The 115343-nt window shown below is 53.9% G+C and carries 104 protein-coding genes (1 of these 104 cut by a window edge); 72 read left to right on the top strand and 32 right to left on the bottom strand.

What is annotated here, in order from left to right; translation table 11 throughout:
• The 4 genes in view from TERTU_RS20730 to TERTU_RS20715 are tightly spaced (at most 14 nt apart) and all read left to right on the top strand, a layout consistent with a single transcriptional unit that may run on beyond the window.
• On the top strand, positions 1 to 94 hold the final stretch of the coding sequence (locus TERTU_RS20730; RefSeq protein WP_015817714.1) for an ABC transporter ATP-binding protein. The gene continues 587 nt to the left of window position 1, outside the view; 94 of the gene's 681 nt are visible here — the last part of the coding sequence; its start codon lies beyond the left edge, outside the window; its stop codon occupies positions 92 to 94.
• 4 nt (positions 95 to 98) lie between these two features.
• The gene (locus TERTU_RS20725; RefSeq protein WP_015817259.1) at positions 99 to 1355 is read left to right on the top strand and encodes an ABC transporter permease; all 1257 of its coding nucleotides are present in this window, start codon (positions 99 to 101) and stop codon (positions 1353 to 1355) included.
• A gap of 3 nt (positions 1356 to 1358) precedes the next feature.
• Complete coding sequence (locus TERTU_RS20720; protein WP_015820442.1) at positions 1359 to 2612, top strand: ABC transporter permease; 1254 nt, start codon at positions 1359 to 1361, stop codon at positions 2610 to 2612.
• A gap of 14 nt (positions 2613 to 2626) precedes the next feature.
• Positions 2627 to 3700, top strand: a complete 1074-nt coding sequence (locus tag TERTU_RS20715; RefSeq protein ID WP_015820009.1) for an efflux RND transporter periplasmic adaptor subunit — start codon at positions 2627 to 2629, stop codon at positions 3698 to 3700.
• 60 nt (positions 3701 to 3760) lie between these two features.
• Here TERTU_RS20715 and TERTU_RS20710 read toward each other — a convergent pair whose 3' ends face one another.
• On the bottom strand, positions 3761 to 4507 hold the full coding sequence (locus TERTU_RS20710) for an NUDIX hydrolase (RefSeq protein ID WP_015819460.1): 747 nt from the start codon (positions 4505 to 4507) through the stop codon (positions 3761 to 3763).
• A 438-nt stretch (positions 4508 to 4945) separates the two neighbouring features.
• On the opposite strand from TERTU_RS20710, the gene TERTU_RS20705 reads away from it, so the two are divergent.
• The 8 genes from TERTU_RS20705 (at position 4946) to uvrD (ending at position 17948) form a co-directional block, all read left to right on the top strand.
• Positions 4946 to 6436, top strand: coding sequence for a xylulokinase (locus TERTU_RS20705; RefSeq protein ID WP_015817396.1), 1491 nt, complete (start codon positions 4946 to 4948; stop codon positions 6434 to 6436).
• A gap of 13 nt (positions 6437 to 6449) precedes the next feature.
• Positions 6450 to 7385 carry an aldose 1-epimerase gene (locus TERTU_RS20700; protein ID WP_015816796.1) on the top strand — a complete coding sequence of 312 codons (936 nt, stop codon included), beginning with the start codon at positions 6450 to 6452 and terminating at the stop codon, positions 7383 to 7385.
• A 38-nt stretch (positions 7386 to 7423) separates the two neighbouring features.
• On the top strand, positions 7424 to 8758 hold the full coding sequence (gene xylA, locus TERTU_RS20695; protein ID WP_015820877.1) for a xylose isomerase: 1335 nt from the start codon (positions 7424 to 7426) through the stop codon (positions 8756 to 8758).
• Positions 8759 to 9137: 379 nt separating this feature from the next.
• Positions 9138 to 12425 (top strand): TonB-dependent receptor, encoded by a 3288-nt coding sequence (locus TERTU_RS20690; RefSeq protein ID WP_420834830.1) that lies wholly within the window; start codon positions 9138 to 9140, stop codon positions 12423 to 12425.
• Positions 12426 to 12542: 117 nt separating this feature from the next.
• Positions 12543 to 13310 (top strand): TlyA family RNA methyltransferase, encoded by a 768-nt coding sequence (locus TERTU_RS20685; RefSeq protein ID WP_015819739.1) that lies wholly within the window; start codon positions 12543 to 12545, stop codon positions 13308 to 13310.
• Positions 13311 to 13697: 387 nt separating this feature from the next.
• A complete protein-coding gene (locus TERTU_RS20675) occupies positions 13698 to 15176 on the top strand; it encodes a lipoprotein (RefSeq protein ID WP_041590372.1) in 1479 nt (492 codons plus the stop codon).
• Positions 15177 to 15211: 35 nt separating this feature from the next.
• Positions 15212 to 15715, top strand: coding sequence for a hypothetical protein (locus tag TERTU_RS20670; RefSeq protein WP_015819149.1), 504 nt, complete (start codon positions 15212 to 15214; stop codon positions 15713 to 15715).
• A gap of 46 nt (positions 15716 to 15761) precedes the next feature.
• Positions 15762 to 17948 carry a DNA helicase II gene (gene uvrD, locus TERTU_RS20665; protein WP_015817123.1) on the top strand — a complete coding sequence of 729 codons (2187 nt, stop codon included), beginning with the start codon at positions 15762 to 15764 and terminating at the stop codon, positions 17946 to 17948.
• Here the strand turns inward: uvrD and TERTU_RS20660 are convergent.
• Together TERTU_RS20660 and TERTU_RS20655 are read right to left on the bottom strand one after the other, a co-directional pair.
• Positions 17945 to 19126, bottom strand: a complete 1182-nt coding sequence (locus TERTU_RS20660; RefSeq protein ID WP_015819656.1) for an MbnH family di-heme enzyme — start codon at positions 19124 to 19126, stop codon at positions 17945 to 17947. The genes uvrD and TERTU_RS20660 overlap by 4 nt on opposite strands.
• Positions 19127 to 19915: an MbnP family copper-binding protein gene (locus tag TERTU_RS20655; RefSeq protein ID WP_015817604.1), complete on the bottom strand. Its 789-nt coding sequence runs from the start codon at positions 19913 to 19915 to the stop codon at positions 19127 to 19129.
• 87 nt (positions 19916 to 20002) lie between these two features.
• Between TERTU_RS20655 and TERTU_RS20650 the strand changes: the two genes are divergently transcribed.
• Entirely contained in the window at positions 20003 to 22432 is a 2430-nt protein-coding gene (locus tag TERTU_RS20650) for a choice-of-anchor B family protein (RefSeq protein WP_015818791.1), read from the top strand.
• 91 nt (positions 22433 to 22523) lie between these two features.
• Complete coding sequence (locus TERTU_RS20645; RefSeq protein WP_015818968.1) at positions 22524 to 23060, top strand: porin family protein; 537 nt, start codon at positions 22524 to 22526, stop codon at positions 23058 to 23060.
• A gap of 88 nt (positions 23061 to 23148) precedes the next feature.
• Here TERTU_RS20645 and TERTU_RS20640 read toward each other — a convergent pair whose 3' ends face one another.
• Positions 23149 to 24447 carry a permease gene (locus tag TERTU_RS20640; RefSeq protein WP_015819422.1) on the bottom strand — a complete coding sequence of 433 codons (1299 nt, stop codon included), beginning with the start codon at positions 24445 to 24447 and terminating at the stop codon, positions 23149 to 23151.
• 145 nt (positions 24448 to 24592) lie between these two features.
• On the opposite strand from TERTU_RS20640, the gene TERTU_RS20635 reads away from it, so the two are divergent.
• Positions 24593 to 24928, top strand: a complete 336-nt coding sequence (locus TERTU_RS20635; RefSeq protein ID WP_015820135.1) for a c-type cytochrome — start codon at positions 24593 to 24595, stop codon at positions 24926 to 24928.
• 30 nt (positions 24929 to 24958) lie between these two features.
• Here TERTU_RS20635 and TERTU_RS20630 read toward each other — a convergent pair whose 3' ends face one another.
• The gene (locus TERTU_RS20630) at positions 24959 to 25498 is read right to left on the bottom strand and encodes an MOSC domain-containing protein (RefSeq protein ID WP_015819228.1); all 540 of its coding nucleotides are present in this window, start codon (positions 25496 to 25498) and stop codon (positions 24959 to 24961) included.
• A gap of 65 nt (positions 25499 to 25563) precedes the next feature.
• Here TERTU_RS20630 and TERTU_RS20625 point away from each other — a divergent pair, with 65 nt between their 5' ends.
• Positions 25564 to 25950, top strand: coding sequence for a response regulator (locus TERTU_RS20625; protein ID WP_015817870.1), 387 nt, complete (start codon positions 25564 to 25566; stop codon positions 25948 to 25950).
• Here TERTU_RS20625 and TERTU_RS20620 read toward each other — a convergent pair.
• The 3 genes from TERTU_RS20620 to TERTU_RS20610 all read right to left on the bottom strand — a co-directional run bounded on the left by TERTU_RS20620 (position 25931) and on the right by TERTU_RS20610 (position 29017).
• Positions 25931 to 26665, bottom strand: a complete 735-nt coding sequence (locus TERTU_RS20620) for a 4'-phosphopantetheinyl transferase family protein (protein WP_015818435.1) — start codon at positions 26663 to 26665, stop codon at positions 25931 to 25933. The genes TERTU_RS20625 and TERTU_RS20620 overlap by 20 nt on opposite strands.
• Positions 26666 to 26695: 30 nt before the next feature.
• Positions 26696 to 28438, bottom strand: coding sequence for a GGDEF domain-containing protein (locus TERTU_RS20615; protein WP_015817427.1), 1743 nt, complete (start codon positions 28436 to 28438; stop codon positions 26696 to 26698).
• A gap of 87 nt (positions 28439 to 28525) precedes the next feature.
• Positions 28526 to 29017 carry a VOC family protein gene (locus TERTU_RS20610; RefSeq protein WP_015817083.1) on the bottom strand — a complete coding sequence of 164 codons (492 nt, stop codon included), beginning with the start codon at positions 29015 to 29017 and terminating at the stop codon, positions 28526 to 28528.
• 140 nt (positions 29018 to 29157) lie between these two features.
• On the opposite strand from TERTU_RS20610, the gene TERTU_RS20605 reads away from it, so the two are divergent.
• Positions 29158 to 30066 carry a LysR family transcriptional regulator gene (locus TERTU_RS20605; RefSeq protein WP_015820333.1) on the top strand — a complete coding sequence of 303 codons (909 nt, stop codon included), beginning with the start codon at positions 29158 to 29160 and terminating at the stop codon, positions 30064 to 30066.
• A gap of 58 nt (positions 30067 to 30124) precedes the next feature.
• On the opposite strand, the gene TERTU_RS20600 is transcribed toward TERTU_RS20605, so the two are convergent.
• Positions 30125 to 30835 (bottom strand): thiol:disulfide interchange protein DsbA/DsbL, encoded by a 711-nt coding sequence (locus TERTU_RS20600; protein WP_015819875.1) that lies wholly within the window; start codon positions 30833 to 30835, stop codon positions 30125 to 30127.
• 135 nt (positions 30836 to 30970) lie between these two features.
• Positions 30971 to 31624, bottom strand: a complete 654-nt coding sequence (locus tag TERTU_RS20595) for a c-type cytochrome (protein ID WP_015818350.1) — start codon at positions 31622 to 31624, stop codon at positions 30971 to 30973.
• Between the two features lie 198 nt (positions 31625 to 31822).
• Here TERTU_RS20595 and yihA point away from each other — a divergent pair, with 198 nt between their 5' ends.
• The 10 genes from yihA to TERTU_RS20545 all read left to right on the top strand — a co-directional run bounded on the left by yihA (position 31823) and on the right by TERTU_RS20545 (position 41510).
• Positions 31823 to 32467 carry a ribosome biogenesis GTP-binding protein YihA/YsxC gene (yihA, locus tag TERTU_RS20590; protein ID WP_015817931.1) on the top strand — a complete coding sequence of 215 codons (645 nt, stop codon included), beginning with the start codon at positions 31823 to 31825 and terminating at the stop codon, positions 32465 to 32467.
• A gap of 194 nt (positions 32468 to 32661) precedes the next feature.
• Positions 32662 to 33126 carry an Hsp20 family protein gene (locus tag TERTU_RS20585; RefSeq protein WP_015817470.1) on the top strand — a complete coding sequence of 155 codons (465 nt, stop codon included), beginning with the start codon at positions 32662 to 32664 and terminating at the stop codon, positions 33124 to 33126.
• 84 nt (positions 33127 to 33210) lie between these two features.
• Complete coding sequence (locus TERTU_RS20580) at positions 33211 to 33777, top strand: Hsp20/alpha crystallin family protein (protein ID WP_015819109.1); 567 nt, start codon at positions 33211 to 33213, stop codon at positions 33775 to 33777.
• A gap of 50 nt (positions 33778 to 33827) precedes the next feature.
• Positions 33828 to 35213, top strand: coding sequence for a DegQ family serine endoprotease (locus TERTU_RS20575; RefSeq protein ID WP_015820715.1), 1386 nt, complete (start codon positions 33828 to 33830; stop codon positions 35211 to 35213).
• A gap of 213 nt (positions 35214 to 35426) precedes the next feature.
• The gene (locus TERTU_RS20570; protein WP_015817551.1) at positions 35427 to 35957 is read left to right on the top strand and encodes a GNAT family N-acetyltransferase; all 531 of its coding nucleotides are present in this window, start codon (positions 35427 to 35429) and stop codon (positions 35955 to 35957) included.
• Between the two features lie 113 nt (positions 35958 to 36070).
• Positions 36071 to 36586 (top strand): mechanosensitive ion channel family protein, encoded by a 516-nt coding sequence (locus TERTU_RS20565; protein ID WP_015817078.1) that lies wholly within the window; start codon positions 36071 to 36073, stop codon positions 36584 to 36586.
• Between the two features lie 33 nt (positions 36587 to 36619).
• A complete protein-coding gene (locus TERTU_RS20560; RefSeq protein ID WP_015818747.1) occupies positions 36620 to 37528 on the top strand; it encodes a DUF808 domain-containing protein in 909 nt (302 codons plus the stop codon).
• A 53-nt stretch (positions 37529 to 37581) separates the two neighbouring features.
• A complete protein-coding gene (locus TERTU_RS20555; protein WP_015818394.1) occupies positions 37582 to 38574 on the top strand; it encodes an aldo/keto reductase in 993 nt (330 codons plus the stop codon).
• 272 nt (positions 38575 to 38846) lie between these two features.
• Entirely contained in the window at positions 38847 to 40283 is a 1437-nt protein-coding gene (gene creD / locus TERTU_RS20550; RefSeq protein WP_015819423.1) for a cell envelope integrity protein CreD, read from the top strand.
• A 51-nt stretch (positions 40284 to 40334) separates the two neighbouring features.
• Positions 40335 to 41510, top strand: a complete 1176-nt coding sequence (locus tag TERTU_RS20545; protein ID WP_015819026.1) for a BaiN/RdsA family NAD(P)/FAD-dependent oxidoreductase — start codon at positions 40335 to 40337, stop codon at positions 41508 to 41510.
• A gap of 281 nt (positions 41511 to 41791) precedes the next feature.
• On the opposite strand, the gene TERTU_RS20540 is transcribed toward TERTU_RS20545, so the two are convergent.
• Both TERTU_RS20540 and TERTU_RS20535 read right to left on the bottom strand, forming a co-directional pair.
• Complete coding sequence (locus TERTU_RS20540) at positions 41792 to 42760, bottom strand: LLM class oxidoreductase (RefSeq protein WP_015820675.1); 969 nt, start codon at positions 42758 to 42760, stop codon at positions 41792 to 41794.
• 70 nt (positions 42761 to 42830) lie between these two features.
• Positions 42831 to 43823 (bottom strand): zinc-dependent alcohol dehydrogenase family protein, encoded by a 993-nt coding sequence (locus TERTU_RS20535; protein ID WP_015820209.1) that lies wholly within the window; start codon positions 43821 to 43823, stop codon positions 42831 to 42833.
• Positions 43824 to 43959: 136 nt separating this feature from the next.
• Between TERTU_RS20535 and TERTU_RS20530 the strand changes: the two genes are divergently transcribed.
• Complete coding sequence (locus tag TERTU_RS20530) at positions 43960 to 44871, top strand: LysR family transcriptional regulator (RefSeq protein WP_015818964.1); 912 nt, start codon at positions 43960 to 43962, stop codon at positions 44869 to 44871.
• Between the two features lie 309 nt (positions 44872 to 45180).
• On the opposite strand, the gene TERTU_RS20525 is transcribed toward TERTU_RS20530, so the two are convergent.
• Entirely contained in the window at positions 45181 to 45669 is a 489-nt protein-coding gene (locus TERTU_RS20525) for an SHOCT domain-containing protein (protein ID WP_041590371.1), read from the bottom strand.
• A 556-nt stretch (positions 45670 to 46225) separates the two neighbouring features.
• Here TERTU_RS20525 and TERTU_RS20520 point away from each other — a divergent pair.
• The 7 genes from TERTU_RS20520 to TERTU_RS20490 all read left to right on the top strand — a co-directional run bounded on the left by TERTU_RS20520 (position 46226) and on the right by TERTU_RS20490 (position 52222).
• Entirely contained in the window at positions 46226 to 46666 is a 441-nt protein-coding gene (locus TERTU_RS20520; RefSeq protein WP_015817080.1) for a type IV pilin protein, read from the top strand.
• Positions 46663 to 47133 carry a prepilin-type N-terminal cleavage/methylation domain-containing protein gene (locus TERTU_RS20515; RefSeq protein ID WP_015818955.1) on the top strand — a complete coding sequence of 157 codons (471 nt, stop codon included), beginning with the start codon at positions 46663 to 46665 and terminating at the stop codon, positions 47131 to 47133. Before TERTU_RS20520 ends, TERTU_RS20515 begins: the two co-directional genes overlap by 4 nt.
• Positions 47134 to 47143: 10 nt before the next feature.
• A complete protein-coding gene (locus TERTU_RS20510; RefSeq protein ID WP_015819384.1) occupies positions 47144 to 47506 on the top strand; it encodes a hypothetical protein in 363 nt (120 codons plus the stop codon).
• Positions 47503 to 48156, top strand: a complete 654-nt coding sequence (locus TERTU_RS20505; protein WP_049772829.1) for a PilW family protein — start codon at positions 47503 to 47505, stop codon at positions 48154 to 48156. The genes TERTU_RS20510 and TERTU_RS20505 overlap by 4 nt, the downstream gene beginning before the upstream one ends.
• Positions 48126 to 50168, top strand: a complete 2043-nt coding sequence (locus TERTU_RS20500) for a hypothetical protein (protein ID WP_015819268.1) — start codon at positions 48126 to 48128, stop codon at positions 50166 to 50168. The genes TERTU_RS20505 and TERTU_RS20500 overlap by 31 nt, the downstream gene beginning before the upstream one ends.
• 483 nt (positions 50169 to 50651) lie before the next feature.
• On the top strand, positions 50652 to 51632 hold the full coding sequence (locus TERTU_RS20495; protein ID WP_015817306.1) for an MbnB/TglH/ChrH family RiPP precursor modification enzyme: 981 nt from the start codon (positions 50652 to 50654) through the stop codon (positions 51630 to 51632).
• Positions 51629 to 52222: a hypothetical protein gene (locus TERTU_RS20490; RefSeq protein ID WP_015816859.1), complete on the top strand. Its 594-nt coding sequence runs from the start codon at positions 51629 to 51631 to the stop codon at positions 52220 to 52222. Before TERTU_RS20495 ends, TERTU_RS20490 begins: the two co-directional genes overlap by 4 nt.
• Positions 52223 to 52566: 344 nt before the next feature.
• On the opposite strand, the gene TERTU_RS20485 is transcribed toward TERTU_RS20490, so the two are convergent.
• Together TERTU_RS20485 and TERTU_RS20480 are read right to left on the bottom strand one after the other, a co-directional pair.
• Complete coding sequence (locus tag TERTU_RS20485) at positions 52567 to 53574, bottom strand: helix-turn-helix transcriptional regulator (protein ID WP_015817713.1); 1008 nt, start codon at positions 53572 to 53574, stop codon at positions 52567 to 52569.
• The gene (locus tag TERTU_RS20480) at positions 53561 to 54499 is read right to left on the bottom strand and encodes a GGDEF domain-containing protein (RefSeq protein WP_012779323.1); all 939 of its coding nucleotides are present in this window, start codon (positions 54497 to 54499) and stop codon (positions 53561 to 53563) included. The genes TERTU_RS20485 and TERTU_RS20480 overlap by 14 nt, the downstream gene beginning before the upstream one ends.
• A gap of 292 nt (positions 54500 to 54791) precedes the next feature.
• Here TERTU_RS20480 and TERTU_RS20475 point away from each other — a divergent pair, with 292 nt between their 5' ends.
• The 8 genes from TERTU_RS20475 to TERTU_RS20440 all read left to right on the top strand — a co-directional run bounded on the left by TERTU_RS20475 (position 54792) and on the right by TERTU_RS20440 (position 61909).
• Positions 54792 to 57002, top strand: a complete 2211-nt coding sequence (locus TERTU_RS20475; RefSeq protein ID WP_015820735.1) for a TonB-dependent receptor plug domain-containing protein — start codon at positions 54792 to 54794, stop codon at positions 57000 to 57002.
• Complete coding sequence (locus TERTU_RS20470; protein WP_041590370.1) at positions 56999 to 58618, top strand: phytase; 1620 nt, start codon at positions 56999 to 57001, stop codon at positions 58616 to 58618. Before TERTU_RS20475 ends, TERTU_RS20470 begins: the two co-directional genes overlap by 4 nt.
• A 161-nt stretch (positions 58619 to 58779) precedes the next feature.
• Positions 58780 to 59262 (top strand): DUF3291 domain-containing protein, encoded by a 483-nt coding sequence (locus TERTU_RS20465; protein WP_015819718.1) that lies wholly within the window; start codon positions 58780 to 58782, stop codon positions 59260 to 59262.
• A gap of 13 nt (positions 59263 to 59275) precedes the next feature.
• On the top strand, positions 59276 to 59722 hold the full coding sequence (locus tag TERTU_RS20460) for a DUF4019 domain-containing protein (RefSeq protein WP_015819135.1): 447 nt from the start codon (positions 59276 to 59278) through the stop codon (positions 59720 to 59722).
• 118 nt (positions 59723 to 59840) lie between these two features.
• On the top strand, positions 59841 to 60158 hold the full coding sequence (locus TERTU_RS20455) for a DUF2175 family protein (protein ID WP_015816953.1): 318 nt from the start codon (positions 59841 to 59843) through the stop codon (positions 60156 to 60158).
• Between the two features lie 118 nt (positions 60159 to 60276).
• Entirely contained in the window at positions 60277 to 60816 is a 540-nt protein-coding gene (locus TERTU_RS20450) for a hypothetical protein (RefSeq protein WP_228378213.1), read from the top strand.
• Positions 60817 to 60902: 86 nt separating this feature from the next.
• A complete protein-coding gene (locus tag TERTU_RS20445; protein ID WP_015820883.1) occupies positions 60903 to 61415 on the top strand; it encodes a GNAT family N-acetyltransferase in 513 nt (170 codons plus the stop codon).
• Positions 61415 to 61909: a GNAT family N-acetyltransferase gene (locus tag TERTU_RS20440; RefSeq protein WP_015819277.1), complete on the top strand. Its 495-nt coding sequence runs from the start codon at positions 61415 to 61417 to the stop codon at positions 61907 to 61909. The genes TERTU_RS20445 and TERTU_RS20440 overlap by 1 nt, the downstream gene beginning before the upstream one ends.
• Positions 61910 to 61916: 7 nt before the next feature.
• On the opposite strand, the gene TERTU_RS20435 is transcribed toward TERTU_RS20440, so the two are convergent.
• The 6 genes from TERTU_RS20435 to TERTU_RS20405 all read right to left on the bottom strand — a co-directional run bounded on the left by TERTU_RS20435 (position 61917) and on the right by TERTU_RS20405 (position 68502).
• Positions 61917 to 62528, bottom strand: a complete 612-nt coding sequence (locus tag TERTU_RS20435) for an imm11 family protein (RefSeq protein WP_015816865.1) — start codon at positions 62526 to 62528, stop codon at positions 61917 to 61919.
• 13 nt (positions 62529 to 62541) lie between these two features.
• The gene (locus TERTU_RS20430) at positions 62542 to 63387 is read right to left on the bottom strand and encodes an AHH domain-containing protein (RefSeq protein ID WP_015817308.1); all 846 of its coding nucleotides are present in this window, start codon (positions 63385 to 63387) and stop codon (positions 62542 to 62544) included.
• A gap of 35 nt (positions 63388 to 63422) precedes the next feature.
• Positions 63423 to 64463: a hypothetical protein gene (locus TERTU_RS20425; RefSeq protein ID WP_041590369.1), complete on the bottom strand. Its 1041-nt coding sequence runs from the start codon at positions 64461 to 64463 to the stop codon at positions 63423 to 63425.
• Between the two features lie 184 nt (positions 64464 to 64647).
• Complete coding sequence (locus TERTU_RS20420) at positions 64648 to 65859, bottom strand: MFS transporter (RefSeq protein ID WP_015817373.1); 1212 nt, start codon at positions 65857 to 65859, stop codon at positions 64648 to 64650.
• Positions 65860 to 65958: 99 nt separating this feature from the next.
• The gene (locus TERTU_RS20415; RefSeq protein WP_015817977.1) at positions 65959 to 67032 is read right to left on the bottom strand and encodes a hypothetical protein; all 1074 of its coding nucleotides are present in this window, start codon (positions 67030 to 67032) and stop codon (positions 65959 to 65961) included.
• A gap of 609 nt (positions 67033 to 67641) precedes the next feature.
• Positions 67642 to 68502 carry a hypothetical protein gene (locus TERTU_RS20405; RefSeq protein ID WP_015819833.1) on the bottom strand — a complete coding sequence of 287 codons (861 nt, stop codon included), beginning with the start codon at positions 68500 to 68502 and terminating at the stop codon, positions 67642 to 67644.
• Between the two features lie 503 nt (positions 68503 to 69005).
• Here TERTU_RS20405 and TERTU_RS20400 point away from each other — a divergent pair.
• Positions 69006 to 69638: an FMN-binding negative transcriptional regulator gene (locus TERTU_RS20400; protein ID WP_015820681.1), complete on the top strand. Its 633-nt coding sequence runs from the start codon at positions 69006 to 69008 to the stop codon at positions 69636 to 69638.
• A gap of 320 nt (positions 69639 to 69958) precedes the next feature.
• Positions 69959 to 71161, top strand: coding sequence for an MFS transporter (locus TERTU_RS20395; RefSeq protein WP_015818178.1), 1203 nt, complete (start codon positions 69959 to 69961; stop codon positions 71159 to 71161).
• A gap of 11 nt (positions 71162 to 71172) precedes the next feature.
• Here the strand turns inward: TERTU_RS20395 and TERTU_RS20390 are convergent, their stop codons facing one another.
• The 4 genes from TERTU_RS20390 to rarD form a co-directional block, all read right to left on the bottom strand.
• Positions 71173 to 75111 (bottom strand): EAL domain-containing protein, encoded by a 3939-nt coding sequence (locus TERTU_RS20390; RefSeq protein WP_015818818.1) that lies wholly within the window; start codon positions 75109 to 75111, stop codon positions 71173 to 71175.
• Positions 75098 to 76393, bottom strand: a complete 1296-nt coding sequence (locus tag TERTU_RS20385; RefSeq protein WP_015817135.1) for a GGDEF domain-containing protein — start codon at positions 76391 to 76393, stop codon at positions 75098 to 75100. The genes TERTU_RS20390 and TERTU_RS20385 overlap by 14 nt, the downstream gene beginning before the upstream one ends.
• Positions 76383 to 78125 (bottom strand): carbohydrate-binding protein, encoded by a 1743-nt coding sequence (locus TERTU_RS20380; protein ID WP_015817342.1) that lies wholly within the window; start codon positions 78123 to 78125, stop codon positions 76383 to 76385. Before TERTU_RS20380 ends, TERTU_RS20385 begins: the two co-directional genes overlap by 11 nt.
• A gap of 137 nt (positions 78126 to 78262) precedes the next feature.
• Positions 78263 to 79159 carry an EamA family transporter RarD gene (rarD, locus tag TERTU_RS20375; RefSeq protein WP_015819911.1) on the bottom strand — a complete coding sequence of 299 codons (897 nt, stop codon included), beginning with the start codon at positions 79157 to 79159 and terminating at the stop codon, positions 78263 to 78265.
• A 196-nt stretch (positions 79160 to 79355) separates the two neighbouring features.
• On the opposite strand from rarD, the gene TERTU_RS20370 reads away from it, so the two are divergent.
• The 6 genes from TERTU_RS20370 to TERTU_RS20345 all read left to right on the top strand — a co-directional run bounded on the left by TERTU_RS20370 (position 79356) and on the right by TERTU_RS20345 (position 85506).
• A complete protein-coding gene (locus TERTU_RS20370) occupies positions 79356 to 79622 on the top strand; it encodes a GIY-YIG nuclease family protein (RefSeq protein ID WP_015820616.1) in 267 nt (88 codons plus the stop codon).
• Between the two features lie 66 nt (positions 79623 to 79688).
• The gene (locus TERTU_RS20365; RefSeq protein ID WP_015819039.1) at positions 79689 to 82328 is read left to right on the top strand and encodes an RNA polymerase-associated protein RapA; all 2640 of its coding nucleotides are present in this window, start codon (positions 79689 to 79691) and stop codon (positions 82326 to 82328) included.
• Positions 82329 to 82469: 141 nt separating this feature from the next.
• Positions 82470 to 82886, top strand: a complete 417-nt coding sequence (locus TERTU_RS20360; RefSeq protein ID WP_015820263.1) for a hypothetical protein — start codon at positions 82470 to 82472, stop codon at positions 82884 to 82886.
• Between the two features lie 257 nt (positions 82887 to 83143).
• Positions 83144 to 83518, top strand: a complete 375-nt coding sequence (locus tag TERTU_RS20355; protein WP_015817796.1) for a SpoIIAA family protein — start codon at positions 83144 to 83146, stop codon at positions 83516 to 83518.
• Between the two features lie 47 nt (positions 83519 to 83565).
• Positions 83566 to 84276, top strand: a complete 711-nt coding sequence (locus tag TERTU_RS20350; RefSeq protein ID WP_015818163.1) for a tRNA-uridine aminocarboxypropyltransferase — start codon at positions 83566 to 83568, stop codon at positions 84274 to 84276.
• A gap of 78 nt (positions 84277 to 84354) precedes the next feature.
• A complete protein-coding gene (locus TERTU_RS20345; RefSeq protein ID WP_015818628.1) occupies positions 84355 to 85506 on the top strand; it encodes a TRAP transporter substrate-binding protein in 1152 nt (383 codons plus the stop codon).
• 69 nt (positions 85507 to 85575) lie between these two features.
• Here TERTU_RS20345 and yciA read toward each other — a convergent pair whose 3' ends face one another.
• The 3 genes from yciA to TERTU_RS20330 all read right to left on the bottom strand — a co-directional run bounded on the left by yciA (position 85576) and on the right by TERTU_RS20330 (position 87961).
• Entirely contained in the window at positions 85576 to 85971 is a 396-nt protein-coding gene (gene yciA / locus TERTU_RS20340; protein WP_015818158.1) for an acyl-CoA thioester hydrolase YciA, read from the bottom strand.
• Between the two features lie 64 nt (positions 85972 to 86035).
• Positions 86036 to 87382 carry a TRAP transporter large permease gene (locus tag TERTU_RS20335; RefSeq protein WP_080516737.1) on the bottom strand — a complete coding sequence of 449 codons (1347 nt, stop codon included), beginning with the start codon at positions 87380 to 87382 and terminating at the stop codon, positions 86036 to 86038.
• A gap of 57 nt (positions 87383 to 87439) precedes the next feature.
• Complete coding sequence (locus tag TERTU_RS20330) at positions 87440 to 87961, bottom strand: TRAP transporter small permease subunit (protein WP_015819600.1); 522 nt, start codon at positions 87959 to 87961, stop codon at positions 87440 to 87442.
• A gap of 450 nt (positions 87962 to 88411) precedes the next feature.
• On the opposite strand from TERTU_RS20330, the gene TERTU_RS20325 reads away from it, so the two are divergent.
• From TERTU_RS20325 to TERTU_RS20295, 7 genes are all read left to right on the top strand, one after another.
• Positions 88412 to 89455 carry a PstS family phosphate ABC transporter substrate-binding protein gene (locus TERTU_RS20325; RefSeq protein WP_015820014.1) on the top strand — a complete coding sequence of 348 codons (1044 nt, stop codon included), beginning with the start codon at positions 88412 to 88414 and terminating at the stop codon, positions 89453 to 89455.
• 104 nt (positions 89456 to 89559) lie between these two features.
• Positions 89560 to 90960, top strand: a complete 1401-nt coding sequence (gene pstC / locus TERTU_RS20320; protein ID WP_026160564.1) for a phosphate ABC transporter permease subunit PstC — start codon at positions 89560 to 89562, stop codon at positions 90958 to 90960.
• Positions 90944 to 92236, top strand: a complete 1293-nt coding sequence (gene pstA / locus TERTU_RS20315; protein ID WP_015817264.1) for a phosphate ABC transporter permease PstA — start codon at positions 90944 to 90946, stop codon at positions 92234 to 92236. The genes pstC and pstA overlap by 17 nt, the downstream gene beginning before the upstream one ends.
• A gap of 20 nt (positions 92237 to 92256) precedes the next feature.
• The gene (pstB, locus tag TERTU_RS20310; protein WP_015817668.1) at positions 92257 to 93159 is read left to right on the top strand and encodes a phosphate ABC transporter ATP-binding protein PstB; all 903 of its coding nucleotides are present in this window, start codon (positions 92257 to 92259) and stop codon (positions 93157 to 93159) included.
• A 25-nt stretch (positions 93160 to 93184) separates the two neighbouring features.
• Complete coding sequence (gene phoU / locus TERTU_RS20305) at positions 93185 to 93904, top strand: phosphate signaling complex protein PhoU (RefSeq protein WP_015819063.1); 720 nt, start codon at positions 93185 to 93187, stop codon at positions 93902 to 93904.
• A gap of 291 nt (positions 93905 to 94195) precedes the next feature.
• A complete protein-coding gene (locus tag TERTU_RS20300; RefSeq protein ID WP_019602578.1) occupies positions 94196 to 95119 on the top strand; it encodes a porin in 924 nt (307 codons plus the stop codon).
• A gap of 374 nt (positions 95120 to 95493) precedes the next feature.
• Positions 95494 to 95703: a hypothetical protein gene (locus TERTU_RS20295; protein ID WP_015820266.1), complete on the top strand. Its 210-nt coding sequence runs from the start codon at positions 95494 to 95496 to the stop codon at positions 95701 to 95703.
• A gap of 10 nt (positions 95704 to 95713) precedes the next feature.
• On the opposite strand, the gene TERTU_RS20290 is transcribed toward TERTU_RS20295, so the two are convergent.
• Positions 95714 to 97003 (bottom strand): M48 family metallopeptidase, encoded by a 1290-nt coding sequence (locus TERTU_RS20290; RefSeq protein WP_015819856.1) that lies wholly within the window; start codon positions 97001 to 97003, stop codon positions 95714 to 95716.
• Between the two features lie 223 nt (positions 97004 to 97226).
• Between TERTU_RS20290 and TERTU_RS20285 the strand changes: the two genes are divergently transcribed.
• From TERTU_RS20285 to TERTU_RS20250, 8 genes are all read left to right on the top strand, one after another.
• Positions 97227 to 97718 (top strand): DUF4265 domain-containing protein, encoded by a 492-nt coding sequence (locus TERTU_RS20285; RefSeq protein WP_015819353.1) that lies wholly within the window; start codon positions 97227 to 97229, stop codon positions 97716 to 97718.
• 111 nt (positions 97719 to 97829) lie between these two features.
• Positions 97830 to 98600 (top strand): peroxide stress protein YaaA, encoded by a 771-nt coding sequence (gene yaaA, locus TERTU_RS20280; protein ID WP_015818953.1) that lies wholly within the window; start codon positions 97830 to 97832, stop codon positions 98598 to 98600.
• 33 nt (positions 98601 to 98633) lie between these two features.
• The gene (locus tag TERTU_RS20275; RefSeq protein WP_015818488.1) at positions 98634 to 99491 is read left to right on the top strand and encodes a response regulator; all 858 of its coding nucleotides are present in this window, start codon (positions 98634 to 98636) and stop codon (positions 99489 to 99491) included.
• Positions 99492 to 99820: 329 nt separating this feature from the next.
• The gene (locus TERTU_RS20270) at positions 99821 to 100438 is read left to right on the top strand and encodes a DUF938 domain-containing protein (RefSeq protein ID WP_015820246.1); all 618 of its coding nucleotides are present in this window, start codon (positions 99821 to 99823) and stop codon (positions 100436 to 100438) included.
• Between the two features lie 152 nt (positions 100439 to 100590).
• Positions 100591 to 101691 carry a Gfo/Idh/MocA family protein gene (locus TERTU_RS20265; RefSeq protein WP_015818941.1) on the top strand — a complete coding sequence of 367 codons (1101 nt, stop codon included), beginning with the start codon at positions 100591 to 100593 and terminating at the stop codon, positions 101689 to 101691.
• Positions 101692 to 101822: 131 nt separating this feature from the next.
• On the top strand, positions 101823 to 103916 hold the full coding sequence (gene recG, locus TERTU_RS20260) for an ATP-dependent DNA helicase RecG (RefSeq protein WP_041590368.1): 2094 nt from the start codon (positions 101823 to 101825) through the stop codon (positions 103914 to 103916).
• A gap of 289 nt (positions 103917 to 104205) precedes the next feature.
• Entirely contained in the window at positions 104206 to 105588 is a 1383-nt protein-coding gene (locus tag TERTU_RS20255; RefSeq protein WP_015819631.1) for an aminoacyl-tRNA deacylase and HDOD domain-containing protein, read from the top strand.
• A gap of 201 nt (positions 105589 to 105789) precedes the next feature.
• Positions 105790 to 106287 (top strand): hypothetical protein, encoded by a 498-nt coding sequence (locus TERTU_RS20250; RefSeq protein WP_015818708.1) that lies wholly within the window; start codon positions 105790 to 105792, stop codon positions 106285 to 106287.
• Here TERTU_RS20250 and TERTU_RS20245 read toward each other — a convergent pair.
• From TERTU_RS20245 to TERTU_RS20235, 3 genes are all read right to left on the bottom strand, one after another.
• Entirely contained in the window at positions 106274 to 106960 is a 687-nt protein-coding gene (locus tag TERTU_RS20245; RefSeq protein WP_015818914.1) for a DUF502 domain-containing protein, read from the bottom strand. The genes TERTU_RS20250 and TERTU_RS20245 overlap by 14 nt on opposite strands.
• A gap of 102 nt (positions 106961 to 107062) precedes the next feature.
• Positions 107063 to 108352 carry a dicarboxylate/amino acid:cation symporter gene (locus tag TERTU_RS20240; RefSeq protein WP_015818126.1) on the bottom strand — a complete coding sequence of 430 codons (1290 nt, stop codon included), beginning with the start codon at positions 108350 to 108352 and terminating at the stop codon, positions 107063 to 107065.
• Positions 108353 to 108355: 3 nt separating this feature from the next.
• Entirely contained in the window at positions 108356 to 108637 is a 282-nt protein-coding gene (locus TERTU_RS20235; RefSeq protein ID WP_015820322.1) for an HU family DNA-binding protein, read from the bottom strand.
• Between the two features lie 54 nt (positions 108638 to 108691).
• Here TERTU_RS20235 and ubiA point away from each other — a divergent pair, with 54 nt between their 5' ends.
• The 6 genes from ubiA (at position 108692) to TERTU_RS20205 (ending at position 115312) form a co-directional block, all read left to right on the top strand.
• Positions 108692 to 109582, top strand: coding sequence for a 4-hydroxybenzoate octaprenyltransferase (gene ubiA / locus TERTU_RS20230; RefSeq protein ID WP_015817661.1), 891 nt, complete (start codon positions 108692 to 108694; stop codon positions 109580 to 109582).
• A gap of 170 nt (positions 109583 to 109752) precedes the next feature.
• Entirely contained in the window at positions 109753 to 110460 is a 708-nt protein-coding gene (gene phoB / locus TERTU_RS20225) for a phosphate regulon transcriptional regulator PhoB (RefSeq protein ID WP_015820444.1), read from the top strand.
• Positions 110461 to 110477: 17 nt separating this feature from the next.
• On the top strand, positions 110478 to 111797 hold the full coding sequence (phoR, locus tag TERTU_RS20220; RefSeq protein WP_015817990.1) for a phosphate regulon sensor histidine kinase PhoR: 1320 nt from the start codon (positions 110478 to 110480) through the stop codon (positions 111795 to 111797).
• 34 nt (positions 111798 to 111831) lie between these two features.
• Positions 111832 to 113034, top strand: a complete 1203-nt coding sequence (locus TERTU_RS20215; RefSeq protein WP_015818504.1) for a GNAT family N-acetyltransferase — start codon at positions 111832 to 111834, stop codon at positions 113032 to 113034.
• 76 nt (positions 113035 to 113110) lie between these two features.
• Positions 113111 to 113803, top strand: a complete 693-nt coding sequence (locus TERTU_RS20210; RefSeq protein ID WP_015817961.1) for a P-loop NTPase family protein — start codon at positions 113111 to 113113, stop codon at positions 113801 to 113803.
• Between the two features lie 75 nt (positions 113804 to 113878).
• Positions 113879 to 115312, top strand: a complete 1434-nt coding sequence (locus TERTU_RS20205) for a hypothetical protein (protein ID WP_015817752.1) — start codon at positions 113879 to 113881, stop codon at positions 115310 to 115312.
• The last annotated feature ends 31 nt before the right edge of the window (positions 115313 to 115343 follow it).

Below are 115343 nucleotides of genomic sequence, written 5' to 3'. Positions count from 1 at the left end.
CGTCACCCATGAAGACGAGATTGCCGCGCAAACACAGCGTTTAATTCACCTCAAAGACGGTCAGATAATCGAAGATCGTGCCACGGCCGGGTGACGCTGTGTTTTTTGACGGACTACAGGAAATCTACTACAGCCTGAGCAGGAACAAGCTGCGCACCTTCCTCACCGCATTCGGGGTGTTCTGGGGGGTGTTTATGCTGATCTTGTTGTTGGGCGCCGGGCGCGGTTTGTCGAATGCGTCCGATAACAGTTTTGGCAGCGATGATCGCACCAGTATCTGGATCAGTGCCGGGCGCACCGCCCTGCCCTATCACGGCAGACCACCTCGGCGGCTGATCGAGTTTACCGAAGACGATATCGCCGCTGTTCAGCAGAATATTGCGGGCGTGCAATATATTTCGGCGGAAAATCGTGCGGGCGAACGCTGGCAGCGCACGGTCAATATCACCTACAAAAATCAGTCGGCCAACTTCGGTGTGTACGGGGTGGCAGACGACTTCTTCCGGATTAAAAAGTACATTGATTACCCTTACGGGCGCACCCTGAACGGTCTGGACGAGCGCGATGCGAGACGGGTTGCCCTGGTGGGCACGGTGGTCGGCGATCGCCTTTTCGGGAGCGGCGTGAATCCGCTCGGCAAGGAAATTAATTTCCATGGCATTGTGTTTCAAGTGGTGGGGGTGTTTCACGATGAGGCCAACGAAGGCCGCATGTCTGAACGGGTGTACATACCGCTGTCCACCTTCCAAAAAACCTTTGGCCGAGCCAACAAAATCGGCCAGATAACCCTTACCCCGGCACCAGGCCTCGACCCGATTGCGTTCGAGGAAAAAGTCGTCGCGTTGTTGCGCGAACGCCATGTGGTGTCGCCGGACGATACCCGGGCAATCAACGTGTTTAACTACGCGCGCCAAATGGCACAGGTCGAGCAAGTGTTCGGTGCCATTGGGGTGTTCATCTGGTTTGTCGGTTTGGGCACGCTCACCGCCGGGATTGTGGGTATCAGCAATATCATGATTATTACGGTGAAAGATCGCACCCGCGAAATTGGGGTGCGTAAAGCTCTGGGGGCGACACCGACCAGCGTGGTGCTCATGGTATTGAGTGAATCTGTGTTGCTTACTGCGGTGGCTGGCTATTTGGGGCTGGTGTTGGGCGTGGGCCTGCTGGAGCTGGTGAACCAGGCGCTGGTAGCGAGCAAGGCAAACCTGGCGTATTTTGAGCGCCCGGAAGTGGACTTGTGGATCGCGGCCAAGGCGGTGATTCTGCTGGTGGTGTGCGGTGCCCTGGCCGGGCTGGCGCCGGCAATGCGTGCCGCGAAAATTCTCCCCATCGAAGCCATGCGCGAGGAATAGCCGATGCCGTTGTTCGATGTGGATCTCTGGCAGGAAATTTACGACAGTATCAGCCGTCACAAGCTGCGCACCCTGCTCACCGCGTTTGGGGTGTTCTGGGGCATTTTTATGCTGGTGAATCTGGTCGGCGTGGGCAACGGTCTGCGCAATGGTGCCGAGGCCAGCATGTCGCTCAAAAATGGTATTTACGTCTGGTCGGGCCGCCCCACCAGCATGCCCTACAAAGGCTTGTCCAAAGGCCGCAGTGTCCGCTTGGATGACGACGACATCGCTGCGCTTCGCAATCAGGTACCCGGCTTGGATGTTATCGCACCCGGCAACGGCATGGGGTCGCAGTTTACGGTGCACGGCAGCCGCAACGATTCTTTTGAGACCTCGGGTGTCTGGCCCGTGGAAATGGTCACCAAGGGCTACGACCTTCTTGCAGGGCGACTGCTGAATGAGTTGGATCTCGCGCAATTGCGCAAGGTCGCGGTGATTGGCGAGCGCGTTCAGGAAGTGCTGTTTGCGCAAGATGAAAATCCCATTGGCGCGATGATTGAAGTCGCCGGTGTGAAATTCAAAGTGGTCGGGGTGGTGCGGCCGCAGGCGCTCAACGGCTGGGCGCAGCGGGACATGTCGAAGATATTCCTGCCCCACTCCACCCTGCGTAAAACCTTTAATCAAGGCGACCGCATACATGTGTTTACCTTAACCACCCGGCCCGGTTTTGAGCCGGAGGCGGTTGAACAAGCGGTGCTCTCGGTTCTCAAAGAGCGCCACAAGGTGCACCCGCAGGACTGGGGCGTTATCGGCAGCTACAACGCCCACAAAGACGTTAAAAAAGTGGAAGGCCTGTTTACCGGCATCAAAATGTTTAGCTGGTTTGTGGCGGTGGGCACCATTATCGCGGGCGCGGTGGGGGTGGGAAACATCATGTTGATTACCGTTGCCGAACGCACCCGGGAAATCGGGGTACGCAAAGCGCTGGGCGCGACACCGAATTCGATTGTCGGCATGGTGCTTCAGGAGTCCCTGGTGATTACGGTGGTCGCCGGGTACAGCGGCCTGGTCGCCGGGGTGCTGACACTGCAACTGATCGATACCTTCGCCAGCCGCGCGCAAGCCGGGCCCGGCACCTTTATTAATCCACAAATTGATTTTTCTACGGCGCTGGTGGCGTTGCTGGTACTGGTCATTGCCGGTGCTCTCGCCGCCGTATTGCCAGCCAGGAAGGCGGCGGCGGTCGATCCGGTGATCGCCCTGCAGGACGAATAACAAGAGATAACAACATGAAGAAATTTATTGCCATCTTTTTTGGGGTCGCTACGGTCGGGGTGTTTATCTGGACGGCCGTTTTTCTGTACCAGAAATCGCAACAGAAGCCGGTGGTGTACGAGACTCAGCAGCCCTTTGTTACGGACATTGTTGTAAAAACGGTGGCGACCGGAAAAATTATTCCGCGCAAAGAGGTGGAGGTAAAGTCGCAGGTATCCGGTGTGGTGGAAACGATTTATGTCGAAGCTGGCCAGCCAATTGCGAAGGATGCGCTGATCGCGAAAATCCAAATCATCCCCAATATGGAGCGCCTGGTGGCGGCAGAGTCGCGGGTTGAAACGGCACGACTGCGGCTGGACAATGCAAACACCGAGTTGGCGCGGCAGAAAAGCCTGTTTGCAGACCAGTTAATTCCCGAATTCGAGTTCAACAAATACCAGTACGATTTTAATCTGCAAAAAGAAGAGTTGGACGCCGCCGAAAACGCGCTGGCGATTGTGCGCGAGGGTGCATCGCAAAAAGCCGGCAAAATTTCGAATCAGGTAAAAGCCACGCTGCAGGGGTTGATTCTGGATATCCCGGTGAAGGAAGGCACCTTCGTGACGGAAACCAACACCTTTAACGCCGGTACGACCATTGCCACCGTCGCCAATATGGAAGACATGATTTTTGAGGGTACGGTGGACGAGTCGGAAGTGGGTAAAATCAGCGAAGGCATGGATTTACTGCTGAATATAGGCGCGATGGAAAAAGAACCTTTTGTAGCCAAGCTTGAATATATTTCGCCCCAGGGGGTCGATGACCAGGGCACCATCAAATTTGAAATTCGCGCGGCAGTGACGCTGCGCAAAGACCACTTCCTGCGTGCCGGATATAGCGCGACCGCTGATATCGTGCTCGATCGTGCCGACCAGGTACTCGCCATTAACGAGCGGCTGCTGTTAGTGGAAAATGGTAAAACCTATGTGGAGGTGGAAACGGCACCACAGGAATTTGAGCGCCGCGAGGTGGTGACTGGGCTTTCCGACGGGATCAATATCGAGATTGTATCGGGCATAGCGAAAGACGCCCGGTTGAAAGTGCGCTAAGGCCGTGGCTGACGGTAGTGCCTTCGTCAGCGGCACCTCGATCGACTAGACCTCAATCAATTACACCTCGAACGTAAAGCCCTGTTCGGTGAGTTTCTCGTAGGCGTCTTTGTCGAAGCGGTAGAGGTTGGCGGCGCGGTGGGCAACGCCCTGCTGCTTTTCATTGCAGGGCTTTAGCAGATTCATTTTCATGATTTTGCGTCGGAAATTGGGCTTGTCGAGTTTGATATCGAGAATCGCCTCGTACAATTCCTGTAATTGCAGCAGGGTAAATTTCTCGGGCAGCAAATTAAAGCCAATGGGCTTGTGTCGTACCTGATGTTTCAAAAAGTCGATGCCGTAATCGAGAATGTGCTGGTGGTCGAACACCACAGGTGGGGTGTCGTGAATGTTGTACCAGGCCGCATCAGATGCGCTGAAGCCCGCCATCAACGCGTAATCGTCGGCACTCACCAGGGCATAATAAGCGATAGTAACCACGCGCTCTGCCGGGTAGCGATCAACTTTACCGAAGGTTTTTAACTGCTCGAGATACGGGTGGCTGATCCCGGTGAGGTCTTTCAACAAACGCGTTGCCGCTTCGCGCAGGTCTTCTTCGAGCTTAATCCAGCCTCCGGGCAGCGCCCAATGTCCCTTGCGGATACCTTCGCCGTGTTTAATCAGCAATATTTTCAGTTCATTGCCATCGAGCCCAAAAATCAGGTTGTCGATAGACAGCCCGCGCATCACCCCTTCGGGCGGGGGAAAGGGTTCGAGTTCTTCGTCTTCCTGGATTATTTCGGAACCATGTTCGAAGCTGTGCGACACGTTAAATAAAGCCCTGAGTTTTGTCCTGATTAATTATTTGACCGTCGTTAAGTGAACGACAGATTGGCGGGGCAGCCGTTGCCCGAATGTTATATATTTCCGGTTTTGGCATGCGATAGGCCGAGTGCTGGCTCGAAACCAGGCTTAAAACGGCATTAGCGGTGCGAAAAAGCCTCCGGGCGACTGCAGAAAACCGCAATCAAGTTTGCCATAATAACGCGGTTTGTCCGCAGACAGGTAAAATACGACAGCTTTTTAGAACGGGAGCGCGTGGTTCTGTTGTGGTCAAATCGACAATAAGAGTATAATGCTGCCCCCGCCTAACCCGCCAAAAGCCAATCTTTTGTTGAGACGCGGTGATTGTCAAGTTAAGGGTGCCGTCGTTAGTTGCATTAGCATTCTCTAGGTTCACTTCACTTCTTCTAAACAGGGTAAAACATGTTATTTCTTGGAATCGACGTCGGCAGTTCATCGGTCAAGCTTTCTGTGCTCGATGGCAACAGCGGAAAAGCACTGGCTTCCACCCAATATCCGGAAACCGAACTGGAAATCGCCAGTCCTCAATCCGGTTGGGCGGAGCAGAACCCAGAGACTTGGTGGAACTGTATCGTCGAGGGCAGCAAGAAGCTGTTCAGCGCAGATAACGTCGATGCGAGCAAAATCGAAGCCATTGGCATTTCCTACCAAATGCATGGCCTAGTGATGGTCGACAGCGAGCAACAAGTACTGCGCCCTGCCATTATCTGGTGTGACAGCCGCGCGGTACCCTACGGTGATGCAGCATTTAACGAACTGGGTAACGACTACTGTTTCGGTCACCTGCTGAATTCTCCGGGTAATTTTACTGCGGCGAAATTGCGTTGGGTGCAGGAAAACGAACCTGAAACCTTTGCCCGCGTGCACAAAATCATGCTGCCCGGCGACTATGTCGCGATGAAACTTTCTGGTGTGATCAACTCGACGGCATCGGGCTTGTCCGAAGGCACTCTGTGGGACTTTAAAGACCAGAAAGTCGCCGACAAACTTCTCGCCCACTGGGGCATTTCCGCGGACGTTATTCCTGATCTGGTGCCCAGTATTGGCGAACAGTCCGAAGTCAGCGCCGCCGCCGCAGCCGAGCTTGGCTTGCGACCTGGCGTAAAAATTTGTTATCGCGGTGGTGATCAGCCCAACAACGCATTCAGCCTGAATGTGTTGCAGCCGGGCGAAGTTGCCGCGACGGCCGGTACCTCCGGGGTTATCTACGGGGTTATCGATCAGCCCGCGTCTGACGAAAAGCAGCGTGTAAATACCTTTTTGCATGTTACTGACAGCGAAGAAGCCAAACGCAATGGCGTTTTGGTGTGCGTAAACGGCGCCGGCCGTTCATTCAGCTGGTTGCGTCAGGTTCTGAGTCTCGATGGCACTCCCGTCGACTACAATGTGTTGAACAAAGCGGCGGAAGCCGTGCCGGTTGGCAGTGAAGGTTTGATTTTCCACCCGTTTGGCAATGGCGCTGAACGCATTTTCCAAAACCGGAATATTGGTGCCCAATTCACCAAGCTGGAATTGAACCGTCACGGCCTGGGACATATGGTGCGTTCGGTGCAGGAAGGTATTGTGTTTGCCCTCAACCAGGGTTTTGACGTACTCAAGAGCATGGGTGGCAGCGCTGAAGTGGTCCGCGTGGCCAAAGGTAATATGTTTCTCAGTCCAGTATTTGCACACGCGTTCGCCAATACCACGCAGGCGGCGGTTGAAGAGTACGAAACCGACGGCGCAGAGGGCGCTGCGCGCGCAGCAGCCATGGGTTGCGGTTTTTACAACAGCCCGGCTGAAGCGTTTGCTGGTCTGACTAAAACCGGCGTGATCGAACCTAATCCGGCATTGATTGCCCAATACCAGGATGCCTACAGCGCCTGGGTTGAGGCCTTGCCAGTCGCCAACTGAGTCGAGCGAATTCATGAAAGATTACAATGCGGTTGAGCTGGCCGCAGGTGCCAGCCGTTTAGAGCTGGTGCCCGAATTCGGCGGGCTTATCAATGGCTTGCAATTGACACTTGGTGGTCGAACGGTGGACCTGGTGGCGGGTTTGCCTGATCGCGCTGCCATGGTCAACAACAACTATTATCGCGGTGTTGCGCTCTATCCGTCACTGAATCGAATGGACGGTGGTGCGTACGAGCACAACGGTGATCGCTATCAGTTTGTGGTGAACGAAACCGAGCGCAACAACAATTTGCACGGGTTTCTGTACACCCTCGCCGCTGCCGCAGAGAATCTGCAAAACGGCGCTGGTAAAGCGTCAGTCTCGTTGCGCTATCCAGTGGATGGCAGCTATGCGGGCTACCCGTTTGCGGCCGATGTGGTTATGCATTACACCCTCGAAGAAAATGCGCTGGTGATGGAGTTCGAGGTGACTAACCGTCATGCGGCGCCGGTACCGGTTGGCCTGGGCTGGCACCCCTACTTCTGCATAGATGGGACGTCGGTCAGCGATATGCTGTTGCAGTTACCCACTGTGGAAGCGGCACAGGTAAACGAGCGTATGTTGCCGACGGGTGAAATGGCCCGCTTTGATGCGTATGATGAGCCCGCAGCTATCGCAGAGCGACAGTTTGACCACTGTTTTCGTCTTTTGGATGTAAAATCCTCGCGTCGAGTGAGTACCCGTTTGTGGTCCCCCGCAGACAAGGTTGGTCTCGAAGTGTGGCAGGATGCCGGTGAATTAGGCTACAACTTTATTCAGGTGTGCATTCCGCCAGATCGTCAATCAATTGCGATTGAGCCTATGACTTGCGGGATCAATGCATTTAACACCGGTGACGGGTTGCTGACCCTAACACCGGGACAAACCCTGCGCACCCGGTGTGGTGTGCGACTAATAAACCAACCTTAATTTCCAATAACGTTATTCGTGCGCAAAGGTAGTGTGTTATGAGTGTATTAATCGGTGATAAAGAATATTTCCCCACAGTAGGCAAGATCGCCTACGAAGGTCCGGAATCTGACAACCCGCTGGCGTTTAAATACTACGACGAAAACCGCGTAGTTGCCGGTCGCACCATGAAAGAATTCTTCAAGTTTGCCACCTGCTACTGGCATACTTTCTGTGACACCAGTGGCGACCCCTTTGGTCCTGGTACCCGTCGTCACCCTTGGTTTGAAGGCCCAGACGCAATCACCCGCGCTAAGAAAAAAGCGGACGCAGCGTTTGAGTTCATCACTAAACTGGGTACCCCTTACTACTGCTTCCACGATGTGGACGTGGTGGAAGAAGCTGGTACTACGCGTGCTGAATTCAGCGATCGTGTTGCGACCATGGTTGAAGTACTGAAAGAAAAGCAGAAGGCGTCTGGCGTTAAGCTGCTGTGGGGTACCTCCAACCTGTTCACCAACCCGCGTTTCATGAACGGTGCGTCCACTAACCCAGATTTCAACGTTGTCGCTTACGCCGGTGCTCAGCTGAAAGACGCGCTGGACGCGACTATCGCGCTGGACGGTGAAAACTACGTATTCTGGGGTGGCCGCGAAGGTTACATGAGTATGCTGAATACCGACCAGAAGCGTGAAAAAGAGCATCTGGCCCGCTTCCTGACCATGGCTCGTGACTACGCACGTGCGCAGGGCTTTAAAGGTACCTTCTTCATTGAGCCCAAACCAATGGAGCCGTCCAAGCACCAGTACGACGTAGACAGCGAAACCGTTATCGGCTTCCTGCGCGCGCACGGTCTGGACAAAGACTTCAAATTGAACATCGAAACCAACCACGCGACTCTGGCGCAGCACTCCATGGATCACGAACTGCAGGTTGCTGCAGACGCGGGCATGCTGGGCAGCATCGATGCCAACCGCGGCGACTACCAGAACTCATGGGATACCGACCAGTTCCCAATCAACATCAACGAAACTGTTGAAATGATGCTGGTTATCCTGCGCGCTGGCGGCTTCCAGGGTGGTGGTGTTAACTTCGACGCGAAAGCTCGCCGTAACTCTACCGATATGGAAGACCTGTTCTACGGTCACATTTCCGGTATGGATACATTTGCTCGCGCCCTGATGATCGCTGACAACCTGCTGCAAAACTCACCTATCGAGAAAATGCGTGCTGATCGTTACGCTACCTTCGATTCTGGCAAGGGTGCAGACTTCGAAGCAGGCAGCCTGACTTTGGAGCAATTGGCAGAAATCGGTAACGCCGCTGGCGAACCACCTGTTACCAGTGGTAAACAAGAATTGTACGAGTTGATTATCAACCAGTACATTCGTTAAGACGCGTTTGATCGAAAAAAACAGGGCCTAAAAAGGCCCTGTTTTTTTATGGACTAGTCGCAGGAAATCAGAAGAAAAATTTGCTAGGGTTTCCAAAAGTAACAATAAATTTTTCTTTCGGAAACACTTTTGATGTCACTACTCAGTGCAGATCAAATATGTGTATTTTAGCGTCGCATTGGTTTGACTAGTGATATCTAATGTTGCAATATCTTTGAGATAAAATAATAAAAAAGTACAGGAAATTTCTTTCTGGAATGAGAGGTTGGAATGGTGCGTTTCATGGACTAAGACCACGCCTTCCTACAAAGAGTTCAAGCTTTAAAATCAGAAAAAATAATTTATTAGAGAGTAAGTTATGGCAACTAGAATTAAAACTATGAGTGCTAAATCGGGCATTTCTCTGGCGTCATCGCTGGTGGTGCTTCTAGGCTCTTTGGCTTCCCACGCTATAGCCCAAGAGGAAGAGAACAACAGCGGTAGTCTGCTAGAGGAGCAGGTCATCGTTACGGGTACCCGGGTTAACTTGCAAAATGCCCAGGACATCAAGCGTGAAGCGGACACCGTGGTCGACGCAATCTCTGCAGAAGACATTGGCGCATTACCCGACCGAAGTGTTCTGGAAGCCATCCAGCGTATGCCTGGTGTATCTGTTGAACGTTTCGCGGGCCCAGACGACCCCGACCACTTCAGTGTGGAAGGTTCCGGCGCAATCATCCGTGGTATGACCCAGACCCGCTCCGAGTTCAACGGCCGTGATTCGTTTACCGCGAACTCTGGTCGTGGTTTGAACTTCCAAGACGTTTCCCCTGAGTTGATGGGTGGCGTAGATATTTATAAGAACCAAACGGCTGACATGATCGAAGGCGGTATCGGCGGCACGATCAGCCTGAAAACCCGTAAGCCGTTCGACCAGGACGGGCGCAAAATGGCGTTTACCCTGGACTACTCCTATGGTGATATCGCCGAAGAGTGGAGCCCTACCTTCTCTGGTTTGTATAGCGACCGCTGGGACACCAGCCTGGGTGAGTTTGGTTTGTTGGTGAGCTACGCCAACTCAGAATTGTACGGTGAGACTCACGGTATCCAGTCAGACGCTTACGTTCGCTACCGCGCATCTTCTATCCCTGGTGGCGAGCGCTTCCAAAACCCAGATGAACCCGATGAAACTGCATATGTTTGGATGCCAAACTCTGCGAACGCGCTGAAAAAGGCGGATGACCGCAAGCGTCAGGGCGCATCAGCTGTGATTCAGTGGGCGGACCCAACTGGCGCTGTCGAGGTGACAGGTGAGTACTTCCGTTCCGACTCTACTTTGTCATGGCATGAAAACGCTATTAAGTACCAGGGTTCGTACCCAGAAGATATTGACGATATACGCTCTACTGCCAAAGAAGGCACCACCATTGAGTTTGACGACAATGGGCTGTTTCAGGGCGGCGCGTTGCAGTACGTGAACTGGATAGCAGATGGCGGTAATAGCGATCACATCCCATCGCAAGGCGATGTTGGCGACGCTTATCCACAGTTCGGGCAGAAGTTGCAATTTGACAGCCGAGTAGTTGATACCGACAACCTGGTTGAAGATTTCTCCCTCAACATTTCTTGGAACGTCACCGACAACCTGGAATTGAGCGGTGATTACCAGTACATCCAAGCCGATACTGAGCAAGATGATCTGGTTATTCACACTGGTTCGTTTGCTGGTGAAGAATACTATCTGGGTGATACCCCGACACTGAATTTGGTCGACCCCTGGTTCGGTGCGCGTGATGCAGACCCAGACGCCTACGCTCCTGGTGGTGATTACACCGCAGGTTTCAGCACCAATACCGGTACTGAATACTCTCAGCCAGGCGATGCAGACTACTTCCAGGACTACAACAACTACTTTTGGCGTTCGGCGATGGAGCACTACGAGCGTTCCGAAGGTAAGCTCGCTGCTGCGCGCTTCGACCTAACCTACCACTTTGACAATAGCTTTGTTACTTCGATTAAAGCTGGTATTCGCGCCTCCGACCGTGAGCAGCTTGTGCGACGCACTTCCTGGAACTGGAAAGCAGTAGGCCCTGAATGGTCTGGTTCGACGACTGCAGCCTGGGTGCTGGAAGATCGTTACGCGGATCAACTGGGTGATTTGGAACTGGTGGATTGGTCCGATTTCCACGGTGGTGGAGTGGTTAATATTCCTGGCAACAAAACTTTGCATGCCTCTGAAGAATTCGTTCGCGCAGTTCGCGATTATAAGCGAGAGCTCATTGGCTCGACGGCGGGCGATTGGAACAGCATCGGTACTGCTGAAGACCAAGATCCTGGTCGTTACGCTAACCGGTACGGCGTAGACGATAAATACGGTATGTTCTGGCCAGGTGAAATCAGCTACACCCGTGAAGAAAACCGAGCATTCTATACGCGGTTGGATTTTGCCAGTGACGGTGATATCCGATTTAGCGGTAACGTTGGTATCCGCTATGTTGAATTGGATCGACAATCAGACGGTTCTGTAGTTTATCCTGATCTGGCGCCAGCGCGTTATCCGCCAGCGGGCATCAGCTTGCCGCTCACTAACGATGTGGTGATGGCCGAAATGCAGCGCCAGGTTGACGAGGGCGTTTTCCCTGACGTCGACACTGCACTAGCCAACAACCCTTGGGTTGATGAAGCCAACGCTTACCTGTCCTCGGAGGATCGGGCGTTTGGTAATGGTGCCGCACTGCCGACCAGCGCTAAAAACGACTTTAAGCTGTTTCTGCCTAGCTTTAACTTGGATGGCTCAGGGGACGATTTTACTGGGTGGTCCAAATTAAATAGTGCTGACACCATTACTGCGGTGACCAGCGATACTTGTGCCGGTCGTGGTATGCAGGCTGTGTCTGCCGGTGGCGACCCCTGGAGCGTTCAGGTGTCGAGCCCAGAATTTGATACAACTATCGGCGCAGACTACACCGCGACCATGTGGATCAAAAGTTCTGTCGCTGATGCTACCATGCGTTTCTCGACCAGTGCTCTTAACGGAGCGCAGTACGGTGGTGACAACGTAATTGGAACAAGCTGGCAGCAAGTAGTATGGAATTTCCAACCTAACAGTGATGCGACGCAATTGGTATTGGATCTTGGCGCATCTGCAACCACCTACCTTATTGACGATGTTAAAATTGTCCCTGGTTTGGAGCCTGATCCAAGCAGCTGTCCTCATACCGACGGCGGAAGTGCTGGCCCAACCAACCTGCTGAGCAATGGCGGGTTCGAGAGCGGTGATGGCGACGCATTCACCGATTGGACGGTGGAAAACGGGGCTTCTGGCGTGTCAGCGACAGCAGCGGAAGTACATGGTGGAAGTCGTGCTCTGCAGGCTGTTGCTGCAGGAGGTAACGAGTGGGATGTGCAGGTTACTAGCGCACGTGCCGACACTGTTGTGGGTACAACGTATGTCGCTAGTATGTGGGTAAAAGCTGCTGCCGCGGGTGGACAGGTACGCTTTTCAACCAAAACTGATATCGATGTTGCCCAATATCAGGGCCTGCAAACTGTAGGTACAGATTGGACAGAAGTCAGCTTTGAATTTGCAGCCGATGACGTTAAAACCAGTATGGTTCTCGATCTTGGCGCTGTCGCTGCTACATACTACATCGATGATGTTAGTCTGACTGAAAAGCCTGCTGAGTAACGCCTCTACCCCACCGTCAGTCTGACGGCGGTGGGGTATCTCTTCTATATCACTAGTTTCACCCAATTTTCCTGCTGTACTCATAACCTCGTTTTATACTCTCGCGGAGCATTTCCAGTGAGCACCTCACGCAGCGATACGCTACTGGCAAAAGCTGGCCTTGTCAGATCGCGCACTGAAGCCCAAAAATTAATTGCTGCAGGCAAGGTCAAAGTGCTGCTTGGTACAGTGGCAACCCTGGTTCGCAAGCCCTCTGAAAAATACCCGGACGATAGCGAGTTTCTGGTAGAAGTCAGCGACGAACAACGTTTTGCTTCGCGCGCGGGTTTGAAGCTGGAACACGCGTTGGAAGAACACCAAATTGATGTGAGCGGGATGCTTGCGCTGGATGTCGGCCAGTCCACCGGGGGGTTTACCGATTGCCTGTTGCGACGCGGTGCTGCGCATGTGGTCGGGCTTGAGGTGGGGCGAGAGCAACTGGTGCCGGCGCTTCGTGCAGACGCGCGGGTAACCTGCATTGAATCGTTTAATGCCCGTCATCTTGCATTGGCTGATCTTCCCGAGTTTGCGCGGAGAGGCTTCCAAATTACGGTTATGGATGTGTCTTTTATTTCCCAGCACTTAATTTTGCCGCGTTTGCCCGCTGTGTTGAGCCCTGGCGGCTGGCTGGTGAGTTTAGTGAAGCCCCAGTTTGAGGTGGGGCGTGACGGGCTGGGCAAAAACGGGATTGTCACCGATGACACGCTATACCCACAGGTACAGAAAAAACTGGAAAGCCACTGCAATGAGTTGGGGTTTGACGTTTGCGCCTATTTCCCAAGTCCGATTGAGGGCGGGGATGGCAATCGGGAATTTTTGTTGGTTGCTCGACTGCCAGAAAAATAAGGCGCCGTGGACGGACTGAAATTCACTGGCGCGAAAATTAGCGCATTTTTTAAGTTAAATGCTGTCTACACTGTTAAGGTGGCCGCTCGAACCGACTGATGAGACTGTTCTCCGGGCTGCATTTGCAACCAACACACAAGGAACCTGGAGACTATCTTGCGCACCTTTGTTTTATGTTTGTGGCTGGGCTTTCTTTGTTCGGCCTGTTCCAATGGCGGCAGTGATAATTCGCCTGGCACCAACCCCACCCCGGGGGTGACGCCAACGCCTTCGATGGCACCCTCAGCAACACCCACACCCTCAGTTACGCCAACGCCCTCCTCCAGCCCGACACCCACACCTACCATCAGTGGGCAGACTATTTCTGGTCGAATTACATTTGATCGCGTGCCCCACACCGCTATGGGCAGCTTGGACTACGCGGACACACAGGTTTTACCCGCTCGCAATGTTCAGGTGGTGCTGCTTGATAGCGCTGACCGGGTGCTGGCGACTGCGGTCACCGATAACGACGGCAACTATCAGCTTGAAACCCCCAGTGAAACCAATGTCCGGGTTGCGGTGGATGCCGTTATGGTACGTACCGACGATTACCAGTGGCACTTTGAGGTTGTGGATAACACCAGCAATGGGGCGCTATACAGTATTGCTGGGCCAATTGCAGCCAGCGGCAGTGATAACTCGGTGCGCAATCTACACGCGCCCTCGGGCTGGAATCTGGGGATCGATGACTATAACGACATCACACAGCGCCCGGCGGCGCCCTTTGCCATCCTCGATGCCATCTACGAGGCGACTGACACGCTTGCCCAGGCGCTGCCCGGCTTCACTATGCCCGATTGCACTCTGAACTGGAGTTATCGCAACAACACGGTGCAAGGGCAGAATGAAAACGGGGACCTGGGTACGACCTATTACGACCCTGCGCAGAAAGCGATATTTATTCTCGGTGATGCAGATGGCGATACGGACGAATACGACTACAGCGTGCTCCAACACGAGTTTATGCATTTTGTCGAAGATGTACTGAGTCGTTCAGACAGCATCGGCGGCGGCCACAGCCTGATAAGTAAATTGGATATGCGGGTGGCATTCAGCGAGGGCCTGGCGAATGGTTTTGCGGCAATTCTTAACGGTGCAGGTATTTATTCCGATTCGCAGGGCGTTGGCCAGCAGGACGGCTATGCCATCAGCTTTGAGGAAAACAGCCTGACTGTTGCCGGTTGGTACAGTGAAAATTCCATCGCCAAAATACTCTATGACCTGTACGACGAAACGAATGAGTCTGGCGACAGCCTTAGCCTGGGGATTGCGCCGATCATCGATGCAATAGCGGACTCGGATTTTACCGACAATAGCGCGTTTGCGAGTATCTATCTCTTTGCCAACGCACTGAACGGACAGGTGTCCGGGGTGCAAACGCCGTTAGCTAGCATGCTCGCGAGGGAGCAGGTTTTTGGTACTGGGGTATATGGCGTTGGCGAGACGAACAACGGCAGTGTGAGTACGGTGTTACCCATTTATCTCGCTTTGGGCGGGTCGCCGGTTACGGCGTGTAGTTCCAACAAGCTGGGTGAGTACAACGCGTTGGGAACCACGCGGTACTTACAGTTTTCGTTGCAACAGCGCCAGTTGCGCCAGATCATTTTGACCCGTCAGTCAGGCCCGACCAGTACCGACCCGGATGCCTACCTGTACAAAAATGGCGTTCTGGTACAAAGCCTGGTGTCGCCGTCAGAAAACCTGGAGTCCGCGAGTATGACGCTTGAGCCCGGCGATTATGTGCTTGAAATAAACGACTACAACAATATGGACGAGGACCCTCTCACCGGTGGAAATAGTTGTTTCCAAGTGCGACTACTTTAAGGGCTCGGCCCGCTGACGTTATCAGGTACTGAATCATGACCATAAAACATTTAGCTCTCGCGTGCATTTGCGCCTGCTCACCGCTGGCGATTGGGGCGCAGAGCACCGTTAAGCCCGGCGCTGATGTTATCGCTGCGGGGCCACAAACATTTCATGTTGCGGTGGCCGATGTGCAGACCCTGGTGTTGCCCTTTGCGCCAGCCAGGCCCGGCGAATCCCTTCAGCTGGTGTTGCTGAAAAGCAACGGGCTCGAGGTGCTTTCAACGTCGACCCAGTGGGTTATCAGTGAAGGCGACGCGCCCTTGGAACTGTTAGTGAGGGCGTCGGCTCCCGGGCAATATCGCCTGCAGTTTCTTGCACGCTCCAAGACGCACGAGCAGCAGGCCGAGTCACTTAGCCGAGTTGTTGGGCTGATGGTTGTTGCTGGGGATGGCAAGTCAACATCGGCATCGGTACAGAAAGCAACTTCATCGCCAGTCACCCAGCGCGCCGACGGCACCCGCGTCATCAGCTTCTCTGTGCCGCAAAACAGTCACTGAGGCTTGCCGGCAATCCGACGGGGTGAATCTGCTACAATCCTCCGCCATGACAGAATCTCCCCTAGTAAAAGACCTTAATAGCGCTCAGCGAGAAGCGGTAGCCGCGCCGCTGGGCAATCAACTGGTACTCGCCGGTGCAGGCAGTGGTAAAACCCGCGTATTGGTGCACCGTATCGCCTGGCTGATGGAACAGCAGAGTGTTTCGCCCCATCAAGTAATGGCGGTCACGTTCACCAACAAAGCCGCGCGGGAAATGCGCGAGCGCTTGACCCATCTCATCGGTGATCGCCTGGGGCCGCGCGGTGTGCACAGCATGTGGGTTGGCACCTTTCACGGCATTGCACACCGCCTGCTCAAAGCCCACTGGCAGGAAGCGGGCCTGAGCCAGAACTTTCAGATTATGGATTCGGATGACCAGCTGCGGCTGATCAAACGGATCTATCAAACACTCGCGCTGGATGACAGCCGCTGGCCTGTGAAGCAGGCGCAGTGGTATATCAACAACCAGAAAGACGAGGGCCTGCGCCCAGCGCACATCGACCCGGGCCATGATCCGTTTGCCCAAACCATGAAGCTGGTATACGAAGCCTATGAAGAGGCGTGCGAGAACGCCGGGCTGGTGGATTTTGCTGAGTTGTTGTTGCGCTCGCACGAGTTGTGGCTGAAGAACAAATCCCTGCTCGACCACTACCAGCGCCGGTTTGTGGCGATTTTGGTGGACGAATTTCAGGATACTAACAGTGTGCAATATGCCTGGTTGCGGGTGCTGGCGGGCCACGCCTGTGCGGTAACGGCAGTGGGCGACGACGACCAGTCCATCTACGGCTGGCGCGGTGCCAAAATCGAAAATATCCAGCAGTTCGAGAATGACTTTGCACCGGTGGGCGTTACCCGCCTGGAACAGAATTATCGCTCCACCTCAACCATTCTCAGTGCTGCCAACGCGGTGATCGAAAACAACTTTGGCCGCCTGGGGAAAAACCTGTGGACAGATGGCGGTGAAGGCGAGCACATCGACCTTTTCGCCGGGTTTAATGAACAGGATGAAGCGCGCTATATCGTCGAGCGGGTGCAGGATTATCTGCGTGAAGACGGCAGTCGCGCGCGCACCGATTGTGCCGTGCTATACCGCTCCAATGCCCAGTCCCGCATCCTGGAAGAAGCCTTTTTACGGGAAAACGTCCCCTACCGCATCTACGGGGGCCAACGCTTTTACGACCGGCTGGAAATTAAAAACGCACTCGCCTATTTACGTTTGATAAGCAGTCGTCAGGACGATGCGGCGCTCGAGCGGGTTATCAATACCCCAACGCGTGGCATCGGCGCCAAAACCATCGAAAGTATTCGCATTTTTGCCCGCGATCAGGGCTGCTCGCTCTACGCAGCTATGCAAGCGGCGCTGCGCAACAAGGTGTTTAGCGCGCGGGCGGCAGGAGCGCTAAATGGCTTTGTTGCGCTTATCGACGAGTTGGAAGAGAACGTGGCCCAATTAACCCTGGGCGAGGCCGCTGAACTGGTGTTGGAGAAGAGCGGTTTGGTGGAGTTTCACCGCAAGGAAAAAGGTGAGAAAGGACAGGCGCGTGTGGAAAACCTGGAAGAGCTGGTCAACGCCTGTCGGTTGTTTGAACCACAGGATGAAGAAGTGACCCCCCTGCAGGAATTTCTTGCCAATGCCGCGCTGGATGCTGGCGATGGTCAAGCTGACGAGTTTGAAGATGCGGTGCAAATGATGACGCTGCACAGCGCCAAAGGGCTGGAATTTCCGCTGGTGTTTTTAGCGGGGATGGAAGAAAACCTGTTCCCCCACAAGATGTCTTTAGATGAGCCGGGTCGGCTCGAGGAAGAGCGTCGACTGTGTTATGTCGGTATCACCCGCGCTATGGACAAGCTGGTGATCAGTTATGCCGAAAGTCGGCGCATGCACGGCAATGAAAACTTCAACGCGGTGTCGCGGTTTATTCGCGAAATTCCACAAAACCTGGTGCGCGAAGTTCGTATTCAATCCACGGTCAGCCGTCCGGCGAGCTATTCGTCATCCTCCGCAACCCGGCAAACGGAAGTGGATGATTTCCCCGATTTAAAACTGGGTCAGAGCGTGCTGCACCCGGTGTTCGGCGAAGGCACCATCACCCAGTTTGAGGGTCGCGGTGCTGGCGCTAAGGTGTATGTTAACTTTATGCGCGAAGGCGGCAAGTGGCTGGCGTTGCAGTACGCCAAGCTGGAAGTTGTCTAGCGCCGATTATCTGCCGGGCTTTCACCCGCGGGCAGTGTGCTTTCGCTCTTCGGCTCGGATTGTGATGGGAGCAGACTGCGATCAGTGAGCGTGTTTAAAAACGCAATCAGGTCGTTCTTCTCGTCGGCAGATATACCGAATCCGTGCACAAAAAGGCTCTTATTGCGGTGCTGGCGCCCGTCGCCGGGGAAATTACCCGTCGGGGTATTTCTGCCGCCCGCCGCATAAAAATCAATAACCTCGGCCAGCGTTTCGATGCTTCCGTCGTGCATGTAAGGTGCTGTCAGGGCAATATTGCGCAGCGTTGGCGGTCGAAAAAGCCCCTTGTCCATTTCGTCTCCGGTCACGTCGAACGCACCGCGATCGAATTCCAGCGCTGTCTGCTCGGCATAGAGCCCCGTATTGTGGAACCCCCGCACCGTTGTGCTGCCACCCTCGTGAACCGTCGACTGGCTGAAGTTAAATCCGCCGTGGCAATGTTTACATTCTAATCGTTCCGACATAAACAGGTTTAAGCCGCGAATTTCCTGCTCGGTGAAAATATCCTCGCCATAGTACGCGTAACGGTCGAATTTTGAATCGAACGCGGTGAGGCTGCGCACGTAACTGGCCAGTGCCTTCACAATGTTATCAACAGTTATAACGTCTTTATTAAGCTGTGGAAAAGTCTGGGGAAAGGCAGTTGCAAAAAGCTGTGGATAGGCTGTGTCTTCTGTCAGACGCTGGATGACCCGGTGCTCATTGTGGGTGAGCCCCATTTCGACCGGTTTCTCGTTGTACAACGGTATGATTATCTGTCGTTCAAGTGATGTGAGGTTCGGGTGCGCCCAGGTAAAAGTCGCGTTGTAGGCGACATTGGTGAGGCTGAGGGCATTGCGAAAGTGCCGTTCGCCCGTGCTGCCAGTGGAGGTTGCGAATGGTTCCGCAAATGCAAACTGGGGGTGGTGACAACTGGCGCAGGCCTGTTGATTATTTCCACTCACACGGGTATCGAAAAACAGCTTTTCTCCCAGGGTGACTTTTTCGACAGTCATGGGGTTGTCCACAGGAACCGGCGGCGGACTGAATCCTGGTGGCAGTTGCCATGCCCAGGGCGTGGATTTTTGTCCACAGCCCGCACACACGATGCCGACAGCTATTGCCAGCCAACGGACGATCCACAGTTTATGTGCAAACACCTAGTGAATCCTGTGGAAAAGCTGTTGGGAAGTGCAGTCTGTGTGGCATTCACCGGTGTCGGCATTGAGCCCGATGGTGTCAAACATGGCCCGACACACCGGCTGCATCGCGTAATGCATTGAACAATCCACAGGCTCAGGGCTGTTTATTGGCTCAGGGCTGCTCGACGCGTGCTTGTCCACAAGTGCGGCGAGCGCGCGGATATCCACAGCAATATGATCGCTGGAGGGGTTGTAGTCGGGAAGTGTAATTGTCACTCGGTTCGACTGTGCGCAGGGTGATGCAGGTGGGCGTATGGCAGATGGCGACTGGCAACCCGTGCTGCCGACGTGCAACGCCCATTTGTTGCTCCCTGCGGCATCAATACGCAAGAACTTGTAACCCTGCTGCCAGCTCCAGAACATACCGCTGTCATTCAGTGGAAATGCAGCGGTTAGGGGGTTGGCATGGTTGAGCGCCTCGGGCACACCGACGGTAAAGCGCAGGCCGCGGTAATCTCCGCCGTCGGTGGATAACTGACCGGATACCATCTGCTGGGTCGCTTGATCTGTGAGGTGTACCAATGCCACTGGTTGCTTGCCCGACAGGTGTAGCGGTAGCCATTGTCCGTCATCCCCGCGCAGCTCAATAGCGGACAAATAAAACCCCAGATCGATGCGCGCACCGGTCGGCGCCTGTAATTCAAACCGCAGTTGTGTCGCCTGCTCTTGCGGCGCACAACCGTTCAGCGCGATTCCCAATGCGAGCAGGATCGCGCTTTTACAACTCTTTACCTGTTTAAACACCACTTATTACCTGTTTCAACACCACTTAGCTACCATCGGTTTTATAGTTCACCTTTCACTATTTTCATTCATAGCTTGGAAAAATCCAACATGACGAGCAAAACAATACAAGGATTCGTAGCAATATCGCTGCTGTTGGTCGGTATATCAGCGGCATTCGCGGATGATAGTAGGCCGCGTTATGTTTCCGGTGCGGGCGCGGACAAAGGCAACTGCAGCAATATGTTTCGCCCGTGCCGCACAATTGCCTACGCGGTGCACCAAGCGGGCAAATTTGACAGCATCAAAGTTGCGGCCGGTGAGTATGACCTGCAGGGGTTAGATAACCTGATCCTGCTACTGAGCGCGGACGTCACCGCCGGTTACGACACCATCACCCATTTTACGCAGCGCGACGTGCAGCGCACTCGCTCACAACTTCAGGGCGTACCGCCCGAGTACCGCGAGCACTTCGAGAATCTCGGCTTCCAGGTGATCGTCGACCGCAAGGGAAAAACCATAGCGCGTTCGGATGTGCATCAGCTTCGGCAAAAACTTTCGGTGTCTGCCATGGATCACGGGCCTGCGGCCTGCACCAATGGCAGCGCGGGCAGTTTTGTCTGCGCTGGTATCGATCTGCTCAGCCACCTGAGTTTAGCAACGCTTGGTGCGACGGCGGCCAACGATATCTGGGGTTATGTGGATCTGAACAGTTTGCGGGAGTACGTGATTATCGGCCTGAACAATGGCGCCGCGATCATTGATGTGACTGAGCCGGAAGCGCCTCAGGTCGTCAGCCGCTACAACGGTCCGGATTCGGTGTGGCGCGACGTAAAGGTGTATCAATACTGGGACGCCGCGAATACTCGTTGGCGCGCCGTGGCTTATATCACGACGGAGACTTCGGCGGGGCTTGCGGTTATTGATTTGAGTCGTTTACCAAACGGGACTGTCACCCTGGCGGAGAACGCTGACTTTAGCACCGCCCACAATGTTGGCTTACTTAACGCGAACTTCGCCTACGGTACGGCGGAATCTGTTGTAGGCGGTCAGCTACTGATTGCGGGTGCGGACAAAAATCGCGGTAATTTCCGCGTTTACAACCTGGCTTCGCCTCTCGCGCCTTCGCTCAGCACGGTGAGCGACACAGGCTATATGCACGACGCCGCACCGGTGGCGATTGACGATGCCCGTGCTGCGAGTCAATGCGGTGACGGTGTGCACTGCGAGCTGATGGCCGATTTCAATGAAGACAGTTTCGATGTGTGGGATCTCACTCCCGGCAGTGCGCCCGCGTTATTGTCCCGTACCCAGTACAGCGACATGGCTTACGTGCATTCCGGCTGGTGGAGCGAAGACGGTCAGCTGTTGTTTGTACAGGACGAGTTGGACGAACTGCAACACGGATTGCACACGACGCTGCGCCTCTACCATATGCAGGATGTGGGGGCGCCGCAATTGCTCTCGCTCTGGCAAGGCCCGACCAGCGCCATCGACCACAACGGTTACGCGCGTGGCAACCGCTATTACATGTCTAACTACATGGCGGGGCTGACGGTGGTCGATTTCAGCACACCGCAAACTCCGGTTCGCAGCGGGTATTTTGATACCTACCCCGCAAGCAGCATGGCTGGCTTCGACGGTGCCTGGGGCGTTTATCCGTTTTTGCCATCCGGCACCCTCGCGGTCAGCGACATCAGTGGCGGCCTGTTTTTACTGCGGGAGCAGCGTCCACCAGAACCAAGCGGCGGTGTACTGGAATTTAATGCAGAGGACATCTGGGTGAATCCGGGAAGCGCTGTTCCTGTCAGTATTTCGCGCTACCATGGCTCGGGCGGCGATCTGAGCGTGAAACTTTTACTGAAAACACTGGGCGATGGCGCCACCGGTGCGACTTTATCGGAATCCACCCTCACCTGGCCGCACCGCGATTTCAGCGATAAGACCGTCACCCTGACCTTGCCGGACAACGCCGCCGACCATGGGCCACTGCTGCTTACACTGGTGTCGCCGCAAGGCCAGGGACGACTTGGGGTACGCAACAGTTTGCGTATTCACCCCCACAACTCAGCAAGTGCACCGACTTTGCAACTGCTGGAGACAGCGATACGTGTGCCGGATCTACAACAGACAACGCGCGTGGTCGTCGCCCGGCAGGGCGACATCAGTAGTGCATTGGAAATGCGGTGGACACTGCAGCCAGAACTGGCGGGACAACAGCAAGGGACCCTCCGCTGGGATGCGGGCACAGGCAAACCACAAACGCTTGAATTGCCGGTGGATGCGGCTGCGGGCCGGTCAGTACTCAGTCTGGCATCCGACAACGCAATACTCACGAGTGACTGCGTTTGGTTGCAAGTGGACCTGCCAGCGCGAACAACACTGCCAGAATGCGATGCGGCGTTGCCGCCTAACCTCACCGACGGTGGAACAGATGAAGATGGCCGAGCACAAACCAGCAGCGGTGGCGGCGGTGCCTGGGGCCTACCCTGGCTGTGGCTTGCGCTGTGCTTAATTGCCCGACGCAATTGTCGCCGTTAAGGCAGGGTTCATAGTTCCCTGACTATAAAGTGCTAACATACCGCCGCAAAAAAATCGGCGGGTATCGCCCGAATAAACAAGGAGATCAACCATGAAACTTTTTACCAAATCCGCGCTGGCGCTTGTAATAGGCCTGGCCAGCACGCAGTCCTTCGCCGGGGGTGAATCCGGAATCTATATTGGCGGAAGTATTGGTCGCGCTTCGTTGGATACCAAAGATACAGACTACGATCTGAGCGAAGAAGCCTCCAGCTACAAAGTGTTGGTTGGCTACAACTTCGGGCTGCTGCCGTTTCTGGACCTCGCGGTGGAAGCGGATTATCGCAGTTATGGCGAGTTCGAAAATAATGTGGCCAAATCTGAGCTCACCTCCATCGATGCCTATGGTCTGGTGGGTATGAACTTCGGCCTGGCTGGTGTGTTTGTAAAATACGGTTATGCCAATACCGACGTGGATAGTGTGATCGGCGATCAGGATTACAACGAATCCGATACCAGCCCTTCCTACGGCATAGGCGCAAAAGCCAGCCTGCTGGATTTCACCTTCCGTGGCGAATACGAATACTTCGATCTGCAAGATACCGACGACCTGTCGATGGTCTCTGTGGGCGTTACCTACACTTTCTAACCTCTACCCAGGTCGAAGCGTCCTCAGGCCTTATCCCTTCGGCCTCCTTAAAGTACAGCAACGCGGTCGCGCAGAGCGACCCGTTGCGCTAGCTACTGAACCCATTCAGGACCAGCGCGACTACCACCACTTGCGGCAGTGTGAGCAGGGGCAAAAACAGCGCAATCTTCCACGACCGCGTGGCATCTTTCAGCACCATAATTTCCGTGTAATCGGTACTGACGCCGGTCATTAGGAAGCCGAAGCTATTGCCGGGTGCAGCGGCGCGGGTAAAGATATCGGCAGCAATCGGGGTGGAGCCTTCTGAGCAAACTTCCAGCACCGTGGCAGCAATCAAAGTTACCGCCAACCCTAATGCCGTTGGGCCAAAGTACTGACTGAAATAATCCGGCGGCACGAAGGTGCGAATCAGCGCTGCCAGCAGTATGCCGAACATCAACCAGCGTATGACCATGCGGGATTCTCTCACCCCATCCTTCACAAATTGCCACCAACCCGCGCGGGTGTAATTGCCCTGGGCCAGCGCGGTGCGGGCAGCGGGCCAGAATTGGAAATCGTCGTCCAATGGGGTGGAATTGGGGTTGGCAGGCAAGGTGCCGCGCTTAACCAGCGCATCGAACATCAAGCCGGTTGCAATAGCAATGACTGCCGACAGCAGAATAAATGCGATGGTCCAGCCGAAGCCGATCAGCGCAATCAGAATGAGTGTCAGCGAGAACGAATTCCAGGGGCTGGCAATGAGAAACGCCATCACCTGACCGATGGAGGCACCGCGTTCATAGAGCTTTGCGCCAACCATCAAAATACCGTGGCTGCACAGGTCCAGCAGTAAACCGGCGCCGGTCGCGCGCAACATGCCGTTGAACCCGCCGTGGGTGCCCAGCACGGACATCACCAGGTCTCGCGGAACCTTGCTGAGCAACGCAACCATAAATACGCCGAGCACAAGGCCCCATGCCATGGTGTTGAGTAGATCGTAGATGGCATGGCTCATGGTGAGCAGTGCATTTGCCGTGTGTTCAACCCCAAGATAGCTAGCGAACAGGTAGTTGGCGTAGCCGACCAGCACGCCCGTTAACGAGCCCCAGAGCAAGTAATCGATGCGGCCCTTGGGCGTGTCGCAACAACTGGAGGTAGATTTTGTGCTGTTCGCTGCAGGACTACTGGTGCTGCCACAACAACTGCTGACGGTCGCCGCGCTGGACGCCGACGCGGTGCTTTGACTGCTGGCCGATGCACTGCTGGAACAACAGCTATCCTGCGTGCTGGCTTTAGCCTGGGATTGATGATCGCTGGCGGACGTGTGGCAGGATACCGTATCGCCGCTGGCACTGGCGTGGGCCACGGCCTGGCCTTCTTGACTGGAGCTACAACAGGTTTTGGACACAAATCCTCCTATTGGAGAGTAAATGGCTGAGCCCGTGTGGGCGGAGCGCGGAAACTATGCAGGCGGGCGAGTTAGCCTGCGCGTGGTCAAAAAGCGGGAGCTGGGCTAATGCTATGCTCTTGGCTCAGCAATGCAAGGAGTCCTTATGATCGCACAGTTAAAAATTCCGCTTCGCTTGGGGGTCGTGTTGGCATTGTCGACAGGTGCGCTTGGCAGCGCTGCAGCACCCAGCCCTGAATCGATCTACAACGCCTATTGTATTGCCTGCCACGGTGCTGACATGAATCAGGGGCTCGGCGGTAGCCTGGTAGACGCAGAATGGAAGCATGCACAAACCGATGCGCAAATCGCCAACCTTATCCGCACCGGGTTGCCAGCGAAAGGTATGCCGGCTTTTGGCAAGATGCTGGATGATGCCCAGGTAGAGGGGTTAGTGACGTTGATTCGCAGTAAGGCAGAATCCCCGGCTAAAACGGAATAACCGTACAAGCAGCCGTATCAAAAAACTTACTTAGAGTAATTTACGCTGTACCGGACGTGGCGCTTGCGGTAAAGGGTGGTCGATCTTTTGCACCAAATCGCCCAAACGAATTTCGCCTCCACACAGTATTTTCGCGCATAACCCACCGTAGCCCAGCATTGCGGCAACCGCGCCTTTCCCTAATGTCGATTCCATTCGTGAGCAGGGGTGACACAAGGCACCCGCCTCGATTATAACCTGCGAACCTACCCGAATCTGTTGGTAGCGCAGTGCATTTAGATTAACGCCGCTAACCACCAGATTGCGGCGCAAAAGTGCTGGCGGAATCTCGTTGAGCCCCAGGTGACCGCAAATCTGTGTAATAAACTCACGGCTGATCAAGGTGACCTGCCGCCCGGAGCCGGGAGTTTTGGCTATGCGGTGGTCCCCCTCCAGGCCGCGCTCCGCAATTGCCCGCACGGCGTCCACCTCGACAATTTCGCCTTTATGTTTGCTGCGCAAGCCGATCCACTCCAGCTTGCCGGCAGGAAGATCGCGACATAAACGGCCGATCAGGTGTTGCTGGCTCATAAGCGAAATCCCAAATGCTGCTCTATGCTTAATTAGTGTATGGTTTTAGCGACGTATTTTGTGCCATGTTTGCAGCCCCCAAAGCAATCCTAGTAATTGAAGACAACCCCGACAATCAGCAGCTGGTAACCTGGATTCTCGAAGACGAAGGCTACCAGGTGGCTTGCGCGGATACTGCCGAGGACGGCCTGGCGCTGTTAGAAGATACTCGCTTTGACCTGATTTTGATGGATATTTCCCTCCCGGGTATGGATGGCAAAGAAGCCACCCAGCAGATCCGCAACACACCGCACCTTAAAGACATTCCGATTTTGGCGCTCACGGCGCACGCGGTGCAAGGAGAGCGCGAAGCAATCGTTGCCAGCGGTGTCGACGGCCTAATGACCAAACCACTGGACGAAGAAGAGCTTCTGAAAACGCTGTTTAGTCTGTTCAACCCCGAGCCAACATAGCTAAGGCCATCTTGTCGCGTTCTGGCCAACGATAGATTTCCACTGTAGCCGCGCTTTCGTATGTTTCAGCGGATGCGCTGTCCATGGCGACCGACACCACCTGCCCACCCTGTGACCAGCTGAGCCAGGCCACCCCAGTGCCGTGTTCGTCTTGCGAGGTGCGTACCCGCCAGGGTTGCGCATCGCGCTCGAGGGCGATGCGCAAGTGGCGAGCAGCGCGAACAATACTGCTATCGCGCAATTTCACCTGGCTTTCCAGCAGCGTCCACAGCAGGGTAAACACCTGTGCTTTGTCCGCTGATGGAGCGCTGTGCACGGCAGTCGCGGTGGCAGCGTTGAGAAAATGCTCGGGCGACTCCCATGCCCGGTTCTTTCTGCCGCGGTCCATGTCTTCTATATCAACCCCAATGGGGTGCGATGCGATAGCCACTGCCACCGCACCGCGACAGTGTGAAATGCTGAACTGCAGGTTGGGTACGGTTGGCAGGAAAGGTTTGCCGTTTTCCGTGTATGCGAAGTTTACCTGTGTAAGGCTAACGCCAAGCTGGTCGGCGAGTAAGCGCTTACACATAAACCGCGCCTGGAGAAAGCGTACAGCGGCAGGTTCACGCATACGGCTTACCCGCGCGCACTCGTCTTGGTCGAGAAAATCCGCGTATGAATCCTCAGAAAACGACGTGAAATCCGCCGCATTACAAATGTGCAACTGGAGCATGGTAAGGTTGAGTGGTGGTGATCGGTGGGATTATGCCTCGGCGTCATCGGTATCCACAACGCAGCGGTTGCGGCCATCGGCCTTGGCCTGGTAGAGCGCTTTGTCGGCCCGTTGAAACGCAGTTTCAATCGTATCGTCGCTGCGGAATGCCGAGATACCGAACGATAGGGTGATTTTGACCGGGTCGTCGCCGAAGCGAAAGGCGGCCTTGGCCACTGCAGCGCGAATTTTGTCGAGCACCGAGCGACTTTGGCTCGCACTGGTTTCAGGTAGCAAGATCACGAACTCCTCGCCACCGTAGCGCGCGACGAAGTCCACTTTGCGCAGGCGCGTGGAAATCAAGCGAGCGATCAGCTTTAACACCCTGTCGCCAGTCTGGTGGCCGAAATTGTCGTTAATCTTTTTGAAGTGGTCGATATCGCACACGGCAATGCCGAGCGGCCGGCTGTAGCGGGTGAAGCGGCGATACTCCTGGTACACCCGTTCGTTGTACGCCTCCCGGTTAGGCAGGCCAGTGAGGCTGTCGTGGGTTGCCCGGTAGCGTTCTTCTTCGAGCAGTTCCTTGGTTTTACTGGATTCGCTTTCTATCGACTCCACCTTCGCCAGCAGTGCCTGTAATTGGTCGCTCAGGTTGGCGTTTTCCGCCCGCAGGTGTCCACTATGGAATTCGGCCAGCGCTTTGTGGATAACGTCAAGATGGTTAGTCACCGCTTGCTTCAGACTCTGAATTTCGGTACTGGCGGCTAGCGAGGCGTGGATTTTCTCCACTTCGTCGCCGACTTTTTTACTCAGGGTTTGCGCTGCCTGCTGGACTTGGTTCTCCTGCTCCAACGCAATACCCAGCACATCAGAAATACTGCGCAGCTCGGCGTTCACTTGCAGCAGGTATTGGCTGAACTCCCGATCGACGTCCAGGTAGCGCTGCATCAGAATATCGCGCAGGTCGTCCAGAGTGACCGCAAGGGCAAACCAATCGAGCCCACGCTGTATCCGGGCGCGGACGATATCCACCTTGTGGCGCACGATATCGTTTGGCTCGATAGACTCCACCAGGTTGCGCAGGGTGCGACAAATGCGCTCAGCGACCTTGTCGAAATCGTCCTCAGCCAGCAGATGATTGGCTGGTTTCAAGGGCGCGGGCACAGTGTTCAGATCAGCGCCGCCGGCGGGCGCAAGCTGTAAGTTTTCATCGGTGAGTTCAGCGCTGACGGACTTGCGTTGCAGCTCCGGGGTTTCCACCGATTCAGCGCGGGACTGCACGGTACGCCCGCCTCTGAGGCGCTGCCAGAAACCCGCCTTGGGGTTCATCGCCGCTTCCAGCGCCGCTTGCTGGAGCAGCGTCACTTCGCCGAGAACAAGAGGGTAACTGCGGTAATTGTGGAGTGATTGCTCCATCGCCCTTGCCGCCGATTGCACCTTGCGTGCGAGGTCATCGGGCAGTTGCAGTACCAACAGGCCCTCGAGCATTGCGCGCATTTTACCGGCGGCGGTACTGTGTTCGCTGTCGCGCAGGCGCTCGAACTGGATTACCGCTTTTTGCACCCGTTCAAACTGATCGACAACCTGATGCCCACTGGCGCCGCGCATGCGATCTTTCAGCAGCAGTAGCTCGGCATCAAGGGTTTTGTCTAAACCCTGTGCAGCCGCTGCCAGATGATTTAGCGCCTTGCGCAACATTTCCAATTGAAACTGAAATTGCTTTTCTTGCCGTTCCTGGTCTGCCAGCGCTTGGAGGTACTTCTCTTTGTAACTACCACCCGCTGTTTCCACCATGCCCGGCCCCTTTTATTGGCGTTTCAAATAGGGCAAGTATAGACCTGCGCAGGCAGGGCGCGCAGCTGCAGCACAGACGGGTTGAGGTTAAGTGGCGGATAACAGCTTGTGGTCTTCGCTAAAGCGCCAGTGGGGTTCAAAGTCAATTTCAAATAAGTGTCCATCCGGGCAGGTGAAAAAGCCATTAACCCCCCAGGGGGTGCGGGTCACGGGCTTTACGATTGGCGCGCCTGCAGACTTTGCGCGCGCCAGGCATTCGGCAACGGCATCCGGTGTATCTACCAAATAGGCGAAAGCCGCGCCCCGGTAGCCGGTAGGCGGCTGCTGTTGGTGACCAAAAACTTCTTTGCTGAAATGCTGCCAGCTGAGCAGGCCCAGCGCATAGCCACCCATATCGATGCGGACAAATCCGTCGTCTGAACTTGCGCAGGCACGCCAGCCGAGACTGGCAAAGAATGCCCGACTGCGAGCAAGGTCGGCGACGCCGAGGAGGACTAGATGAAGCCGTTGGCGCAATGGGCGGGCGTTGCCGGTAAAGTCGGGCAAACGGGTTCCGGGGGCGCATTGCAAGATATCCATATGTACTCTCCTCTGGCGTAATGGTGTTAAGTGACGCCCCGGAACTGGTTGAAGGGGGTCACCATTGCAATCAGTGTAATTGTTTGTTTTTATTTACTAATTAGACAAATATTAAATTGTTAATTAGGCAATAACTAATAATGGAATCTTTGCCCTGCACGCTTGCCGAACTGCGCCAATTCGTCGCGGTAGTCGAGACCGGTGGCTTTACCGCTGCCGCACACCGGCTGCATCAAACCACTGCCTCGGTAAGCCTGGCGATCAAGCGCATGGAGACCCAGCTGGGGGCGCGATTGTTCGAGCGCAGTACGCGCAATCTGCAGCTGACTGAGCAGGGCGCCCAGTTCTACCAGGTGAGTAAGCGAACGCTGAGTGTGTTACAGGAAGGTGTCGAATCACTGCGGGTGAGTCAGGATGCGGTGCGGGGGCCGCTGGTGATTGCCGCTCCCGGCGATCTGGCACTGACACTGCTCGGGCGCATGCTGCGCGAGTTTCAGCATAAATTTCCGGAAGTGGCACTGGATCTCAGGGTAAGCGATTCCGTCAGCGGTGTTGTGGGAGAAGGTATTGATCTGGCATTGCGATACGGTCCCCTACCCGACTCCGAATTGGTCGCGCGCGAATTACACACGGGTCGAAGGCTGCTGTGCGCCAGCCCCGACTACCTTAACCGCGCAGGTGTTCCGCGATCCCTGGCCGATCTCAGCGAGCACCGCTGCCTGTGTTTTCGCCGCAGTGGTCGCGCTGATACCCAGTGGCAATTTATGCAAGAGGGTGAGCGGTTTGCGGTGACGGTGAACTGCGCACTGGTGACGGATAACAGCGCGGTCGCGCGCGACTGGGCGCTGGCCGGCGAGGGCCTGGTGTATAAATCCGGGTTGGATGTGTACGATGATATAGCGGCGGGGAGGTTGCGAACGGTACTAACTGACTATCAGGGAATACAAACACCGCTTTTTGCGGTCTATGCCGGTGCTCAGTATCAGCCGCGTCGGTTGCGTGAACTGCTGGCGTTTTTGCAGGCGGCTTTTGCCCGGATACCCGATTGAGAGACAAAAATCCCGGGACCAGCCCGGGATTTTTGTCTGAAATGGCAGTTAGTTGCGGTTACTTGCGCTCACGCTTGATCTTGTCGATCAGGAAATTTGCCACCTGGAACATTTGCTCGTGGCCACCAGCGGAACCGGTAGTGATTTTGTAGCGGCCATCAACCATCAATTCAGGTGTACCCCGCAAACCGGCAGCGCGTGCACGCGCATCTCCGGCCTGAACCTGGCTGGTGACACCAAAGGACGAATAGGCCTTTTTAAAATCGTCCTCTTTCACGCCAAAGGTGGTGAACAGCTCGGCCATCTCGTCGACTGTGCCCAGGCGCTTTCGTTTTACATGGATGGTGTCGAAGACCACTGGGTGGGCTTTGTCCCAAACGCCCAGCGCTTTGGCGGCGTAGAAGGTGCGCGCATAGTGCTCCCAGGCTTTGTTAAATACCGCCGGGGTTTGCACAAATTCGACGCCGGCAGGCATGGTGTTCTTTTCCCAGGCATGCACCGCGGTTTCAAAATGGAAGCAATGAATGCAGCCGTACGAGAAAAATTCGGTAACTTCGATTTTGTCTCCGGAAACGGTTTTTACGGGCTCGGCGAGGACGGTGTACTCGCGTCCTTCCTGGTACTGCACCTGCACAAAATTGCCCGCGGGGCTGTCTGCGGCTTCGGCGCGAGCAATTAGCGATGGGGTGACAGATGCGACAGACGCATCCTTATCGCCACAGGCGCCTAAAAATAATACAAGAGCGATGAGTGCTGCAATGTGTCGCATGGGAGTTCTCCTAGCGGTTGCTTATCGTTGTTATGGGCTCGAACGGCCACAGCGTTTAAGGACAGAAAAAAGGCAGGAAAATTCCCGGCAAAAAGGTGGCCTGCGCTAATTTGTGAGCGCAGGCACAAGGGGCTATTAATTCAGGCCCGCGATAAAGTTGGCTACTGCGTCGATTTCTGCGTCACTCATGTGCTGGGCAACGCCGCGCATAATCATTGCATCGCCGTCATTGGTGCGATTACCCGCGCGGAAATCACGCAATTGTTTGGCGATGTAGTCCGCGTGCTGGCCGCTCAGATGAGGAAAGCCTGCGGGCGAATTACCTGCGCCGGTCGGAGAGTGACAGCCACTACAGGCCGGAACACTGGATTCCTGGTTGCCTGCACGGTAGATTTTTGCACCGAGATCCAGGCTGCTCACCTGTACACCGGAGTTGAGTTGAACTTTGGTGTCTTTCGAGCCAGACAGCTGGGTGGTTTTGCTGGCGAAGAATGCCGCGATGTTTTCCAGGTCGGTTTGGCTCAGGTTGTCGAGTTGACCAGCCATTTGAGGAATGCTGCGCGCGCCGGATTTAACGTCCATCATTTGCTTTAGCAGGTACTTTTCGCCTTGGCCGGCAAGCTTTGGGAACATCGAGACAGCGCTGTTGCCGTCGGCACCGTGACAAGCGGAGCAAGCGGCTACCAGCTTGGCACCTTCTTTGGCATCTCCGGCAAAAACCGCATTGGCGAATAGCGCCGTGCTCAGCAAACCGAGAGAGAAAAACATGCTACGAATTGGGTTCTTCATTGTTGTATCCGTTATTTAGCGTCGTTTGGCTGTGATTTCGCGGGTTGGTGCTGGCCGAGACAACCGGAACCGGGAGGAAATTTTACGCTAGAATGGCGCCCGGGTTGCAGCCGTGTGGGTTCAGCCCTTTAAAAAGTAGGCGCATTATACCCATTGTGCCTGTCTATCACACCACCAAAACCTATCCGGACCTTGTCGATGACGGAAATCAACTTCCGAAATGCTCAATTTCTAATCAGTGCGCCCTCCCTGCGTGAATGTCCCGCCGAAGAAGGTGCTGAGGTGGCCTTTGCCGGCCGCTCCAATGCAGGCAAGTCCAGTGCTATCAACTGCCTTACCAACAATGGCAAGCTGGCGCGCACCAGTAAAACGCCGGGTCGGACCCAGCTAATCAACTTTTTCTCGCTCGGTCAGGGTGCTCAGCAGCGGCTGGTGGATTTGCCGGGTTATGGCTACGCCAAGGTACCTCTGGCCACCAAGCGCGAGTGGCAGGCGCATCTTTCGGAATATTTATACAAACGCAAGTGCTTGCGGGGCCTGGTGTTACTCATGGATATTCGCCACCCGATGCAGGAATTCGACACCATGATGCTGAACTGGGCCGTAGACGCCAACATGCCCGTGCACCTGCTGCTGACCAAATCGGACAAGCTCAAGCGCGGCGCGGCTAACAATACGCTGTTGCAGGTTAATCGTTCACTGAAAGAATCCGGCGTACAGGACCTGGTGAGTGCGCAGATTTTTTCTTCGCTGAAGAATGTTGGCGTACAGCAACTGGAGCAGGTTATCACCGGTTGGCTCAACCTCCCTGCCGGCGAAGACGAAGCATCCGTTAAAAATTAACCGTAATAAAACCTCCCCGGTTTTTATGATTAAAAATTCTTTTTAACCCCGTTTTTTTGCGCTTGAAAAAAAATTCCCCAACCCTACTTTGTGCTTGAGCTCGCGCAACCGCGAGTTTCAAGCAACGCAGGGTAGCCGCACACGGTGCCTTGTTATTGTCTTTGTTTCGTATTGCTTCAACTGGAGGATATGTTATGAACACAATCGATCTTTCCCCTCTCTACCGCAACAGCATTGGCTTCGACCGTATGGCATCACTCCTTGATGCCGCACTGCGAAACGATCCTGTTTCATCCGGTTATCCACCCTATAACATTGAAGCGCTGGACGAAAACCGCTACGCCATTACTCTGGCGGTTGCCGGTTTTAGCGAGCGTGAATTAACGTTAAGCGTGGAAAACGGTGTACTCGCTGTTCGCGGAGAAAAAGCCAAAGATGACTCCCGCAAATATCTCCATCAGGGTATTGCCAATCGTTCGTTCGAACGCAAATTCAACCTGGCGGAATATGTGGAAGTGACTGGCGCCGATATGGCGAATGGGTTACTCACCATTAATCTGGTGAAGAATATTCCAGAAGCCATGAAGCCGCGCACCATCGCCATCAACCAGAGCGATGACAGTCGCAGCTTGTCGCACGAGTCGGTACAAGCCGCTTGATGTGAACTCGGTCGATGGTCGCGCCCTTTCGGCGCGGCCGTCTTTTTCTCCGTTAGCCCTCTTTTTTGGTCTGGAGGTAAAGCGATGAATATTCAGCAATTAAATCCCTGGAACTGGTTTAAACACGAACAAAATAACGTAGCAAAGGCACAGGTGCCGGTGCAGAAAAGTTCGGCCCACAAGAGTCCACTCGCCGAAGATGAAACTTTTCCTCCAATCCTGCGTCTACATCGGGAAATCGACCGTCTGTTTGACGATGTATTTTCCGGTTTTGGTTTTGGCAGCGCACCGGCTAATTTACTGCAGGGCATTTCCGGTAGCGGATTTAACCCGCAGATTACCATCGCCGGTGGTGATCGCCATTACGATATTGAACTGGAAGTGCCTGGGTTAGGCGAACAGGATCTAAGCGTGGAATTGCAAGGCGATCTGTTGCTGATTCGTGGCGAAAAACAGGAAACATCTGAAAGCGACGACAAACATTTTTATCGCGTGGAGCGCCGCTACGGCAAATTTCAACGCACGTTGAACCTGCCTGCCGATGCCAATCGCGATGATATTACTGCAGAGCTGAAAAATGGCGTACTTAAACTGTCCATTGCTCGCACTGCGGTGGCACCCAAGGATGTGAAAAAAATCGCCATCCATTAACTGTGAGTATGGCGCCCTCTGGGGCGCCATTTTTGTTCCAGGAGATTAACATGTTAAACAGACCTCAGCTAAGGCAGTGGTTAATCGTCGCTTGTGCCTTACTTATGGGAGCTGCATCCACGCCGGGCTTCGCCGCTCTACCCATGACAGATTCTCAGGGTGAACAGTTGCCGTCGCTGGCTCCCATGCTGAAAAAAGTCAATTCTGCCGTGGTCAATATTGCCACTTATTCTACCTTGCAATACAAAGAAAACCCGCTGCTTAACGATCCGTTCTTTCGCCGTTTTTTTAATGTGCCCGACGATTACCAGCAGCAACAGCCTCGTTCGCGCAAGCAGCAACAGAGCGCGGGTTCTGGGGTGATAGTTAATGCCAAAGACGGAATCGTAATGACCAATTTTCACGTGGTGAAAGACGCGGAAGAAGTGATGGTCAGCCTTATTGACGGCCGCGCGTTTAAAGCTGAAGTCTTAGGTAAAGATCCAGGCCTCGATATCGCTGTTTTAAAAATCGATGCCGACGATTTAACTGATATTCCGCTGGCCAATTCCAGCGAGATGGAAGTGGGCGATTTTGTGGTCGCTATCGGCAACCCGTTCGGCCTTGGCCAAACAGTCACCACCGGTGTGGTGAGCGCGCTGGGTCGCAGTGGCTTGGGCATTGAAGGCTTCGAGAATTTTATTCAAACCGATGCATCGATTAACCCCGGTAATTCCGGTGGTGCACTGGTAAATTTACGCGGCGAACTCATCGGCATTAACACGGCGATTATTGCACCCGCCGGTGGTAACGTAGGTATTGGTTTTGCTATCCCCATAAACATGGCCGAAGCCAGCATGACGCAAATTCTTGATCACGGCGAGGTGCGTCGCGGGCAAATTGGTGTCGGTATTCAGGACATTACGCCAGATTTACGTCAGGCATTTAATCTGGATAAAGGCGTGCACGGTGTGCTGATAACCAACGTGCTCGAAGACTCTCCAGCGGAAGACGCCGGTTTGAAATCTGGCGACATCATTATTGGTGTCGACAAGGAAAAAACATTGTCTGCGGGTCAGTTGCGCAGCCAGCTTGGCATGGTGCCCGTGGGCGACAAAGTGAAATTGACTGTATTGCGCAACGGCAAAACCAAAACCATCACCACCAAGGTGGGGTCGCCAGATGATGTATTGGCATCCAATACAGAGATGCATCCTTTGCTGGAAGGTGCGAAGTTTGAAGAGAGCCAGGACCCTTCCGCGATCGAAGTGGTGTCGCTTGCACCAAGTTCGGTTGCTGCTGCAAGTGGCTTGCGCCCCGGCGATCTCATCACCAGTGTGAATCGCATTCGCGTGAAGAGCCTGGCGGAATTTAAACAGGCACTGGATTCCAACAAAGATTCGATCCTGCTGCATGTGAATCGCCGCGGTGGCTCGTTCTATCTCGTTATCCGCTAGTTTATCCGGGGGCGTCGCTAGCGGCGCTCCTATCTCTACTTGCTAATCCCTTCCCCGCGTACCCGTCAATTCCCAATCTATTTATCGCTGCTAGGCTTGTTTCACTGCTGGACTTGTTTCGCTGCGAGCTAGCCTTTGGCGATTCGTCCGCAACCTGTCGCTCACGCCAGGCTTGGCAAGATAGGTCGTCTATTGTTGTTGGAGAATCGCGCCATGCGGCCAGATGCAGAGTGCGGGCACCACAGCCACCCGCCAATTCAGCTAGTGCACTACCAGCCAAGATATGCTGTGGCGTGCAGCGCACTGGTGCGGGCGAGTTTCGAGCGGTTTGTTGCCGCGGATATCAGCCCAGAGGGACAGAACCATTTTTTCAGCATTGTTGCCCGCGTGCTCGGTGACGACTATGCCGCATATACTACCTTCTGTGCGCTGCGCAATGAGGAGCCAGTCGGCATCATTTCAATGCGCGAGAAGTGTCATTTAAGCCTGTTTTTTTGTGATCCAGGGAGCATGGGCCATGGCCTGGGGCGGATGATGCTCGCGGCACTGGAGCGGCACCTCATCAGCGCGCACCCGACGGGCTGTGAACTTACCGTGAATTCGTCACTGTTTGCCGTTAACATTTATCGCCGGCTGGGGTTTGAGGTGTGCGGTGAACCCACATCGAACAATGGCATCCTTTTTCAATCGATGGTGAAATTTATCCAGCCCCCGGAGCACGCTTCCTTAAACGATAACCTGTGACCGGTAGAGCGAGCGATTCCAGAAGGTTTGGTTAGATGCTAACCGAGCGCCGCATTTGCTTTGCCGGCGTATTTAAACAGTGCGTTAACTGCTGACGCCAAAGGACTACAATTATGAAATTGTTAATTATTATCGCTTTAACCATCGCTATGGTGTTCACCACTCGCCTGGTCAGAGACTGGATGATCCGCCTCGGCCAAAAAAAATCAGTGGATGCTTACAGGGTAAGCTACATTACCAAAACCCTTAATTTTGCGATTTTGATCGTATTCGTAATGATTATTGTGAGCTTTCTGGGGCTTCAGTATTCGCAAGTGACTATTTTCCTTTCATCCATTTTCGCGGTGTTGGGGGTAGCGCTGTTTGCGCAGTGGTCCATTCTTTCTAACATTACCGCGAGTTTAATTATATTTTTCAGTTTTCCTTACCGGGTGGGTGAACACATCAAGGTTGTTGATAAAGACGATGATATCAGCGGTACTGTTGAGGGGATTGGCCTGTTCCATGTAATTATTCGCCGTGGCGACGACCTGATCACCTATCCCAACACGTTAATTTTACAAAAAGCGGTAATTAAAAAGTCGGATACTGCGGTACCTGCGCCTGCCGCGCCTTTAGACGAAAACTAAGCCTCAACCCGCTTTTACTACAGGAAATAATCCATGGCTGCAGGAAGCCTTCTCGCGCTGCTCGACGATATTGTGACCGTCCTGGACGACGTGTCGGTAATGACTAAGGTTGCGGCAAAAAAAACCGCAGGTGTGCTGGGCGACGACCTGGCGCTCAATGCTGAGCAGGTCAGCGGTGTTCGTGCCGAACGGGAGCTGCCCGTGGTGTGGGTAGTTTTTAAAGGTTCGGTGCTCAACAAAATTATTCTGGTTCCCGCTGCACTATTGATTAGCGCCTTGGCGCCATGGCTGGTGACTTACTTGCTAATGCTGGGCGGGTTATACCTCTGTTACGAGGGCGTCGAAAAAGTTTGGCATGCTATCGCACACAGAGATGCGAATGCGGCACACAATGAAGAACTGAAACAAACGTTACGCAACCCGCAGGGCGATCTAAAAGCGTTTGAAGAACAAAAAATCAAAGGGGCCATTCGCACCGACTTTGTTTTGTCTGCGGAAATTATTGTAATCGCCTTGGGAACTGTGGCTGCAGCCAGTTTTCTTAATCAGGTGATTGTCGTCAGCCTTATAGCAGCGGTAATGACGGTGGGTGTTTATGGCGTGGTGGCTTTTATCGTTAAGTTGGATGACATGGGTCTGGCGCTGATGCAACGTCGGGGCACTAGCCGGTGGGCAAAATTGAAACGGCGATTTGGCGCAGCCCTGCTGGCGTTTTGCCCCTGGTTGATGAAAGGGCTCTCGGTGCTGGGTACCGCAGCCATGTTTTTGGTGGGTGGCGGCATATTGGTACACGGGATCGGCATCCTGCACCACCTGGTGGAGCATTTGCATCTACCGTGGCCTGGATTAATGAACATCTTACTCAATTTAATTGTTGGCCTGGTTACCGGCAGCCTGGCTCTGTTAATCATGACTGGCATCCAGCGCCTGCGTGGCGCCTAAGGTGGCAAGTGCTCAATTGATATCGAAGCACGACTATTTTTTGGAGACAAACTATGCAATATCGACGACTTGGTAAAACTGGCCTGCAATTGAGTGCCCTTTCTCTCGGTTCCTGGGTCACGTTCGGCAAGCAGGTACATCTGGATGCCGCAACCGCCATGATGAAAACTGCGTTCGAACTGGGTGTGAATTTTTTTGACAATGCCGAAGGCTATGAGCAGGGCTCATCGGAAAAAGTCATGGGGGAGGCTTTGCAAGCGCTGGGTTTGCCGCGCGACGAGTTCTGCGTGTCCAGCAAAGTATTTTGGGGCGGTAAAAAGCCGACCCAGTTAGGCTTGAGCGCAAAGCATGTAACCGATGCCTGTCACGCTGCACTTAAACGCCTGAAAGTTGATTATCTGGACCTGTATTTCTGCCATCGTCCAGACCTGCATACCCCTATTGAAGAAACCGTCCGCGCTATGCATAACCTGATTCTGCAGGGCAAAGTGCTCTATTGGGGTACTTCCGAATGGAGTGCGGCACAAATTGTGGAGGCGCACCGGGTCGCGGCGCTCTACAACCTGACGCCACCGGTTATGGAACAACCGCAATACAACCTGTTTGAGCGCGACAAGGTCGAGGCGGAGTATCGCGACCTGTACACCACTGTGGGGCTGGGAACCACGGTGTGGTCACCCCTGGCCAGCGGGGTCCTTACCGGCAAATACAACGAAGGTTTAGGTTCGGATGGTCGCTTGAGCCTGCCTGGGTATGAGTGGCTGCGCGCGCTATACGAATCCGACGAAGGCAAGGCGAAGCTGGCAAAAGCGAAAGCATTGGGCGGGCTGGCGAAAGAGATCGGTGTGTCTATGCATCATCTGGCTCTGGCCTGGTGTTTAACAAACCCTAATGTATCCACTGTTATTTTGGGTGCGTCTAAAACCAGTCAGCTGGAAGATAATATTAAAGCGCTCGACGTCGAGTTAGGTGACGATGTGGTTGCGAAAATCGAGGACATCATGCAGAACAAGCCCGCTGAACCGACGGACTGGACAAAAAATTAAAAAGATTTTGAACTTCCCTGGGGGTGCTTAGTCTGAGTTAATAAGCAAGCGATGCTTGCCGGTTTCCTCCCAAGTTTACTTGATAGATTATGCTTCCCCAAGAGCGATAGCGATAGCCCTAAGTCTTTGTGGTTTAGGGCTCTTTTTTTATTTGAGTTTCACCCAGCGCCTCTTTTCGAACCGCGTTTCGCCACTATTCATCATTTTTTGTACCCCGAAAAGCCGTCTTTGATTTTTAACCTTCGCTTTTATCTAATTTGAAGGAAAGGCTTGTGCAAACGCAACGGGAAACCAAACATCTTGGGCAAACAAGGCTGGCGATAAAGGCCGGTGTTATTCTTATACTTTCTTTGTGTTTATTAATACCCTTATCAATGATCCGGGGGCAAATTAATGAACGCGGTAATTACCTGCAGCAGGTTAAGCGCGACATTGCCAGCAGCTGGACGGGCAACCAGACGCTACTGACGCCGGTATTAGTCCAGCCCTACACAACCCAGCCGAGCAGCGGCGACAGCCCGCCTAAAACACGTTATAAGCTGATTCCACTGCTTGAATCGCAACTGTTGGTCGACGCTACGGTGGAAATGCGCGCACGCGGCATCTATCGCGTGCCTGTGTACACCGCAGATGTGGTGATAAGCGGGCGCGTTGATCGTGCGCACTGGGGGCAGTCGATCAAAGATTTGCTGGCGAAAAAAAATGTGACATCGGTTCTGCCGGCTTATATCGCGGTGGGAGTGAGCGATCAGCGCGGAATAGATAACAGCATTGGCGTGCAAGTTGGTGAGCAAAGCGTAAAGGCCACGCCAGGGACCGGTATCGCTGATTATGAGGGCGGCTTCAGCTTCCAGCTACCACAAGCGCAAAACCAGGATGAATTGACAGCCATCGCAACAGCTTTTGCAGGACCTAAACCCGTTAACGCCATTGGACAAAATTCCAGCGCTGAAAAAGATCAGTTTGTAGTGAATTTCGCCATGCGCGGGATGAGCAATTTACGTTTAATTCCCACCGCAAGTAGTTTAAATGTTCGCTTGCATTCTCGCTGGCCCCACCCTAAATTCCACGGTGCTTTTTTACCGCAAGAAAAAAATATTACGCCGCAAGGATTTAGCGCAGCCTGGCGAGTTAATGGCTTTAATGCCAATAGCGAGGAGCGCTTGCAAAGCTGTAGTGACAGTGGCTGTAAAGCACTGGCAGATACCGGGTTTGGCGTTGAACTATTTCAACCTGTGGACGCGTACTTGCAAACGGAGCGTGCATTGAAATATGGCATCCTGTTTATCGCGATCTGCTTTGCCGCGTTTTTTATTTTTGAATCGGTGGGCGGAATTAATATCCACCCAATTCAATATGCGCTGGTGGGCGTTACCTTGGCGATTTTTTATTTACTCCTGCTCGCACTCGCGGAACACATCCCCTTTTACGCGGCTTACACTATTGCGGCAGGCAGCTGCTGTTTACTCTTGCTCGAGTATCTCAGTGCAATGTTGGGGCGGCGTCGGCGCGCGGCGATTTTTTGCGGTTGTCTGGCCGTGTTGTACGCCAAGCTCTATGTCATTTTGCAAATGGAAGATTTTGCTCTGCTGATGGGTAGCTTGATGATGTTCGCGTTGCTGGCGCTATTGATGATAACAACGCGGAATATTCGGTGGCACGAAGCAACGGCGCAAAAGACGTCAGCCTTATTGCCGACTGCTCGTTGACTCAGCGGGTTCCGCGGCGGATCATAGCCGCCTTTTCTGCGAGGGGTTGCTATGACCTGGGATGTTATTGTCATTGGAGCCGGGGCGGCGGGCCTTATGTGTGCCGCTACCGCTGGTGCGCGCGGTCGACGGGTTTTAGTGGTTGACCACGCCAACAAGGCCGGCAAAAAAATTCTGATGTCTGGCGGTGGGCGCTGCAACTTTACCAACATGGAGATTGCAGCCAGCAACTACCGCTCGCAGAACCCCCACTTTTGCAAATCCGCGCTGAGCCGCTACACCCAGTGGGATTTTATTGGCCTGGTCGGCCAGCATGGCATTCCCTACCATGAAAAAGAATTGGGCCAGTTATTCTGCGATAACAAAGCCAGTGACATCCTGTCGATGCTCCTCGCGCAATGCGACACTAGCGGCGTAGAACTGCGTCTTAACACCACTGTCTGTGAGGTGAGCAAAACCGACGCAGGTTTTACACTGCTCGCCAACGACCACAAGCTCTTTTGTGAATCTCTGGTGGTGGCAACCGGGGGGCTTTCGATTCCGACGATGGGAGCCACAGGGTTTGGCTACGAATTAGCGCAGCAGTTTGGCTTAACGCTCACTTCCCGGGTACCTTCGCTGGTGCCGTTTACACTTTCTGGCAAGTGGCTTGAGTTTGCCAAAGGGTTGGCAGGGGTAAGCCTTACCGCAAGCGTTACCACGGCGAAAATTGCGTTCACCAATCAATTGCTTTTCACCCATCGCGGTTTGAGCGGCCCGGCAGTCCTGCAGGCCAGTAATTATTGGGAATTGGGTGAGCCAATTAGCATTGACCTGCTGCCCGGCGCATCATTAAAAAATCAGATGGCCGAATGGCACGCGGCAGGCAATAAACAAACGCTCAAAAATTGCCTGAGTCAGATGTTGCCGAAACGCTTTGTCGAAAGCTGGTTAGACATTGCAGGCAGCAACAAGCCGGTTAACCAGTACACGCCCAAAGAAATAGACGCACTGCACCAACAACTGCACTGCTGGCAACTCACCCCGTCTGGCACGGAAGGCTATCGCACGGCCGAGGTGACCCGCGGCGGCATCGACACGGATCAGATTTCCTCTAAAACCTTTGAAGCGAAAAATGTTAAAGGCTTGTATTTTATTGGCGAAGTGCTCGACGTAACGGGTTGGCTTGGCGGGTATAACTTTCAATGGGCCTGGGCGTCCGGGTGGTGTGCCGGTGGTGTGGTGTAGGTGGTGTGGTATAGCTGGATAAAAAACTGATGCGTATCAAACGCAATAAATAAAATCCATGATTAATTTTTAACTAATTTGAATGCGGGCTAGGGCCGTTTAATACAAATTCAATGCATTCTGTTGCGGCTAAAATTTCGCTATCAAGTGCTGCGGCACCCCGGCGTCATTTCTCACGAATTCAGCTAGCTAAACGACGACTTTAAATGCCCGGGCGGCGCTCCGCTTTCAGCATGGAAATGCATGCCCCAGCAGAGCGCATTGAATCAGGTTAACAGGCCCTAGTTACTCGGAAAATGTGGTAGAACATAGGTTGCCAATTCGCTGATCACTTCAAGCGCCGGGCGTTTCGAAAGCTTTAGGTTAAACGCCATATGATTGACACCCATTCCCTGAATTCGGTCTAAATAGTCGATCAGCGTGTTGCGGCCAACACGCATACCAGAGTGAATATGGGTGACGGGAAAGTCGGGGTCTTCGGCTAAATCCAAGAACAAACCCTGCGCAAAAGGCTTTGGTCTTCCGTCCTTGGAATGTATTTGTGACGCCTCCTGCCAGGTTTTTAGAAGAGGCGCGAGATAGCGTGCTTCGATGAAATAATAGAGCCAGGCATCGGAGTGTTCGCTTATCCACGTAATATTCTGCCGACTGCTACCGGTAACGATAACCGGTACCGGCTCGCGGTAAGCCTTGGGCAGCATATTTGTTGTTCCGTCCAGCTCTCCAAAGCGCGGGGAACTGTGTTGTGGAAAATCGGATTGTGCAGCCTTGCGGAAATAGTGAAACGCCTCTGTAAAACGTTCTCCGCGATCTACGTAGTCGCTGGACACGCCAAACGCTGGATATTCTATTTCGCGGTCGCCGGACGATATTCCCAACACAAACCGGCCATTCGATAACTGATCAACCGAGTTTGCCTGCTTCGCCAAATGCAGAGGGTGGCGCAGTGTGAGAACCGCGCTGCCTGTGGCGAGCGTTATTTTTCTGGTGAGTGCAGCCGCATAAGAAAGATACGCAAAAGGGTCGTAGAGCTGCCCGCCATCGCCAAATTTGGGATCCAGCAAAGGTACATCCCTAGCCCACAGCCCCGCAAAACCTGCCTCATCAGTAAGTTTGAGGAGTCCGGCTTGATCATTCAGCGTCGGCACTGCGGAATGCGGATAGGCATTCAGGGGAAGTATGAAGCCGAGTGTTAATTGCTTGTGAGAAAACAGGCGGTTAAATCCTGCGTGGTATCGGTAATCGTGCATATGTCTGTCTGTTAAATGCGAAGTTGGCGCTGGCTGGCGGTGAGAAACAATGACCTGTTGCCAACAGGCCCTAGTCGATGGTGACTACAACTTTTCCAAACTGAGCGTTGGACTCCAGGAATCTGGTTGCATCCACGATTTGCTCAAACGGAAAAACTCTGGCGATTTTTGCTTTGAAATGGCCCGCCGCTATGCCGTCGGTAATGAATTTTATGGCTTGTGATAACTTCTGATCGTTGGCGGTGACTTCAATAAATTCGTATCCCCGAATGGTTATATGCTTAGCGAGGACGTGCATAACAGGGATAGGCGTTGCATCGTGGCTCAGCGCACCATAGATAAAAACGATTCCGTCTTTGCTGGTTGCTTTTACAAGGCTTTCAAAATCAGCGCCGGTAACCGGGTCAAAAACGACGCGTGCACCCTTGCCGTCAGTAAGCGCGAGGATTTCTTTCTCGAGATCATGAACACCTATTTGCAGAACATGCTGGGCGCCGGCCTGAATTAATTCATGCGCTTTTTCTTCGGTGCGGGTCAGTGCGATGGGCGTCGCGCCCAGGCTACGGGCAATGTCTATGGCTGCTAAACCAACGCTGCTCGAGGCTGCGCCCAGCACCACAACATCCCCTTCCCCAAGGTCGGCGATGTCGACAAGCGCGCCCCAGGCGGTTGTATAAGCCATCCAGGTTGCAGCGGCGCTCTCCCAGCTTAAACCCTCCGGGTTCTTGACCACCGCGCGGGCGGGTGCGAGCACAAGGTCGCCGTATAAACCATATTGATCAAACATAAACGCAGGTACGACGCTCACTGAATCACCAACCTTCAGGCCTTGCACCTGCGCACCTACTGCGTCAACTACGCCTGCTGCCTCATAGCCCATAGTCGCCGGAAATTGCGGTTCAATAACATAGCGGCCGGAACGGTACATACTTTCTGCGCGGTTTAACCCGAGTGCCCGGGCGCGGATTCGCACCTCGCCCGCGCCGGGCTCAGGTGTTTGGACGTGTTCAATTTTCAGAACGTCGGGTCCACCGGTTTCATGAAAGCGTACGTGACGGGCCATGGGGGTATCCTCTCAATTTGGGGCGCCATAGACTTGGCGCACTTTTTCGCTAGAGAGGCATACTAATGTGGGCAAAACTGTTTATTAAGATAACAAAGTGATACATTATTGTTATCTTTAAGAGTAACAATAACCTATGGACTTTATCAGACAACTCCAAATTTTTGTCACGGTTGCTGAAATGGGTAGCTTTACGCGTGCCGCTGAATCGCTCCATATGGCTCGGCCTGGTGTGACCAAGGCCATCAGTGAATTGGAGAAAAATGTGGGTGTTCGGCTACTTCAGCGAACCACAAGACGCACTAATTTGACTGGTGAAGGGGAAGCGCTTTACACGAAGGCGACACAATTGTTGCGCGACGTGGATGTGACCCAAAACCTGTTTGGTGGCAGCAAAGAGAGACCAAGCGGCCGCTTGAGAATTGATATCCCGGTTGCGCTGGCAAAATCCATGGTTATTCCGGCGCTTCCCGGGTTCCGCAGTTTGTACCCGGATATCAGCGTGATTCTGGGAGTTAATGATCAGCCCATCGATCTCATTGCCAAATCGGTAGACTGTGTATTACGGCTTGGGCAACTGACTGCGAGTAGCATGATTGGGCGGCAGATTGCGACGATTAAAATGGTAGTGTGCGCCTCGCCTGAATATCTCGCACGCAAGGGGCCACCGAGATCAATCGAAGCGCTTAACGAGCATCTAACAATTAATTATTTTGCCGGGCAAAAACATACCCCGTTAGCCTGGTTCTTTAAACGCAACCAAAAAATTGAAGAAATACTGTTGCCCAGTTCGTTAATGGCAAACGATGCTGAAGCAGTGGTAGCCTGCGCGCTTAACCATATGGGGCTGATTCAAGTCCCGGGAATTCTGGTGGCGGAGGAATTACATCAAGGAGCGCTGGTACAGGTGTTGGAGGAATTTAGCGGCATCGAACTTCCCCTTTCTATCATGTACCCGAATCGACAATATCTGGCGCCACAGGTTCGCACCTTTATTAACTGGGTAATAGACATTACCGACGCGCAAAAGGGTCCGTGGATTCGTTGACGCGGCTTCGAGCGTTGCAAAAATCAGCTTGTCTATTTTTCAGTACTGTATGGAATGGGCAGGAGCGTTTAGATGTGGGCCAGTGTCGCGGACTTCACGTAGGGCAAAAACACTAAATTTAGCGCGATGTGAACAGCAGCTTTGATGAGCATCTGGCGACACACAAAAGCTCTGCTGCGGGCGCTGAGCTTTTATTTAAGCACAAAATTACCGTCGCTGTTGTTGTGCCCACAGTCGAGCAAGTTTTTTCTTAATGCTTAATGGCTAACCCAGGCAGGCTTTTCTAAATGTACCTGGGTATTTTCAGCCCTAGAGCGATTCCAGTATTTCTGCTTTTTTAGCCGCGTACTCTGCTTCGGTTATCAGCGATTTTTCCCGCAGCTCTTTTAGCAGGCGTAACCTTTCAGCAATGCTTCTGTTTGCTGCGGGTGCAGGTTTGTCGATGGCAGGCATCGAAGCGGCTTGAACTATCTCGTTGGGACAATCGAAGTACCGGGCCGTATAGCTGCGCTCGGTAATGGCTTTCCAACTGCCATCGAAGTTGGGTCGGCGACGTTCGGTTTCAGTCGCCTTATCGATAACAACCGTATTTGCCTGTTGTTCCGCCGCCGCGTTTTTATGCCATTGGGTACATTTGGCTAGCGACTTACTCTCTTTGGATTTTTTGCTTTCACAGGTGTTTTCGGCAACAAGCCGACAGTGTTGGGTATCGAGTTGATCGACGATCAGCACCTCTGCCGAACTCGGCAGGCTGAGACCCAGGGCAATCATAGCCCCGCAAATGGATTGGTATTTCATGGAACCTCGATGTGTGTAATTCGCCGACGCCATCCACCCCATATCGACAAAACCCGGTATCTGGCGGGGCTCGAAGCTTAGCAGGTTGCTGGCAAGTGATCCAGAATGGGCTCAGCATGCTCCCTGATTGGACTGTGCTCCGGCAACGCCCACCGTCAAGGGGGAACCGTGGCGCGGGCAAATTTTACCTATTTGTTGTGCAGATCCCGGTGAACACCACGGCGGCGATCAAGCCCTCAGGGCGGTGTGCTGGAGGCATTTCGCGCCATTTATAAACCTGTTTCAGCCATTCATCTTGCACTTATTTTTTAATTCTATTGCAAGTGTATATTTAAATTGGTCGCTATTTCTTATTTCGCTTTTCGCTAGTGAATTGTCGAAGCTGTTCCGAAAGATTTTCAATCACTCTCGAGTGATATTACAAAAATATTCTTCTTTATACTTTTGAACCTGCGCGAACCAGGAGGCTTTCGAGTGCCTGTTGTGCGCAGCTGTAATCGAATCTGAGGCAGTAATTTCCTGAATGCCCGATTCGGTTTTTTGGATTGAGGTAACAATGGATTCGCATTTTTATACGCGCGTGTACGAGAGAAAAAATTCCTCTGCCGCAGGCTTTACGTTAATTGAGCTTATGATCGCGGTTGCGATTACCGCAATTCTTGCGGCAATTGCTATTCCCTCCTACAACAATTTTATTTTACGCAGCAAAATGCGCTCAGCGCAGGCGGATTTGGTCGCGCTCACCGTGAATGTGGAGAACGACTACCAGCGTCTACTCAGTTACCCCGTACTCGATGCCGATGACGATCTTGCGACCCGCTATACCGGCTGGAACGCATCTTCGGACGATTTTACCTATCACGCAGAATCCACTGCAGCGACTTATGAACTTGTCGCCACCGGCCACAACAGCTTCGACGGTTGCATCCTCAAGATTACCAATGAAAACCTGCGCACTGCGGAGGGTTGTCCGCAGGGCAACGGCGGCTGGCTGTGAACCAGCGAGGGCTCAGTTTAATCGAGTTGATGGTGGTGATTGCAATCTTCAGTGTGCTCACCATGGCCGGCCTGTCTTTCAGTACCAACTGGTCCACGATCAACCGGTTAAATGCTGCCGAAAACGATCTTTACCATAGTTTTAGCCTGGCGAAATCGCAGGCGTTGCGCAACGCCTTTGCGGTGTCTGGCGGACAGGCAGCAACAGCGCTGTGCTTTGGCAATGACACCATGACGGTTCATGCGGCGCAGCCATCTGGGCCGGCCAGTTGCGACAGCACGCCGGTGTGGTCGGCAGACTTGAGCCCTTTGGTAACGGTAGAAGCTAATGGTGTCGCGGTGGGCTGTTTGTGTATGTCGAATCATGGCCGCATCACGCAGGTGGGTGCTGGTTGTGTCAGCTGCGGTGGCAGCGGGTCACTCTTACTGCGTTCGGGAGGGGAAACAAAAAATGTGGAGCTTTTGTAGCAGGCGGCTGATGCGCCAAAAGGGCGATGTGCTTGCGGAGTCCCTGATTGGCGTTCTGTTATTTGCAGTGGCAGGCGTGGGTATTTCTCATGTTGCGGCCAAAATGTCAGTCGCCCAGCGAGACAACAAAGTACATCAGCAAGTCGTCAACGAATTGCGCAGCAAGGTGCAAAACCGGGCGGACAGTACAAGCCTGTGTAGCGCTGGCGGGTTTGCGACCGATAACTTCGGCGCTGAGGTGGAAGTGGCGGGTTGCGATTTAACAACCGCCAGCGTCGGCGGCCTGGCGATCTCCGACGTGAGTCGACCGGTGGTGTTGTCGGCCCGACTTAACGGGGTCGATTACCGGGTCGGGGGTGTTGTTCAACAATGAGCACGGGCAACAGAGGTCGCAGTCGACAAGCAGGCGCAACGCTCATTAGTCAGATGGTGGGCATGCTGATTTCGATGCTTGCACTGCTGGCATGTGTTGCACTCCATAAAAATTTAATGCAGGTCAGTGTGCAGGCCAAAAGCGATGCCCTGCTGGATCGCCAGATCGCCAGTGCATTGCTGCAAATGCAGTACGAATTACACAACGCAGGGCTGGGTTTACCGACGGCGTCTGCCAGCGATGTCGTCGTCGCCGAGAGCGGTTCCGTAAGCAGTTTGTACTGGCGATATGTTGATGGAGGTGTGTACCGCTGCCGAGGGTTTCGCGAAGATTCCTACATCGAAGCCGACACCAATATTACCGGGCGGCGGCTGGTCGAACTGGTTGCCCCCAATAACTGTGATGCCCTGGTGGACCTGACGGGGCTGGCCTGGCAAGCGCAGACAATCCTCGGTGAGTTTCGCAACCAGCAGGCCGCGTTGCTGCGGTTTTCCGTAGCCCAGGCCAGTTGTACGCCCTACGGTTTGGGGGTCGCAACGGACCATTTTCAGGTGCGTGTGCGCGCCGCCTCCAGCGCAGAGCTGGCTGGTGGCGCGGTGACGCCAACGGAGTACAGCTATTGTCTTACCAACACCCACTTAAGCACCTAGCCAACGCCAACAACATTGGCGTGAGCCGCCAGCAAGGCATTGCGACCATTCTGGTGATCCTTATGATCAGCCTGGCGATGACCGTAGCGGCCATGGGGGTTATGTACACTGTGCGCAGCAATCAACAGCTACAAGTGGCAGCCCACGCAAATACCAATGCGCAGGCGGATGCCTGGGCCGGTGTGGAGGTGTTTCGTAAATACCTCTACCAGCTTGCCGACACCCAACCGGAGGCGCTGGCCGATCTTAGCGGTGAACTGCCGATTGCAATTAACGGTTTAACCAGCGACGCCTTATCGCTTAACGCCGATGTTGTGAATGTGGCCGTGCCAGCGGGACAGAGCGCGGCGGACACCTTCGATATCACGGTTAATATCACCGCTCAGGATGCAACGGCAAAGGCGTCGTCGGTTATCCAAGTGGGCTACCGCATCGCGCCCTACCTGTGCGCCGGTGGACCGGTTGAAATCTCAACCATGCTCGATTTTTATCGGGATCTGGATTTAGGGGGCGGCATCACGGTTGAACGGGACGATCATACATCAGCGGAATTCTTCGTTGATGGCTCGGTTTCGCTCAACAGTATTTCCGTGAGCGGTATCGATCAATTGGCCGCGACCGAAGACATCACCCTGGGCAGCGCTGTCTATATTCCAGAAGTGCGCAGTAACGGTAGTTTGCGGCTCACTGGCGGCGCGAGCGTCGGCAAAGCCTATGTTATGGGAACTATTCGCACTGAGGGGAATGGCCGGGTGATCTCGGAGGCCTATGCCAATGGCAATATCAATTTGGGTGGCGGGCCTTCAGGGCGGATGTATTCTCTTGGCGATATCGCGAACACGGCCTGGGCGAACGTGGAAAGCTTTCAGGCGGCTGGCGACGTCACTATTTCTGGCGGCAGTCACGGTGACATAGGTGCGCGCGGCGATGTCAATATTACTTCCTGGATCAATGTGGGCAATGTGACTGCTCAGCAGGATATCAATTGCCCGAATGGCTGGACGGGCTTTCAGCAGTTGCGCGCTGCAGGTGCGCTGAATGGCTGCGGTGGTGGCGATGCACAAGGCGGTGTACCGGTTGTGGTGCCGGTTATGGACGAGATTCAAGCGTTTAGCATGACGCCGGTAATGGTGGATGCCTGGGCGCTGAAAAGCAGTGCAAACTATGTATTCGAATTTGTCGACGGCGAAATGCAGGTGACGGTTTCGAACGTGCACGGCGTGCCTAACGGCGCTTATCACATAGGTGCAAACAGCTCAGGGGTAAAAGGTTTTTTGTGCGATCAGGTCAGCGCTAACGGCACTTGCACCTCCCCCGCTCAGCCTACCCATAAAATATGTAACGGCCACAGCGATCAGAACCGCTGCTTTTCTTACAACCAGGGTCAGCAGCGCTGGGATGTGGATGGCAAGAATATGGCACCCGGTGTTGCCTGGTTTGAAGGCGATTTAAACCTGGGCAACGGGGAGTACTACAACACCTTTATTGCGACTGGCGATATTTCCACCTCTGGTGGCCACAAAACTTACTCTATTAACTTTGCCGGTTACGATGTAATTTGCGACAACCGGTTTATCCACAACTCTACGAATTACTTCGCGGGCTTGTACCCCACAAATTTTTGTGACGTGTCGGCGGGCGAGCTGATCTCTAACGCGATCGGCAATATCGGTATGCTGGCTGGCGGATACTCCCCTGCCGACCAGACGACCTATCAAGGCGGCAACATCACGCTTGGCGCATCCACGGAAATCTTTGGCACAGTCATGGCCGGAAACTATTTGTTTACCGGTGGCGACACCGAAGTGCATGGCTATATCAATGCCAACGGGCTGGGTGCCGAGGGCGATGGTGGCAATGCCAATCGACTGGGGGGCAGTACGACGGTGGACCTTACTAATTTGCCACCATCGTTCAACCCGATTGAGATCCCCAATATGGGGGGTGGCGGTGGTGCATGTAATACCTCAGAAAACGATGTGTCCCGGGTGTATTGGAGCCGCTACCTGTAAACGCCACGGTACATATTGCGCGAATAACTCGATCGAATAGTTGTACTGCAAAGATGCCGTAGCGCTGTTGCGTAGCGGCATCCAGATTTGATGTTTTTGCCGGCCTTCAGGTTCCCTGCCTTAAAATTCCCTGCCATTAAAAATGGCGCTTTCACCTTGGCGCTTAAATTGTCGTGTTAATTTGCGCATATCCCCCTTCGTGCTTAGAAAAAACCGTTCCTTGTAAATATCTCACATTTTCTTCCAGACTTAGTTTGCTGTACCTGTGCGACGGGATGCGTAGGCTAGCGTCAACTGTAACGGCTAAAAACCGGCGCTAGATTTTGCCGCTTTAATGCATAGAGTTATTCAGCATTAACGGATTTGTCACTGCAATATACGTTTTGCGTCTGTATCACCATTGGTAATCGTGCCTGCCACGCGGCGCGATGGATAAGGGAATAAACCCAAGCGTAACCCTCCTCTACTGAGAGTTGATTTGTTATGAATAATTACGCGGCTTTGCGCACGGACGCACACCTCCACCCTCGGACGCAGGCTTTGCTGGATATTCAGTACCTGCCGGAACTGGGTGTGGGCATAAACTTCCAAAAAAGCCTTTCGTCGTTGTTAGCGAAGGGCAGCTCGTTAATCGATTTTGTTGAATTTAATCCGACAGATCTCTGCACCTGGCAAGAGCGCCACGACTGCTGGCGGCTGGAACCTAGCGATCCGATGGTCGAGCAGTTTTTTCGCTCCACTGCAGGCTTGCCTAAGGTTGTCCATGGCGAGACCCTCTCACTGGGTTCTGTCTCTGGGTGGAACAAAGCATATTTGCGCGCGATGGATTCGGTAGCGGACCGGGAAGAAATCGCCTGGCACAGCGAACATCTTGGGTTTCTTAACGTAACGACCACAGATGGTGAACACTACCATGCGGGCAGCATACTGCCGCTGCCGTTTTGCGAGGAGTCGCTGAACTTGCTGGTGCCGCGCATCAAAGCGCTTATCAACCGTTACCAGCGCCCGTTTTTACTGGAAAACACCGCGTTCTATTTGCCGGGCATTGATGGCTTCGGGATGGACGAAGTGGACTTTTTCAACGCCCTGGCGGAGAGAGTCGGCGAGGGCTTTGGCATTTTATTGGATCTCTACAATTTCCACTGCAATGCAGTGAATTTCAACACCAACCCCTGGGAAAAACTGGCAAAGTTGGATAAAACCCGGGTGGTCGAAGTGCATCTGGCTGGCGGTTGTAATCTGCAGGGAATGGAAATCAATAACCGCTCCAACCACACCCCGGAACCTGTATGGGAGTTGTTAGAGGCATTGCTGCCAGACGCAACGAATTTGAAAGCTTTGGTGTTCGAATGCCCCGAGGTCGGGCTCGGGCAGTTTTCTGAGACGGATGTGCTGCGCAACCTCGAGCGCGCCAACAGCCATTGGCGCCACCGGGTTACACGAACACAGCGGGAGGTGGTATGAGCTTACAGGCATGGCAAGAAGCACTAGTAAAAATGGTGCCCAGTGGCGACCGCTTACAGCAACCGGGCAATGTCAGTGAACGCAACTTAAGTCAGACGGAATTGCGCACTTTACAAGATATGCAAGGCAGTCTCGGTTTGGATGTAACGCGCGAAGTGCAGCGCTGGTGGCGGCGGGCGAAATTACGACAGGCACTACCGTACAGTTGCCAGTTAATTGAACGCCTCGCAGTGCCCTGGTTAATTGACGATTATTTACAATTACCCTGCACCACAGATTTCCATGTGCAGGAAGCACACGCGTTTTTGTCGTTTATCCAAGATCGTGCAGAAGTGCTGCCGGTGCTTAAGGATTTGGTGCGATTCGAATCTGCCCTGAACGAAGAAAAATTGCGCGCCGCCAACATGTCGGATTACTCCGCTTCCGTGAGCGAGCCCGAGCCCAATCAGACACTAACGCTGGACTACAGCCCCAATTGTTGTATCGCATCGATTCTTAACCGGGCACCCCTGCCAGACCCTGCGGTCGCTGGCGTAAAAGTCACCTTCAACGCCCATTGGCGCACTCTTTATCGAGAGTCTGTTTTGTAGTGGTGCTCTCAGTGCTCAAGCTTTTCTCGAGCATTAAAATGCTGGAACAACGTTTGGCTTGTTAATCGTGCCTTTACCCTTCAGGCTGTTTTCGACAGCCTGCCAAATCAACGTTACAGGCAATGGAGCCGCATTTGCGTGCGCTGAATTTGCCTTCGCTTTTTGGCTATGTGTTGTTTTAGTATGTAAAATGTTTCGCAAAAAAAGCGGTTAAGTGTCGACAAATGTATGCGGCGGCGGCTTTTTTACGGTGAATTTTACTTTTCCTTTCTTACCATGATCTAATCGATGCCCGTGGTACAAATGCCGCTGGACTTATTGCTTCGCTGCATGAACATCCGGTCTCAGTTGGCGCCTGAAAAAAGCTCCCGGTAAACGGCCCGCAGGTCACTTGGGGTCATACCTGTCCAGCGCTTAAATGCCCGGCGGAAATTACTGGAATCGTGAAAGTTCAGGCGTGCCCCTACCTCTTCCACCGATGCGCCGCTCAACAACAAATCAATCATTGCGCGCTCAGCGCGCAGGTTGTCACTAATTTGCTGAAAGCTGACTTTTTCGCTCTGCAGTCGTCGCTTTAATGTGGCGGCACTGATCCCCATTTGTTGCGCACACTCAGATAAGCTCAGCGTGGTTGCCGTTGACCAAAGTCGGTCCTGCACACTTGTGAGTGTGCTGCGATCGATAGGACAGAGTGATTCGCATTGTTGCAGCGCCACTTGCGCGCGCAAGGTCGGCGCTCGCCTGCACGGGGGCGTAGATTTGCGCAACCGCAGCGCGTTGATCGGCATTCCAAAATGACATCGCCCGGCAACATGTACCTGAAACTGATGTCGATCCGCCGGGCTGGGTTCGCGCAGATAGGCGTCCAGGCGAACTCCCTTTTCGCTGCGCTTCAGCTCACGGCTGATGAGCGCTATTGCACAGCGCAATGCTAGCGGTGATGGGGTTAGGGTGTAGGTGCCGCCGAACAGGAGGAACCAGTCATCTGGCTCCACTTGATGAATACGCAGCGCGGTGCTGGGGCTAACCAGGTTGGCAAAGCGGCTGATCAGTGTCAGTTGGGCCGCTGCGCACGCGGTTTCTCTGAGAGCCTCGGCCAGCGGGCCAATTCCGTAGCCGCTTAGTTGGTGAGCCAGCTGGAAGCAGAAATCGTCGCCGCGCCACAGGCGGTGGCCGTTAGCCAGCAAGCGGTCGTAGTGTTGCGGGCTGAGCTGGTGTCCGGTAAATGGCCGATCACCGGGAAACAGCGCCGTACCCTGGAGCGCTGGTAATGCATTAATGCCCCGCGCAGCCAGTAAGTCCAGCAACACCACCGGTTGCAGCCACGCGGGGATGGGCTTACTGGTCGCCACTGTACTTTTGCGCCTGTAGCAACTGGTTTGCGCGCAGCAAAACTGCATCGGCGGTCTCGCCGTCTCCGGGGGTGACAGATGCAACACGCACCCCGCAAGGCACTTCGCGGCCTGCGGCATCAAACAAAGCCAGGGTCATGGCATTGTTCAGCAGATCGCGCAGGGTTTGGCTCAAGCATAACGCCAGCTCCCGCTGGCGAGTCAGAGCAATAAAGCGGTCGCCCGCGTAGCGGCAGACCAGCGAATCGCGCGGTACGCTGGCCACCAGGGTGGCGGCCACCCGGTTTAATACGGCATCGCCAACCGCAAAGTCGAACTGCCGATTAATGTGATCGAAGTTTTCAATATCCACCAGCCACAGGGCAAGGGGTTCATCTGCTTCAATTGCCGCAGCGAGTGTTTGGCGGCAATAGTCTGCGTTGTAGAGGTCGGTGATTGGATCAATGGCTTGGTGATTGCGGAAGTTGGCCTCGCGGCGCTGTTGCTGGCGGCGCAATATACGCTGTTCCTGGTGCAGCAACAGGGCGGCAATGGTCAGCACCATGATGGCCACGGGTGTCACTATGGACTCCATACTCTGGCCCCAACCGGTGTGGCTGAAGCGGATGAATTCATCCAGCAGGTCGAGGAAAAACCCGTAGCTTAAGAGCGCGAACCCGGCGCTTAGCCATTGGGTGACCGGGCCGGCCGGGCGCCAGGCAATTACAAAGTACAGCCAGGCAAGCCCGGCGATACAAGTCGCACCCTCCCCGCCTACATCCACCCAATTGATCTCCGCCCCGGTTTTGGTGAAGCCTTGCTGGACGGCGGCGACAACAGTAGTAACAAATACCACCGCAATAACGCCGTAAATACCGCTGCGCTTGCGGGGCGCAGTAAGGCTCGGCCGGCCGCTGGAAAAACTGAGTAGGTCTGAAAAGCTCATGAAACTGTCCTGCGATGAAGTCAGTGCTAGCCCAACTTACTAGCAGCGGCATTTACGAAATTCGCGTCGTGTGACGAGTGCTATTGTCGTGCGAGATCACGACAGAATTGTTACCGGTCACAGATGCGGTTGGAAGGTCATATCGGCTCAGCGGGTGGCCAGGATGGGCGTCTCGAGTTGCAATTCGGGCGCAGCTTCACAGGACTGTCACAGATGTGTCATTCAGCCCACCTAGGGTGCTCGCAAAGTCCATGGCGCAAGGCTGTGGGTCGCATATCTGGGGAATACATTCGTGAAGAAATACAACCATTGGGTGAATGCTGTGGTGCCCGTGTCGCTAATTGCGATGGCTAGCTGCAGCGCAAATGTGCGTGCGCAAGATACGTCAGCGGACGAAGAATCCGTGTTGGTGCTGGCACAGCGCACAGTCGTTCGAAATCATGTGCAGGATACAGCGCCGAAACTGGTGTATGACGCCTCCTATTTTGAGCGCTACGAGCCTTTGTCGGTGGGCGACATGCTCAAGCGAGTGCCGGGGGTGACCTTCAACAGCGACGTAGGTGAATACGATTTGCCGCGCCTGCGCGGGCTGGATTCGCGCTACACCCAGGTGCTGATTAACGGCCGTACCCTGCCCGGCTCGGCTAACGACGGGGCTATTGCGGTGGACCGGATACCCGCCGAAATGATCAGTCGGATCGAAATTATTCGCAGTCCCAGCAGTGATATCGCCAGCAACGGCGTTGGTGGCACGCTCAATATTGTGCTCAAAGACGGCGCCCGTTATCAGGGTGGCATTTGGCGGCTCGGTGCTTTGCATATGGAGCAAACCCGCGCTAACGGTTTCCTTGGTTACGCGGGGAGTAATGGCAAGCTCGACTACGGGTTTTCGCTGAATGTGCAGGAACGCTATAACCCAAAAGCGAAAACCTCCAGCGAACTGGATGGCGATGAACGTGAAGATGTACGTGAAGCAGACGTGCGCGACAGTCGAGACTTGGCGCTGGACGGCGACTTGGCGTGGAATTTCAACAGCGGCAACCGGGCGTCCGTTAAGCTCTATGTGATGGATACGGACCGCGAAGAAGAGGAATTGGCGCAGGTTGACGCCTTTGTGCGAGACGGTAATGACGCGGCCTTTACCTTGGATGAGTCGGTGAACGAGCACCAACTGGAGGACATCAGTCAGCGCAACTACGCGTTGAACGCGGATTACACGGTGGCGGGTGGTGCGCTGGAGTCGGTGTGGTATGGCGGCTGGCAGGCTTTCCGCGAAGACAAAACCGAGATCAACAGCGCTGCGGATGTCGGCAGTGTACTCGCCTTGGACGACAGGGAAGTACTGCATTTGGACGACACCCGGCTGCATGGAGGCGTCAAGTGGGTGTACGAACGCCCGGGTTTCGAGGCGCGCTTTGGCGGCGAGTACCAGCAGAGCGAGCGGGATTTTCGCCTCGCCACCTACAACGATGAGGGTGAGCTGGATCAGGAAAACGACGAGTACAGCGATTTTGAAGCCCAAATTGCGCAGACGGCGTTGTTTGCTGTTGGTCAGTGGCAATTGGCAGAGAAGTGGGAGATTGAAGCGGGCTTGCGCGGCGAACACCGGGCGCGGGATCTTCTGGGGCGTGATTTTATCGGCGGCACCCGTCGCCAAAGCACGGACGACACCCAGTGGAATCCGGCGTTGCACCTGCGCTGGAATGCCAGCGCTGCCGATCAGTTCCGCCTGAGTCTTGCGCGCACGCTGCTGCGCCCCCAGTTCGACCAGCTGAATCCGGTGGAGCTGACCATCGACGATGAGAAATTTCGTGGCAATCCGGAGCTAAAGCCGGAATCTTCCTGGGGTATCGATGCGGGTTACGATCATTTTATCGGCGACAGTGCGGTGCTCGGGCTGAATGGATTTTACCGGCGGGTGAACGACCTGATTGAATACACGCAGGTGGAGCTGGAACAGGGCGGCGAAACTTTTGACCGACGTATGCCTGTTAACAATCGCAACACAGGAACCGTATACGGGGCTGAACTGGATTTGAGTGTGCCTGCGACCTGGCTTGGATTGGCCGAGATGCAGTGGTATGTCAATGTCACTCTGTTGAATTCCCGCGTGGAAGACCCCTACTTCGCGGGTTACCACCGGCGGTTCAGCGGGCAAGCAAACTATGTGTATAACCTGGGTTTCGACCACGCACTAAACATCTGGAACATCAGCTACGGCGCGAGCTATCAGCAACAGGGCGACAGTGAAGAGTACGAAGGTGAAGAGCTGAATCGCATTCACTACGACGGTAACCTGGAGTTATTTGTCGAGAAGCACTTCGCCGGTGGTAAATATCTGGTGCGCCTGGCGGGGCAGAACCTGCTGGATGCGCAAAAGCGCGAGTGGAAGCGTGAGTATGACGACACAGCGGCCCTGCGTGCAGGCGCTACCGCCACCTCCGAAGTGGAGTTGGAATCCACCGAGCCTGCTCTACTGTTGACGTTGCGAGGTCGTTTGTGAAAAACCGTTTGATGTTTTTCTGGCGATATCTCTTCGCCGTTATATTGTTACTCGCGGCAGGGGGGTGTCAGTATGTTGCTACGAACGATACAGGGCGCGATCATCCATCACGGGTTGAAGCGGAGGGATCGCGATTACTGTTGACTGGCACGTCTGAAGTGCAGCTTTACCCAGTTGTTCAGGCGGATCAGCGCGCGGGCTTGTCGACAACTAAAGTGGCGGATATCGAAAGTATTGCGGTATCTGCGCCCTGGGTAGTGTGGAGTGAAGACGACGAAGCTGAACTTCGCCTTGGTCAGCTGCAGGGCGACCACTTTTCTGACGTCGCTACCTTGCCGCCCTTGTCCCACGATCTTGACGTGTTGTGTATGGCCCCGGTGGTAGACGGTACTTACGACCTGTTTGTGAGTGACGGCGATGGGTTTTTCTACCACTATTGGCTCGATCCACACCAACGCACCACCCGGTTGGTGCGCACTTTCGCTGTTAATCCTGACATCGGGCCCTGCACTCTGAGTGCAAACTCGCTGGTTTTCAACGACCCTTATCTCGGTGTGCTGGCGGTGGAGCGCAATCCGGAGACAGTTGCAGTGTTGCACCCGGCAAAGTCGTATGAGGCTGCGCTGCTGGAGCTACTAACACCGGTCTCGCAACCGGTGCAGACGCTGGCCGCCCCGGGACAGCCATGGCCCAGCGTACATGCAGCGCGAGAAACCCAGCCGGTGGCGGATACTGGCGATGCCGCGGACGATCCCGCCATATTGCCCGGTGCAAACACCACCTGGATAGCAGGAACCAATAAACAGCGCGGGCTCGCAATTTATGATCTCGATGGGCAGCAGTTGTACTTTGCTGAGCGCGGGCGCTTGAACAATGTGGATGCGCTTGCGTTACCCGGCGGAGAGTATCTATTGGCGGCCAGCAACCGCTCGGATCATTCGATAGATTTTTTCCGCGCGGCGCCGGATCGCAACCATTTCGCCTTTGTCGCCAGCTTGCCGATAACACTCGACGATCCCTACGGTCTTTGCATGGCTCGCCTGCACAATGGCTTGCGAGTGTGGGTGAGCGATAGCGACCACCAGGTGCAAGAGTGGCGCATTAGCAGCGACTACCAAGGTCACATCATGCGGGACTGGCAATTTGACGGGCAAGTGGAGGGCTGTGTTGCTGATACGGCGAAGCAGCAGCTGTACCTGGGTGAAGAAGATCGGGGTATATGGCGTATTGACTTGGCCGATGGGTCGCAAACTCTGATGGCAGCGATTTCCGCGACGGGCCTGCAGGCGGACGTGGAGGGTTTGGCAATCTACCACAACGGCGGCGATAGCCTGCTGGTCGCGTCCAGTCAGGGGGACGATAGTTATCTTGTCTATCGTTTAAGCCCCTGGCAGCAACTGGCTAAGTTTCAGATCACCGCAGACCTGGCGAGCGGGGTCGACGGCGCCTCTGAAACCGACGGTCTCGCCGTTAGCAGCGTGGCAACCACTTCATTTCCGGCAGGGCTGCTGGTTGTGCAAGATGGTCGCAATCGTGCACCGGCACAGGCACAGAACTTTAAACTGGTGGACTGGCGTGAGGTGACTGCGCTGTTAACGCAAACGGGAGCGGACTAGCGGAATTTGGCGAAAATCCAGCACTGAGCGCCTGTCGCGCGAATTTTGATTTAGAATGCGTGCTGGCTGCTCATTTTCGGAGGAGGTAGGTGTCGACAATAGTGGCGATGTACTGAGGCCCAGAGGCCTCTGTGTCGGAATTATGTTGGAGGACCTTCCCCATGCATTACCAACTGGCGCAGGTAAATATCGCAAAGTTTCGCCTGCCGCAGGACCACCCGGTTAACAAAGATTTTGTTGATAATCTCGACCGCGTTAACGCCATCGCTGAGCAGGCGCCTGGCTTCGTTTGGCGGTTTGTCGGCGGTGGCAACAACGCACTGGATGTTCAGATATCTGACGATCCGCTGATTGCGGTCAACATGTCCGTATGGAGTGACATCCGTACACTGGTTGATTTCGTTTACCGCAACGACGACCACAAATTGTTTATGCGCCGGCGCAAGGAATGGTTCGACAAGATCGATTTCCATATGGTGCTCTGGTGGATCGAAGCTGATCGCAGGCCGACCCTGGAAGAAGCCAGAATTCGCCTCGAACTGCTCCGCCAGCAAGGCCCGACCTACGCGGCTTTCACATTCAAGCGCCCTTTCGCAGCGCCCAGTGGTGACCTTGTGGACCCCTTCGCTGAAAAGTGCGCGTGAGGAGGCTGGGCAAATGCAACGCTATCCTCGCCGTGTTTTCGCTCTCCTCGCCTGTCTGCTGAGTGTGCTTGGCTCCAATTTGGCCACGTCTGCACCAGAGTCCACACCAGCTCCAGCGGCTTTACCGCCCGAAGTGGCTGCTGCCGAGCAGTGGCTAGCGCTGGCAGACGCAGGGGACTACCGTGAAACTTGGGATCAGGCGGCGCCCTATTTTAAGGATCAGCTGACCAAGTCTCAGTGGGAGGGCGCACTCGGTAATTTGCGTGGCCCGCTGGGGAAACTGGTGAGCCGCAAATTGCGCAAGAATGAACCCTATCACCACCTCCCGGGCGCGCCTGATGGCGAGTTTCGGGTGCTGATCTACGTCAGTCAGTTCGAACGCCAGCCGAAAGCCACCGAAATGCTCATTTTGATGTTCACCAAGGAGCAGTGGCATCTCGCGGGATATTTTCTCCGTTAACCATGTGCAGCGCGATGTTTATGGATGGGCGTGCACTGGCATAGGAATGTCGGTGCGCGCTGGCCTTCTGTGCTAGCGTTAGTGATAGGCACTCGTAAGTGCATGTGGTGTGATCAGGTTGCAGGCGTCCAGTCTGCAAATTGCTGACCGCGCTGGTTTGCTAACCAAAGGCCCTGGTATCCGCGCCATGAGTCTCAAGTGTATTTTCTGTAAAAAACCTGTTTTCGGCGGTAATGGGATGACAGTGCCGAAACAGGGTCCTGCGCACCTGGTCTGTTTTCAAGCAGATCAAGCCCTCCGACGGACTTTCCAACACCTGGATATTTCAGCATTGAACGATGAAGAATTGCGTGAGCTTAAAGAGTTGGTACTGGCTGAAGAAAATTTTCGTTCCCGTGACGAAGAGAGCAGGAGCAGTGATATCGAGTTATTTTAAGCTCGGATAACACGTTAACTAAGTGGGTGATTTGCGGGGTTATGGGCAATTGGACTTTAAGCCCCATCGACAAATCTGAACATTTTGTGCGTTGACACCACTGCAGGTGTAAGAAAAAATGCAGAGGCATTATTCATTGCCTCTCACCCGAGTCACCGTGTCTACTGGGATGGAAGTATCACCTATGCTCCGACGGTTTACCTTGCTTTCGCTGCTTCTCGCGCTTACTGCCTGTGGCGGTACGGAAGCTGTCTTCGCCCCACAAACAGGTTTTGTAAGTATTTTTCGATTACAAAATAACGCGAACTACACCGTCGAAGTGCAATATCGCCCGTATAGTGCCCTGAGCTCAGAGATGATTGTGCAACAAATTGCGGCAGGCGATGAACGCGAGTTTTTCCGCGCGCTAAAAGTCAGTGCTGACATCGAGCAGGCGTCCACGCCAGAATCAACCTTTCAACGCCTGGTATTTATCGCGCTGGATGGCAATGCGTCCTATCCGGCGATTGATAAACTCAAAGACAGTGTCTGGGCGCGGGAAGAGGATGATCCGGTGGTGAACTACACTTTGAGTTTAACCGATACCGATTTTGTATTTGCAACCGCCGCAACCCCGTTTGACGAGGCCCCAGACGAACTGCTGCTGAGTGTGCGCTAGCTTGTCAGCGCTGCCGCGGGCGTTTAGTATGTGCGGCCCGCGCTGGCTCTGCGCCTGCGGACACTCACAGTTGATGTATCCCCACGATGAAATTACGAACTCCCACGCCCAATGACACAGCGTCCATTCAGGGGCTCATATCCGGTGTCCTGCGCGAATATGGCTTGCGCCCAGACCCGGATAACATCGACCGCGATCTCGCCGATATTGAAGCTGCGTATTTTGCGCAGGGCGGCTTTTTTTGCGTAGTGGAAGATACTGCTGGTCACCTCGTTGCGACTCTGGGCATTGGTCGAATAGACCAGAACACCTGTGAGTTACGCAAAATGTATGTTGCGCAAACAGCGCGAGGTAAGGGCCTTGGCGATAGCCTGATTCGCTTTGCGATTAGCAAAGCACTTGCCATGGGTTTTTCGCGGATGACACTGGAAACCGCCACCCCGCTTGTTGAGGCCGTTGGTCTTTACCGCAAGCATGGCTTTCAGGTCTACCATCCGCCGGAGCTTTGCTGGCGTTGTGATCTGGCCTATGAGCTGGATCTGACCCAATATATCGCGCGTGAAGCCCTGGCCCATAGTCCTGTACTGGAGATGACCTGATGCCTGCTGTAACTCTGCAGTATCTTGAAATGCTGTCGCCGGACGATTTGCGTGGCAAGCCGCAACCAATGGGCTTGACCATTATGGAAGCACAGGTGAAGGACTATCGCTTTAACCGGTTTTTGTACCAGCTGGTGGGTGAGCCCTGGCAGTGGACGGATAAACTGGTTCACACCGATGAGCAGTGGCAGAGCTACGCCGAGGCGAAAAACTTACGCACTTTCGTGGCCTATCACCGCGGGTCTATTGCCGGGTATTACGAACTTCGTCAGCACCCGGAAAATAATGTAGAGATAGCGTACTTTGGCCTCTCCCCCAAATTTATTGGGAAAGGCTTTGGCGGCTATTTGCTAACTCATGCGATTGAAAATGCGTGGTGCTGGGGGCCAACAAAACGGGTATGGGTGTATACCTGTTCACTCGATCATCCCAACGCAATCCACAATTATCAGGCGCGGGGTTTGCAAATTTACAAAACCGAAGAGCGGGTGTAATCGAGTTTTAGAGAAAGCCGAATTTATCTAATTCATAAAACTGGATAGCATCCATATATTCGCCAGTAATGTAACCTTTATCGAGTAACACGTTCCGGATTGATTCGTGAACGAGAATAGTAGTGAGGTTTTCGGCGAGGCGAAAAATTAGTAAATCCTGGATTTCGTCTTTGCGCAATACCAATTTATCGAAAGGTACATCAATTAACGGAATGCCGTCGCTGAGCACGTATTCCGATTTCTCCATATCGGCGGCGGCAACCGCGCCGATAATATTCACCGCCTTGTAGTTTTTATATACCTTGCCGCTATCTGGGTCGAGAATTTCCGCTGAATAGACATCGAAATTATCGACGCCGCAAGCATAGAGAATCTCCAGTAAATCATCGCGAAATAATGGGCAAGAGAACCCTTCCAGAAATGGCGGAAGATACTCAGCGACATCTGGGTTGCCATCTTCTTTCGGTTCCAATTGAAAATACAGAGGATTTGGGAGTTCGACAGGAAATGGGGTTCCTCGAAACCATTTTATTCCGAGTTTCTTGTAGCCTCTGCTGACATAATTGTCGAGATCCAACCAGCGCCGTGGCTTGGATGAGCAGCCTAGAACATAAAACATAGTGCGTCCTGTTTTAAGAGTTAAGTTCTTCGCGAATGTATTTCAGGGAAAACGCCGATGTATAAATATTTTCGTTCCACAACTTTGAGGGGTTTTCGAGTTTAGATTTTGCTCGGCGGGAAATGGTGTTCAAACGCATAACTAACATCGGCAGCTGGGGCTTGCTATCGCTTTTGGGTGCGCTGGCCTCCGTGCACCATACGTCCTGAGTTGTTTCGTATTTTTCCGCGATTAAATCCAAGGCTTTTAGCAGGGTATCGCTGTAACTTTTATGGGCGTCGTGAAACTGGGTCTGCGTTTTCTCAATGGCGCGCTTTGCGTATTCATAGGGTTCGAGCTTGGTATCGGACCTAAAGGTTTTACCTTCTTTACCCCACTTCGGCATGCCGCCTTTGCCGCGCAATGCGTAATTTCCTGCCAGCCATACGCCGTTTTCGTAGTTATTTACGTTGTAGCCAATATTGCCTTTGGCCATTCCGTCGGTATGTAAAAATTCCATTATGTCCGAGTTTTTCAGCGAGGCGTTGCCGGGAATCAGGTGGTGCGCAGCCGTACTGACTTTAAGTGGCACACTACAATTTTGTGGTGGTGTACTGAACTCGCTCAAGTCGATTTCGGCGAATATCTGCTCATAACCTGCAGCGATGAGGGCCCCGCCTAATTTGCCTGAACTGTTTTTGTTTGCGAGCCCTTCTTCGTCTACGCCCGACACCTCGTGGCTATCTTCGTCGAAATCGTCCACTAAGGTGTTTTCTTCGGTGGTTGGTTCCGGCGTGGCGTTACAAAACGCACAGGTGTTTTCGTCGTGATCCTCGTGGGACAGTTTCGAGAGTGAAATGGCTTCGCCGATCTGCGTCATGCCTGGGTCCTTTTCTGTCTGCGAATACGGTTGAACTAACGCGCGGCAAGTACAGCACCGCGTGGGGTGTGGTCTGAGGAGCTGTAAATTAAAACGGCTCCCTGAATCTGATTTTCGAGCAACCCCTGGCAGGCCATTGCGATGCCCAGCGCACCTGTCGCCGCGCCGCAGTCACCATAGCAGTCGGCTGGGTGTAGATGGGCGTAGCCCTCGCTGAACTGCGCGCTGTTGCGCATCGCCGCAACACCCAGCTCACGCGCCCAGTAAAGCTCGCCATTAAGGCTGCTTATCAGGGTGCTCACCTGGCTGCCATTGAGGCAGTCCAGAGCCTGCTTCCAGGCCTGATCGAGACCGGCGCCCAAGCAGGGTTGGTCGCTGTTGATATGCGCCTGCTCCAGCGCTCGGCCAGGCGCGCCAAGTGCGATTGCGGATTTGCTTAATGGCTGACGGGAAACCCGAAAAAATACGGCAGCTTCACCAGGGATAAACGCATTGGTCGCACTGCGGCTGGCGACACGGTTATCTGCCGCCAGTACGGCGAGGCTGCGGTTGTCAAAAAAGGTGTCGCTAGCACCGATATATACGTGGTTGTACTGACCCTGCTTCAGCATCTGATCCGCTTCTGCCAGGGCCTGAAATACACCGGCTCTGCCATACGGAAGTATTTTGTTTTGCGTCGGGTGAAGGCTAACGCCGGCCTGCTCCGCCAGGTACCGGGGTGCCTGCTGGGCAAAGTTGTTGCGCGTTTGCGCTGCTTCTGGCGCGACTACCCAGATGAGCGGCGCATCGAGCGCGCCACTGTCGACGGCTAACGCCTGCACACTGGGTGTACTGAGCCGCAATATTCTCCGTTGCCGACTGGTGAGCCCTTCCAACAGCAGCGCGTCTGACAATGGCGGCAGCGCTGCTTCGGGTATTCTGGCGGCTTTAATTCGCTCGTAGCCGGGCACGAGAAACAGGTCGTCGGCAAAACCGCTTATTGACGCGCGCACCGCGCTGTAGGTGGTCGCCGCTGAATCGCCAAGGGGGCACAGCAAGCGAATGTTATCGAGGTAAAGCGATTTAACAATGGTCATTGTGGTGCGCACATCTCCGGTGGCATTGATTGCGCTCTCTCGCAGTGGCGAGCTGCGCGTGAGTCCCTGTTGTAAACGCCTATTGTGGCAGATAGTTTCTCATTGCGAATGGAAGAATTTCACAACCCGCAAGCCAATTCGCGGTTGGTGCAGGCTGCGGGCAGGGCAAGCCGCCGTTTGCCGGCTAACCCGCGTGCGCGGGGTTGCGCAAATAGCGGGGGGAGATCAATGCCGCAATACTCAGTAATACCAGCGCGCCACATACCGGCACACACAGCCAAAGCTGTGCTTGCCAGCCGAAGGTAAACAATACCCATCCTGCTACCAGCGACGCAATTGCCTGTAGCGCGAATACCGCAAAGTCGTTGGCCGCCTGCACCTTAAAGCGTTCGTTGTTGCGATAGCTTTGCGGAAGAATACTGGTGCCGCTCAAAAACAGGAAGTTCCACCCCACGCCCAGGAGCACCAGCGCCCACCAGTAATGAATCACATGTTGACCAGTGAGCGCCACGGCGATTACCCCTAGATAGAGCGCGCTGCCCAGCAGCATTAGCGGTGCAGCGCCGAGTCGCTTCATCAGCCAGCCAGAGAAAATGGACGGCAAAAACATCGCGACCAGGTGACTTTGAATAACCCATTTTGCGTCATCGAGACTATGGCCATCCAACAGGTGCATGCTAAGCGGTGTTGACGTCATTAAAAACACCATGACCGCGTAGCCTAGCGCGGAGACGCCCATCGAAAGCAAAAACACGGGTTGGCAAAGCAAGCGTGCCAGCGGGCGCGGTGCTTCTTCGTATTGCGCCTGATGGCTGACGGTATTTTGAAAGCGGCTGAACACCACTGCCCCAGCGCAGATTAACAACGCCATCAGAAGAAACGCGCCGAGGTAGTTTTCTGCTTCTGGCAACAGCCATGCTCCCAAAGTGACAAGCTCTGGGCCAAGCACGCCAGCGACTATCCCGGACAGCATAATAATCGCAAGTGCGGGCCCGATATCCGCTGCGTTACCGACACTTTCCATGGCGGCAAAACGGAAATGCTGAAAAAAGGCGGCGCTTACGCCCAGAACCCCTGCGGCGGTAATCAGCAAACTAAAGCTGGCCTTTGCGCCGGCAAGCATGCAGAGCAATATACCCACCAAGCTCAGCAGTATTCCACCAAATCCGGCATGTTTACGACCGAACTGCTGGTTAAACCAGGCCGCTGGTATGGTTGACAACGCGGTGCCCACAACTAACACGGCGAGCGGAAGGGTTGCCATCGATGGGTCGGGCGCAATTTCGCTACTCAACAGGCCGCTCACCAGAACCATCAGGGGTAGCGCGCCCTGGGTGAGGGCCAAGGTGAGCGCGAGCACCCATATATTGCGGGGAAATTGGAGTTTCATCAGCATCCGGCTGTACCTGCAAAAACGAAAACTGCAGGTTATCACACCCCTGTAGGCTGATGGGTGAGCGCGCTGCAATACGCTGCGCGCAAACCGGATAGCGGATTAAAATTTATCGGCCAGCACTTTTTCTTTAACAAAGCAATTTTTGCCTAGGTTCAAAGAGAAGTTGCTACAGTTTTCGTGTTGCACTTCAACTATATCTCCGAGTCGCACCTCGCTGGCGTTGGCCTTCTTGTCCAACTGAATCCATACATTGTCGGGATCGGTCGCATTGAGTATTTTGCCGGTTCCGAGCAATACCTTTTCTTCTCGTGTTTTAAGGGTAATTGGATCGTGGGTCTTTACGAATTTGTACACAGCGACGTCGGTATTGGCGGCGGCTCCTTTGCGGGCGGAAAAAGAGGTTTTGAATATGTGCTTGTTCTTTTTAACCCGGTGATCGACGATCAATCCTTTCGGTGCAAACGCATTTTTTAATTCCGCCGCTTTGCGGTCCAGGGCGGAGGCGATCGCCTCTTTGAACGTGAGATCGGTGGTTACTGACTCGCAGCTTTTAACGCCTTCATAAAAATTTTCGAATTCGTGATCAATAAAAAATGCCTCATCCAGTTCTAGCGGGTTGAGCGAGTAAAGTTTTAAATCCAGCGTGAGATTTGCCTTCACCTCACAACCGGACTTTCCTTTCAAGCCGGCTTCGAGTCGCTCGCTGTCGGAGTCGAACTCTTTACTCGCGTTGGCCGATACCAGCCTGCTGGTGATGATAAAATCTGCTTTTTCGGCGTCGGCGGCGATAGGTTGTTGGGTTTTTTCGTAGCTGGTTAGCTTTTTCCTTAGCGTTACTGGCAGTTCGGAATCGATAATATCGACGCCGCTTTCAAACGCGACTTTGGTTAAGTTACGACTAACGATCTCTGCGAGATCAACTCCGCTGGAGTCGATGGTTGGCGGGACATAAACACGCATGCGTCGATCGTCCATTTTCGCGCGTTCCAGCGATTTAACAACATTAAGGCGCGCTGCTTCCTGGTTTTCACCACGAAATTTGGTTTCCACATAGTCGTAGTCACCGGGGTTAACCGCTTTGCCAAACGGCTTGGGTAATGCGGATGCGGTTTGGCTGAAAATGACAAAAGTCGTAATCAACAGCAGGCGGGAAAAAGTAGCACTCTGTTTCATAGATGTATCCTTACGTGTATGAAAATTCGCTACGGCGAGGAATTTTCGAATTAGTTGGGAGTTGATGACATCGCTGTTTGGCGTCCTGAACAGGTTTAGGCTTTTGAGTGTGACAACTATTTTTAGGCGGTGCAACACTGTGAAAATTTCGTCAACGTTTGGCGGTTGTGGGAGGCGTTTTTTCGTCGTGAATTTTTACACTGGGTGTTTGTCTGGTTGGAAAATCGCAATTGCGAATCTGTAGTGGAATTACAAAAAGTTGGCGTGCACGTTTCTTACAGGTGGGCTGAAAGATATTTTAGATGAATATCAATGTGATTTTTTCACAAAAAAAGCGCGCGCAAAAATGCCGATGGCGCAACAAAAATGATGGAAGGAAGTTGTGATGGCTGAATTTAAAGGCAGTTTGTAACAAAAATATTCCAGCTGGAATAACTGACGGTGTTTACCCTGCAGAAACGTAATTTGCTATCGGAAATCTTAACAGTACGTAAATATGCGCCGTAAGCGGTGTAAGGTGCCGGAAAAACGGGGTTATGCGGATTTGGGAAGAGACTAAAAGGTAAATCACTTGGCGGGCACCGGTGCGCCCGCCAAGTGGGGACTTAATTACTGGTGGTAAGTCTGCGATACACCGCGATACGTCAGGGTGTACTCACCGCAACTGAAAAACTCGATCTCGGCTTCGTAGTTGTCCACTTCGACGATGATGTTTCCGCTACCGAGCTTGTTCTCGTCACAGAACAATACGCCTTCTGCTTGAATATCGTAGGCTTCACTGTCTTGCGCGTATACCTTACTGCGGAATCCATACCCGTTTACGTCGTCGCCGTCCACGCCTGCGTTCTGGATACTATAGCTACTGTATAAATCGCTAATATAGGCGGTGCACTTCTCTTCTTTATTCGGTTCTTTAACGCAATCTTCACGAGTTTTCATCGCGCCCATTTCGTAGCCCGGCACATCACTCGTGAATGTAAGGTCATACATATAAACGATGGTAAAATCTTCCAGGCTTTCGAAATATGAGTCGACGGTGGCGAGGCCATTGTAAACAAATTGATAACCACCGGAACTCAAACAATAGTCTTCGTAATTAACATCGACCCAGAATGAGTAAGGGTAAGTGCTTTCGTCGGTCGATTCGCTGGTTGATGTTGCCGTGCCACCACAGCTGCCAACGGTAACATTTTCGTCGCTGGCTTTGGCCTGACTAAGGAATCGCGCGCTGGGCTTAGTTGACGCCGACGATACGCTGGGTACACCTGTGAGTTGATTGACAATAATGCTTTTGGTGAGACTGACCGACGCTTCGGCAACGGTAATGGTTTCTTGATCCATCACCGGCTCGCCGCCGCCATTATTTCCATTATTGGTTGGCGTACCTGTTGAGCCGCTGTCTGAACTTCCGCCGCCACCGCAAGCTGTTAAAGTAAGAGCAAGTGCTAATGCGCTGAGTTTGTAAAACATACAATATCTCCCTGTAGAATATTCGCTGTTCGGTCAGTGCAAAACTGGGACTGGAGCGCCGGGTTAATTAACGCTTAGCTGCCTGTAAGCTTGCTTGCTGACGTCGATCTAAAATTGGGTTGAGGCGTTGTTGCCTTAGAGCCACGTACGTTTGCGGTGATATTCAAGGCTTGAATTTAATCGAACTTACGTTAAATTCGATGGTGTTCAAGCGATGCGAAATGCCAACCGCAGGTATCAAAAGTGGCTCTGTAAAAAAAAGACTCGTTAACCACAAACTGACACTAAACAGGGAATTGCAAAGAGCTCGCCAGACCAGCGCATTAGCAATAAAAAATCGTTAAAGTCTCTTGGCAGGTGTTCCCGAGGGCGTAACTTTAATGTCTTCACCTCAGGGAATAAGTGGAATATTCACCGATTAAAACACAATTAATTTTCGCTAGGGTTCAAACCACGCATCGCGTCGCGATTCATTTAAATATTCTTTTCAGGAGAGATTGCTAATGTATGTTCCGCCACCGTTTGCCGTAACGTCTGAGCAACAGATTTGGGATTTTGTTCAGGACAATCCATTTGCGACTCTCGTGTACGAGAATTGCGGTCAGCTGGAAAATGCGGCAATCCCTGTTCGGTTTTGCGAGCGAAATGGTAAGCGCTATCTGCGAGGCCACCTCGCGCGCAATAATCCGATGTGTGCCAAAGGCCTGAAGCCGCTGCCACTACTGGCGTTGTTTAATGGAGGCGACCACTACGTCTCACCGGGGTGGTACCCGCATAAAGCGCAAGACGCTCGTGTTGTGCCAACCTGGAATTACGCCCAGGTGGAAATTCGTGGTGAGCTGCATTTTTATGAGGACGCGGACTGGAAGCTGGCGCATTTACGGGATTTTGTCTCTCACTTTGAGCAGTCTGTTGGGGGTGATTGGCGAATAGACGAAGCACCTGCGCCATTTATCGACAAGCTCTTGCAGGCGATAGTAGGGGTGGAGATCCGCGTTGACTCTGCGCTGGGCAAATTCAAGCTCAGCCAAAACCAGCCTGAGCCTGCGCGGCGTGAGGTCGCTCGGCGGTTGTCTGAAAGAGGAAGTGCACTTGCGCGGCTCATGGCCGACCCGGATACCCCCTCGGCAGAATAGTCGGGTAGTGATGTTTTGTTGTCACGGGCTGGCGTAGAATAGCCGCGCTCCCGGTCGGGGTCGGTAGGCCGAGGTGTGTCGTCCCTGCGCGGTCTGTTGATGATCTTATCTATTTGAACGCCCTTGAACTACTGGCGGAAATGTGTAAATTCTCTGAATTTTCAAAGACTTATATTGCCAATTGGGCAAGAGCGGTGCGTTCCTGCACCGCCTATTAACTCCGCGATTTTTATTGTCAAGTTAATAGCAACTGAACTCCTATTTTAAAAACGCAGTATTGCCGAACGATGCATCTCGGCAATCAACTCAGGTAATCCGCAGTGAAAATTGATCGTGAATTTTGGCAGAAGCCACAGAATCTGCTGTTGAGCATGACATTTGTCATGTCGTTTTTATTTGCCACCTGGCAGGTGCTGCTCAATAACTTTGTTATCGAGCGCGCAGGGTTTACCGGAGTGGAAATTGGTATTTTGCAGAGTTTGCGCGAGGTGCCAGGTTTTCTTGCATTTACCGCTGTATTTGTCCTGTTTGTGTTGCGCGAGCAGACTTTTGCGTTGTTGTCGGTGGCAACCCTGGGCATTGGAGTGGCGTTAACCGGGTTGTTTCCATCGGCTACCGGCCTGTATTTGACGACGGTGTTAATGTCTATTGGGTTTCATTACTTCGAAACCATGAACAAGTCGCTGACTTTACAGTGGGTTGATAAATCCACTTCGCCCCACTTTCTTGGGCGTGCGCTTTCGGTAAAAGCGGTCGCCAGCTTGTCGGCTTACGGCATTATTTTTGTGGCGATGGAGTGGGCAGGGGTCGATTATTTGTGGGTGTATTTGTTGGCAGGCGTAGCGGGGCTGGCCGCAATTGCGGTTGTTACTATAGGTTTTCCGCGCTTTAACCCGGCAGTTGAGCAACACAAAAAACTTATTTTTCGCGGACGCTACTGGCTTTATTACGCGCTGGTGTTTATGAGCGGTGCCCGGCGGCAGATATTTGTCGTTTTTGCTGGTTTTTTAATGGTGGAAAAGTTTGGCTACAGCGTTGGCCAGATCAGTGCGCTATTTATATTTAATTATGTTTTTAATTTTTTATTTGCCGCAAAAATAGGAAGATTTATTGGCGTGATCGGCGAAAGGCGTGCGCTGTTATTGGAATACAGTGCTTTGATTGTGATTTTTCTCAGTTACGCATTTGTCACTAATGCCACGGTTGCTGCAGGGCTTTATGTGGTCGATCATTTGTTTTACGCGTTTGCGATAGCCATTACCACCTATTTTCAGAAAATCGCGGATAAGGCGGACATTGCTGCAACCGCCAGCGTGAGCTTCACCATCAACCATATTGCTGCGGTGGTTATACCCGCGTTGTTGGGTATTCTTTGGGTGACATCGCCGGGCGCGGTGTTTTTAACGGGTGCCTGTTTTGCGGTTATCTCGCTGATTCTTTCGTTGAACATTCCGTCGCGACCGGAACCTGGCAACGAGGTGCTTGTCGGACATGTGCGTTCGGCGCTGGCGCAGAAGGCGTAAACCGTCAACCCTTAATTAACCGGGTCGGTGGCGACCAGTTTTGCGATGACGGTAGAGCGTAGATAACTGGTTGCCTCAACGGCATCCATAGGCGCGGAAATCAGGTAACCCTGCCCGTAGTCGCAACTGTAAGAGGCGAGAATATCTCGCTGTTCTTCAGTTTCGATGCCTTCTGCCACGACGCGCATGTTGAGTGTGTGGGCGAGGTTGATGGTGGCGCGGACAATTTCGTTGGCATTGCCGGTATCGTTTTTATTGTGTACCAGGGCGGTCACAAAGGCGCGGTCAATTTTAAGTTGTTGCACCGGCAGGCGATCCAGGTAACTCAGCGACGAATAGCCAGTGCCAAAATCGTCAATTGCCAGTTCTATACCCCGCTCGCGCAACCCTTCCAGCAGCATATCCACGGTGTCGGTATTTTCCATCAGTGCCGACTCGGTGATTTCAAATCGAATTTTATCGGGTGATGCACCGGTTTCACGAAAGACATCGTCGATGCGAGACAGCAAATCGGCCTGTCGCATCTGCAGTGGCGACAGGTTGACCGCAATCTTTGGGGTATTCTGCAAGCCGAACTCCGCCTGCCAGCTGTTGATCTGTAAACAGGCTTTGCGCAGCACCCAGATTCCCAGCTCAAAAATAAGGCCGATGGACTCTGCCACGGCGATAAACTGCTCGGTGGGCACGTTGCCGCGCTGGGTGTGATGCCAGCGCAACAAGACTTCGAAACTGCGCAGCCGGTGATTTTTTAAATGCAGAATTGGCTGGTATGCGATAGTTAGCTCGTCGTGGCTGAGTGCGCGGCGCAAGTCCACTTCCATCAGCGTTTTATCGAGCATGGTGCGCAGCACATCGTGGTCGAATAACTGGTAAACCCCCCGTCCCCGCTCTTTCGCGCGCTGCATGGCAATGTTCGCATTGCGCAGTAACTGGGTTGCTTCGTTGTACTGTTTATCGGCGAATAGAATCCCGATACTGACCCCAAAGCTGATTTGCAGCTGATCGACGGAAAACTTTTGCTGGAAGGTCGCAATTATGCGGTTGGCAACCGTCACGGCTTCTGTGCGATTGCTCACGTTGTCGATCACCACCGCGAATTCATCGCTGCCCAGGCGCACGCAGTGGCCGCTGTCAGGTAGCAACCGGCGCAGGCGCCGTGCGACTTCACCCAGGAGTTTGTCCCCCACCAAGTGACCGTGACTGTCGTTGATACGGCGGAAGCGGTCGCCACCGATATAGAGCAGAGCAAAGGGCAATTGACCCTGTTCGATAAGCTGGCGCAGGTGGTCCAGCAGCCAAACCCGGTTTTTCAACCCGGTGAGCGTGTCGTGGTAGGCCATGTATTGCGCCCGCGCCTCTGACTCGCGCCTTTCTTCGATTTCTTTGCTCAGTTCCTGGGTGCGGTGTACCACCCGTTGCTCGAGTTCGGAATTGAGTTGCACTACCCGCTGGTTGGCGTAGCGCAACTGGGTGGTTTGCTGCTCGACCAACTCCTGCAACTCGCGTTCGCGCATGTGGTTGGTGCGGACCCGCCACTGACTAAATGCGTAGATAACGAATATTGCGAGAAGCGCATAGCCGGCAAACGCCCACCAGGTCTGCCACCACGCTGGCAAAATCACCAGATTGATAACCCGCGCGCTGCTATTCCACACCCCTTCGTTATTGGCGCTGAGTATCTGAAACTGGTAGTGCCCGGCGGCAAGGTTGGTATAGCGCACGCGGCGGCCACTGCTGTCGGTTTCGAGCCAAGTGTCTTCCAAACCAAACAGGCGGTAGCGGAAGCGGTTTTTTTCTGGGTTGATGAGGTTCAGTGCGGTAAAGGTGAAGGTAATATCTCGCTGGCTGTAAGGTAAAACCAGTTCGCGGGTGCGATTCAGCGGTTTTTGTAGCCAGGGGCTTTGGCCCGGCACCACGGTTTGCTGGAACAATTCCAGACCGGTGAAGTGCACCGGTGGTGCGTGTTCGTTCACCGGCAAATGTGCCGGGTCGAACTCGTTGAGCCCGTTGGTGGTACCGAAATACATGTCGCCAGTACTCGCCAGCAGGTGGCTGTTGCGATTGAACTGTGCGCCAGCAAGGCCATCGTGTTCGCTGAAGTTTTCGAAGCGCTCGCTGCGTGGATCGAATTTGCTCAGGCCGTTGCGGGTACCTATCCAGAGCATGCCGTTGCTGTCTTCCTCGATGGAAACGACAAAGCTGTCGGCGAGACCGTCGGCGGGGGTATAGCTGCGCAAGGTATTTGCCACCGGCCTGTAGCGCACCAGATTCTCGGAAGTGGCGAGCCAGAGGTCGCCTTTTGTATCCTGGTGGATGTCAAACACGCTGCTATGCAGGGCTTGCGGCAACGGGTGGAATTTACCTGTGCTGAGTGAGTAGCTCTCGAGCCCGTTGTAACCGCCGATCCACACTTCCCCTTCGGGTGAGATAGCAAAGTCATTGATCGAATAGTTTTCCCCGGACGGGTTGTCACCGCTGGCGTAGGGATTGTGGGTCTCAAAGTGCTCGGTAGCGGGGTCAAAAATTTGAAAACCGCGACCCCAGGTGCTGAGCATCAAGCGGTCGTCATCCAGCGGCAAAATACGAAAGATATTGTTGCTGCTAAGGGTTTGATCATCCGCACGCGTCGGGTCGCGCACATAGTGGGTAAACCGGTTGGTGCGTGGGTCGAATGCGTTCAGGCCACCTCCCCAGGTGCCGACCCAAACGCGACCTAGCGAGTCTTCCGCGAGAGAGATTACCGAATCGCTTGATAAGCTGTTTGGATCGTTGGGGTCGTGCAGGTAGTGATCGAACTGGCCAGTGGATGGCTCCAGGACATTCAGCCCACCGCCATCGGTGGCAATCCAGATACGCCCGTCGCGGGCTTCCAGCAAATCGAGAATATTATTGAAACTGAGTGCGTTGCTGAACTCCAGGCTGTGCCGATAGTTGGTGAACTTTTCGATGTCCGGGCTGATGCGGTAAACCCCATAAGGGCCGAGTGCGAGCCACAGGTTGCGCTCGACATCTTCATAGATGTTCATGAGTGAGCCGGGTGGCAGGGTATTGCGGGTGAAGAGCGTCGCAGGAAGGTGGGCGAAGTCGTCGGTTTCCGGGCGGTAGTATTGGAGGCCTTCCTTATCGGTGCCGACCCACATACGCTCGCTGGCATCTTCGTACAGCGCCCACAGATTGTCAGTGGCCAGACTGCCGGGGATGGCCGGGTTGGCGTGGTATTGGCGCGTTGTGCCTGTCTCCGGGTTTACCGTAATCAGACCTGCGTCCGACGCAACCCATAGCAAGCCGGTGTGGTCTTCGCAGATTGCACGCACAGTCTGAGTGCCAGGCACAAAATCCAGCGGCAGGCTAAACGGTCGCGCGATGCGATCAGTGACCGACATACGATAGACGCCGCCGCTGGAGGCAACCCAAAAACTGTCGCCGCGCGCGCTGGGTGCCAGGTCACGAATTTCGCCGCGTTCGGAATCGGCAAAATAGCGATTTAAAACCTCACCCCGCTGCGGGTCGAACTCCACCAGGCCAAAAGCATCTCCGGCTATCCACAAATGTCCTTGGCTGTCTTCCAGCATGTCGCGTGCTGAGCGACCTGCGAAGGGGTAAAAATTGGTAAAGCTTTCGTCGTCCGGGTTGTAGCGGCTGAGGCTGTGGCCAATGATCCACAGCTCTCCGGCGCTGGTGATCAGCAGGTTGGTAGCGATGTTAGTGCCAATCGATTTGGGGTTGGTTTCGTCGTGATTAAAAACCCGCAGTTTGTAACCATCGTAGCGTTTCAGACCGTTGTCTGTTGCGATCCAGAGAAAGCCTTCGGCATCGCGCACTGTGGCGGTGGCCAGATCGGGGCGCGGTTTTTCCTCCAGGTAGAGTGGGTAAGCGCGATATTTTTCCTGCGCCGCGCAGACCGTGGCGACGCAGAGCAGCAACAGGGCAAGCAGGTTAGGCCATTTCATATTTCACCCGGTTGCGGCCGCTGCGCTTAGCGTTTTGAAGCGCTGCGCTCGCGCGCGTGAGGGCCTGTTGAAAACTTTCGTTACCACCAATGGTCGCGACCCCGATACTGGTGGTTACATTAAATCCGGGTGCTGGTGACAGATGGGTGCGCTCGGTAAGCTGCCGCAGTTTTTCGGCGCGATAGAGCGCATCCTGCTGATTCTCTGCTACACAAACCAACAGAAATTCCTCGCTACCCCAACGGGCAAAAATATCACTGCTTTCCAGGTTCATCTGAATAAGGGCTGAAAATGCCTTCAAAATGGCGTCGCCTTTATCGTGCCCGAACTGCTCGTTAATAAGTTTGAAGTTGTCGAGGTTCAGCAACAAAACCGCGGTAAAAGCTTTGCTATAGGTGTTTTGGTAGAGCCTTTTTATGTGTTCTTCTGCGCCGCGACGGTTGAGAATGCCGGTGAGTGGGTCTTTGTGGGCAAGTTTTTGCAGGCTGGCTTTTTCTATCGCCAGGCTGCGCTGGCGTCGTTGCAGAGCGCGTTGGCGCTTGCGATTGTAGGCGGCGACCCAGTAGAGCTGCCACAGCAACAGACAGCCCTCGCCAATAAACAACAGCATCCAGGCCACCAGTACCCAGGTAAGCATTTGCGCGGTGCTGAGCCAGCGCCCCACCAGCTCGACCTTTTCCACTCGCAATTGGTGATGCCCAGGCTCAATAAAATTAATGCCGATTTGAGTGATGTTGTTCAGCTCGACCGCCGACCAACGGTGTCGCTCCATGTGTTCACGCAACCACCAGTCAGCGACCGCAAACCGATTGAGCGGCACATTGATTTGGTTGCTGCTCATTTCCCTAAAGGCGAAAAGCGCGGACATGAATTTGGTGGTCGCGCTGTCGTCAGGCATGGAGTAGTGGGGGTTATAGTTGCGCATAAACACCCGCAGGTTGTCAGCACCGCCCTGGTAATGCAGGGTGAGGCGTATGGAATCGTACTCGCTCAGGTCAATGCCGTTAACCTCGTGACGATCCCATACCAGTGCAAAACCGCAGCCGTAGTCATAGGTTGGTAAGTAGTCGCACACCCATTCGCTTTCGCGTTCATCGACCCATTGATTGGATTCACCCTGTTCCGGGTCGATAAAGCCATAAATGATTTGTTCGACTCCGGCAGCGGGGTGTAGCTGACGGACTTTTGCCGGTAGAAGATAGTGCCCTAGCAGCAGCATGAAGGTTGCGGCCAGCATCGCCAGCCGCAAGCGCTTGGTGTGGCGCAGGGGATTAGCGGTCATCGTCAGTCTCCGCGTAGGAAGGTTGCTGCAGTCGACTGTGGGTTTGTAGCGTCTGGTAGAGCGCCCATTCCGCACGGTTCAGCGTCTCTTCGAAAGCTTCCCCGTTAATTGCAAGCGTAAAACCCACGTGGGCAATGACCGGACCGGCAGCACAGTGGGAAAAATCATGCGCGTCAACCAAACGATGAATCTGCTCCGCGGTATGTTCCAAGTGGCTCAAGCTGGTGCCGCACAGTAGCAGTACGACCTCGCCATCGGCCTGTTGGGCGATGTAACTCTGGTGGTAATGCTGCTGACTGAGCAGGCGACCGACTTCGCGACCAAGTGCGTTTGCGGCTTCGATCCCAGCGCGTTCATCGGTGAGGTCGACCCGCACCACTAGCAGGCCACTGTGTTCGGCGCGGTGGATCGCCTGAAACCGCGTAATCAGCGTCGCCATAGGTACTAACGCCGAGTCGCTGTCGGTTACTTCGCCGTCTTGCAGGGGCGAGTGTGGTTCACCTCGCTGAGCCGCGCGCCAGCGCCGGTAGCGCGGGTAGCCCAATTCTGCACAGGCCAGCACGAACCACAAACCGCTCAGCATAAACACCAGCGCTGGCCAGCTGATGCGTTCACCTTGCAGCTCGATCTTACCTACCTGAATCTTGTGCACCCCGTGCTCTAGGAAGTCGAACCCGATGCGCACGACGTTATTCAGGTCGCGACTCGCGTGAGCCAGGGGGCGGTCGGTTGCCTCCAGCCACCATTCGGCGACGCGAAACTGGCTCAGTGGCACTTGAGCGGCACCCGCTTTGAGATCTTCGGTGTGAAGATAAGTGATCATATATTTGGTGGTATCGGCGAGGCTCAAATCGGCGTCTGCGGGGTCGAAGTTGCGCACATAAAGTCGCAAAAACTCGGCTTTCCCTTCGTAGTTGAGGGTAACGCGCAAATTCTTGAACGAGGACATGTCCACGCCCCGCAACTGCGCGACTGCTTTGTTGGGTTGCGGCACTTGCGTTCTGTCGACCGTAGGCGGAATCAAACAGCTTCGGTTCTGTTCCCAGCCCCAGCCATCGCCGTCGCCGTCAACAATCGAATTTGAACAGTAAACCGCATTTTCGCCGGGCGACCGCTCGCCACTGACTTGCGGGTCGCTGGCACCGCCGCGTACAACACAGGCAGCGTCTTCTTCCCGGCCCCAGCCGTCACCATCGGGATCTGATCCAGACAGCGCGCAGTAGTGCCAGCCACTGTTATCGGCGCCAGCATCGGCGTTCGGCATACGGCAGGTGTGCTCGTCTTCCCAGCCCCAGCCGTCGCCATCCAAGTCTGCAGCGAGGGTATCGCAGAGGGGAAATTCTGCGGTCGGACGGGCTCTTTGCGCGCGCACGGCAGCCGGTACCAGACAGCTGCGCTGGTGCTCCCAGCCCCAGCCATCGCCGTCGTGGTCTGTGGCGGCGCTGGAGCAGCTGGGCGGGCGCAGCGCGGACGCCGCCTGCTCGCCACCCGTCCAGCTCACAATGAAACCACAGCTGTTATCGGTGAATGCTCGCCGGTAGTCACAGCGCCAGGCGCTATTGGCTCGCGCCAACCAATTGGCTGATCCAGCGGGGCCGTAGATATCGGAGACGGCGTCGCTGCGCGGGTAGATAACGACGTTTTTTAAAGGTATATAAGGGTGTGCTAACAGTGCTAACACCGTTAACAGGGCGAGAATAAATTTGTACAGGGTCCTTTGTATCGGTTTCATAGCGAGTGAACCGGGCTGATTGCATACAGCCCGTGCCCCAAAGAATCTGGGCCACGCAAGCAATCGTGAATTGTCGTTTTTATTGTGTTCTGAACGGCAGTATAAAGCAGGTTTGCCGAACAATTCGAGGGCCAGATTTATTCAGGGGGAAGTGGCAGGGTGCGAGAGCGGCGTAGACCGTCGTAGCTGTAGATGGCGAGTGCGACCCAGATCAGGGCGAAGGTCACAGCCATTTGCCACACCAGCGGTTCGCGGAACCAGAAAATGGCCAGCAAAAATACGATGCTGGGCGCCAGATACTGGATAAACCCGATGGTGGAGTATTTAAGTCGAGACACGCCGGACGCGAACAAGAGCAAGGGAATGCTGGTGATCGGGCCAGCGGCCATGAGTGCCACGGCGAACCCTGGTCTGCCGGTGGCCTCGATAAAAGAGAGCTTCTCGGAGAACCATCCAAAATAGACCAGTGTGGGCGGCAACAACAGCAAGGTTTCGATAAACAGACCTTCCAGTGCTCCCACTTGTACGATTTTTCGCATCAACCCGTAAAAGCCGAACGCGAATGCGAGTGTGAGGGAAATTACCGGCAGCTTGCCGAGGGTAATAATTTGCAGCAACACAGCGGCAGCCGCGAGCGACACCGACACCCACTGCATGCGACGCAGCTTTTCGCCGAGAAAGAGGAGCCCAAATAGCACGTTAATTAACGGATTGATGTAATAGCCGATACTGGTATCCAGCAAGCGGTCATTGTTGGACGCCCAGATAAATACGATCCAGTTAATGGCGATAAACACCGCGGCGGCGCTGAGTACAAGGAGTGTGCGGAGATTGCATAAATGCGGCCAGATATTTTTCCAGCGCCCCAGGGGAATGAGTACCAGCCCGGTAAATAACACCGACCAGATAATGCGGTGGACGAATATCTCGCCCTCAGGAATAGCATCCATCGCTTTGAAATAGAGTGGGACAAAGCCCCAGCAGCCGTAAGCACCTACTGCGAAGAGCAGGCCTTTGGCGGTCTCACTTTGCAAAACTGGTGATTCCTTATTCAGTTGACGTGTTAAGTGTCACTCTGGCATGTAACTCTATTGCGAAACCGAGCGGACGAATGAGCGCGCTAACTTTACCGGTTTCAATGCGGGGAAACAATCGCCGTGCCGGGTTTGGGGATACCGGGTCGACTGGTTACAATGCACGCCTTACAGCGCCTATCCGTTATGATTTTCTATGAATTCCACTTGGTTTGTTTACATGGTGTGTTGCGCGGACCAAACACTTTACACGGGAGTCACTACCGACCCGGACCGGCGCCTGGCGGAGCACAACGGTATCGGTCGTGGTGCCCGCTACACACGCGTGCGCCAGCCAGTCACACTTGTTTACTGTGAGCCCGCAGATAACCGCGCTGCTGCCTGTCGTCGGGAAGCGGCCATTAAGGCGCTGCCACGACGGGCTAAAATGGCATTAATTCACAGTGCTACAAATTGTCGGTAATTTCCGTACAATGGCGGCCGCCCTTACCCGGGGTATTAAAGTAAGCGTTCCAGCAGGCTGAGTAATATGTCCGAATTTGTGCAGGGCCAGCGTTGGGTGGTCGATTCCGAACCTGAGTTGGGGTTGGGTATTGTCACCGGTGTCGAGGCTCGTACCGTTTCCATCTTCTTTCCTCAAGGCGAGTGTGAGCGCAACTATGCCACCGCCCAAGCCCCTCTCACCCGAATTCAGTACAACATCGATGACCGCATAGAGCTCGCCGACGGCAGCGAAGCGAAGGTTGTGCACGTGCATGAACAGGGCGGGCTGCTGATTTACGATATCGGCGGCGATCGCCTGGTGCCGGAGACCATGCTGGCGGCAGAAGTCAGCCTGAATCAACCGCTGGTGCGTTTATTGACCGGGCAGCTGGATGCACCCAAATGGTTCTATTTCCGCCGTCAGCTGGATGCCGCCATGGGCAAGACCTGGCAGTCGCGACTGGGCGGCTTACTCGGCGTGCGCGCTAATCTTATTCCGCATCAATTGTATGTTGCCTGGATGGCGTGTGAGCACGAGAAGGTCCGAGTGCTTCTGGCAGACGAAGTGGGACTGGGTAAAACCATTGAAGCCGGCATGATCTTGAGTCGTCTGCTCAAATTCGAGCGGGTGGCGCGTGCGCTAATTCTGGTGCCGGATGCCTTGCAGGTGCAATGGCTGGTGGAGCTGGTGCGCAAGTTTGGTTTGATGCCGGTGTTGTTCAGTGACGAAGAGCACGATTTCAGCAGCGGCCAGATCCATATCGTGCCGCACTCTCGCGCAGATGCATTGTCGGTCGAACTGCAGGCGGCGGAGTTCGACATTACTATTGTCGACGAGGCTCACCACATATTGCCAGAAAGCGAGGCGTTCGTTTGCTTGGAAGCGCTCTCTGCTACCAGTGACCACTTGGTGTTGCTGACAGCCACACCCGAGCAGCTCGGCGCCGAGAGCCATTTCGCCCGCCTGCAGTTACTCGATCCCGCCAAATTTTCCAGTCTCGAGAAACTCCACGAGCAAGAAGCACATTACCAGTCGTTGAATCAGCGGATTCGCGCGCTGCCGGCTGGCCGTGATGCCCTGATTGAAGAGTATCACCTGGCCAAAGATATCAGCGACCAGGCGCTGGTGGATCAATTGCTCGACAGCCACGGTGTAGGTCGGGTGATGTTTCGTAACGTGCGCTCGGCGATTGCCGGCTTTCCGCAACGCCAGGCCGTGGCGCACTCACTCAGTGACGATAGCTGGGCAACACGCTTTGAATGGCTGGCGCAATTTAGCCGTGCCCACCCCGACGAAAAGATCCTGGTGATTTGCCGCCAACTGGCACAAGTAAAAGACTGTGAAAACTATTTGTGGCAGAAACACGGCATAGACGCGGCACTTTTCCACGAAGAACAGAACCTTATCGAGCGAGATAAAGCCGCCGCCTATTTCGCCGATTCTGAGCACGGCAGCCAATTGCTGGTGTGTTCTGAAATTGGCAGTGAAGGGCGCAATTTTCAGTTCAGCTGTCACCTTGTTTGCCTTGATTTGCCGGAGCACCCGGATTTGCTCGAGCAGCGCATCGGTCGCCTGGACCGCATTGGTCAGACCCGCGACGTGCATGTGCATGTGCCCTTCGCGGCGCACTCGCGCACCGCACTGCAATTCCAGTGGTTTAACGATGTCCTCCAGTGTGTGGAACAGCAGAACCCTGCCGCGGGCCCGGTGCACGACAAAGTGGTGGCTGACGTCGAGGACGATTTGTACAGTGAAGCGGTGTTGACGGAAGAATTGATATCCCAAACCCGTGCACAGGTTGCTGCATTGCAGGCGGAAATCCAGTCCGGCCGCGACGCGCTGCTGGAAATGAACAGCTGCCGTCAGCCATTCGCCGACGAGCTGGCTGCGGGTATCGCAGATTTTGAACAGGATACCCCGCAGGCGCTGGTGGAAACGGCGAGTGATCTGTTGAATTTCCATTTCGAAGCCACGGGAGACGCCAGTTTCAGTCTGATTCCGTCCGATAAGATGTTAATCCCGGCCCTGCCTGGCATTCCGCCTGAAGGCACCGAAATTACCTTCAATCGCGCACTGGCCAGTCATCGGGAAGACCTGCTTTTTATGAGCTGGGATGCCACCTTTATCACTGGTCTATGGGAGCTGCTGCACCATTCGGATCTCGGTTCGGCCTCGGTGGCAACGCTGCCGAGCAAGCAGTTGCCTGCCGGGCACTGCCTGTTGGAAGTGTGTTTTGACGTGGTGATTCAGTCGCGCCTGGCGACGGCGTGTCTGCCTTTCCTGACCAGCCATTCCGTGCGCACCCTGGTGCTCGATATTTCGGATAAGGATCTCTCATCCCTGCTCCCAGAGGAGGCTCTGCAGCAAAATATTCAAGGCGTGAAAAAGCACCTCGCGCGCGATGTGGTGAAGTCCCGCAAAGACGAAATCGGCAAGTGGTACGAAAAAGCGGAGGCATTTGCCGAGCAGCAACAGCAGACCCTGCTGGCGGACGCACTGGAGCAGGCGCGCGCGCATTTCGAGGCGGAAATAACCCGCCTGCGCAACCTCGCCCACAACAATGCAGCGGTGGGGAGGGACGAACTGGTGGCTCTGGAAGAGCGGCGCGATGGGGTATGCAACGCCCTGGAAAAGCATGCCCACTTGCAATTGTCAGCAATCCGCTTAATTGTGATCACGGGCTAGAAACCGGTAAAACTACGTCACAAAAATGGCATTAATTACCGTTTAATGGCGTAAATATACCGTTTGTCGGTGGCGCCTTGTTCACCGAGTACCGCAAGACTTATACCCCTCGCTTAATGAATAGCGGGGTGGTTTATAACAATGCGTTGGTTTCTGGTGGTGATCGTTGGGTTTCTGGGTGCTTGTGCCGGTGTGGAGCAGAATATGTCGGCAAAAATGTATCCTGGTGCGGAGCGAGAACAAGACGAACTGGCGATTGTGTTGGCGAGTAATGGTCCAGCGATGATTGGTGCTATCAACAGCCGTCGCTACGACCGCGTGCACGGCATGAACCCGGTGCAGGACTACCGCCTGTTACCTGGTAAACATGTGGTTCAACTGATTGTGTACGAAGACGCTGTATTTGATAAAGCGGATTTTTCCGTGGGTCGCGCCCAGTCGCTGCAGCAAGTGACGTTGGTGGCGGGACATACCTATCTGCCAAAAGCAGAGATGTCCGATGGGCGCCTTAATTTGTGGCTCGAGGATATGGGGCGCCTGAGCCGTAAGCGCGACTGACTTTGTCGCATTCTTTTTCGCGTCTCAGCCACGAAACCTGCACGGACGTTGTAGAATTCTAAGAGTTCGGCCTTCCGGGCCTGCCCGGCTGGTGAAGCGCCACTGCGCAGCTTTGAGTGCATGTGAGTGCATGTGAGTGCATGTGAGTCCAAGTGAACTCATGTTAATTTATGTGAGCGACGTCGGACTTACCGCTGTTCACCAGTTGAAATTCCACAGATACGAGAACTAGCCCCCAAGGGAATGAGGAGTGGCGTATGGTGACTGTCGGTCGCAATGGCGAAAACCGATTGGATGTTGCGCTCAGTGGTAAGCTCGACACAGAAGGCATGATTGCGGTATTGGACGCCTTGCTGGATAACGCCGAAGGTATGGAAAACGGTGGTGTGCTGTTTGATGTGGTCGATTACCATTTGCCGTCGTTTGGCGCTATCGCCATTGAGCTATGGCGTTTGCCACAGGTGCTGCGACTACTGCGGCGCTTTTCTCACGCGGCGGTGCTGGCCGACCAGACCTGGTTGCAAGCGATGAGCCACTGGAGCGCGGATTTGGTACCTGGGCTCACCATTAAAACTTTTAAACGCAGCGAAAAAGCCGCGGCACGTTTGTGGCTCGAAACTGTCTGCCCGTGATCGAGCCCACGCACGTATCTCTGTTTGAACTATGAGCCTCTCCTGCTTTGACCAACCCCTTTAATACCCTGCGCGACAGGCGCCTCGCAGAAGCAACGCGGGAATTTCACGCCCGCGGAAAATCGGTGGTGCGCTGCCCAACCTGCCAGTTGGCGCAATACGCGTGTATATGCCCTTACCGTCCGGAGTTGAGTAGCCGCAATGAGTTTGTGCTTCTGCTGCACCGCAACGAGGTCTTTAAGCCCACCAATACCGGTCGTTTGATTGCCGATGCACTGCCGGCCAACACGCGCGTAAGCTGCTGGCATCGCACGGAGCCGGAGCCAGAATTGCTGGCACTGCTCGCAGACCCGCAGCGGCACTGTTGTGTTGTGTTTCCGGATGACGGTGATGGTCCGTCGCAAGCCCACGCGCCTTTGGCGGACCCACTGCAACACACGACTTTCCTGCTGCTCGATGGCACCTGGAAACAAGGCAGGCGAATGCTGCGCCTGAGCCGCTGGCTGGATCAGGTGCCGCGGCTCACCCTGCCTGACGCCCTGGTGCGCGGCTATGCCGTGCGCAAGTCATTGCACGAGCATCAGTTGGCCACCGCGGAAGCCGGTGCGCTGTGCCTTGCGCTTGCCGGCGAAACGGCGCAGTCAGAGACGCTTCTCGATTATTTTTCACTGTTTAATCTGCACTACAAAGCGACGCGCGGTTGTTGTCCTGCGCCCCTCGGTGACTTACATCAGCGCTTACTCCGCAAACGGGGTTAATGCGGGCTTTTAATCGTTGACGACTCGCTTAAAATAGCCGCCTAAAGCAACAATAAAAACATCACAGTGAGTGAAGTCATGGCCCAATCCTCGCGCGCGCGTGCGCGTTACACGCCTTGGTGGTTACCTACCGCTTTAATTCTGTTACTGGCACTGTGTCTGGTGCTGCTAGCGCTGCTGGTTGTGGATCGCTCTACCTCCGTTCAAGTTCAGTCCCCAGGCCAGCAGGTGGCGGATGAGGGGCAGCGCTTGCATTGGAAGATGGTGACCACCTGGCCAAAAAACTTTCCTGGCCTGGGTTTAGCACCGGAAAATTTTGCGCGCCTGGTGGAAGAGCTCAGTGATGGCCGCTTGCAGATAACCGTGCATGGTGCCAACGAAATTGTGCCCGCTATGGGGGTGTTCGGTGCGGTGTCGTCCGGCAGTGTGCAAATGGGCCACGGCGCCGCCTATTATTGGAAAGGCAAGATTCCCGCCGCGGTATTTTTTACCACGGTGCCGTTTGGGATGAATGCGCAGGAGTTGAACGGTTGGCTGCATTACGGCGGTGGCATGGCGCTTTGGCGGGAGGCGTATGCGCCATTTAACCTGGTGCCCTTCGCCGCTGGCAACACCGGCGTACAAATGGGGGGCTGGTTTAACAAAGAGATCAACTCCATTGCCGATATTCAGGGGCTCAAAATGCGGATTCCTGGTCTGGGCGGCGAGGTATTTACCCGTGCTGGGGGAGAGGCGGTCAATATTCCTGGTGGTGAACTCTATACGGCGCTGCAGTCAGGCGTGATCGATGCTACCGAATGGGTTGGCCCCTATAACGATCTGGCGTTCGGTTTTCACCAGATCGCCAAGTATTACTACTACCCCGGCTGGCACGAGCCGGGCCCGACGCTGGAAATTATCGTCAACAAAGACGCCTACGCCAGTTTGCCTGCGGATTTGCAGGCGGTGGTCGAAGTGGCGGCGCGTGCAGTGAACCAGGATATGCTCGATGAGTACACGGCGCGGAACAATGCTGCCCTGGAAGAGTTAGTCGAGCGCCATGGGGTTCAATTGCGGGCATTCCCTCCGGCCGTACTGGCGGAGTTCAAGCGCCAATCGGCAACGCTGTATGAGGAAATGTCGCAAAAAGACCCGCTGTTTGCGAAGGTATATGCGTCCTATGCGGCTTATCTGAATGCGGTGCGCGGCTATCACGCATTAACGGAAGAGGCTTACTTCGAAGCCCGCTAGCACGGGCTCAAGTCGCTGACCGGGCGGTGTGTTCTGCTAGTCGTAGCTGCGCCCGGTAAACGCACGGTTTTAACCCTGCGGGATAGGTCGGGTGCGGCCATTGTCGTCTATAGCGACATAGACAAATTCACCTTCAGTGACTTTTTGCTGTTCGGTACGATGATAGGTTTTCACCCAGACTTCAATTAGCGTTTTAATCGACGCACGCCCAACCTCAAGTACTTCGCAGTAACAGCTAACTGTGGCACCCACGGGAACCGGACGCAGAAAAGCCATCGCGCCAACTGCGACTGTAGTTACGCGACCACGGGCAATTTCTCTGGCGGCGATTGCACCGCCCAGATCCATTTGCGACATGAGCCAGCCACCGAAAATGTCGCCATTGGAATTGGTATCCGCCGGCAATGCCAGTGTTTGTAGTACCAGTTCGCCATTTGGCGTTGGGTCTTCGTCTATATTTGCCATACCAACTTCCTACGATGATTATTATTTGGAGCCTTGCTTCAAAACCTTGTATGCATTGGCGCTGTTATATGTGCAGGCGTGACGGTAACCAAGTGGCCAGTTCGGGCCACAATGCGAGCAGCAGCAATAACAGCAGTTGCAGCCCGATAAACGGCATAACACCCCGGTAGATTGCGCTGGTGGGCAGGCTTGCTGGCGCCACTCCGCGCAAGTAAAAGAGCGCAAAGCCGAAGGGCGGTGTTAAAAAAGAAGTCTGCAAGTTTATCGCAATCATTATGCCAAGCCATATGGGATCGATACCCATGGCCAGTAATACCGGCCCGACAATTGGGATGACCACGAAGGTGATCTCAATAAAGTCGAGTATAAAACCCAGCAGAAATATGGCGAGCATGACCAGTAATACCGCAGATGCCCGCCCACCGGGAAGATCCTCAAACAACCCCTGCACCAGAGTGTCGCCGCCTAGCCCCTGAAATACCAGAGAAAACAACGAAGCTCCCAGCAAAATGGCGAATACCATCGCGGTTACCTGGGTTGTGGACAACACGACGGCGCGCAGAGTTTCAATATTCAGTTGCCGGTGAAGCGCCGCGAGGCCTATTGCCGCCACCGCGCCTACCCCTGCGGCTTCGGTGGGTGTGGCGATCCCCCCGATAATCGAGCCGAGAACCAAAACAATCAGCAGTATGGGTGGCAAAATACCAATCAGCAATTCGCGCGCGCTAACCCGGTGCTCGTCGCAAAAAGCCGGTGCAGCGGCGGGTCGTAAGCGCCCGACAACCATCAAATAGACCAAGTACAGCAGAACCAAGAGCAGACCAGGCAGCAGTGCCCCCACAAAAAGGTCGCCGACAGAAACAGGTTTGGCGTTAAATACCCCTTGTGCGAGTTGTGCTTGCTGATAGGCACTGGAGAGAACATCTCCCAAAAGCACCAACGCAATGGAGGGGGGAATAATCTGCCCCAGGGTGCCAGTTGCGCAAATGGTACCCGCAGCGAGTGCCGGGTCGTAACCGCGCTTTAACATGGTCGGCAAGGACATCAGCCCCATGGTTACTACGGTTGCGCCCACAATGCCTGTCGATGCGGCCATCAGCACTCCCACCACAATAACCGCTAACCCCAGGCCGGCAGGTAAGCGCGCGCAGGCGTGACCCATTTTTTCGAGCAGCTGCTCGGCGATTTTGGATTTCTCCAGCATTACGCCCATAAACACGAACAGTGGTACCGCAATCAAAGTGGTATTGGTGAGCGTGCCGTTATAAATACGATCTGGGTATAGGAGCAGCAACTGAATGTCGAGCTCACCGAGCAGGCTGGCGACAGCGGCGAACAGCAACGCGGTTCCGGCGAGGGTAAAAGCCACCGGGTAGCCCAGCATCAGGGCACCGCAAACGACGAGAAACATGATAATTGGCAGGAATTCGAGCACAGGCTTGTCTTATTGTTGTAATGGGAGTTGTTTTTAATCCCATGTGATACGGATGACAGCTTTTGCCACATTGCTGAACGCTTGTACAGCGAGCAGGGCGCCAGCCAGCGGCAGTAGCGTTTTCAGTACAAACACCAGTGGTAAACCACCAGGGTCTGCCGAGGTTTCGCGTATTTGCCAGGCGTTAAGCGTAAACTCCAGGCTCACAAAGGCCAAAAACAAGGCAAATGGCAACAGAAAAACTACGCCGCCAAGGGCGTCGATCCACGCTTTTTGCTGGGTGGTAAAGCGGTTATAGAACACGTCGACGCGCACATGTTTGTCGTGCAGGACATTGAAGCCGAGGCACAAACTGAGCACCGTGGCGTGCAAATACACTACGGATTCTTGCAGCGCGATAGAGCCAATGCCGAGCAGGCTACGCAGAATAACGATAAGCGCGACCAGCAGCACCATCGCGAGGGTAAGCCAGGAAAGCGTAGTGCCAATAGCGTGACTAAGCTTATCGAGTTGTTGCGCGAGTCGTTTTACTGGCGAGGGGTGAAGTTCTGACATAGCCCTGTGTCATCGTTATTTTTATTTGAGATCTGGATTATAAACGTTCGTCGTGTCAGGTATACAGGGTGCTGATAGCGTCCCGAGGGGTTAAATAGAGGGAAACCGCGACAATTGTCACTGTCAGCACACGTTTGCATAGCGGTGGTTTATAGTCGAAAAGTTGTCACATAACTGTCATAAAACAGACCTACTATGCGGGCGCACAAGGGCCTGTTTAGATTGAGCGCCAAACTGAACACCGCAATGGATGGTGTAGGTGCATCCGAGTGCGTTATGTCTTAAATAAATGTCTCAGACATTGGCGATTTTGGCTTAAAGGCGTTGTCTGCAGAAGAGACCAGACGACTGATTGGCTAAACAGCCAGGTTAACTAGGGTTACCCAGAGGTGCGGCTAACGCCGGCGCACCCCAAAAATTAACAAACACGCATCTCGTAAGGAGATTAATGTGAAAAAGCTTTTGGTTTGGACTTTCGCTGCTGCAACCACAATGGCAGCATCCTCGGCATTTGCTGCTCGGGATTCCATTAGTATTGTGGGGTCATCGACCGTATTTCCATTTTCCAAGGTAGTCGCCGAGCGCTTCGGTCGCGCCACCAAGTTCAAATCCCCCACAGTAGAGTCCACCGGTACCGGTGGCGGTTTCAAACAGTTTTGTGGCGGTGTTGGGGTGAACTTCCCCGATATGTCCAACGCATCTCGTCGTATCAAACAGGCGGAGCTGGACAACTGTAAAGCTAACGGTGTGACCGATATTGTTGAAGTACTGATCGGTTATGACGGAATCGTGATTGCCAATTCCGTAAAGGCCAAGCAAATGAAACTGAGTCGCAAGGACTTGTTTCTGGCGCTCGCCAAGAAAGTGCCAAACCCAAGCGGTGGCGACACGCTGGTGGACAACCCCTATAAAACCTGGAAAGACGTAAACCCCACGCTGCCCGCAATCAAAATTGAAGTGTTGGGCCCTCCCCCCACCTCCGGCACCCGCGATGCGTTTGTAGAGCTGGCAATGGAAGGCGGCTGTAGCCAGTTTTCGTTTATCAAGGCGTACAAGTCCAGTGATAAAAACCGCTTCAAAGAAGTGTGTCATATTCTGCGCGAAGACGGCGCATTTATCGAAGCCGGTGAAAACGACAATCTGATCGTGCAGAAATTGAATGCCAACCCGAATGCACTGGGTATTTTCGGCTTCAGCTTCCTGGATCAGAACGCCGACAAGGTACAGGCATCATACGTGGACGGCAGCTTGCCGACCTTCGATACCATCGCTGATGGCGCTTACCCGGTATCTCGTCCACTGTACTTCTATGTTAAAAAGGCGCACATCGGCCTGATTCCTGGGATCGAGCAATTCCTGGCGGAGTTCACCAGCGAAAAAGCCTGGGGTGACGAAGGCTACCTGTCGGAAAAAGGCTTGATTCCACTGGATGAAGACCGTCGCGCGACTATCGCCAAGCGTGTTAAAGCGCTCGATAGCCTTAAGTCGCTATAAGGCTGGTTTTGCAGTAAACGATGCAGGCCCTTGAAAGGGCCTGCTTTTTCGATTTAAATGCCCGCCCCAATCGCCTCGAATACATTATTCCCCCGAGAGGATTTATGAACAGCTGGGTCCTAATTGTGTTAATGGCCGCGCTGTGCGCCACCATATTCGTCGCAGGTCGCAGCCGTTCTCTGAATGTCGCCACCGGTGTTGGTGGTACCCGCTATTTGAATTCCCTGCCGTTTTATTACGGTATGCTCAGCGCATTGTGGGCAATCCTGCCGGCTCTGGTGCTGGTGACCCTGTGGAAAATATTCGACGGTCAGATTATCGAGCACATTGTTATCAGCGAACTGCCTGATGATGTGGTGTTCGAGGACGCCTCCCAGCGCGGCCTGATGCTCAACCAAATCTACAATATTATGAATGGTCAGCTCAGTGCGGATGCTGCGCCGGCCTATCTCGCCGATTCCGTTGCCCGCCTGCAAGCGCTGAAGGCGCATGCGGATTTACTGGTGGCGGTGCTGGTCGTGATGATGATGGTTGGGCTCGGTGGTTTCGCCTGGTGGCGCATCAATCCGCAACTGCGGGCGCGGGCGCAGGTTGAAAACGTCTTCCAGCTGGTGCTTCTTGGGTGTTCTTCACTCGCCATTCTCACCACGATTGGCATTGTGATGTCGGTGCTGTGGGAATCCCTGCGCTTCTTTCATGCTGTGCCGATTACCGATTTCCTGTTCGGTCTTGAGTGGAGCCCGCAAACGGCGATTCGCAAAGATCAGGTGGCCGGCAGCAGTAGCTTTGGTGCGGTGCCTTTGTTCGCCGGTACCCTGTTGATAGCCGGTATCGCCATGCTGGTTGCGGTGCCAACTGGCCTGATGTCAGCAATTTACCTTTCCGAATACGCGCATAAGAAAGTGCGCGCAATTGTGAAGCCCTTGCTCGAGGTGCTCGCCGGTATTCCCACTGTGGTCTACGGCTTCTTCGCGGCAATTACGGTGGCGCCGTTTATTCGCGATACTGCGGTGTCCATGGGCCTCGACAACTATATGGCGGTTACTTCCGAAAGCGCCCTCGCCGCTGGCCTGGTGATGGGGGTCATGATTATTCCGTTTATTTCATCCCTGTCGGACGACGTGATTAATGCGGTGCCGCAATCGTTGCGCGATGGCGCGCTCGGCTTGGGTGCGACCCGTTCCGAGGTGATCCGTCAGGTAGTCATTCCTGCAGCCTTGCCGGGTATTGTGGGCGGCGTGTTGCTGGCTGTTTCCCGGGCCATTGGCGAAACTATGATTGTGGTAATGGCTGCAGGCCTGGCAGCGAAACTAACCGCTAACCCGCTGGATTCTGTGACTACTGTCACCGTTCAGATTGTGACGCTGCTGGTCGGCGACCAGGAGTTCGACAGCCCCAAAACTCTGGCGGCATTTGCGTTGGGCTTGATGCTCTTTATCGTTACTCTGGCACTTAACTACGTGGCTCTCCACGTTGTGAGGAAATATCGTGAACAGTACGAATAGCGCTGAAAAGCCCACTACCGCAGAGCTGGTTGAGCGCAGTCTGGCGAAACGCCGGGCATCCGAATGGCGTTTTAAGCAAATGGGCCGCGCCTCGGTGGCGGTCGGGATTATCGCCCTGCTGATTTTGTTTACCCAGATTATCGGGAATGGGATTGGTGCGTTTCGCCAGAGCTTTATTCACATGGAGATCGAGTTTGACCCGGATACCCTGGGTATGACTGAGGTGAACCACGAGCAATTAGCGCTGGCCAATTTCGATGGCATTGTACGCAACGGTTTGCGCGAGCTTTTCCCCGAGGTAAAAGGTCGTCGTGAGAAGCGCGAGCTCTACTCTATTGCCAGCTACGGTGCGGGATTTAAATTGCGCGATATGCTCGCTGCAGACCCTGGCCTGCTAGGTCAGCGGGTTTCAGTTAAGCTGTTGGTGGACGACGATGTCGACACTTACGTGAAGAGTCTTCGCGCGGGCGACCCCTATGAAGACAGGATCAGCGAAGCCCAGCGCAAGCGAATCGATAAGCTGCTGGAAAGTGGTGCGCTCAAACTGGACTTTAACACCGGGTTTTTCACTTCGGCAGATTCGGCAGAGCCAGAACAGGCCGGCATTCTCGGTGCTCTGCTCGGCAGTTTATTCACCCTGCTGGTTACCGGTTCGTTATCGTTTCCCATTGGTGTGGCAGCGGCTATTTATCTGGAAGAGTACGCCAAGCGCAGCAGGCTGACAGACTTTATCGAGGTTAATATCAATAACCTTGCCGCTGTGCCGTCAGTTATTTTCGGTTTGTTGGGGCTGGCGATATTTCTGAACTTCTTCAATATGCCACGCTCAATGCCGTTGGTGGGCGGTTTAGTGCTGACTTTGATGACGCTGCCAACCATTATTATTTCCAGCCGTGCGGCAATCAAAGCGGTACCGCCGTCCATCCGCGAGGCTGCTTTGGGTATGGGGGCATCCAAGATGCAGATGATTCTGCAGCATGTGTTGCCACTGGCGATGCCGGGCATGCTTACCGGCGCGATCATCGGGATGGCTCAGGCTCTGGGGGAGACGGCTCCTCTGTTAATGATCGGCATGGTGGCGTTTATCGCAGAAGTTCCTGCGGGAATTACCGATCCGGCCACCGTGCTGCCGGTACAGATTTTCCTCTGGGCCGACAGCCCGGAGCGCGCATTCGTCGAGCGCACGTCGGCAGCCATTATGGTATTGCTCGCGTTCCTCATCACTATGAACACTCTGGCTATCTGGCTGCGCAGGCGGCTTGAGCGTCGCTGGTAAGGGCAGAGCAGGATTGAATCATGGATATTTCTGAAGAGAAAAGCGCTACGCTTATAGCGGAACACGATCGAACAGAGGCTCCGAAAATGACAGAAAATACCACCGCAAAACAGGTGGCCGATATGAAGGCTGAGCACGCCACGACTGTCGGCAAACCACTGGTGGACAATGCCAAAATGTCGATGCGCGGCGTAGACGTTTTTTATGGCGATAAACAAGCGGTATTCGGAGTCGACCTGGATATCGGCGAAAACGAAGTGATCGCCATGATCGGGCCGTCAGGTTGTGGTAAATCTACTTTCCTGCGCTGCCTGAACCGCATGAACGACACTATCGAAATCTGTCAGGTGAAGGGTGAAATCTCCCTCGACGGGCTCAACGTGTACGATCCAAAGCTGGATGTGGTGCCGTTGCGCGCGCGTGTGGGCATGGTTTTTCAAAAGCCCAACCCGTTCCCAAAATCCATCTATGAAAATGTCGCGTACGGGCCCAAAATACACGGTCTTGCGCGGCGTCGCTCGGAGATGGACGAAATCGTCGAAACCAGTTTGCAGCGTGCGGGCCTGTGGGAGGAAGTGAAAGATCGCTTGCACCAGCCCGGTACAGGTCTGTCTGGTGGTCAGCAGCAACGGCTGTGTATTGCGCGCACTATCGCGGTAAGCCCGGAAGTGATTTTGATGGATGAGCCCTGCTCCGCGCTGGACCCGATCGCAACGGCTAAAATAGAAGAGTTGATTGCCGAATTGAGCCAGAATTTTACGATCGCGATAGTGACTCACTCAATGCAGCAGGCTGCACGGGTTTCGCATCGCACCGCCTATTTCCATTTGGGCCGGTTGATCGAGGTGAACAACACCAAGAAAGTATTTACTACCCCCGACCACGAACTGACCGAAGCGTATATCACCGGTCGATTCGGTTAATCTGGTTGTTATTTAAGGAAGCGCTATGGAAAACATGCACCTCGATCAACACATCTCCAAGCAGTTCAATACCGATCTGGAAAAACTCCGGACGGCGGTGTTGGAAATGGGAGGCCTGGTTGAGGGACAACTGGCCGATGCCGTGAAAGCTATCGAGACCGGTAGCATGCGCCTGGCGGAAAAGGTGCAGGAAACCGAAGACGAAGTGAACCAGTACGAAGTGAACATCGATGCCCAGTGCACCGAGGTACTTGCGCGACGCCAACCGGCAGCGTCCGATTTGCGCTTGGTGCTGATTGTTTCCAAAGCGATTCGCGATCTCGAACGGGTTGGCGATGAATCTTCCAAAATTGCGCGCATGGCCATAGAGCTGAGCGACGAAGAAACCGACCCGGATGGGTTTGTTGAATTGCGCCATATGTCCAGCAACGTGCAGAAAATGTTGAACGCAGCGCTGGATGCATTCGCGCGTTTCGATGTACCTGCAGCGCTAAAAGTGATGCGCGAAGACAAACACGTCGATCGCGAATACAAATCCGCGATTCGTGAAATGGTAACCATGATGATGGAAGATCCGCGCAGTATATCGCGGGTGCTGAATGTGATCTGGTCCCTGCGGGCGTTGGAGCGTATTGGCGATCACGCGCGCAATATTGCCGAGCATGTTATCTACCTGGTACGTGGCACCGATGTGCGTCACATTTCTATCAAGGAAATCGAAAAACAGCTCGATCAGGATCAATAAGCTGTCACATTTTTGCAACAAAAATGTAGCAAAACCTTTATAATTCCCGCCGAATTTTCTGCGCTCGCCGAGCGCAGCTATCCGGATCTTGTTAAAGCCACCTTCTGACCGATGAGTTAATGTCTCGCTCGATGCATTGTTCTGTGTCGAGTTTGTCTTTTGTGGAAAAAAACGTCGTTTTATTGATCTGTTCAGCTTGCGCGGGCCAGCGTGTGTGGATAAGCTTTAAAGAACTTGGATAGCTGCGGAATCGGCCGCAGAACGACTCTAAACGAGAAGCGGACACTCACAATGAAGAAGAAACAACTCCTACCTGGTCTTATCGCTCTAACGCTTTCCGGCACCGTCGCCGCCGACCCAGAGATATTCGGTTTAATTCACCTTGTTACCCAGTATCACGAAACCACTGACACCGTGACGGATGAGTCTGAGTCTGTGGTGGAGCTAGAGAGCTTTTTTTCGCGTTTAGGCGTTCGTGGCAGCGAAAAACTGGATAACGGCCTGGAAGTGTTTTATCACTACGAGTTGGGTATAGAGCCGAATGACAATGTGACTTGGACCAAGCGCAATAGCTTTTTAGGTGTCAAAGGCGATTTTGGTCGCCTTGCGTTTGGCCGGTTCGATACGCCGTTTAAACGCTCACAAGGGAAAGTGGACATTTTTGGCGATCAGGTTGGCGATATTGCGCAGGTTATCACCATCAACGACAACCGCCTAACCAACATGGTGGAATATACAACGCCTAACACGCTGAACGGATTGCAGTTCAAAGGCCTGGTGCTGTTGCGCGAAGACCCGGAGCTGGAAGACGGTTATGGCGGTTCCGCAAGTTACACTAAGGGTGATTTTTACGTGGCACTGGCTTTGGACAGTGATATCGAAGAGGTGGATACGTCTGCGGTGCGGGTTTCCTCTACCTACCAGATAGGCCCGGTTCAATTGGGTGGAATGTACGAGCAGTATTCACCGCAAAATGATGCGGACGATGTGGATGCCAAGCTGGTGTCAGTGAAATACCGCGTCGGCGGGAAATGGGATTTGAAAGCGCAATACGCTATGTCCGACGTGAAGTTTGAGGGCGCGAAGAGTGGTTCCGTCGGTGCGGACTACCACTTGAGCCCGACCTTCAAACTGACCAGCTATCTCACCCGTAACAGTTCTGATGAAACCCCCACCGAAAAATATGCTGGTGTGGGTGGTGTACTGAAATTTTAAAGAATTGACCTATTTCCAAACCCAAAGGCGACTTTTTAGTCGCCTTTTTTATGGCTGTTTGTCGCTTGCTGCCTGGCAGCGGTGATCGAGGTTATCAATTTAACAATCAACATTGCGAAGCTGATAGGTGGTGCTGAAACCGCCGCTGTTATCTGAACGGCGTTGTAATTCATTAAAATTCTTAAAACTTCGCCAATATTTAAAGGGAGCGCGATTAAATAGATAGGCGCATTTATTCAATCGTCGGGTCGATGGGAAACTAAAATCCGGGAATATCAGGAATTTTTTTATCGTATTTCCAGCTATAAGCTAAACTTTTAGTTATTCTTGTCACAGCGTTATGGCGCGAAAATCCCCGACCCAAGAGATGTAAAATGACCATTCGATGTATTTCATTCCTGCTGCTTATTATCGGCCTTACTGCGTGTGACGGGGGCTTGCGCAGCCTCAGCAACTCAGAACTGGCCACCAAGCGGGACGAGTGTATTGCAGGCAATCCAACGTCACCGGGCAAGGTGACCGCCTGCGAGAACATTCGCAAAGAATGCGAGCGTCGCCGCAAGGACGGTAACTTCGCCTGTTAAGGACATGCTCCTAACTGGCAGGCTGTAATTGCGCTAACCGGCGCTCTGCAGCAGCACCAATATCGCCACCTGCTGATGCTGCCTGCTGGTAATAACCTACTGCCTGTTCGCGATTGCCACTTCCCAGTTCGACTTCACCCAGATAAAACACCGCTGTTGCTGTGGGCAGCAGTTGCGCGCTTTGTGTTAACGCCGTGCGTGCCGCTGACCAGTTTTTTTGCTGGGCTTCGCAAATACCGAGGCCAAGGAACCCCATAAAATAGTCTGGATTGCGACTGTTTGCTTCTGCGAACGCGGATTTGGCAGCGGCCGCTTTATCCTGGCTGAACAGTATCTGCCCTTTAGTGATGTAAAAGAGCGATTCGTTGGGTTGCAGTTTGATGGCTTGTTCGGTAAGTGCCAGGGCTTCGTCCATATTCCCTTTGGCGGCCGCTTGCTCGGCGAGTTGGTGCTTGTCGTAGGCCGGCTGGTCCTTTTTCAACTGCGCAATTGCCTCTTGAAAGGCTGCCCGGTTGCGCTTGCCGTCAGGTAAAGTACTGGCCTTCTCGCGATTGCGCGCCACGCGCTCCTCGGATGGCGGGTGACTTGCAAACAGGTTACTGAGCAAATCGCTCTGCTGCCCTTTGCTCAGTGCAACGAATTTTTGTTGCAGCTCCACTGCGGCATCAGGGTCGTAGCCAGCAGACACCATATAGTCGATTCCGTAAAAGTCCGCCTCCAACTCCTGACTGCGACCGTAGTGTGCTTGAAATGCCTGCGCGCCGACCGAAGCTCCAGCACCGATCAACGCAGCTTTATCATCCTCAACCGCAGCACCTGCCGCAACAGTTGCCGCAAGTACCCCGACGCCGAGAATTTGCTGACGGGTCATTTGGTTTGCGCTGTGTTCCGCTGCCGCGTGCACGACTTCGTGTCCGAGTACCGCGGCCAATTGAGCTTCGTCATCCAAGAGCACCAACAATCCGCGGTTCACGGCAATTTTGCCACCTGGCAGGGCCCAGGCATTGGGGACATTGTTGTTGAGCACCACGAATTCGTAGGGCAGTTTTACCTCACTTTGCGCGGCTACCGCCTGACCCACCTGCCTGACATAGACATTGAGATCGGGGTCCACCACATAGCGTCCGCCCTGCTGCTGTTGCGAGGGAATATATTGTTGATTACCCAGGCGGATTTGTTCCGCAACGGGCATCGTCAGTTGCCGTTTACCCGTGACCGGATTGACAGAGCAGGCTGTGGCCAAAGTAGTGACTAAGATAAGCGCAATAAGGGCCCGCAAGTGGTGATGCAGCGTGAGCATATGTTTTCCTTTGCTTTACAAGGTGGTGAGCAGGAACTGTAAACGTCCATTATAATGGCCGCGTTTCGTCCTGTTGATAAAATTGTGACTCCGTTCCACACGCTTTGTTCATTGCTTCTCTCTAGCGAAAGCGCCGAACAATGCCGTGCGAGACGCGGTACGAGTGTCATGTCTCGACAGGAGCGTGAGGCACATTGATTCGAGTACAGTTAGAGAGAGTGAAATGACAGATAACGCGTTGCAGGAAATTAGTTTATTTGCTGGGCAGCAAGCCGACGGGCGGCCGGTGATGGAAACCCTGCAAGTGCGTAAACTCGACGATGGCGCCTTTCAACTGGTTAAATCTCCGGCGTTTGTTCGAGGTATTGCCAGTGGTGATCATATTAAAGTGGATCGCAAGACTGGCAGTTTCACTCTGGTGAAGCGCGCTGGCAATTTATGTATTCGTGTGTTTTCCCGGACCGGTGCAGCGGCGTTGGCAGAACAACTGGTTCCTGAGCTGGAAAAACTGGGCGGCGAACTGGATTACGAGAATGCGCGGATGCTGGTGTTTTCGATCCACGTGAGTTGCGGATTTCAAACCATAGAGGACATCCTTAACCGCTGTCTCGGTGACGATGGCGGCAGTACCTGGATGTACGGTAATGTGTACGATATCGTCGAAGGTCAACAACAGCCGCTTAATTGGTGGCAGGAAATTCTGAAACCACAGTAGCTAATTCCCTCGTTGCGTGTAACTTCTATTACGCCGATAAACATAGCCACCTGTAGAGTGTGGTTATGCACCGTTATAATCTCACCCAAATGAATTAAGAAAAAAACGGCCATGCTGATTGTTATTTCCCCTGCCAAAAACCTAGATTACGATTCTCCAGTTCCTACCGCCAAAAGCACGAAAGCTGCATTGTTGGACGATGCCAGTGAATTGATGGACGGGTTGAAAACACTCGCGCCTCAGGATGTTTCTCAATTGATGGGCATAAGCGATAAGCTCGGCCTGCTGAATTACGATCGCTTTCAGGACTGGCAATTACCGCTTACCAAAAAAAATGCGCGACAGGCGCTGCTGGCGTTTAAAGGCGATGTCTACGTGGGCCTGGACGCTTACAATTTTTCGGCTGAGGATTTCGATTTTGCGCAGCAGCACTTGCGGATTTTATCCGGCCTGTACGGGGTACTTAAACCGCTGGATCTGGTTGCGCCCTACCGACTGGAAATGGGTACCCGCTTCGCGAATGACCGCGGTAAAGACCTCTACGCCTTCTGGGGTGACAAGGTTACCGCAGAGCTCAATAAACCGATCAAAAAGCTCGCCAGCAACACCCTGATTAACCTGGCGTCTAACGAGTATTTTAAATCGGTTAAGCCTGCGCACCTGCAAGCGCAAATTATCACGCCGGTGTTTAAGGACTGGAAAAACGGCACCTACAAAATCATCAGCTTTTTCGCTAAAAAGGCGAGGGGCCGGATGAGCGCCTATATTATTAAGAATCAAATTACCGACCCGGAGTTGATTAAACAGTTTGACTGGGACGGTTATCAATACAACAGCGCTATGTCCGACGCCGGTCAATGGGTGTTTACCCGCAAGCAATAACGGCGAAAGCTCGCGCCTCTGGAAGGGGAACCCATGGCCTTGCGAGTACTGGTAGTGGACGACGCGAGTTTTGTCCGGGATACCATTAAGCGCACTTTGCGTCAGTTTATCACCAACCTGGAGTTGCACGAGGCTACAGACGGCCGCCGCGCGCTGGCGATCCTTAAAAACAACGAAATGGATCTGGTGTTATCCGATTGGGAAATGCCCGAAATGAGTGGCGAGGAGTTGTTGCGCTGGGTGCGCACCGAGGCGCGCAACCCCAGTATGCCTTTTGTGATGATCAGCAGCCGAGGCGACCGCGACCACGTGGTACAGGCTATTCAATCCGGGGTGAGCGACTATTTGGGCAAACCCTTTACCGCCGAGGAACTGCGGCGCAAAGTGGGCAAGCAGCTCAAGAAAATTGGGTATAAAGACGAAGGACGACCGCGCCAGGAAACCAGTGCTTTTGGTTCGCTGGATGTGCTTACCGGTGGTAATGCGCAGGCTAAAACGGTCGCTCCAGAGGACGTTGCTGCCGCAAATCCATTATTTGCCAAGCCCGCGAAAGCAGTTGTGGCCAAGCAAAAAAAGAGCGGTCAATTTGAAGGTAAAGCGCAGCTGCGGTTCCCCAATACGGCCTGCCAGGTGATGGTCCGGGAATTGTCGCTGCAGGCGATGAGCGGATTCATGGTGCGTCCGGAGGTGTTGCCCACACTTTTTGACCAGGCCGTCGTGGATCTGGAAAACAAAGACGGGAAAGCGTTGGCCCGCTTAAACGCGTATGTCCACAGTCTGCAAGCCGTGGAAAATCATCCAAACACCAACAAACTTAAAATTGTGGTTCGCTTTGTCGATAACGACCCCGAAAAATTTGAGGTGATCTCAAAAGCGATAGCAGGCGCTTAGTTAGGGGGGCAGCCCAAGACGGTATTTATCGACACACTCGAACAGGAATTTGTGCACGACTCTACCCTCCCCAACTCGTTAAAAACGCACTAAATCTGCTGCCTTGGCGAAGTAGTGGTCAAATTCTTGCTGCAGATCCCAGTACTGGTCGGTATATAAGCTGTTAAATATGGATATGCGTGCGTAAAATGGTGCATGATGCGCCATTCTGTGTTCTTGATGCCGCGTCGCAGCCGCAGTGGTTTGTACACAAGAAAATAAATACGCACAAACGTTCACTGGTATGAGCAAACCGTCAGGCGTTGTAAAACGCTTACCCCGGAGGGACCATGGAAGAAGACGTCAAGCCTTTTAGTCAGGCCTGCGAAAATAATAAGGAACCGATACTGTGTGTTTTGCGCCGGGTATTCGAGCCTTGCCGCAGGGTGATGGAAATCGGCAGTGGCACAGGCCAGCATGCCTGCTGGTTCGCATCGCATCTTGACCACTTAAAGTGGCAGCCGACCGACGTCAGTCAAAACCTCGCAGGTATAGAGCTGTGGCGTGCTAGCTGCCCAAGCCCCAATCTGCTTCCCGCCCTTACCTTTGATATCCGCGATCCTGAGTGGCCTGCACCCGGCTGCGATGGGGTCTTTAGCGCGAATACTGCCCACATCATGAGTTGGCCATTGGCCTGTGCGATGATCGAGCGCGTTGCAGACAATCTGCCGGCGGGCGGGGTTTTTGCGCTTTACGGCCCGTTTAATTACCATGGTACCTATACCAGCGACAGCAACCGTGATTTTGATCAGTGGCTGAAAGAGGCAGATCCGGAGCGTGGTATTCGCGACTTCGAAAAGGTAGACCAGTTAGCGTTGAGCCACGGTTTACATTTGTTTGAAGACAATCCCATGCCTGCAAACAACCGCCTGCTGGTGTGGGTTAAACGCCCTCAAGACCTAATCTAGTCTGATCGGTAGCGTATTCCTGATAAATGCGGTGTGCTGAGCGCCTAGCCTGGTTCACCGTGTGTTGACGGCGCGCTGTCAAATGCAACTGCAAGTTCCTCTTCTTCAGAGCTATAACGATAACAAATGGGTTACCCATTGATGGAGGTTACATGAGTCAGCTTTCTTCCCGCCGTCGTATTCTCAAGCAGGGCCTGATGGGTGCGGCGTTGGCGGCTTCGCCGTCATACAACCCTCTCGCAATCGCCAAACCCGGCCGACGCAAAATTGGTGTCGCGCTGGTCGGTTTGGGTTATTACAGTCGCGATCTACTCGCGTCTGCACTGCAACTTACTCAGTACTGCGAATTGCGCGGCCTGGTGACAGGAAGCCCGGAGAAGGTTCCCCAGTGGCAGCAGGAATATGGCATCGCCGACCGTAATATCTATTCCTACGAAACCATGCACCAGGTGGCTGATAACCCGGACATCGACGTCTTGTATATCGTGGTTCCCACCGGGCTGCACGAGAAATACGCGCTCATTGCGGCCAATGCCGGTAAGCATGTGTGGTGTGAGAAACCAATGGCGATGACCGAAAAAGAATGTCTCTCGATTATTGGTGCCTGCAATAAAAATGGCGTTCAGCTGGCGGTAGGCTATCGCATGCAACACGAGCCGAACACGCGCACGGTAATGTCTTACGCGAGCTCGCAACCGTATGGCAAATTAAAAAACATTATTGCCAAAGCCGGTTACGCCGGGGGAGCGCCCAACCCGGACAACTGGCGTTTAAGCCGCAAACTCGGCGGTGGCGCGCTTTACGATATGGGGGTGTACCCGATTAATGCTGCGCGCTATACCGCAGGCAGCGAGCCAGTCGCCGTGACTGCCCGACTTGAAGTCGAGCGCAAGAACGTCTTCAAAGAAGTGGATGAATCCGCCTATCTAACGCTGGAATTTCCCGGGGGTGTTATCGCTGAATGTGCCACCAGTGTTGGTCAGAATATGAATATGCTGCGCGCGAATTGCACCAAGGGCTGGTACGAGCTGGAGCCTATGCAGGCCTATTCCGGGGTGAAAGGCCGAACCAGTAGCGGTGTACTGCTCGACAAAACGGTTGCTAATCAGCAGGCTCGGCAAATGGACGACGACGCACTGGCGATCTTCCACAAGTCGCCGGTACTGGTGCCAGGGGAAGAGGGGTTGGCGGACATTCGAATTATCGAAGCGGCCCATCGCTCTAACGCCAGCGGTAAGCGTGTAGCGCTCTAAGAAGAAAAGAGCGTTAGCATCGCAGATACGCGCTTGTCGCCTGGATAAATCTGTGCGCACTCCAATACTGGGGTGCGCGTCTGTTATTTGGTAACCTCTGCGTTTCACTGACTGTAACAACGCACCTACCTGTGACCGCATCGCCCTCCTCCCTCAGTCTCGCACAGCGACCTCTCACCGAGCTAAAAGGTGTGGGTGACAAACTCGCCGCCAACTTCGCCAAGCTCGGCCTGCACAGCCAGCAGGATTTACTGTTCCATCTGCCGTTGCGTTACCTCGATAGAACCCGTATTACGCCGCTGGGGCAGTTGCAACTGAATACCTCGGTAATGATTCAGGGCGCGGTATTGCGAACCCAGGTCACCTTCGGTCGCAAGCGTAGCTTGTTAGTACAGTTGGAGGACGAAAGCGGCCAGACCTGCTTGCGGTTTTATCATTTTACGGCTTACCAAAAAGACCGCCTCGAGCCCGGCACGCTGCTGCGCTGCTACGGCGAACCGCGACTGGGCAGCTCCGGGCTAGAGTTCTATCACCCGGAATACGATGTTATTGACGCTGCGGCACCACCGCCGTTGGACAATACCCTGACTCCAGTGTATGGCCTTACCGAGGGCGTTTCCCAGCAGCGGATGCGCAGTGTTATCGAGCAGGTGCTGGCAAAAATCAAACAGTCTCCACCCGATGAGTACCTGCCGCGCGACGTGAATCAGCGCTTTGCCTGTGAGTCACTGAGCGAGGCCTTGCTGTGCGTTCACCAACCGCCACATTCCGTGCAGGTTAAATCGCTGCTCGAAGGGCACCACCCTAGTCAGCAGCGCCTCGCCTACGAGGAACTGCTCGCGCACTTTCTCGTCAAGCGCAAACTTCACGCGATAGCGGCCCGCCAAAAAGCGCCGAGGCTTACCCTAGACACCAGCCTGCAAGAACGCTTTCTCGCACAGCTGCCGTTTGCCCTGACAGGCGCGCAACAGCGGGTTTGCCGCGAAATTTTTAACGATCTGGCAAACGGGAGCCCCATGTTACGGATGGTGCAGGGTGACGTGGGTTCGGGTAAAACGCTGGTGGCCGCGCTGGCGGCACTCGCTGGAATCGACAGCGGCTTCCAGGTGGCGGTAGTTGCGCCCACGGAGATTTTGGCCGAGCAGCACTTTCGCAATTTTGACGGCTGGTTGAGCGGCCTCGGTTTCCAGGTGGAATGGCTGGTCGGCAAGCTCACTGTCGCCAAGCGGCGCAATGCTCTGGAGCGCATCGCTAGCGGCGAAGCTCAGGTAATTGTCGGTACTCATGCACTGTTTCAGGAAGGGGTAAATTTCGCGCGGCTGGGGCTCTCCATTGTGGATGAGCAGCACCGTTTCGGTGTCGACCAACGATTGAGTTTGCGTAAAACCAATGCGGACGATCAGCTCCCGCACCAGTTGGTTATGACGGCGACACCGATTCCTCGCACCCTGGCGATGGCGGCTTATGCGGAACTTGACTACAGCGTTATTGATGAATTGCCGCCTGGGCGAACACCGGTAAATACCGTGTTGATCAGTCAGCGGCGTCGCGCGCAGGTGGTGGAACGCATTCGCGCGGCCTGTGCCGAAGGGCGCCAGGTGTACTGGGTGTGCACACTGGTGGAGGAGTCGGAATCCCTCGCCGCCGCCAATGCGGAGCAAACCGCCAGTGAATTGCGCGAGGCACTCGCTGATATCGCCATCGGCCTCGTGCATGGGCGTCTGAAGGCGACTGAAAAAGAAACGGTGATGGCAGCGTTCAAAGCGGCGGAGCTACAGTTACTGGTGGCTACCACGGTCATCGAAGTGGGCGTGGATGTGCCCAACGCGAGCCTGATGATCATTGAAAACCCGGAACGCCTGGGGCTGGCGCAACTGCACCAGTTGCGTGGTCGCGTGGGCAGAGGAACTACCGCGAGTCATTGTGTACTGCTGTACGGCGATAAGTTGAGTGAGCAGGCGCGCCAGCGGCTACAGGTGTTGCGTGAAACTAACGATGGCTTTTTGGTGGCGGAAAAAGACCTTCAGTTGCGTGGGCCGGGTGAAGTGCTGGGTACCCGCCAAACCGGCGATATGCAATATCGCGTTGCCGATATGGTGCGTGACGAGCACCTACTGCCAGAGATTCACCAGTTGGGCGAACAGTACCTTCACCATCAACCAGCTGTGTGCGAAAAACTCATTCAGCGCTGGATTGGCGACAAACAAGCCTATATTAACGCGTAGTAGCGTTTGCCTTATTACCCTCCTTCCAGTATCGAGCGTTCGGCGGTCGAGCTGTTAGTTAACTGGGAATATAGTTCACCGGGAATGCAGCTGACCGGGCTCCGGAATCCTTTTGTCGCGTTTTCTATGAAAAAAAGTTCTGACGCATAAATCAACATCTGAGGCGTTAGTCGGTAGGATATGAACTATAGTGCTAAAAAAGTATTCAGCGCCATTAGCATTTTGCCGTCGTGCGACTTTTCATCGCTGACGGCGCAATGTTAATGCGGTTAGTAGCAGGAGAACGTTTGTGTCTTTACCCGCCAGTATTCAGGAGATGTTGGACACCCAGAAGGTGAATTACAACATTGCGCCGATGGATCGCTCTGGACACCCGCTTGGGTCCAGTCAGATGCAAAATATCTGTATCGTGCAATCCGTATTGTTGCAGGATGCGCATGGCAGGGTGCAGGTTCTGCTGCCAGCGGGTTCGCTGGTGGACCTGGAAAGCCTGTCGCGGCATACAGAGCGCAATTTCGAGGGTGTTAACCTCGACGATGTACGTCCCTTGCTGCAGCAGCACCAGTTGACCTGTATCCCCGCCCTGCCGCGCTGGCAGAGCATGCCTACAGTGGTCGATGAACGCTTGGTACAGGCATCTACGCTCTGGCTGGAGTCGGGTACCGGCACCAATATGCTCGAGCTGAGCCGCGCGGATTTTCAGAGCATTATTGCCACCTCCGAAGTGCTGCCCTGCGCCCTGGATGCGCCTGTGTTGAGTTTCGATGGCGACAAAGAGGAGGCGCAGATTCTCGATTCGGTGAAGCGCTTTACCCAAAAGCGCGTAAAGCAGCGCCTGGACGAAACCCTCGAGCTGCCGCCACTGCCCGAAACCGCGCAGCGCATTATCAAACTGCGCGCAGACCCTAACGCCGATATCAGCGATCTATCGAATATTGTCGAGATCGACCCGAGCCTTGCGGCGCAGGTCGTGAGTTGGGCGGCGTCGCCCTATTATTCTGCGCCGGGCCGGATTAAGTCCGTGCACGACGCAATTGTACGAGTGCTGGGTTTCGATATGGTGCTCAACCTGGCTCTGGGCTTATCGCTCGGCAAAACCGTCAATATGCAGGTGCTGACACCCCAGCAAATCGCGCGCTACTGGCGCGATGCGGTCTACTCGGCGGCCGCGGTGGAAGGTCTGGTCACCAGTATCGAACGCCCGTTCCGGCCAGGTTTCGGCATGGCCTATTTGTCGGGTTTGTTGAGCAATTTTGGCTATCTGATTCTCGCCGACGTATTTCCGCCCTACTTTGCCAGTATTGAACGCATGGCGAAGGCGAATTCCCACGTTCCCAGCGCCTGTGTTGAACAACATCAGCTGGGCATGACGGGCAATCAAATTGCCGCCTGGTTGATGGACAACTGGAATATGCCGGAGGAAGTCGTGATCGCGTTACGGCACCTGCACAATCCGAATTACCAAGGTGAGCATGCGGTGTATGCCAAGCTGGTGGGTCTTGCTCAGCAGATGCTGGCCAATGCAGGTTTTGGCAATCGACTGACTCGCCCGATAACTGATCACGCGTTTGCCGAGTTGCACCTGGACCCAGAGACGGCCCGTATTACCGTGGAAAATATTCTCGAGGCCGGTGACGACCTGGACGCAATCGCCGAAAAAATGCGCGCCTGATTTGTTATGGCGCGTATATCATCTATATTCCCGTCAATTATGGCACCGGATTCCTTAAGTTTGGCCGGTTCTATCTACTAGAAGAAATCCGTCTCGAGTGGCGCGTTTAACACGTTGTCAGCCTCTGCAAACTGATTTATCAATAACATGCTGAAGATTAAAAACTGATCAGCTTGTTTAATGATGATTGGAGGTACTGCAGTGGCGACGACTCAAGCACTTAACAAACCCACGACTATGCGGGGTTTTGGCGGATTGTTGCGCAATAAGCGTTGTCAGAAGGCAATGCGTCTGCTGACAGGAACCGGTGTCTGTGCCCTGCTGAGCCTGGGTGTGTACTTTCTGACCCAGAATTTTTCCCGGTGGGAGAGTGCGGATAAATATGCGGACCATGGCAGGAATTACAATCTCACGCCGTTTGATATTAACGATGCCGCGCGGGTTTGCACCAACAAAACCGCAGACCGTTTCGGCGACCAGTTAGTGCGTTCCTATGTGGATTACCACTCGACCCGGTACGATGCGCGATTGGCCATTTACAAAGTATTTATGCACGCGCAGCTGGGAGACCTCTATCTGCATAGTGATGCGCCGGTCCACTGTTTTGTGGACCCCAAAGAACACATCGTCACACACTACCGCAGCTTTGAAGCGCGCAAATCACTGATGACCCGCGCAATCAGTTTTATTTCGTTCTAGGTTCGTCCGGCGGCTGTTTAAAGTAGTCGCCGGAGGTTACTCCCATCGACATGTAAATATTGAACAGCCCGTCGAAACCAAAATCCGCTTTTTGCACCCAGTCCACGGGCGCATACATGATGGCGCCGCCAAAGGGAACTGGTGCGCTGGGGACCATAATCGCATAGTGTTCGCGACCGCCCATAAATACCGGTGTGGGACTGGTGAGCAGGCCCAGCACGGCCATGCCACTGCGATCACCGCCGAAATAACACAACACGGCTTGCATGCTTTTGTACTGGGCTTCCTCGTGTTTATCAAACATGGTGACAATGCGCGAGAGCGTTTGGTACACCGAGCGCACAAAGGGTACGCGCGCCAGTAGACCACTCATTAAGCCCTGCCACTGGTGGCGCAATCGGGACTGCACCGCCACACCCAGCAAGTAGATCACTGCCACCACACTCGCTACCCCAATAGCGTAGGCGGTAATTTCGGACGTCACGAAGTTCAGCCCGATATTACCAAATAGTCGCCCGATAAAACTCTCCGGGCCGAGATAGCGGTGCAACAGATCGGCCGCCCATACGATGACGGCGATGGTGAGCGTTAATGGAAGCGCGGCAAGTATGCCGGCGAGAAAGGTGTTGCCGACCCGACTAAACAGGCGGGGCCTAGGCAGGGGTTGCGCCATAAAGCGTCCTCGCGCAATGGAGAGTCAGAAAAAGTGTCGGTGGCGTATCATCCGCAAAATGCATGGACATCGCAATCGCGATGCCCCTGGCATGAGCAGCGGTCAGGATTTCGCGGCGATCTGGGTTGTTTCGCCTTCGCTGCGGGCGATAAATGTCGCGCAGCAGCTGTCGCTGAATACGTTCACTGCGGTGCGCATCATATCTAAAATTCGGTCGGTTACCAGCAACATTCCGATCCCTTCCAATGGCAAGCCAATGGCACTGAGAATAACTGCGATTGCCACCAGGCTTGCAGAGGGGATTCCCGCTACGCCAATGGAGGTGAGCAGCGCGATGGTGACGATGGTGAACTGCGTTGCCAGGGTGAGATCCAGGCCGTAGGCCTGAGCGATAAACATGGCGGCAACACACTCATAGAGCGCGGTGCCATCCATATTGATGGTCGCGCCCAACGGCAACACGAAGGATACTGTGCGGTTGGAAAGCCCCACATTTTTTTCCATGCACTCCATGGTGATAGGCAAGGTGCCGGAAGACGATGCGGTGGAAAATGCCGTAAGTAAGGCTGGAGTCATACCGCGATACTGACCAACCGGATTCACCTTCGCGAGAAATTTTAAAATGAGCGGCATGGTGATAAAGGTGTGGGCGGCGAGGGCCAGCACCACAGTAAAGAAAAAGGTTAACACCGGGACAAACGCTTTGAAGCCGGTGGACGCGACTGTATTGGCTACCAGGGCAAATACGCCAATGGGCGTGAACTTCATTATGAACAGCGTTATGCCCATCATGGTTTCGAAAACACCCTGCCAAAAATTAACCAGGGTTTCGCGCATGGGCGACGCAATTCGGGTCATAAAAAAGCCAAATAACAAACCAAAGCAGATGAGTCCGAGCATCTGCCCTTCTGCTGCTGCCTGCACAATATTCGGTGGCAGCATGCGGTGAAATACAGCGGCGACGTCACCCGTACCACGCCCCTCAATCTTATCGAGATTGGCGCCCACCTCCTCCTGGCTGCTGAGGTTCAAGCGCTCACCTGCCGGCTCTCCATTTATGATGCCGGGCTGGATGATGTTCACCAGGAAAAGCCCCATTAAAATAGCAAACAGACTGGATGCGAGGTAGAAGCCGAGCGTTTTACCACCCAGACGGCGCAAGTCATTGCTGCTGCCCAGGGTGCTGATGCCACTGATAATGGACGATAAAATAAGTGGCACAATGATCATCTTTAGTGCGTTTAGGAAGAGCGTTCCAACAAACGAGAACGTACTGAGGAAAGGCGCCGCGCTGGCAGGGTTGTTTTGCGAGAGCAGGTTGATGCCCAGGCCCACTGCGATAGCGAGGCCGATGGCAATCAGTATTTGCCAGTGCAGTTGCAGACGAATCATGAATTATTCCTTGTGCTGGAAGGGGTCACGCAGACGTTTGCCTGCCTTGAAAAAAATCTGGTTTTTAGCCGCAATGCGCAACGCCTCGCCGGTTTGCGGGTTGATTCCGGTGTGCGCATTGCGGTGGCGCACAGAGAAACTGCCGAGGCCCGGGAGTTGTACCCGCTCGCCGCGGGCCAGCGCATTGGTCACCTGTTCGACAATCGCCTCGACCACATCATCTGCCTGAACGCGGTTGAGTTCGCCGAGTGTACAAAGCTGCTTCACAAGATCTGTTTTACGCATGAGAGGGGCTCCGGGTAGAATAATCACTATAAAACAGCTTCAAAGCGCGGTTCAATGAACACAAGTTCCCCAAAAGTTTCTCCCCAGCCGATGCCCAAGTGGCGTGCTTACTTGCAATTGATGCGCCTGCATCGCCCTATCGGCATCTACCTGGTGTTGTGGCCTACGCTCTGGTCACTCTGGTTAGCGGCCGGTGGTGTGCCGCGCTGGGACCTGCTGGTGATATTCACTGTAGGGGTAGTATTGATGCGTTCCGCCGGCTGCGTGATCAACGATTATGCCGACCGCAAGGTGGACGGCCACGTAGAGCGCACCCGCAGCCGGCCATTGGTCACTGGGCTGGTGTCTCCCGTTGAGGCGGCCGCGTTGTTTGCGGTACTCAGTCTTGCGTCATTTTTATTGGTGCTGCAAACCAACGACCTTACGGTATACCTGTCGGTCGGCGGCATCGCGCTGGCCTTTTGCTACCCCTTTATGAAGCGCTATACCCAATTGCCGCAGGTGGTTTTGGGAGCCGCGTTCGCCTGGTCCGTGCCGATGGCATTTGCTGCGCAGACCGGTGAACTGAGTAGCCATATCTGGCTACTTTATACCGCAGTTTTACTCTGGACGGTGGCCTACGACACTTTTTACGCGATGGTCGACCGGGATGATGATCTCAAAATCGGAGTGAAATCGTCAGCCATCCTTTTTGGTGAACAGGATAAAGCCATTACGGCCTGTCTGCAGATGATGACCCTGATCGCGCTGCTTATGGTCGGTACCAAATTCGAATTGGGAACCTTTTATTACCTCAGCCTGGCGGCCGCGGCCGGGCTAATGATTTATCAGCAACTGCTGATCCGCGAGCGGCAGCGCGATGCCTGCTTCAAAGCCTTTCTGAACAACAACTGGGTCGGCATTGTGATCTTCGTTGGTATTGTCTGCGATTATCAATTTCGCTAGCCATTGATTTCGTTAATACAGACGCCGGTGGCGAAATACGGCCGATGTCATAAAATCGAAACAAAAGCTTTATTTAATGCCCGTGACTTGGGTCATTCAGGTTGCCCTATTGCGCACCTGTAATTACTGCAGATACTCCACCTTATTCTAAGACTTTAGGTTATACCTCCATGGTTGAAAAAAAGATTCTAGTGGTCGATGACGAGCGCGCGATTCGCGACATGCTCCGTGTGGCCCTCGAGATGGCCGATTATGCGGTGCTGGAAGCTGCCGATGCCCAGGAGGCACACCAAATCGTGGTGGACACCCGCCCCGATCTCATTCTATTGGACTGGATGATGCCTGGCGTGAGTGGTATTGAGTTCGCGCGTCGGTTGAAATCGCAAGAAGTGACCCGTGAAATACCAATTATCATGCTCACGGCGAAAGGCGAAGAGGACAACAAAATACAGGGCCTGGAAATAGGTGCGGACGACTATATCACCAAGCCATTTTCCCCTCGCGAGCTGGTTGCCCGTCTCAAGGCGGTATTGCGCCGCAGTGATTCCCTTTCAAGTGGCGACCCAATAACCGTAGAAAACCTGTGTCTCGACCCTACCAGTCACCGCGTTACCATCGCCGGGATGCCGGTTCAGCTGGGCCCCACTGAATACCGTTTGTTGGAATTTTTCTTAACCCACCAGGAGCGCGTATACTCACGTAATCAGTTATTGGATTATGTGTGGGGTGGCAACGTGTATGTGGAAGAGCGGACTGTGGATGTTCATATTCGCCGTTTACGCAAAGCCCTGAAGCTGGAAAACCACGATCGCCTCGTGCAAACCGTGCGCGGTGCGGGCTACCGGTTCTCAGCAAAATTTCTCGCTGCTGCTGAATAAACTTCCCGGTTCTGCTTATGTTTCGTAAAGGCGTAGCGGCCGAACTGCGCTGGTTGCTGCTGTTCGTCATTGTGGGTTTCAGCATTGGCCTGGTTTTCGACCACGTCGTTATGATGCTGCTGGTGGCCGCGCTGGTGTTTGGCGCACGCCTTATGCTGCGCATCTCCGAATTGGAATCCTGGGTGGAGGCGACCCGCCAGCGCGGTCTGCAGGAAAACAACCTGGAAGGCGTTTGGGCGGAAATTGCGGAAGACGTGGTACTCATCATCCGCCGCTATGAAAAAGACAAGCTGCGCCTGCAACAGGTTGTGGAGCGGGTCCAGCAGATGACGGCGGCACTGACCGACGGGGTTATTATTGTCGACAAGCACCACAACATCGAGTGGTGGAATCGCGCCGCCGAAATGCAGTTTGATTTCCAACCGTTGGATATAGGCCACAAGGTCACCAATTACCTGCGCAACCCCAAGTTCATCAAATACTATGAAGGCGGCGATTATAAGGAGCCGCTGGATACCTACTCGGTACGCCATGAAGGTCAGCACCTTCAGTTCTTTATTCATCCTTTTGGCGACGGTGACCGGTTGATTATTGCGCGTGACGTAACCCGCGTTGCCAACCTTGAGCGGATGCGTCAGGACTTCGTGGCAAATGTTTCTCATGAGTTGCGAACACCGTTAACCGTTCTTAGCGGTTACCTGGAAACCCTGGCCGATACCGGCGTATTGCCTGAACGCTGGGACAAACCCATGGGACAGATGCTGGAACAAACCAGCCGCATGAATCGCCTGATAAACGACCTGCTCACCCTCTCCCGCCTGGAAACTGACGACCGCGATTTCGGCCAGCGCCCGGTTCCTCTGCTGCCTCTCCTGGAGCAGATCGTGGCGGAAGGCCGCGCGCTAAGCGGCGAGCGCGGCCACGAATTCTTAATTAACTGTGGCGAAGGCATCGAAATCATGGGGCAGGAGGACGAGCTGCGTAGCGCTATCGCCAACCTGGTTTATAACGCTGTTAACTACACGCCAGATGGAAAAAAAGTTTCCATTCTGGTCAACAGCGATCCCCATGAATTGGTGCTTAAGGTGAAGGATAATGGCGAAGGTATTGAGTCGCGCCATATTCCGCGTCTGACTGAACGTTTTTATCGGGTGGATGCGGGTCGCTCGCGCGAAACCGGTGGCACTGGGCTCGGACTTGCCATTGTCAAACACATCCTGCTGCGCCATGATGCGGATTTGAAAATTCGCAGTAAGGTCGGCAAGGGCAGCACCTTTTCCTGTCATTTTCCTATCAAACGCGTTATTCAGAGTTCACCCGAGCAGCAACCCTCGTAGACAAGCACGCGGGGGATTTCGTGAGGTCTCCCCCATGCGTACATTTTTCCTATCAGGCATCGGCGACATATCCCTGCAGGACTGGCAAAGTTTGTGGTCCAGCGACTATCCCTTCACACGTTATGAGTTCCTGCACGCGCTGGAAGTGTCCGGGAGTGTCTGCGAAGCTACTGGCTGGCAACCCATGCACCTGGTTGTTGAGCACAATGATTGTCGTGTTGCGGTTGTGCCGCTTTATCAAAAAACACATTCCTACGGTGAGTATGTATTCGATTGGGCCTGGGCCGATGCTTATCAGCGCGCAGGGCTTGATTACTATCCCAAATTAATTAACGCGGTACCCTTTACGCCGGCCACTGGGCCGCGTATCGCGTTTGCCAGCGAGCTAGGCGATGCACAAAAAGTCGAGACCGTAAAATTAATCGTGGATACGCTTAAGCAAGTGCTGGGCGACACGGATGGCTCTGGTTTTCATTGCCTTTTTCCGGAAGCGGGGCTGCGCGATTTACTTGCGCGAGAAAGCCTTATCGAACGGCAAGGTTGCCAGTTTCATTGGTTTAACAACGGATATCGTGATTTTGACGATTTTCTATCCCGCTTCAATTCGCGCAAACGGAAATCATTGAAGCGCGAACGCCAAAAAGTTAAAGAGCAGGGTCTACACCTGCAAATGCGCGGCGCGACCGAGGTCAGCGCGGATGAGTGGGAGATGTTTTACGCCTTGTATCACCGCACTTATTTCAAGCGTAGCGGGCGCCAAGGGTACTTGAACAACGCATTCTTTAAGCAAGTGGTGGAAACCATGCCGGAGCAGATTATGCTGGCAAGCGCTCACCATCAATCACTGGATAAAGAAATGTTGGCTGCGGCCTTGTATTTTCGTGACAGCACTACCCTTTACGGGCGTTACTGGGGTACGCAGTTGGATGTCGACGGTTTGCACTTTGAAACCTGCTATTACCAGGGTATTGAATACGCTATTGCAGAAGGTCTGGCACGTTTTGACCCAGGTGCCCAGGGCGAACATAAAATTCAGCGGGGTTTCACGCCGGTAAAAACCTGTTCCTACCACTGGGTAGCGCATCCGGCGTTTAGAGATGCGGTTGTGCATTTTTGCGATGAAGAAAAAAACCAGACGGACGCATACTGTCAGGATGGCCGAAATTATCTGCCCTTTCGCGAAGGTGAAAAGATTTTCCCGGACAATGCATTATTAGAATATCAAAACGAGGCTTAGAGGCGACAAGTTGCCAGTCGCCAGAGCTAAACAACACATTTCGTGATCCAGCAAAAAGAAAAAGGAGAAACAGGGTATGGCAAAGATTCATTTTATTGGGGGTGAAAAAGGTGGCGTTGGCAAATCTGTGCTGGCCAGAGTCTTGGCGCAGTACTACATCGACAAATCGCTGAATTTCCGCGCGTTCGATGCAGACCTGTCGCACGGCGCCCTTATGCGTTATTACAGTGAGTTTACCCAGCCAGTTGATGTGAGTGAGTTCGAAAGTGCAGATGCGATTGCCGAAACAGCATTGGAGCAAAACTGCGATGTCATTGTAGACCTCGCTGCTCAGTCCGCGCGCAGTGTTGACCGCTGGATGGCGGAAAGTGGCTTGCTGGAGTTCGCCAACGAAGCGGGCCTTAGCGTTGTACTTTGGCATGTGTGCGATGAGGGGTCGGATTCAGTCCGGTTGCTTGAGCGGCTTGTCGCGCACTATGGCGATCAACCCAGCTATGTGGTGGTGAAAAACCTGGGTCGCGGCAAAGATTTTGACCTGCTGGAAGAATCCGAAGCCATGGCTAAAGCGCGAAGCTTTGGTGCAACAGTCATCGAACTGCCGGAGTTGCACACGCCAGCCATGCGTAAAATCGATCGAGTTGGTGCGAGCCTCTGGGCAGCGGCGAACAATAAAGACGAATCCATGGGGCCTGCGCTCGGCTTGCTGGAACGTCAGCGCGTAAGAGTATGGCTGAACAAGGCATACGCTGAGTTGGAGCGTGTGGTCTAGACACGCTCTACATCGAGAGACGAATACTTTTTTCCCGAAATAGGTTAGTTGTCAATAATAAATTTAGGACGGAGTATGTTTGGCAATAAGTTAAGCGTAGTTGTTATGTTCGGAGCATTGACTGCGTGCGGAGGTTCTGGTGAGGACAGCGATGGGCCTCAGTACAGCGGCGATGCGACTCGTGTTTTTTCCGCATCGAGTGACTGGCAATCATTGCTGGCGCGTGACCCGGACGCTTTGAGCGAAACGGAGCTTAAAGAAGCTTATTTGGGGTTAGCACTAAGCGAATATAGCGGCAGTACTGAGCTTGTTAATTTAACGCCAGAACTGGCAATAAAATTTATTTATCTAATGCGCAGTTATTCGCCGTACGGTGATATTGTTAATGTTTTCCCTGAGGATTTGGGCGAAATTGGCGTTCAGTATTACGACCATAGTGGGGTTTCGGCTGATTCAACTAAAAATAACAGCATTGATACAACGGTTGCGTGCAGCGGATTAAACGATCAAAACAATGTGGCCTACAGCGGCAGTTTTTCAGATGGTGTCGGCCTGCTCAAGCAAAACTTTCACGGTTGTGCTGTCCTGATCAGCAAATATCTTACCGGCGAAAGCTTGGCGTTCGTCACGCCTTATTTAGAGCACGATTACGGGGATAGGCAGAGATACCAGCCGTTTGCGACTAGTTTCACCGAAAACCTGGTAATTGATCAGAACTATGGGCCAGACAACGAACACAACTATTCCTATCAGCTGATTGGCTTTACAGGTTCATATCCCGCGGCGGTAAAAGGGAACGTCTACGAAACAGCAATGGTTGTTCGTAGAAGCGACGAACAGGGCTATGAAGCGTTAAAAGTGCTGAAAGAAACGTATGGCGGCGGGCCGGAGGTTAAAGATAGTTTTAGCGGTGGCCTGGCGATTAAAGGTTACGGCAGTGTTCTCGTGAGTACGGCTGATGTTAGCGATGTCTTCAAGGGAACAAGTGCGAGCGGGCTAGTGCTTACAGGGCGTTATGGAGTTAAAGCCAGATTCACTAGCATGGCCGGAGGGCTGCATGTTTTGGATATGGACAATGACGGCGATGGTATTTACGACGACCGGGTGGTTTTTAGTATGAACCTCTATACTGCGAGTGCTACACCGGAGATACCTTTTTTACGGTTTGAGTTTGATCGCCAAGCAACACCACTGCGTTCGTTGCGCCAGGTTAAGCTTCCGCCCACGCTTCTATATGAACTTGAATGGGAAGGAGGCTATGAGTTGGGTGGCGTGCTTGTTCTCTCGCCGCCGGTTTATCGCGATTTGGACACACCAAAGGATGATCTCGAGCTAGAAATAATTTGGCGCAATAATGGAGAAATCATTGCCGAGGGCGCTGACCTGCTGGAGCTCCCCAGTAATCTGTTTACCGATATATCCGGGATAACCGTTGAAGTCGCAATTAGCGACGGTACCACGCGGATAGTGTCCTTGCCGCTTGATACATTCTGGCTACAATTCCACTAGGACTTCCGCTAAGGCGGTGAATTAAAAAGAT

The sequence above is a fragment of the Teredinibacter turnerae T7901 genome, assembly GCF_000023025.1.
GTDB classification, from domain to species: Bacteria; Pseudomonadota; Gammaproteobacteria; order Pseudomonadales; family Cellvibrionaceae; genus Teredinibacter; species Teredinibacter turnerae_B.
Note: the sequence above shows the minus strand (reverse complement) of the source record. Positions and strands in the feature narration are given on the sequence as shown.

What these genes read in the sequence shown, in the direction of transcription:
- TERTU_RS20235 (WP_015820322.1), bottom strand. Translation starts at nt 108,637, where the DNA reads ATGCGTAAAACAGATCTTGTGAAGCAGCTTTGTACACTCGGCGAACTC.
- TERTU_RS20240 (WP_015818126.1), bottom strand. Translation starts at nt 108,352, where the DNA reads ATGATTCGTCTGCAACTGCACTGGCAAATACTGATTGCCATCGGCCTC.
- TERTU_RS20650 (WP_015818791.1), top strand. Translation starts at nt 20,003, where the DNA reads ATGACGAGCAAAACAATACAAGGATTCGTAGCAATATCGCTGCTGTTG.
- TERTU_RS20355 (WP_015817796.1), top strand. Translation starts at nt 83,144, where the DNA reads ATGGTGACTGTCGGTCGCAATGGCGAAAACCGATTGGATGTTGCGCTC.
- TERTU_RS20360 (WP_015820263.1), top strand. Translation starts at nt 82,470, where the DNA reads ATGCGTTGGTTTCTGGTGGTGATCGTTGGGTTTCTGGGTGCTTGTGCC.
- TERTU_RS20555 (WP_015818394.1), top strand. Translation starts at nt 37,582, where the DNA reads ATGCAATATCGACGACTTGGTAAAACTGGCCTGCAATTGAGTGCCCTT.
- TERTU_RS20480 (WP_012779323.1), bottom strand. Translation starts at nt 54,499, where the DNA reads ATGAGCTTTTCAGACCTACTCAGTTTTTCCAGCGGCCGGCCGAGCCTT.
- TERTU_RS20530 (WP_015818964.1), top strand. Translation starts at nt 43,960, where the DNA reads ATGGACTTTATCAGACAACTCCAAATTTTTGTCACGGTTGCTGAAATG.
- TERTU_RS20540 (WP_015820675.1), bottom strand. Translation starts at nt 42,760, where the DNA reads ATGCACGATTACCGATACCACGCAGGATTTAACCGCCTGTTTTCTCAC.
- TERTU_RS20445 (WP_015820883.1), top strand. Translation starts at nt 60,903, where the DNA reads ATGAAATTACGAACTCCCACGCCCAATGACACAGCGTCCATTCAGGGG.
- pstB (WP_015817668.1), top strand. Translation starts at nt 92,257, where the DNA reads ATGGATATTTCTGAAGAGAAAAGCGCTACGCTTATAGCGGAACACGAT.
- TERTU_RS20600 (WP_015819875.1), bottom strand. Translation starts at nt 30,835, where the DNA reads ATGCGACACATTGCAGCACTCATCGCTCTTGTATTATTTTTAGGCGCC.
- ubiA (WP_015817661.1), top strand. Translation starts at nt 108,692, where the DNA reads ATGAACACAAGTTCCCCAAAAGTTTCTCCCCAGCCGATGCCCAAGTGG.
- TERTU_RS20380 (WP_015817342.1), bottom strand. Translation starts at nt 78,125, where the DNA reads ATGAAACCGATACAAAGGACCCTGTACAAATTTATTCTCGCCCTGTTA.
- TERTU_RS20630 (WP_015819228.1), bottom strand. Translation starts at nt 25,498, where the DNA reads ATGAGCCAGCAACACCTGATCGGCCGTTTATGTCGCGATCTTCCTGCC.
- TERTU_RS20290 (WP_015819856.1), bottom strand. Translation starts at nt 97,003, where the DNA reads ATGCTCACGCTGCATCACCACTTGCGGGCCCTTATTGCGCTTATCTTA.
- TERTU_RS20435 (WP_015816865.1), bottom strand. Translation starts at nt 62,528, where the DNA reads ATGTTTTATGTTCTAGGCTGCTCATCCAAGCCACGGCGCTGGTTGGAT.
- TERTU_RS20385 (WP_015817135.1), bottom strand. Translation starts at nt 76,393, where the DNA reads ATGACCGCTAATCCCCTGCGCCACACCAAGCGCTTGCGGCTGGCGATG.
- TERTU_RS20370 (WP_015820616.1), top strand. Translation starts at nt 79,356, where the DNA reads ATGAATTCCACTTGGTTTGTTTACATGGTGTGTTGCGCGGACCAAACA.
- TERTU_RS20430 (WP_015817308.1), bottom strand. Translation starts at nt 63,387, where the DNA reads ATGACGCAGATCGGCGAAGCCATTTCACTCTCGAAACTGTCCCACGAG.
- TERTU_RS20635 (WP_015820135.1), top strand. Translation starts at nt 24,593, where the DNA reads ATGATCGCACAGTTAAAAATTCCGCTTCGCTTGGGGGTCGTGTTGGCA.
- TERTU_RS20645 (WP_015818968.1), top strand. Translation starts at nt 22,524, where the DNA reads ATGAAACTTTTTACCAAATCCGCGCTGGCGCTTGTAATAGGCCTGGCC.
- TERTU_RS20300 (WP_019602578.1), top strand. Translation starts at nt 94,196, where the DNA reads ATGAAGAAGAAACAACTCCTACCTGGTCTTATCGCTCTAACGCTTTCC.
- TERTU_RS20520 (WP_015817080.1), top strand. Translation starts at nt 46,226, where the DNA reads ATGGATTCGCATTTTTATACGCGCGTGTACGAGAGAAAAAATTCCTCT.
- TERTU_RS20270 (WP_015820246.1), top strand. Translation starts at nt 99,821, where the DNA reads ATGGAAGAAGACGTCAAGCCTTTTAGTCAGGCCTGCGAAAATAATAAG.
- TERTU_RS20265 (WP_015818941.1), top strand. Translation starts at nt 100,591, where the DNA reads ATGAGTCAGCTTTCTTCCCGCCGTCGTATTCTCAAGCAGGGCCTGATG.
- TERTU_RS20390 (WP_015818818.1), bottom strand. Translation starts at nt 75,111, where the DNA reads ATGAAATGGCCTAACCTGCTTGCCCTGTTGCTGCTCTGCGTCGCCACG.
- TERTU_RS20405 (WP_015819833.1), bottom strand. Translation starts at nt 68,502, where the DNA reads ATGTTTTACAAACTCAGCGCATTAGCACTTGCTCTTACTTTAACAGCT.
- TERTU_RS20400 (WP_015820681.1), top strand. Translation starts at nt 69,006, where the DNA reads ATGTATGTTCCGCCACCGTTTGCCGTAACGTCTGAGCAACAGATTTGG.
- yaaA (WP_015818953.1), top strand. Translation starts at nt 97,830, where the DNA reads ATGCTGATTGTTATTTCCCCTGCCAAAAACCTAGATTACGATTCTCCA.
- TERTU_RS20345 (WP_015818628.1), top strand. Translation starts at nt 84,355, where the DNA reads ATGGCCCAATCCTCGCGCGCGCGTGCGCGTTACACGCCTTGGTGGTTA.
- TERTU_RS20275 (WP_015818488.1), top strand. Translation starts at nt 98,634, where the DNA reads ATGGCCTTGCGAGTACTGGTAGTGGACGACGCGAGTTTTGTCCGGGAT.
- phoB (WP_015820444.1), top strand. Translation starts at nt 109,753, where the DNA reads ATGGTTGAAAAAAAGATTCTAGTGGTCGATGACGAGCGCGCGATTCGC.
- TERTU_RS20450 (WP_228378213.1), top strand. Translation starts at nt 60,277, where the DNA reads ATGCAGAGGCATTATTCATTGCCTCTCACCCGAGTCACCGTGTCTACT.
- TERTU_RS20215 (WP_015818504.1), top strand. Translation starts at nt 111,832, where the DNA reads ATGCGTACATTTTTCCTATCAGGCATCGGCGACATATCCCTGCAGGAC.
- TERTU_RS20575 (WP_015820715.1), top strand. Translation starts at nt 33,828, where the DNA reads ATGTTAAACAGACCTCAGCTAAGGCAGTGGTTAATCGTCGCTTGTGCC.
- phoR (WP_015817990.1), top strand. Translation starts at nt 110,478, where the DNA reads ATGTTTCGTAAAGGCGTAGCGGCCGAACTGCGCTGGTTGCTGCTGTTC.
- TERTU_RS20720 (WP_015820442.1), top strand. Translation starts at nt 1,359, where the DNA reads ATGCCGTTGTTCGATGTGGATCTCTGGCAGGAAATTTACGACAGTATC.
- TERTU_RS20610 (WP_015817083.1), bottom strand. Translation starts at nt 29,017, where the DNA reads ATGGATATCTTGCAATGCGCCCCCGGAACCCGTTTGCCCGACTTTACC.
- TERTU_RS20700 (WP_015816796.1), top strand. Translation starts at nt 6,450, where the DNA reads ATGAAAGATTACAATGCGGTTGAGCTGGCCGCAGGTGCCAGCCGTTTA.
- TERTU_RS20620 (WP_015818435.1), bottom strand. Translation starts at nt 26,665, where the DNA reads ATGCTCCAGTTGCACATTTGTAATGCGGCGGATTTCACGTCGTTTTCT.
- TERTU_RS20245 (WP_015818914.1), bottom strand. Translation starts at nt 106,960, where the DNA reads ATGGCGCAACCCCTGCCTAGGCCCCGCCTGTTTAGTCGGGTCGGCAAC.
- TERTU_RS20425 (WP_041590369.1), bottom strand. Translation starts at nt 64,463, where the DNA reads ATGACCATTGTTAAATCGCTTTACCTCGATAACATTCGCTTGCTGTGC.
- uvrD (WP_015817123.1), top strand. Translation starts at nt 15,762, where the DNA reads ATGACAGAATCTCCCCTAGTAAAAGACCTTAATAGCGCTCAGCGAGAA.
- TERTU_RS20505 (WP_049772829.1), top strand. Translation starts at nt 47,503, where the DNA reads ATGAGCACGGGCAACAGAGGTCGCAGTCGACAAGCAGGCGCAACGCTC.
- pstC (WP_026160564.1), top strand. Translation starts at nt 89,560, where the DNA reads ATGAACAGCTGGGTCCTAATTGTGTTAATGGCCGCGCTGTGCGCCACC.
- TERTU_RS20670 (WP_015819149.1), top strand. Translation starts at nt 15,212, where the DNA reads ATGACCATAAAACATTTAGCTCTCGCGTGCATTTGCGCCTGCTCACCG.
- TERTU_RS20615 (WP_015817427.1), bottom strand. Translation starts at nt 28,438, where the DNA reads ATGGTGGAAACAGCGGGTGGTAGTTACAAAGAGAAGTACCTCCAAGCG.
- TERTU_RS20415 (WP_015817977.1), bottom strand. Translation starts at nt 67,032, where the DNA reads ATGAAACAGAGTGCTACTTTTTCCCGCCTGCTGTTGATTACGACTTTT.
- TERTU_RS20335 (WP_080516737.1), bottom strand. Translation starts at nt 87,382, where the DNA reads ATGTTTCTCGTCGTTTGCGGTGCCCTGATGCTGGGCTACCCGGTGGCT.
- TERTU_RS20440 (WP_015819277.1), top strand. Translation starts at nt 61,415, where the DNA reads ATGCCTGCTGTAACTCTGCAGTATCTTGAAATGCTGTCGCCGGACGAT.
- TERTU_RS20570 (WP_015817551.1), top strand. Translation starts at nt 35,427, where the DNA reads ATGCGGCCAGATGCAGAGTGCGGGCACCACAGCCACCCGCCAATTCAG.
- TERTU_RS20525 (WP_041590371.1), bottom strand. Translation starts at nt 45,669, where the DNA reads ATGAAATACCAATCCATTTGCGGGGCTATGATTGCCCTGGGTCTCAGC.
- TERTU_RS20545 (WP_015819026.1), top strand. Translation starts at nt 40,335, where the DNA reads ATGACCTGGGATGTTATTGTCATTGGAGCCGGGGCGGCGGGCCTTATG.
- TERTU_RS20495 (WP_015817306.1), top strand. Translation starts at nt 50,652, where the DNA reads ATGAATAATTACGCGGCTTTGCGCACGGACGCACACCTCCACCCTCGG.
- TERTU_RS20330 (WP_015819600.1), bottom strand. Translation starts at nt 87,961, where the DNA reads ATGTCAGAACTTCACCCCTCGCCAGTAAAACGACTCGCGCAACAACTC.
- TERTU_RS20465 (WP_015819718.1), top strand. Translation starts at nt 58,780, where the DNA reads ATGCATTACCAACTGGCGCAGGTAAATATCGCAAAGTTTCGCCTGCCG.
- TERTU_RS20565 (WP_015817078.1), top strand. Translation starts at nt 36,071, where the DNA reads ATGAAATTGTTAATTATTATCGCTTTAACCATCGCTATGGTGTTCACC.
- TERTU_RS20560 (WP_015818747.1), top strand. Translation starts at nt 36,620, where the DNA reads ATGGCTGCAGGAAGCCTTCTCGCGCTGCTCGACGATATTGTGACCGTC.
- TERTU_RS20690 (WP_420834830.1), top strand. Translation starts at nt 9,138, where the DNA reads ATGAGTGCTAAATCGGGCATTTCTCTGGCGTCATCGCTGGTGGTGCTT.
- TERTU_RS20535 (WP_015820209.1), bottom strand. Translation starts at nt 43,823, where the DNA reads ATGGCCCGTCACGTACGCTTTCATGAAACCGGTGGACCCGACGTTCTG.
- TERTU_RS20605 (WP_015820333.1), top strand. Translation starts at nt 29,158, where the DNA reads ATGGAATCTTTGCCCTGCACGCTTGCCGAACTGCGCCAATTCGTCGCG.
- TERTU_RS20365 (WP_015819039.1), top strand. Translation starts at nt 79,689, where the DNA reads ATGTCCGAATTTGTGCAGGGCCAGCGTTGGGTGGTCGATTCCGAACCT.
- TERTU_RS20205 (WP_015817752.1), top strand. Translation starts at nt 113,879, where the DNA reads ATGTTTGGCAATAAGTTAAGCGTAGTTGTTATGTTCGGAGCATTGACT.
- yihA (WP_015817931.1), top strand. Translation starts at nt 31,823, where the DNA reads ATGACGGAAATCAACTTCCGAAATGCTCAATTTCTAATCAGTGCGCCC.
- TERTU_RS20510 (WP_015819384.1), top strand. Translation starts at nt 47,144, where the DNA reads ATGCGCCAAAAGGGCGATGTGCTTGCGGAGTCCCTGATTGGCGTTCTG.
- TERTU_RS20460 (WP_015819135.1), top strand. Translation starts at nt 59,276, where the DNA reads ATGCAACGCTATCCTCGCCGTGTTTTCGCTCTCCTCGCCTGTCTGCTG.
- TERTU_RS20490 (WP_015816859.1), top strand. Translation starts at nt 51,629, where the DNA reads ATGAGCTTACAGGCATGGCAAGAAGCACTAGTAAAAATGGTGCCCAGT.
- TERTU_RS20585 (WP_015817470.1), top strand. Translation starts at nt 32,662, where the DNA reads ATGAACACAATCGATCTTTCCCCTCTCTACCGCAACAGCATTGGCTTC.
- xylA (WP_015820877.1), top strand. Translation starts at nt 7,424, where the DNA reads ATGAGTGTATTAATCGGTGATAAAGAATATTTCCCCACAGTAGGCAAG.
- TERTU_RS20705 (WP_015817396.1), top strand. Translation starts at nt 4,946, where the DNA reads ATGTTATTTCTTGGAATCGACGTCGGCAGTTCATCGGTCAAGCTTTCT.
- TERTU_RS20595 (WP_015818350.1), bottom strand. Translation starts at nt 31,624, where the DNA reads ATGAAGAACCCAATTCGTAGCATGTTTTTCTCTCTCGGTTTGCTGAGC.
- TERTU_RS20580 (WP_015819109.1), top strand. Translation starts at nt 33,211, where the DNA reads ATGAATATTCAGCAATTAAATCCCTGGAACTGGTTTAAACACGAACAA.
- TERTU_RS20625 (WP_015817870.1), top strand. Translation starts at nt 25,564, where the DNA reads ATGTTTGCAGCCCCCAAAGCAATCCTAGTAATTGAAGACAACCCCGAC.
- phoU (WP_015819063.1), top strand. Translation starts at nt 93,185, where the DNA reads ATGGAAAACATGCACCTCGATCAACACATCTCCAAGCAGTTCAATACC.
- TERTU_RS20420 (WP_015817373.1), bottom strand. Translation starts at nt 65,859, where the DNA reads ATGCTGATGAAACTCCAATTTCCCCGCAATATATGGGTGCTCGCGCTC.
- TERTU_RS20715 (WP_015820009.1), top strand. Translation starts at nt 2,627, where the DNA reads ATGAAGAAATTTATTGCCATCTTTTTTGGGGTCGCTACGGTCGGGGTG.
- yciA (WP_015818158.1), bottom strand. Translation starts at nt 85,971, where the DNA reads ATGGCAAATATAGACGAAGACCCAACGCCAAATGGCGAACTGGTACTA.
- TERTU_RS20285 (WP_015819353.1), top strand. Translation starts at nt 97,227, where the DNA reads ATGACAGATAACGCGTTGCAGGAAATTAGTTTATTTGCTGGGCAGCAA.
- TERTU_RS20210 (WP_015817961.1), top strand. Translation starts at nt 113,111, where the DNA reads ATGGCAAAGATTCATTTTATTGGGGGTGAAAAAGGTGGCGTTGGCAAA.
- TERTU_RS20295 (WP_015820266.1), top strand. Translation starts at nt 95,494, where the DNA reads ATGACCATTCGATGTATTTCATTCCTGCTGCTTATTATCGGCCTTACT.